102 protein-coding genes, 1 tRNA gene and 6 pseudogenes (1 of these 109 running past the window's edge) are annotated in these 114785 nt (G+C 61.8%); 45 read left to right on the top strand and 64 right to left on the bottom strand.

Annotated elements, in window-relative coordinates:
- The 3 genes from scpA to NKI67_RS15225 form a co-directional block, all read left to right on the top strand.
- On the top strand, positions 1-1916 hold the 3' portion of the coding sequence (scpA, locus tag NKI67_RS15235; RefSeq protein ID WP_352566525.1) for a methylmalonyl-CoA mutase. The gene continues 208 nt to the left of window position 1, outside the view; 1916 of the gene's 2124 nt are visible here — the last part of the coding sequence; its start codon lies beyond the left edge, outside the window; it ends in the stop codon at positions 1914-1916.
- 73 nt (positions 1917-1989) lie between these two features.
- A complete protein-coding gene (locus NKI67_RS15230) occupies positions 1990-2211 on the top strand; it encodes an AbrB/MazE/SpoVT family DNA-binding domain-containing protein (protein ID WP_352645795.1) in 222 nt (73 codons plus the stop codon).
- Entirely contained in the window at positions 2208-2597 is a 390-nt protein-coding gene (locus NKI67_RS15225; RefSeq protein ID WP_352645793.1) for a type II toxin-antitoxin system death-on-curing family toxin, read from the top strand. The genes NKI67_RS15230 and NKI67_RS15225 overlap by 4 nt, the downstream gene beginning before the upstream one ends.
- On the opposite strand, the gene NKI67_RS15220 is transcribed toward NKI67_RS15225, so the two are convergent.
- Positions 2594-3067, bottom strand: coding sequence for a GreA/GreB family elongation factor (locus NKI67_RS15220; RefSeq protein ID WP_352490814.1), 474 nt, complete (start codon positions 3065-3067; stop codon positions 2594-2596). The two genes, NKI67_RS15225 and NKI67_RS15220, sit on opposite strands and share 4 nt — an antisense overlap.
- A gap of 141 nt (positions 3068-3208) precedes the next feature.
- Positions 3209-4027: a class I SAM-dependent methyltransferase gene (locus NKI67_RS15215; protein ID WP_352645791.1), complete on the bottom strand. Its 819-nt coding sequence runs from the start codon at positions 4025-4027 to the stop codon at positions 3209-3211.
- 21 nt (positions 4028-4048) lie between these two features.
- Here NKI67_RS15215 and NKI67_RS15210 point away from each other — a divergent pair, with 21 nt between their 5' ends.
- Both NKI67_RS15210 and NKI67_RS15205 read left to right on the top strand, forming a co-directional pair.
- A complete protein-coding gene (locus NKI67_RS15210; RefSeq protein ID WP_352645789.1) occupies positions 4049-4858 on the top strand; it encodes a TetR/AcrR family transcriptional regulator in 810 nt (269 codons plus the stop codon).
- Positions 4859-4988: 130 nt separating this feature from the next.
- Positions 4989-6365 carry a TIGR03808 family TAT-translocated repetitive protein gene (locus tag NKI67_RS15205; RefSeq protein ID WP_352591589.1) on the top strand — a complete coding sequence of 459 codons (1377 nt, stop codon included), beginning with the start codon at positions 4989-4991 and terminating at the stop codon, positions 6363-6365.
- Here NKI67_RS15205 and NKI67_RS15200 read toward each other — a convergent pair.
- Positions 6358-7362: an asparaginase gene (locus NKI67_RS15200; RefSeq protein WP_352591586.1), complete on the bottom strand. Its 1005-nt coding sequence runs from the start codon at positions 7360-7362 to the stop codon at positions 6358-6360. The genes NKI67_RS15205 and NKI67_RS15200 overlap by 8 nt on opposite strands.
- 26 nt (positions 7363-7388) lie before the next feature.
- On the bottom strand, positions 7389-8555 hold the full coding sequence (locus tag NKI67_RS15195) for an acetyl-CoA acetyltransferase (protein WP_352645787.1): 1167 nt from the start codon (positions 8553-8555) through the stop codon (positions 7389-7391).
- A 223-nt stretch (positions 8556-8778) separates the two neighbouring features.
- On the opposite strand from NKI67_RS15195, the gene betI reads away from it, so the two are divergent.
- Genes betI through betB form a run of 5 tightly spaced genes read left to right on the top strand, consistent with a single transcriptional unit; the run spans position 8779 to position 15081 of the window.
- Positions 8779-9369, top strand: coding sequence for a transcriptional regulator BetI (gene betI, locus NKI67_RS15190; RefSeq protein WP_352454288.1), 591 nt, complete (start codon positions 8779-8781; stop codon positions 9367-9369).
- Positions 9366-10895: a choline-sulfatase gene (gene betC, locus NKI67_RS15185; RefSeq protein ID WP_352645785.1), complete on the top strand. Its 1530-nt coding sequence runs from the start codon at positions 9366-9368 to the stop codon at positions 10893-10895. The genes betI and betC overlap by 4 nt, the downstream gene beginning before the upstream one ends.
- Positions 10895-11902, top strand: a complete 1008-nt coding sequence (locus tag NKI67_RS15180) for a threonine/serine dehydratase family protein (RefSeq protein WP_502897384.1) — start codon at positions 10895-10897, stop codon at positions 11900-11902. Before betC ends, NKI67_RS15180 begins: the two co-directional genes overlap by 1 nt.
- A 3-nt stretch (positions 11903-11905) precedes the next feature.
- Positions 11906-13558 (top strand): choline dehydrogenase, encoded by a 1653-nt coding sequence (betA, locus tag NKI67_RS15175; protein WP_352591577.1) that lies wholly within the window; start codon positions 11906-11908, stop codon positions 13556-13558.
- A 59-nt stretch (positions 13559-13617) separates the two neighbouring features.
- Positions 13618-15081: a betaine-aldehyde dehydrogenase gene (betB, locus tag NKI67_RS15170; protein ID WP_352591574.1), complete on the top strand. Its 1464-nt coding sequence runs from the start codon at positions 13618-13620 to the stop codon at positions 15079-15081.
- Here the strand turns inward: betB and NKI67_RS15165 are convergent.
- A pseudogene (locus NKI67_RS15165) lies at positions 15045-17314 on the bottom strand (AGE family epimerase/isomerase). The gene betB and the pseudogene NKI67_RS15165 sit on opposite strands and share 37 nt — an antisense overlap.
- 17 nt (positions 17315-17331) lie before the next feature.
- Positions 17332-18846 (bottom strand): phosphomannomutase/phosphoglucomutase, encoded by a 1515-nt coding sequence (locus NKI67_RS15160; protein WP_502896646.1) that lies wholly within the window; start codon positions 18844-18846, stop codon positions 17332-17334.
- Between the two features lie 205 nt (positions 18847-19051).
- On the opposite strand from NKI67_RS15160, the gene NKI67_RS15155 reads away from it, so the two are divergent.
- Positions 19052-19128 (top strand) — tRNA-Pro (locus NKI67_RS15155).
- A gap of 70 nt (positions 19129-19198) precedes the next feature.
- On the opposite strand, the gene NKI67_RS15150 is transcribed toward NKI67_RS15155, so the two are convergent.
- The 4 genes from NKI67_RS15150 to NKI67_RS15135 all read right to left on the bottom strand — a co-directional run bounded on the left by NKI67_RS15150 (position 19199) and on the right by NKI67_RS15135 (position 24606).
- On the bottom strand, positions 19199-20818 hold the full coding sequence (locus NKI67_RS15150) for an ABC transporter ATP-binding protein (protein WP_352449088.1): 1620 nt from the start codon (positions 20816-20818) through the stop codon (positions 19199-19201).
- 1 nt (position 20819) lies between these two features.
- Positions 20820-21938, bottom strand: coding sequence for an ABC transporter permease (locus tag NKI67_RS15145; protein ID WP_352618583.1), 1119 nt, complete (start codon positions 21936-21938; stop codon positions 20820-20822).
- Positions 21931-22854 carry an ABC transporter permease subunit gene (locus NKI67_RS15140; protein WP_023679313.1) on the bottom strand — a complete coding sequence of 308 codons (924 nt, stop codon included), beginning with the start codon at positions 22852-22854 and terminating at the stop codon, positions 21931-21933. The genes NKI67_RS15145 and NKI67_RS15140 overlap by 8 nt, the downstream gene beginning before the upstream one ends.
- A gap of 159 nt (positions 22855-23013) precedes the next feature.
- On the bottom strand, positions 23014-24606 hold the full coding sequence (locus NKI67_RS15135; RefSeq protein ID WP_352569899.1) for a peptide ABC transporter substrate-binding protein: 1593 nt from the start codon (positions 24604-24606) through the stop codon (positions 23014-23016).
- Positions 24607-24989: 383 nt separating this feature from the next.
- On the opposite strand from NKI67_RS15135, the gene NKI67_RS15130 reads away from it, so the two are divergent.
- Both NKI67_RS15130 and NKI67_RS15125 read left to right on the top strand, forming a co-directional pair.
- Complete coding sequence (locus tag NKI67_RS15130; RefSeq protein ID WP_352645782.1) at positions 24990-25469, top strand: TadE family protein; 480 nt, start codon at positions 24990-24992, stop codon at positions 25467-25469.
- Between the two features lies 1 nt (position 25470).
- The gene (locus tag NKI67_RS15125) at positions 25471-27255 is read left to right on the top strand and encodes a pilus assembly protein TadG-related protein (protein WP_352645780.1); all 1785 of its coding nucleotides are present in this window, start codon (positions 25471-25473) and stop codon (positions 27253-27255) included.
- Positions 27256-27271: 16 nt separating this feature from the next.
- Here NKI67_RS15125 and bglA read toward each other — a convergent pair whose 3' ends face one another.
- From bglA to NKI67_RS15075, 10 genes are all read right to left on the bottom strand, one after another.
- Positions 27272-28900 (bottom strand): beta-galactosidase BglA, encoded by a 1629-nt coding sequence (gene bglA, locus NKI67_RS15120; protein ID WP_352645778.1) that lies wholly within the window; start codon positions 28898-28900, stop codon positions 27272-27274.
- The gene (gene glgX, locus NKI67_RS15115) at positions 28890-30896 is read right to left on the bottom strand and encodes a glycogen debranching protein GlgX (protein WP_352645776.1); all 2007 of its coding nucleotides are present in this window, start codon (positions 30894-30896) and stop codon (positions 28890-28892) included. Before glgX ends, bglA begins: the two co-directional genes overlap by 11 nt.
- A 244-nt stretch (positions 30897-31140) precedes the next feature.
- On the bottom strand, positions 31141-32769 hold the full coding sequence (locus NKI67_RS15110) for an alpha-D-glucose phosphate-specific phosphoglucomutase (RefSeq protein ID WP_352569904.1): 1629 nt from the start codon (positions 32767-32769) through the stop codon (positions 31141-31143).
- 3 nt (positions 32770-32772) lie between these two features.
- Positions 32773-34218, bottom strand: a complete 1446-nt coding sequence (glgA, locus tag NKI67_RS15105) for a glycogen synthase GlgA (RefSeq protein WP_352645774.1) — start codon at positions 34216-34218, stop codon at positions 32773-32775.
- A 3-nt stretch (positions 34219-34221) separates the two neighbouring features.
- Complete coding sequence (glgC, locus tag NKI67_RS15100; protein WP_254819896.1) at positions 34222-35487, bottom strand: glucose-1-phosphate adenylyltransferase; 1266 nt, start codon at positions 35485-35487, stop codon at positions 34222-34224.
- A gap of 35 nt (positions 35488-35522) precedes the next feature.
- On the bottom strand, positions 35523-37736 hold the full coding sequence (gene glgB / locus NKI67_RS15095) for a 1,4-alpha-glucan branching protein GlgB (RefSeq protein ID WP_352645772.1): 2214 nt from the start codon (positions 37734-37736) through the stop codon (positions 35523-35525).
- A 146-nt stretch (positions 37737-37882) separates the two neighbouring features.
- Positions 37883-40351, bottom strand: a complete 2469-nt coding sequence (locus tag NKI67_RS15090; protein WP_352645770.1) for a glycogen/starch/alpha-glucan phosphorylase — start codon at positions 40349-40351, stop codon at positions 37883-37885.
- A gap of 173 nt (positions 40352-40524) precedes the next feature.
- Positions 40525-41313, bottom strand: a complete 789-nt coding sequence (locus NKI67_RS15085) for an ATP-binding cassette domain-containing protein (RefSeq protein WP_023679303.1) — start codon at positions 41311-41313, stop codon at positions 40525-40527.
- On the bottom strand, positions 41310-42392 hold the full coding sequence (locus NKI67_RS15080) for an ABC transporter permease (protein WP_023679302.1): 1083 nt from the start codon (positions 42390-42392) through the stop codon (positions 41310-41312). Before NKI67_RS15080 ends, NKI67_RS15085 begins: the two co-directional genes overlap by 4 nt.
- Positions 42393-42480: 88 nt before the next feature.
- Positions 42481-43497, bottom strand: coding sequence for a sugar ABC transporter substrate-binding protein (locus NKI67_RS15075; protein ID WP_352645849.1), 1017 nt, complete (start codon positions 43495-43497; stop codon positions 42481-42483).
- Positions 43498-43726: 229 nt separating this feature from the next.
- Here NKI67_RS15075 and NKI67_RS15070 point away from each other — a divergent pair, with 229 nt between their 5' ends.
- The 6 genes from NKI67_RS15070 (at position 43727) to NKI67_RS15045 (ending at position 49127) form a co-directional block, all read left to right on the top strand.
- A complete protein-coding gene (locus NKI67_RS15070) occupies positions 43727-44956 on the top strand; it encodes an ROK family transcriptional regulator (protein ID WP_352645768.1) in 1230 nt (409 codons plus the stop codon).
- A 2-nt stretch (positions 44957-44958) separates the two neighbouring features.
- Positions 44959-45405, top strand: coding sequence for an RbsD/FucU family protein (locus tag NKI67_RS15065; protein WP_352645766.1), 447 nt, complete (start codon positions 44959-44961; stop codon positions 45403-45405).
- Complete coding sequence (locus tag NKI67_RS15060) at positions 45402-46325, top strand: carbohydrate kinase family protein (RefSeq protein ID WP_352645764.1); 924 nt, start codon at positions 45402-45404, stop codon at positions 46323-46325. Before NKI67_RS15065 ends, NKI67_RS15060 begins: the two co-directional genes overlap by 4 nt.
- A gap of 253 nt (positions 46326-46578) precedes the next feature.
- Positions 46579-47721: a DegT/DnrJ/EryC1/StrS family aminotransferase gene (locus NKI67_RS15055; protein ID WP_352454268.1), complete on the top strand. Its 1143-nt coding sequence runs from the start codon at positions 46579-46581 to the stop codon at positions 47719-47721.
- An 18-nt stretch (positions 47722-47739) separates the two neighbouring features.
- A complete protein-coding gene (locus tag NKI67_RS15050; protein WP_352576853.1) occupies positions 47740-47946 on the top strand; it encodes a hypothetical protein in 207 nt (68 codons plus the stop codon).
- 161 nt (positions 47947-48107) lie between these two features.
- Complete coding sequence (locus NKI67_RS15045; RefSeq protein ID WP_352645761.1) at positions 48108-49127, top strand: LLM class flavin-dependent oxidoreductase; 1020 nt, start codon at positions 48108-48110, stop codon at positions 49125-49127.
- 51 nt (positions 49128-49178) lie between these two features.
- Here the strand turns inward: NKI67_RS15045 and NKI67_RS15040 are convergent, their stop codons facing one another.
- The 3 genes from NKI67_RS15040 to NKI67_RS15030 all read right to left on the bottom strand — a co-directional run bounded on the left by NKI67_RS15040 (position 49179) and on the right by NKI67_RS15030 (position 50788).
- On the bottom strand, positions 49179-49661 hold the full coding sequence (locus tag NKI67_RS15040) for an RES family NAD+ phosphorylase (RefSeq protein ID WP_352645759.1): 483 nt from the start codon (positions 49659-49661) through the stop codon (positions 49179-49181).
- Positions 49658-50092: an antitoxin Xre-like helix-turn-helix domain-containing protein gene (locus tag NKI67_RS15035; protein WP_352576915.1), complete on the bottom strand. Its 435-nt coding sequence runs from the start codon at positions 50090-50092 to the stop codon at positions 49658-49660. The genes NKI67_RS15040 and NKI67_RS15035 overlap by 4 nt, the downstream gene beginning before the upstream one ends.
- Before the next feature lie 69 nt (positions 50093-50161).
- Entirely contained in the window at positions 50162-50788 is a 627-nt protein-coding gene (locus NKI67_RS15030) for a CDP-alcohol phosphatidyltransferase family protein (RefSeq protein WP_352569917.1), read from the bottom strand.
- A 234-nt stretch (positions 50789-51022) separates the two neighbouring features.
- On the opposite strand from NKI67_RS15030, the gene NKI67_RS15025 reads away from it, so the two are divergent.
- Positions 51023-51535: a phosphatidylglycerophosphatase A family protein gene (locus NKI67_RS15025; protein WP_352645757.1), complete on the top strand. Its 513-nt coding sequence runs from the start codon at positions 51023-51025 to the stop codon at positions 51533-51535.
- 43 nt (positions 51536-51578) lie between these two features.
- On the opposite strand, the gene NKI67_RS15020 is transcribed toward NKI67_RS15025, so the two are convergent.
- From NKI67_RS15020 to NKI67_RS15005, 4 genes and pseudogenes are all read right to left on the bottom strand, one after another.
- Positions 51579-51752, bottom strand: coding sequence for a hypothetical protein (locus tag NKI67_RS15020; RefSeq protein ID WP_352645755.1), 174 nt, complete (start codon positions 51750-51752; stop codon positions 51579-51581).
- 16 nt (positions 51753-51768) lie between these two features.
- A complete protein-coding gene (locus tag NKI67_RS15015; RefSeq protein WP_352645753.1) occupies positions 51769-51945 on the bottom strand; it encodes an aromatic-ring hydroxylase C-terminal domain-containing protein in 177 nt (58 codons plus the stop codon).
- A gap of 5 nt (positions 51946-51950) precedes the next feature.
- Positions 51951-53282, bottom strand: a complete 1332-nt coding sequence (locus tag NKI67_RS15010) for an FAD-dependent monooxygenase (protein ID WP_352645751.1) — start codon at positions 53280-53282, stop codon at positions 51951-51953.
- Between the two features lie 16 nt (positions 53283-53298).
- Positions 53299-53367: pseudogene (locus NKI67_RS15005) on the bottom strand (hypothetical protein); the annotation flags it as partial.
- Between the two features lie 97 nt (positions 53368-53464).
- Between NKI67_RS15005 and NKI67_RS15000 the strand changes: the two are divergent.
- The gene (locus NKI67_RS15000) at positions 53465-53908 is read left to right on the top strand and encodes a MarR family winged helix-turn-helix transcriptional regulator (RefSeq protein WP_352645749.1); all 444 of its coding nucleotides are present in this window, start codon (positions 53465-53467) and stop codon (positions 53906-53908) included.
- Between the two features lie 371 nt (positions 53909-54279).
- On the opposite strand, the gene NKI67_RS14995 is transcribed toward NKI67_RS15000, so the two are convergent.
- From NKI67_RS14995 to NKI67_RS14945, 11 genes are all read right to left on the bottom strand, one after another.
- Positions 54280-55569 (bottom strand): ABC transporter substrate-binding protein, encoded by a 1290-nt coding sequence (locus NKI67_RS14995; protein WP_352645748.1) that lies wholly within the window; start codon positions 55567-55569, stop codon positions 54280-54282.
- Positions 55570-55597: 28 nt separating this feature from the next.
- Entirely contained in the window at positions 55598-56434 is an 837-nt protein-coding gene (locus NKI67_RS14990; RefSeq protein ID WP_352645746.1) for a carbohydrate ABC transporter permease, read from the bottom strand.
- Complete coding sequence (locus NKI67_RS14985) at positions 56424-57371, bottom strand: carbohydrate ABC transporter permease (protein ID WP_352645744.1); 948 nt, start codon at positions 57369-57371, stop codon at positions 56424-56426. Before NKI67_RS14985 ends, NKI67_RS14990 begins: the two co-directional genes overlap by 11 nt.
- 24 nt (positions 57372-57395) lie before the next feature.
- A complete protein-coding gene (locus NKI67_RS14980; protein WP_352490782.1) occupies positions 57396-58259 on the bottom strand; it encodes a TauD/TfdA dioxygenase family protein in 864 nt (287 codons plus the stop codon).
- A 116-nt stretch (positions 58260-58375) separates the two neighbouring features.
- Complete coding sequence (locus tag NKI67_RS14975; RefSeq protein ID WP_352645741.1) at positions 58376-59038, bottom strand: TetR/AcrR family transcriptional regulator; 663 nt, start codon at positions 59036-59038, stop codon at positions 58376-58378.
- Positions 59039-59076: 38 nt separating this feature from the next.
- A complete protein-coding gene (locus NKI67_RS14970) occupies positions 59077-59442 on the bottom strand; it encodes a DUF982 domain-containing protein (protein ID WP_352645847.1) in 366 nt (121 codons plus the stop codon).
- Positions 59443-59477: 35 nt separating this feature from the next.
- Positions 59478-59723, bottom strand: a complete 246-nt coding sequence (locus tag NKI67_RS14965; RefSeq protein WP_352496211.1) for a DUF982 domain-containing protein — start codon at positions 59721-59723, stop codon at positions 59478-59480.
- Positions 59724-59731: 8 nt separating this feature from the next.
- Positions 59732-59977: a DUF982 domain-containing protein gene (locus NKI67_RS14960; protein WP_352645739.1), complete on the bottom strand. Its 246-nt coding sequence runs from the start codon at positions 59975-59977 to the stop codon at positions 59732-59734.
- A 214-nt stretch (positions 59978-60191) separates the two neighbouring features.
- Entirely contained in the window at positions 60192-60446 is a 255-nt protein-coding gene (locus NKI67_RS14955; RefSeq protein WP_352645737.1) for a DUF982 domain-containing protein, read from the bottom strand.
- A gap of 857 nt (positions 60447-61303) precedes the next feature.
- Positions 61304-62032 (bottom strand): hypothetical protein, encoded by a 729-nt coding sequence (locus tag NKI67_RS14950; protein WP_352645735.1) that lies wholly within the window; start codon positions 62030-62032, stop codon positions 61304-61306.
- Between the two features lie 39 nt (positions 62033-62071).
- Positions 62072-63187, bottom strand: coding sequence for a coiled-coil domain-containing protein (locus tag NKI67_RS14945; protein WP_352645856.1), 1116 nt, complete (start codon positions 63185-63187; stop codon positions 62072-62074).
- On the opposite strand from NKI67_RS14945, the gene NKI67_RS14940 reads away from it, so the two are divergent.
- On the top strand, positions 63145-64023 hold the full coding sequence (locus NKI67_RS14940) for a glutathione S-transferase family protein (protein WP_352645733.1): 879 nt from the start codon (positions 63145-63147) through the stop codon (positions 64021-64023). The two genes, NKI67_RS14945 and NKI67_RS14940, sit on opposite strands and share 43 nt — an antisense overlap.
- A gap of 9 nt (positions 64024-64032) precedes the next feature.
- Here the strand turns inward: NKI67_RS14940 and NKI67_RS14935 are convergent, their stop codons facing one another.
- The 5 genes from NKI67_RS14935 to NKI67_RS14915 all read right to left on the bottom strand — a co-directional run bounded on the left by NKI67_RS14935 (position 64033) and on the right by NKI67_RS14915 (position 69896).
- A complete protein-coding gene (locus tag NKI67_RS14935) occupies positions 64033-64890 on the bottom strand; it encodes a protein-L-isoaspartate O-methyltransferase family protein (protein WP_352645731.1) in 858 nt (285 codons plus the stop codon).
- Between the two features lie 333 nt (positions 64891-65223).
- The gene (locus NKI67_RS14930; RefSeq protein WP_352645729.1) at positions 65224-66345 is read right to left on the bottom strand and encodes a LacI family DNA-binding transcriptional regulator; all 1122 of its coding nucleotides are present in this window, start codon (positions 66343-66345) and stop codon (positions 65224-65226) included.
- Between the two features lie 78 nt (positions 66346-66423).
- A complete protein-coding gene (locus NKI67_RS14925; RefSeq protein ID WP_352645727.1) occupies positions 66424-67953 on the bottom strand; it encodes an amino acid ABC transporter permease/ATP-binding protein in 1530 nt (509 codons plus the stop codon).
- A 76-nt stretch (positions 67954-68029) separates the two neighbouring features.
- Positions 68030-68866 carry an ABC transporter substrate-binding protein gene (locus NKI67_RS14920; protein ID WP_023679271.1) on the bottom strand — a complete coding sequence of 279 codons (837 nt, stop codon included), beginning with the start codon at positions 68864-68866 and terminating at the stop codon, positions 68030-68032.
- Between the two features lie 163 nt (positions 68867-69029).
- A complete protein-coding gene (locus NKI67_RS14915) occupies positions 69030-69896 on the bottom strand; it encodes a PfkB family carbohydrate kinase (protein WP_352637499.1) in 867 nt (288 codons plus the stop codon).
- 102 nt (positions 69897-69998) lie between these two features.
- On the opposite strand from NKI67_RS14915, the gene NKI67_RS14910 reads away from it, so the two are divergent.
- The gene (locus tag NKI67_RS14910) at positions 69999-71000 is read left to right on the top strand and encodes an SIS domain-containing protein (RefSeq protein ID WP_023679269.1); all 1002 of its coding nucleotides are present in this window, start codon (positions 69999-70001) and stop codon (positions 70998-71000) included.
- Positions 71001-71064: 64 nt separating this feature from the next.
- The gene (locus NKI67_RS14905) at positions 71065-72192 is read left to right on the top strand and encodes an NAD(P)/FAD-dependent oxidoreductase (RefSeq protein WP_352645724.1); all 1128 of its coding nucleotides are present in this window, start codon (positions 71065-71067) and stop codon (positions 72190-72192) included.
- A 684-nt stretch (positions 72193-72876) separates the two neighbouring features.
- On the opposite strand, the gene NKI67_RS14900 is transcribed toward NKI67_RS14905, so the two are convergent.
- The 4 genes from NKI67_RS14900 to NKI67_RS14885 form a co-directional block, all read right to left on the bottom strand.
- The gene (locus NKI67_RS14900) at positions 72877-73314 is read right to left on the bottom strand and encodes a TA system VapC family ribonuclease toxin (protein WP_352645722.1); all 438 of its coding nucleotides are present in this window, start codon (positions 73312-73314) and stop codon (positions 72877-72879) included.
- The gene (locus tag NKI67_RS14895) at positions 73311-73538 is read right to left on the bottom strand and encodes a hypothetical protein (protein ID WP_023679266.1); all 228 of its coding nucleotides are present in this window, start codon (positions 73536-73538) and stop codon (positions 73311-73313) included. Before NKI67_RS14895 ends, NKI67_RS14900 begins: the two co-directional genes overlap by 4 nt.
- A 342-nt stretch (positions 73539-73880) precedes the next feature.
- Positions 73881-74474 (bottom strand): DJ-1/PfpI family protein, encoded by a 594-nt coding sequence (locus tag NKI67_RS14890; RefSeq protein ID WP_023679265.1) that lies wholly within the window; start codon positions 74472-74474, stop codon positions 73881-73883.
- A gap of 151 nt (positions 74475-74625) precedes the next feature.
- Entirely contained in the window at positions 74626-75327 is a 702-nt protein-coding gene (locus NKI67_RS14885; RefSeq protein WP_023679264.1) for a GntR family transcriptional regulator, read from the bottom strand.
- Between the two features lie 323 nt (positions 75328-75650).
- Between NKI67_RS14885 and NKI67_RS14880 the strand changes: the two genes are divergently transcribed.
- The 3 genes from NKI67_RS14880 to NKI67_RS14870 are packed head-to-tail and all read left to right on the top strand — an operon-like array spanning position 75651 to position 79213.
- On the top strand, positions 75651-76877 hold the full coding sequence (locus NKI67_RS14880; RefSeq protein ID WP_352645719.1) for an iron-containing alcohol dehydrogenase: 1227 nt from the start codon (positions 75651-75653) through the stop codon (positions 76875-76877).
- Between the two features lie 18 nt (positions 76878-76895).
- On the top strand, positions 76896-78383 hold the full coding sequence (locus NKI67_RS14875; protein WP_352645717.1) for an NAD-dependent succinate-semialdehyde dehydrogenase: 1488 nt from the start codon (positions 76896-76898) through the stop codon (positions 78381-78383).
- 8 nt (positions 78384-78391) lie between these two features.
- Entirely contained in the window at positions 78392-79213 is an 822-nt protein-coding gene (locus NKI67_RS14870) for an alpha/beta hydrolase (RefSeq protein ID WP_352645715.1), read from the top strand.
- On the opposite strand, the gene NKI67_RS14865 is transcribed toward NKI67_RS14870, so the two are convergent.
- The 6 genes from NKI67_RS14865 to NKI67_RS14840 all read right to left on the bottom strand — a co-directional run bounded on the left by NKI67_RS14865 (position 79214) and on the right by NKI67_RS14840 (position 85692).
- Positions 79214-79963, bottom strand: coding sequence for a ribonuclease activity regulator RraA (locus NKI67_RS14865; protein WP_352645713.1), 750 nt, complete (start codon positions 79961-79963; stop codon positions 79214-79216).
- A 22-nt stretch (positions 79964-79985) separates the two neighbouring features.
- A complete protein-coding gene (locus NKI67_RS14860; protein ID WP_352645711.1) occupies positions 79986-81149 on the bottom strand; it encodes a mandelate racemase/muconate lactonizing enzyme family protein in 1164 nt (387 codons plus the stop codon).
- 33 nt (positions 81150-81182) lie between these two features.
- On the bottom strand, positions 81183-82280 hold the full coding sequence (locus NKI67_RS14855) for an ABC transporter ATP-binding protein (protein ID WP_023679257.1): 1098 nt from the start codon (positions 82278-82280) through the stop codon (positions 81183-81185).
- A 10-nt stretch (positions 82281-82290) separates the two neighbouring features.
- Entirely contained in the window at positions 82291-83181 is an 891-nt protein-coding gene (locus NKI67_RS14850) for a carbohydrate ABC transporter permease (protein ID WP_023679256.1), read from the bottom strand.
- The gene (locus tag NKI67_RS14845) at positions 83178-84137 is read right to left on the bottom strand and encodes a carbohydrate ABC transporter permease (protein WP_352645709.1); all 960 of its coding nucleotides are present in this window, start codon (positions 84135-84137) and stop codon (positions 83178-83180) included. The genes NKI67_RS14850 and NKI67_RS14845 overlap by 4 nt, the downstream gene beginning before the upstream one ends.
- 76 nt (positions 84138-84213) lie before the next feature.
- Positions 84214-85692, bottom strand: a complete 1479-nt coding sequence (locus NKI67_RS14840; RefSeq protein ID WP_352645707.1) for an ABC transporter substrate-binding protein — start codon at positions 85690-85692, stop codon at positions 84214-84216.
- 208 nt (positions 85693-85900) lie between these two features.
- On the opposite strand from NKI67_RS14840, the gene NKI67_RS14835 reads away from it, so the two are divergent.
- Genes NKI67_RS14835 through NKI67_RS14820 form a run of 4 tightly spaced genes read left to right on the top strand, consistent with a single transcriptional unit; the run spans position 85901 to position 90467 of the window.
- Positions 85901-86611 carry a GntR family transcriptional regulator gene (locus NKI67_RS14835; RefSeq protein WP_023679253.1) on the top strand — a complete coding sequence of 237 codons (711 nt, stop codon included), beginning with the start codon at positions 85901-85903 and terminating at the stop codon, positions 86609-86611.
- Positions 86612-86665: 54 nt separating this feature from the next.
- On the top strand, positions 86666-87832 hold the full coding sequence (locus NKI67_RS14830; RefSeq protein ID WP_352645705.1) for a mandelate racemase/muconate lactonizing enzyme family protein: 1167 nt from the start codon (positions 86666-86668) through the stop codon (positions 87830-87832).
- A gap of 56 nt (positions 87833-87888) precedes the next feature.
- Positions 87889-89250, top strand: coding sequence for a mandelate racemase/muconate lactonizing enzyme family protein (locus NKI67_RS14825; protein ID WP_352645703.1), 1362 nt, complete (start codon positions 87889-87891; stop codon positions 89248-89250).
- Positions 89251-89267: 17 nt separating this feature from the next.
- On the top strand, positions 89268-90467 hold the full coding sequence (locus tag NKI67_RS14820) for a mandelate racemase/muconate lactonizing enzyme family protein (RefSeq protein ID WP_352645702.1): 1200 nt from the start codon (positions 89268-89270) through the stop codon (positions 90465-90467).
- 278 nt (positions 90468-90745) lie between these two features.
- Here the strand turns inward: NKI67_RS14820 and NKI67_RS14815 are convergent, their stop codons facing one another.
- From NKI67_RS14815 to NKI67_RS14810, 3 genes and pseudogenes are all read right to left on the bottom strand, one after another.
- Positions 90746-92332, bottom strand: coding sequence for a serine hydrolase (locus tag NKI67_RS14815; protein ID WP_352645700.1), 1587 nt, complete (start codon positions 92330-92332; stop codon positions 90746-90748).
- A gap of 748 nt (positions 92333-93080) precedes the next feature.
- A pseudogene (locus NKI67_RS33870) lies at positions 93081-93241 on the bottom strand (IS91 family transposase); the annotation flags it as partial.
- Positions 93242-93262: 21 nt separating this feature from the next.
- Positions 93263-93571, bottom strand: coding sequence for a hypothetical protein (locus NKI67_RS14810; RefSeq protein WP_352645698.1), 309 nt, complete (start codon positions 93569-93571; stop codon positions 93263-93265).
- 88 nt (positions 93572-93659) lie between these two features.
- Between NKI67_RS14810 and NKI67_RS14805 the strand changes: the two genes are divergently transcribed.
- Positions 93660-95336: a winged helix-turn-helix domain-containing tetratricopeptide repeat protein gene (locus NKI67_RS14805; RefSeq protein ID WP_352645696.1), complete on the top strand. Its 1677-nt coding sequence runs from the start codon at positions 93660-93662 to the stop codon at positions 95334-95336.
- Between the two features lie 505 nt (positions 95337-95841).
- Here the strand turns inward: NKI67_RS14805 and NKI67_RS14800 are convergent.
- Together NKI67_RS14800 and NKI67_RS14795 are read right to left on the bottom strand one after the other, a co-directional pair.
- Positions 95842-96354: an OmpA family protein gene (locus NKI67_RS14800; protein WP_023679243.1), complete on the bottom strand. Its 513-nt coding sequence runs from the start codon at positions 96352-96354 to the stop codon at positions 95842-95844.
- A 10-nt stretch (positions 96355-96364) separates the two neighbouring features.
- Positions 96365-97024: a L,D-transpeptidase gene (locus tag NKI67_RS14795; RefSeq protein WP_352595026.1), complete on the bottom strand. Its 660-nt coding sequence runs from the start codon at positions 97022-97024 to the stop codon at positions 96365-96367.
- A 266-nt stretch (positions 97025-97290) separates the two neighbouring features.
- Here NKI67_RS14795 and NKI67_RS14790 point away from each other — a divergent pair, with 266 nt between their 5' ends.
- Positions 97291-98352 carry an aminopeptidase gene (locus NKI67_RS14790; RefSeq protein ID WP_352645694.1) on the top strand — a complete coding sequence of 354 codons (1062 nt, stop codon included), beginning with the start codon at positions 97291-97293 and terminating at the stop codon, positions 98350-98352.
- 224 nt (positions 98353-98576) lie between these two features.
- Here NKI67_RS14790 and NKI67_RS14785 read toward each other — a convergent pair whose 3' ends face one another.
- Positions 98577-98810, bottom strand: a complete 234-nt coding sequence (locus NKI67_RS14785) for a hypothetical protein (RefSeq protein ID WP_023679240.1) — start codon at positions 98808-98810, stop codon at positions 98577-98579.
- A gap of 151 nt (positions 98811-98961) precedes the next feature.
- On the opposite strand from NKI67_RS14785, the pseudogene NKI67_RS14780 reads away from it, so the two are divergent.
- A pseudogene (locus NKI67_RS14780) lies at positions 98962-99153 on the top strand (glutathione S-transferase family protein); the annotation flags it as partial.
- Between the two features lie 55 nt (positions 99154-99208).
- Here NKI67_RS14780 and NKI67_RS14775 read toward each other — a convergent pair.
- On the bottom strand, positions 99209-100879 hold the full coding sequence (locus tag NKI67_RS14775; RefSeq protein WP_352449192.1) for an FAD-dependent oxidoreductase: 1671 nt from the start codon (positions 100877-100879) through the stop codon (positions 99209-99211).
- 480 nt (positions 100880-101359) lie between these two features.
- Between NKI67_RS14775 and NKI67_RS14770 the strand changes: the two genes are divergently transcribed.
- The 3 genes from NKI67_RS14770 to NKI67_RS14760 are packed head-to-tail and all read left to right on the top strand — an operon-like array spanning position 101360 to position 103538.
- Positions 101360-102715: a selenium-binding family protein gene (locus tag NKI67_RS14770; RefSeq protein WP_352645692.1), complete on the top strand. Its 1356-nt coding sequence runs from the start codon at positions 101360-101362 to the stop codon at positions 102713-102715.
- Entirely contained in the window at positions 102712-103083 is a 372-nt protein-coding gene (locus NKI67_RS14765) for a 2Fe-2S iron-sulfur cluster-binding protein (protein ID WP_352449195.1), read from the top strand. Before NKI67_RS14770 ends, NKI67_RS14765 begins: the two co-directional genes overlap by 4 nt.
- Before the next feature lie 5 nt (positions 103084-103088).
- Positions 103089-103538, top strand: a complete 450-nt coding sequence (locus tag NKI67_RS14760; RefSeq protein ID WP_352645845.1) for a CoA-binding protein — start codon at positions 103089-103091, stop codon at positions 103536-103538.
- Positions 103539-103611: 73 nt separating this feature from the next.
- Here NKI67_RS14760 and NKI67_RS14755 read toward each other — a convergent pair whose 3' ends face one another.
- Both NKI67_RS14755 and NKI67_RS14750 read right to left on the bottom strand, forming a co-directional pair.
- Complete coding sequence (locus NKI67_RS14755; protein ID WP_352645690.1) at positions 103612-104841, bottom strand: NAD(P)-binding domain-containing protein; 1230 nt, start codon at positions 104839-104841, stop codon at positions 103612-103614.
- A gap of 59 nt (positions 104842-104900) precedes the next feature.
- Positions 104901-105458 (bottom strand): OsmC family protein, encoded by a 558-nt coding sequence (locus NKI67_RS14750; RefSeq protein WP_023679231.1) that lies wholly within the window; start codon positions 105456-105458, stop codon positions 104901-104903.
- Between the two features lie 1335 nt (positions 105459-106793).
- Here NKI67_RS14750 and NKI67_RS14745 point away from each other — a divergent pair.
- From NKI67_RS14745 to NKI67_RS14710, 8 genes are all read left to right on the top strand, one after another.
- The gene (locus NKI67_RS14745) at positions 106794-107405 is read left to right on the top strand and encodes a cupin domain-containing protein (protein WP_023679230.1); all 612 of its coding nucleotides are present in this window, start codon (positions 106794-106796) and stop codon (positions 107403-107405) included.
- Between the two features lie 116 nt (positions 107406-107521).
- Complete coding sequence (locus NKI67_RS14740; protein WP_023679229.1) at positions 107522-108460, top strand: ABC transporter substrate-binding protein; 939 nt, start codon at positions 107522-107524, stop codon at positions 108458-108460.
- Positions 108461-108534: 74 nt separating this feature from the next.
- Positions 108535-109332 carry an ATP-binding cassette domain-containing protein gene (locus NKI67_RS14735; protein WP_352449199.1) on the top strand — a complete coding sequence of 266 codons (798 nt, stop codon included), beginning with the start codon at positions 108535-108537 and terminating at the stop codon, positions 109330-109332.
- A complete protein-coding gene (locus tag NKI67_RS14730) occupies positions 109329-110333 on the top strand; it encodes an ABC transporter permease (RefSeq protein WP_023679227.1) in 1005 nt (334 codons plus the stop codon). Before NKI67_RS14735 ends, NKI67_RS14730 begins: the two co-directional genes overlap by 4 nt.
- A 4-nt stretch (positions 110334-110337) precedes the next feature.
- Positions 110338-111426 carry a phosphotriesterase family protein gene (locus NKI67_RS14725; RefSeq protein WP_023679226.1) on the top strand — a complete coding sequence of 363 codons (1089 nt, stop codon included), beginning with the start codon at positions 110338-110340 and terminating at the stop codon, positions 111424-111426.
- 27 nt (positions 111427-111453) lie between these two features.
- Positions 111454-112224 carry a glutamine amidotransferase gene (locus NKI67_RS14720; RefSeq protein ID WP_352645687.1) on the top strand — a complete coding sequence of 257 codons (771 nt, stop codon included), beginning with the start codon at positions 111454-111456 and terminating at the stop codon, positions 112222-112224.
- A gap of 3 nt (positions 112225-112227) precedes the next feature.
- Positions 112228-113136 (top strand): ribokinase, encoded by a 909-nt coding sequence (locus NKI67_RS14715; RefSeq protein ID WP_352645685.1) that lies wholly within the window; start codon positions 112228-112230, stop codon positions 113134-113136.
- Positions 113133-113963 carry a BtpA/SgcQ family protein gene (locus NKI67_RS14710; RefSeq protein ID WP_352645683.1) on the top strand — a complete coding sequence of 277 codons (831 nt, stop codon included), beginning with the start codon at positions 113133-113135 and terminating at the stop codon, positions 113961-113963. The genes NKI67_RS14715 and NKI67_RS14710 overlap by 4 nt, the downstream gene beginning before the upstream one ends.
- Before the next feature lie 37 nt (positions 113964-114000).
- Here the strand turns inward: NKI67_RS14710 and NKI67_RS33865 are convergent.
- Together NKI67_RS33865 and NKI67_RS14700 are read right to left on the bottom strand one after the other, a co-directional pair.
- A pseudogene (locus tag NKI67_RS33865) lies at positions 114001-114398 on the bottom strand (type II toxin-antitoxin system VapC family toxin).
- Positions 114370-114591: pseudogene (locus NKI67_RS14700) on the bottom strand (type II toxin-antitoxin system Phd/YefM family antitoxin); the annotation flags it as partial. The pseudogenes NKI67_RS14700 and NKI67_RS33865, both read right to left, overlap by 29 nt.
- Positions 114592-114785: the final 194 nt, after the last annotated feature.

Below are 114785 nucleotides of genomic sequence, written 5' to 3'. Positions count from 1 at the left end.
GGACGATCCGGCAATATGCCGGCTTCTCGACTGCCGAAGAGTCCAACGCCTTCTACCGTCGCAACCTTGCCGCCGGCCAGAAGGGCCTGTCGGTCGCCTTCGACCTCGCCACGCATCGCGGCTACGACAGCGACCATCCGCGCGTAGCCGGCGATGTCGGCATGGCCGGCGTCGCCATCGATTCCATTCTCGACATGCGCCAGTTGTTCGACGGCATCCCGCTTAACGAGATGACGGTATCGATGACGATGAACGGCGCGGTGCTGCCGATCATGGCGCTCTATATCGTCGCGGCGGAGGAACAGGACGTTGCGCAGAAGGACCTCACCGGGACCATTCAGAACGACATCCTGAAAGAGTTCATGGTGCGCAACACCTACATCTATCCGCCAAAACCTTCGATGCGGATCGTGTCGGACATTTTTTCCTACACGTCGAAGCACATGCCGAAGTTCAATTCGATCTCGATCTCCGGCTACCACATGCAGGAGGCGGGAGCGACGGCGGACCTCGAGCTCGCCTACACGATTGCCGACGGTATCGAATATGCGCGCGCCGGCGTCGCGGCCGGCCTCGACATCGACCGTTTCGCGCCGCGCCTTTCCTTCTTCTGGGCGATCGGCATGAATTTCTTCATGGAAGTCGCCAAGCTGAGAGCAGCGCGCCTTTTGTGGGCCAGCCTGATGCTGAAGAACTTTTCGCCGAAAGACGAGCGCTCGCTGTCGCTGCGCACCCATTGCCAGACTTCGGGCTGGTCGCTGACGGCGCAGGATCCCTACAACAACATCATCCGCACCATGATCGAGGCGATGGCCGCCACTCAAGGCCACACGCAGTCGCTGCACACCAATTCCTTCGACGAGGCAATGGCGCTGCCGACCGACCATTCGGCCCGCATCGCCCGCAACACACAGCTCATCCTGCAGAAGGAATCCGGCACGACGCGCATTATCGACCCGTGGGGTGGCTCCGCCTATGTCGAACGGCTGACACATGATCTTGCGGCGCGCGCGCTTGCGCATATCGAGGAGGTCGAGAGCCTCGGCGGCATGGCCGCAGCGATCGAAAAGGGCCTACCGAAGCTGCGCATCGAAGAGGCTGCCGCGCGCACCCAGGCGCGCATCGATTCCGGCGAACAGATCGTGGTCGGTGTCAATGCCCAGCGTCCCGCCACGGACATCGAAGTCGACGTGCTGAAGATCGACAATGCCGAAGTCAGGGCGCGGCAATTGTCGAAGCTGCAGCGGCTGAAAGGTACGCGTGACGTCGCCGCCGTCGAGAGCGCGCTCGATGCGCTTACCCGTGCTGCCGGGAGTAACGGAAACCTGCTGGAATTCGCCATCCGGGCCGCACGCGCCAACGCCACGGTCGGCGAGATTTCGCTGGCGCTGGAAAAGGTTTTCGGCCGCCATGTCGCCTCGGTGCAGACGATCTCCGGCGTCTATCGCAACGCGCTCGGCGACAATCCGGTGGTCGACCGGCTGCAGGACAAGATCGTCGCGTTCGAGGAGAAGTCCGGCGGCAAGCCACGCATTCTGGTCGCCAAGATGGGGCAAGACGGCCATGATCGCGGCCAGAAAGTGATCGCCACCGCCTTTGCCGACCTAGGCTTCGACGTCACCGTCGGGCCGATGTTCCAGACTCCGGACGAGATCGCCAGGCTGGCGGTCGAGCATGACGTGCACATCGTCGGCGCCTCGTCGCTGGCAGCAGGCCATTTGACGCTCATTCCCGAACTCAGGCTTGCACTGAAGAAGTTGGGCCGCGACGACATGCTGATCGTCGCCGGCGGCGTCATCCCGCCGCAGGATTACGACTCAGTCCGGCAGGCAGGCGCCACTGAAATCTTCCCGCCCGGCACGGTCATCCCGGAAGCGGCGGAGCGGCTGATGGACCGGCTGCTGCAGGCCGGCTGACGCTTTGTTATAATGTCTGTTGTAACAAGAAACGCGCTGAGTTATAATCAGTGTTGCAACAGGATGCCTCACCATGAAAACGACCATTCGCAAGATCGGCAATTCCGAAGGCGTGATCCTGCCGAGGGAGCTTCTCGATCGTCTGAACCTGAAGGCCGGCGACCAGCTTCAAATCGTTGAAACAGGTGACGGTTTTGCGCTGAGGCCGGTGGACGACAGCTTCGAGCGGCAAATGAAAGCTGCCCGCGAGGTCATGGACAAATACAAGGTCGCGCTTCAGAAGCTCGCCGAATGAGCTGGGAGTTTCTGACGAGGCGTGCAGTCGAAGCCATGCACGCGGAGCAGTTGCGCCGACACGGCGGAGCACAAGGCTTGAGGGATGAAAATGCCCTCGAATCGGCGCTCGCTCGCGCCGAAAACAAGGCCAACTACGGAGACCCGTCGGTTGAGGAACTCGCAGCCGCCTATGTCTTCTGCATTGCCAGAAATCATGCCTTTGTCGACGGCAACAAACGCACCGCCATTGTCGCGGCCGGCGCATTTCTGATTGTGAATGGTTATGCCCTGTCGGCCAATGACGGCATGCTTTACGAATTCGTCATGGGCGTCGCCGCCGGCGAAATCGACGAGGCCGGCGCCGCGGCGTTCTTCCGCGATCATGTCGTTAAGCTCGAAGACTAACTGTCGGAGAGCTTGACGATTTCCCATTCCTTGCCATTGACCACGGCAACTTCGCCGACCTTCTTGCCGAACAGCGCCATCGCCATCGGCGACATATGGGAAATTGTCCCCTTAGCGGGATTGGCTTCGTCCTCGCCGACGATCTTCCAATGCACCTTCTTGCCGTCGTGGCTTTCCAGGGTGACGCCCATGCCGAAGCGAACCATGTCGCTGCCCGGTTCCGGCACGGAGAGCTCGGCGCTTTCCCGCCTTGCCGTCCAATAGCGAAGATCGCGCGAAACCAGCGCGATGCGCTCGCGGTCGGCCCTCTTCTCGGCTCTGCCCAGTTCGTCGCGCAGAGCGGCCACCTCGGCATCGATCAGCGCCATGCCGCGTTCCGTGACCAGATTGCGGTGATGGCTGATCGGCCGCTCGCCGATGCCGGCAATGGCGTTTTCGCTGTCTTCCTCGCGGGTGAAGGCCCTGCTCATCTGACGAACTTAGGCTTGGAATGGCGACTCCACAAGCCATTGCTGATGAAGAGGCTAATGGTGAAGATCTGGGTTCAGTACCCGAGATTAGACAGCTGTTTGGGTGTAAAGCTGACCATGCGAATGCCTCAACTTGGCGCACTATCGCGCTTCGAGGGCCGCAAGGCTAAGGTCCGGTTGCGCAACTAGGTAGCGGAGCCCCTTGGTTCCGACGTCGCCTTGCTCAACGATATTGAAGCCGTGCCGGCCGAGATCCGCTGCAACTTTGTCCAAATCGACGTAACCATGCCGGTGGAGCCGAAAGGTGCTCTTCCGGCGCGGCGGTTTCGCAAAATCGACGATAAGCACACGACCGCCCGGCCTCAGGACGCGGAAGGCCTCTCTGCCGAATTCCTCGCGGCCCTTCTTTGGCAGATGGTGGAACATCAGCGTGCTGAGGACGACATCAAATTCCCCATCCTTGAAAGGCAGTTCCTGAGCGGTGGCGGTCGAGAACCCGACTTGTAGCCCGGCTCGCCGGGCCTTTGCCGTCGCGCGCGCAACCATTTCGACGGAGACGTCGACGCCGTGCACACGCCCCTCCGGCCCCACCTTCTGTCTGGCAAGGAGCGCGGTGGTGCCGGTGCCGCACCCGACATCCAGGACCACTTCTCCCGGTTTCAGCTCCGCAAAGCTTAATATCCTTTCGCGAAAAGCACGTTCGCGACCGAAGGTCAGAAGCCACGCCAGCATATCGTACAGGGCGGCGGAATGAAGCGTGATGCCGACATGCGGCGCCTTCTCCTCGCCGGCGGCCGGTCTGCGGTCCTTGGCGGACAGCCGCCCGTGAGCGCTTTGCCATATCAATAAGCTCGCGACTACGACGAGTGCACCAGCATGAAGCAGGAGGACGGGAACTCCCAAGGAAAAGACCGCATTTGCCTGTCCCAACGAGAAAAATGCCGCGAGCACCACGGCCATTTTGACGAGCGCGACTAGCGCATGCCCTCCAACTATTGTTCCGAAAATACGTTGGTGCATTGCTTTATCTCCGGCCAGCCGGGCATCGCGCCGGGCCTTCCGCAAGAGCATAGGATACTGGACAGTGTGTCCAGTATCAGTTTTACTGGCCACATCGCACCGACGCGCCCAATACTGGACGATTTGGTGTCCTTTGGCCGGAAAAGGATGTTGCCGATGCCAGCCGGACCGATCGACCGTCGGGTCGCCAGGACCCGCAGCCGACTGCAGCAGGCGCTTTTCAGACTGACCGCCGAGAAGGGATATACGGCGATCACGGTCGAGGACATCTGCAGGGAAGCCGATGTCGGCCGCTCGACTTTCTACACGCACTATCCCGACAAGGACTACTTGAGGAAAGCAACGATCGACGAGCATATGAAGGGCTTGCAGGCACGTGGTGCCGAACGCCATTCGCAGAGAAATGCCAAGGGCTTTTCCTTCAGCGGTCCGGTGTTCGAGCATGCTCTTGCCACGCGGGAGATGCACCGTGCGCTGATGGGCGGGAAAAAGCGCGAAATGCCAGAAGAGATCCGCGGCTGGATAAGCAGGCAGGTTCGCCATGAGTTGGCGAATATCCAAGGTGATGAAGGCGGAGTCAGACTTGAGATCGCCACACGCTTCATCGTTGGCGCGTTCTTTGAAGTGATGCACTGGTGGCTTGAGAGGGATACGAAGCTGTCCCCCGCGGAGATCGACCAGACATTCGTGCAACTTGCCTTCAACGGGGTAAATGCGGTGTTCGCCGAGCCAACGAGGATCGAAGAGAGGCTCAAGAGGGGCTTCGTTTGATCGCCCACAGAAGGGCCGAAAGCGATATTCCGTCCTGGCTGGCAAGCTTCAGATTTTCACCACGAGTTCGACCGGGCTAGTCTGGCACGAATCCTGCGGCGTGAGCGTTGGCCGCAAGGGATCTGTGCCGATGTTGAACAGAAGAACGCTGCTTGCGCAGACCACCGGCTTTGCCATCATGAGGCTTTCGCTTGGCAAGGCAGCGGCGAAGAACCTGCCCGGCATTGAGAAAGCCGCGACGCGTGGCGCGATCAACGCGACCGAGCTCGGCGTCCGGCCCGGCGCGCTAGACGATCAGAGCAAGGCTTTCACCAAGCTGCTGCGCGACGCGCACGACCGCGACATGCCGGTGTTCCTGCCGCCGGGGATCTATATCGTTTCCAACCTGTCGCTGCCCGGCCGCGTGCGCCTGTCCGGCGTGCCGGGCGCATCGCGGATCGTCTATGGCGGCAATGGCCATCTCATTATGGCCGAACGGGCCGAGCATATCGAACTCAGCGGGCTGGTGTTCGATGGCAGCAACCGCTGGATGGGCGACTACACGCAAGGCCTGCTCGATCTGCGCCGCATCGCCCATCTGGTCGTCGACAACTGCCAGATGACCGGCAGCGGCAAGAACGGTCTGGCGCTCGAACATGCCTCGGGCCGAATCGAGCGCTCGGCGATATCCGGTGCGGCCGATGCCGGCATCTATTCGGTCGAGGCCGATGGCCTGGAAATATCAGGCAATAGCGTCTCCGACTGCGCCAATGGCGGCATTCTCGTGCACCGCTGGCAGGCGGCGGAAGACGGCACCATCGTCAGCGGCAACCGGATCGAGCGCATCCAGGCGCGCAGCGGCGGAACCGGCCAGAACGGCAACGGCATCAATGCGTTCCGCGCCGGCAACGTCATCATCTCCGGCAATATTGTCTCGGATTGCGCGTTCTCGGCGATCCGCGCCAACAGTTCCAGCAATTTGCAGATCACCGGCAACACCTGCTCGCGTTCGGGCGAGACGGCCGTGTATTCCGAATTCTCGTTCGAAGGCGCCGTCATCGGCAACAACATCGTCGATGGTGCTGCGAACGGTATTTCGATCGTCAACTTCAACGAAGGCGGCCGCATGGGCGTGTGCTCCGGCAACATCGTCCGCAATCTGTCGACCAGCGGTCCCTACCCTGCGGACGCGCCCGGCTTCGGCGTCGGCATCAGCGTCGAGGCCGACACCACCGTTTCCGGCAATGTCGTCGAGAATGCGCCGCTCTACGGCATGCAGATCGGCTGGGGACCGTTCATGCGCAATGTGGTCGCCACGGGAAACATCGTCCGCAAGGCCGGAACCGGCATCGTCGTCAGCGTGGTCGAAGGTGCCGGAACGGCAATCATCTCCGACAACGTCATCGACGGGGTCCAGAACGGCGCGATCGTCGGCCAACGCTGGGCCGAGCGAGTGACCGGTGACCTCGCCGCATCAGGCAATGCCGGCTACGCGCATTTGACCGTCGAGCGCAACCACGTCAGTTGAGGGTGGCCGTCGGCCGGAGCGCGCCGACTTTGGCGCCGATCCGGCTTTCGATGGGCGGATTTGCCTGTTCGATCAATTTCACAGCGAGCGCGTGGTCGGCGTGCAGCAGCTTAGCCAGCACGGCCGCGACCATCACTTCAGCGGCGCGGCCGGCGCCATCGTCGCATTTCAGCGCGATGCCAAGGCCAAGCTCCGGAAGGGCTGCACAAAAAACACCTTCGGCGCCTCCCTTGACGAAAATCCGACTCGGGGCGGCCTCCATCATCGCGACGTCGGACCTGCCCGTGCCGGCGACGAAAAACGGCTCGGCCATGCAGGCAGAAAGCAGCCGCTTCGCCGCCCGGGCGCGCACCGGCTCGAAGCCGGCACCTGTCGCCATGCGGGCAAAGCCAAGGGCAAAGCTGCGCAACGGCACGGCATAGGTCGGAATCGAGCAGCCGTCGGTGCCGCGGTGATCGGCGTCATGGGCAGCACCGGTCACCGCCTGCATCGCTTCGCGCACCATCTCCTGCGAAGCATGGCCAGCCTTGACGTAACCACGATGGGCGATGCCGCTGTGAACGCAGGTGCATAGGAAGCCTGAGTGCTTGCCGGAACAATTGTTGTGCAAGGTGTTCGGCGCACGGCCGGCGCGCGCGAGCGCCAGCGTCGCCCCGTGGCTCGACGGCCAATGCGCGCCGCATTCGAGTGCCGTCTCGTCGAGGCCGGCTTTCGCCAGCATGGCGCGCGCCAGCTCGACATGCGGCGGCTCGCCGGAATGGGAGGCGCAGGCCAGCGCCAGCTCCCGGTCACCGAAGTCGTAGGCATCGGCAGCGCCGCTCTCGACCAGCGGCAACGCCTGGATCGCCTTGACCGCCGAGCGCGGGAACACAGGCTGTGCCGTGTCGCCGATCTCCCAGACGGGCTTGCCGTCGGCGTCGAAGACGGCAACAGCGCCGCGATGGGCGCTCTCGACGATAGCGCCGCGCAAGACTTCGACCAGAACCGGATTTGTCATGTCACCTCCCGCAAATGCGGGCGGGTTTATCTGATCCGGTCGAGAATGGAAACGTAGTTGGCGACCGCGGCACCACCCATGTTGAAGATGCCGCCGAGCTTTGCTCCCGGCACCTGGATGCCGCCCGCCTCACCGACGAGTTGCATCGCGCCCAGCACATGCATCGATACACCGGTGGCACCGATCGGGTGGCCCTTGGCCTTCAGCCCGCCAGACGGATTGACCGGCAGCCTTCCATCTTTCGCCGTCTCGCCATCCAGGGCCAGCTTGGCGCCCTCGCCCGGCTTGGCCAAGCCCATCGCCTCATACTCGATCAGTTCGGCGATGGTGAAACAGTCATGCGTCTCGACGAAGGACAGGTCGCCGAGCGTCACGCCCGCCTTCTTCAGCGCCTGGTTCCAGGCCTGCTCGCAGCCTTCGAATGCGAGAATGTCGCGCTTCGACATCGGCAGGAAATCCTGAACATGCTCATTGGCGCGGAAGGCGACGGCGCGGCGCATCTTCAGCGCCGTGGCCGTGTCGGCAAGGACAAGCGCGGCGGCACCGTCCGACACCAGCGAGCAGTCTGTGCACTTCAGCGGACCGGCGACGAAGGGGTTTTTTTCGCTTTCCTGCCGGCAGAACTCGTAGCCGAAATCCTTGCGCATCTGCGCGTAGGGATTGTCGACGCCGTTCTTGTGGTTCTTGGCGGCGATCATCGCCAGCGCATCCGACTGGTCGCCGTAGCGCTGGAAATAGGCTTGGGCGATCTTGCCGAAGACGCCGGCGAAGCCTGCCGGCGTGTCACCGTCCTCCGGCAGATACGAGGCCTTGAGCAGGTTCTTGCCGATCTCGGGACCGGGCGTCGTCGTCATCTGCTCGGCGCCGACCACCAGCACGATACGGGCGGCATTGGCGTCGATGGCGCGGATGCCTTGCCTGACCGCCGCCGAGCCGGTGGCGCAGGCGTTCTCGACGCGGGTCGCCGGCTTGAAGCGCAGCCGGTCATCGGCCTGGAGGACCAGGCTCGCGGTGAAATCCTGGGCGGAAAACCCGGCGTTGAAGTGGCCGAGCACGATCTCGTCGACGTCATCTGGACCGATGCCGGCATGATCGAGCGCCTCGACTGCCACCTTGGTGATCAGGCCCTCCAGCGTCTCGCCTTCGAGCTTGCCGAAGCGCGAATGCGCCCAGCCGACGATGCATGCTGTCATGGCAACCTCCATCCTGCGGGCCGGGCAACGTATGTCGCGGCCCGCCTCAGCATTGTTCAAGCATGAACCGTTCGGCCGGCTTCGTGAAGGGGCCAGAACCGCACAATCGCTTGATCTTGATCATCTGGTCATAGTGCCTGGCTTTTGCCAGCAAATCAGGCTGGATTTTTGTTGATTGATGCGTCAATAAAAAATAATCTTGTCCCAACAGGCCGGAGCAGGAATGCCGAAACTCGGAATGGAGCCGTTGCGCCGCAGGGCGCTCATCGACGCAACGATCTCGGCGATCGGCGAGCGCGGTTCGCTTGATGTGACGATGTCGGAAATCGCCGGGCGCGCCGGCGTGTCCTCGGCGCTTGCCCACCATTATTTCGGCGTCAAGGACGAATTGCTGTTGGCGACGATGCGGCACATCCTGAGCGAGCTCACCGCCGATACGCGCCGTGCACTTCGCGCGGCCGGCACGGCGCGCCAGCGCGTCTCGGCGGTGGTCGCGGTCAATTTCTCCGACATCCAGTTCCAGCCCGAAACGATCGCCGCCTGGCTCGCCTTCTATGTCGAGGCGCAGAAATCGGCAGCACTCCGCCGGCTGCTCAAGGTCTATGCGCGCCGGCTGCATTCCAATCTGCTCAGCGGGCTGGCCGGCATCCTGCCGAGAAGCGAGGCCGACCGGGTCGCCGAAGCGACCGCGGCGCTGATCGACGGGCTCTATATCAGGCGCGCGCTGAAGGACGGTGTTCCTGATGCCGCGACCGCGATTGCACTGGTCGAGGACTATCTCGAAACGAAGCTCAGCGGACGGCAGAAGCAGTGACATCCAAGCGACCCAACATCCTGATCGTCATCGTCGATCAGCTCAACGGAACGCTGTTTCCGGATGGGCCGGCGGACTTCCTGCACGCGCCGCATCTGAAGGCGCTGGCCGCGCGTTCGGCGCGTTTTTGCAACAATTACACGGCCTCGCCGCTCTGCGCGCCGGGCCGCGCCGCATTCATGAGCGGCCAGTTGCCGTCACGCACCGGGGTCTATGACAACGCCGCCGAATTCGCGTCTTCGATCCCGACCTTTGCCCATCATCTGCGCGCCGCCGGTTATCACACCTGCCTCTCCGGCAAGATGCATTTCGTCGGGCCGGACCAATTGCACGGTTTCGAGGAGCGGCTGACCACCGACATCTATCCGGCCGATTTCGGCTGGACGCCCGACTATCGCAAACCCGGCGAGCGCATCGACTGGTGGTATCACAATCTCGGCTCCGTCAGCGGCGCCGGTACTGCCGAGATCACCAACCAGCTGGAATATGACGACGAGGTCGCCTTCCATGCGGTGCAGAAGCTTTATGATTTTGCCCGCGTCTCCGACGATGCCGCACGTCGGCCCTGGTGCTTGACGGTTTCCTTCACCCATCCGCACGATCCTTACGTCGCACGGCGGCAATATTGGGACTTCTACGAGGATTGCCCGGCGCTCGAGCCTGAGGTCGGCTTCATTCCTTACGACAGGCAGGACCCGCATTCGCAGCGGCTCTACCGCGCCAGCGACTATGACAGGTTCGACATCACCGCTGAGCAGATACGCCGCGCACGGCGCGGCTATTTCGCCAACATCTCCTATCTCGACGACAAGCTCGGCGAATTGATGTCGGTGCTCGAGCACACACACATGCTCGACGACACGATCATCCTGTTCTGCTCGGACCATGGCGACATGCTGGGCGAGCGCGGCCTGTGGTTCAAGATGTGCTTTTTCGAAGGTTCGGCGCGGGTGCCGCTGATGATCGCCGGCAAGAGCATCGCCGCCGGCCTGATCGAGACGCCGGTCTCCAATCTCGACGTGACGCCGACGCTTTGCGACCTCGCCGGCATCAACATCAGCGCGATTGCGCCGTGGACTGACGGCCAGTCGCTGCTGCCGTTGCTGAACGGAAAGAAACGCTCCGCGCCGGTGCTGATGGAATATGCCGCCGAAGGCTCCAACGCGCCGATGGTGGCGATGCGCGAGGGCCGCTACAAATTCATCCATTGCGAGATCGATCCGCCGCAACTGTTTGATCTTGAATCGGATTCGCAGGAATTGACCAATCTCGCCGCCGATCCGGCCAATGCGGCATTGGTGGCCGCTTTCACCGACAAGGTGCGGGCGCGCTGGGACATGGCGGCCTTCGACGCGGCGGTGCGTGCCAGCCAGGCACGCCGCTGGGTGGTCTACCCGGCGCTGCGCAACGGCACCCATTATCCCTGGGAATTCCAGCCGCTGCAGAAGGCATCGGAGCGCTACATGCGCAACCACATGAACCTCGACCTGCTCGAAGAGCAGAAGCGCTTTCCGCGAGGCGAATGATGGCAGATAGTCTCGTCCCCTCGCTCGACCATCTCAGGCAGGCCTATGCCGTCACCTCCAAGGCGACGCAGGTCACGCCGCTGCTGGAATCGGCGGCACTCGCGCGCGAGACCGGCGCCGCCCGCGTCTTCGTCAAGGCCGAATCGCTGCAATGGGCAGGATCGTTCAAGGTGCGCGGCGCCTACTGGCGGCTGAAGAAGCTCTCGCCTGACGAAGCCAAAAAGGGCGTCGTCGCCTACTCCTCCGGCAATTTTGCGCAGGGGCTAGCGGCGGCTGGCCAAGCGCTTGGCATTCCCGTCACCATCGTCATGCCGATCGACGCGCCGGCCGCCAAGCGCGACGCCACATTGGGTTACGGCGCGCGCGTGGTGCTGACTGACCATGGCGAGCGCGCGCGTGAGGAAGTCGCCGCCGCCAAGGCGCGCGAGATCGCTGCGAGCGAAGGCCTGGCGCTGCTACACCCGTTCGACGATCCGGAGATCGTCGCCGGCCAGGCCGGTGCCGGGCTGGAGGCACTCGACCAGATCGCCGCCAGGCAAGCGGAGGCCGATCTCTTGTTCTGCTCGGTCGGCGGCGGCGGCCTGATCGGCGGTGTTTCACTGGCCTTTCACTACCTGTCGCCAGCCACGAAGATCATCGGTGTCGAGCCGGAAGGTTTTGACGGCATGGGCTCGTCGCTGGCGCATGGCGCCATCGAAACCATGCCGATCGGGCCGAAATCGATTTGCGACGGGCTGATGTCGCGGCGGCCCGGCGACGCGCCGTTCGCAGCGGTGAAGGCCGCCGGCGTTCGCGGCGTCACCGTCGACGATGCTTCGGTGCGGCGCGCCATGCGCCTCGCCTTCGAGCGGCTGAAGCTGGTGCTCGAGCCATCCGGCGCTGCTTCGCTGGCGGCGTTGCTCGGCGGCAAGGTCGACGTCACCGGCAAGACCGTTCTCGTAATGGCAACCGGCGGCAACGTCTCGCTGGCCGATTTCATTGCGCATATGAACCACGGGCGCGCATGAACCATGCTTGAAGCGGATTTCGTCATCATCGGCTCCGGCTCGGCCGGTTCGGCCATGGCCTACCGGCTGTCGGAGGACGGCAAGCATTCGGTGATCGTCATCGAATATGGCGGCAGCGATATCGGCCCGCTGATCCAGATGCCGTCGGCACTGTCGATCCCGCTCAATATGAGCCTCTATGACTGGGGCTTTGCCAGCGAGCCGGAGCCGCACCTCGGCGGCCGCGTGCTGGCGACGCCGCGCGGCAAGGTCATCGGCGGCTCGTCGTCGATCAACGGCATGGTCTATGTGCGCGGCCATGCCCGCGACTTCGACCATTGGGCCGAACAGGGCGCGACCGGCTGGGGCTTTGCCGATGTGCTCCCGTACTTCAAGCGCATGGAGGATAGCAATGGCGGCGAGAATGGCTGGCGCGGCCATGGCGGCCCGCTGACTGTGCAGCGCGGCTCGAGGACGAACCCACTCTACGGCGCCTTCGTCAAGGCAGGCCGTCAGGCCGGTTTCGAGCTGACCGACGACTATAACGGCGCGAAGCAGGAAGGCTTTGGGCCGATGGAGCAGACCATCCGCGGCGGCCGTCGCTGGTCCGCAGCGAGCGCCTATCTGAGGCCGGCGCTGAGGCGGAAAAATGTCAGCCTGGTCAAGGGTTTCGCCCGGCGGGTAATCATCGAGAATCAACGCGCCACCGGCGTCGAGATCGAAGTGCGCAAACGAATTCAGGTGATCAGAGCGCGGCGCGAGGTGATCGTTGCCGCGTCCTCGATCAACTCACCCAAGATCCTGATGCTGTCCGGCATCGGCCCCGGCCAGCACCTTAGGGAGAACGGCATTCCGGTGATTGTCGACCGGCCCGGCGTCGGTCGCAATCTGCAGGACCATATGGAACTCTACATCCAGCAGGAATCGACGAAGCAGATCACGCTGAACTCGGTGCTGAACCCGTTCTCGAAGGCGCTGATCGGGGCACAATGGCTGTTCTTCAAGTCCGGCCTCGGCGCCACCAATCATTTCGAGGCGGCCGCCTTCGTACGCTCGCGCGCCGGCGTCGACTATCCGGATATCCAGTATCACTTCATCCCGGCCGCGGTCCGCTATGACGGCAAGGCGGCGGCCAAGGCGCATGGTTTCCAGGCGCATGTCGGGCCGATGCGGTCGAAGTCGCGCGGTTCGGTCACGCTGCGCTCGCCCGATCCCAAATCGAAGCCGGTGATCCGCTTCAACTACATGTCGCATCCGGACGACTGGACGGAGTTCCGCCACTGCATCCGGCTGACCCGCGAGATCTTCGGGCAAGCGGCCTTCGATCCGTACCGAGGCAAGGAACTGTCGCCGGGCTCGCATGTACAATCGGATGAAGAGCTCGACGCCTTCATTCGCGACCACGCCGAAAGCGCCTACCACCCTTGCGGCACCTGCAAGTTGGGCCGTGCCGATGATGCGATGAGCGTCGTCGATCCGGAATGCCGCGTCATTGGCGTCGAAGGGCTTCGGGTCGCCGATTCCTCGATCTTTCCACGCGTCACCAACGGCAATCTCAACGCGCCGTCGATCATGACCGGCGAGAAGGCCGCCGACCACATTCTCGGGCGTACGCCGCTGCCACCGTCCAACCAGGAACCATGGATCAATCCGCGCTGGCAGGTGTCGGACAGATAGGCCATGATCCGGCGGACGCATATTCCGCATGCCGCGACAAGACGATTTGGAGAACAGTCATGCGCGCCCAGCCAACGGCATCGCATTATGTCAACGGCCGCTATATCGACGACGAGCGCGGCGCAGCGCTGCCGGTTATCTATCCGGCAACCGGCGAGACCATCGCCATGCTGCGCTCGGCGACGCCGAACGTGCTGGAACTCGCGATCGAGGCCGCGCGTGCGGCACAGCCGGCCTGGGCTCGGCTGAAGCCGGTCGAGCGCGGCCGCATCCTGCGCCGTGCCGCCGACATTTTGCGCGCGCGCAATGCCGATCTGGCGCGCATCGAGACGCTGGATACCGGTAAGCCGATCCAGGAGACGCTGGTTGCGGACGCCCCGTCGGCGGCCGACTGCCTCGAATATTTCGGCGGTGCCGTCACCACCTTTAATGGCGAGGCCGTCGATCTCGGCGGACCCTTTGCCTATACCAGGCGCGAGGCGCTCGGCGTGTGCGTTGGCATCGGCGCCTGGAACTATCCGATCCAGATCGCCGGCTGGAAATCCGCACCCGCCCTCGCCATGGGCAATGCGATGGTTTTCAAACCATCGGAAAACACGCCGCTTTCAGCGCTGGCGCTCGCCGAAATCTACACCGAGGCCGGGCTGCCCGACGGGCTGTTCAACGTCGTGCAGGGTTTTGGCGATGTCGGCGCCGGCCTTGTCGGCCATGATGTTGTCGCAAAGGTCTCGGTGACCGGCTCGGTGCCGACAGGCCGCAAAGTGCTGTCGCTCGCCGGCTCGAAGATGAAGCACGCAACGATGGAGCTCGGCGGCAAGTCGCCGCTGATCGTCTTCGAAGACGCCAACCTCGAAAATGCCATCGGCGGCGCGATGCTCGGCAATTTCTATTCGACCGGCCAGATCTGCTCCAACGGCACGCGGGTCTTCGTGCAGAGCGGCATCCATGACCATTTCGTCGAGAGGCTGACCGAACGGACGAAGAAAATCCGCATCGGCGATCCACTCGATCCGGACACGCAGATGGGGCCGCTGGTCTCGAAGGCGCAGCACGACAAGGTGGTCTCTTACATCGAGGCCGGCAAGCAGGATGGCGCGGTGCTCGCCTGCGGCGGCAACGTGCCTTCGCTGCAGGGTTTTCAGGGCGGCTTCTTCGTCGAGCCGACGGTGTTCACCGGTGTCGTCGACACGATGCGCATCGCCCGCGAGGAGATTTTCGGGCCGGTCATGAGCGTGCTGAAATTCGACAGCGAGGACGAGGTGATCGAGCGCGCCAACGACACCGAATTCGGCCTCGCCGCCGGCGTGTTCACCCGCGACCTGGCGCGCGCCCATCGTGTCATCGCCGAACTGCAGGCCGGCACCTGCTGGATCAACGCCTACAATCTGACGCCGGTCGAAATCCCCTTCGGCGGCTTCAAGCAGTCCGGCATCGGACGCGAGAATTCGCTCGCGGCACTGGCGCTCTATTCGCAGCTGAAGTCGGTCTATGTCGAGACCGGGGATGTCGCCAGCCCGTACTGATCCTTGGGCGCCGTGCCGTCCAGATACTGCGTCAGCGCGCAGACGAGATGATAGAAGATGCTGGCCGGCACCTCGCTCGCCAAGGAGCGGCCACGCTCGTCGATGCGGTCGATCCACAGGCCGAGCGGTGCCGGATTGATGTGCCAGCGGAACAGCCGGCCGACCCGTGCTTCGATCTCCGGCTTCAGGTCGGGACCGCCCGAACCGTCCAGCGCGATCGCCGCCTTGATCGCTTCGGCCTGCGGCCAGCTGCGCGAGACGCGGTCGAGCGGCAGTCCTTGCCGCGAGACGGCGCCGTAGGCGAGGCCCGTGGCGCGGTTCAGGCCATTGGCAATCGCCGACGCGTAAAGCTTCCGGGCAAGGCCGGTCAAGCCGCTCTGGCCGCTGCGGCCGGCGAAGTCGACCAGCAGCGAGGCCCATTCGAAATGATGGCCGGGTTCGGTCCACGTGCCCTTCTCGCCAGGGGCCGGCCGCCATTCATGGTCGAAATACTCACCCAGCGTCCAGCTTTCCGGGTCGAAGAAATGGCTGCGAAACAGATCGACGATGCGCGCGGCGCGACGAAGATAGGCGCGCTCGCCGGTCGCCTGATGCCAGGCCAGGAATGCCTCGAGCAGATGCATGTGCGGGTTGGAGCGGCGCTCGCCCTCGCCGCTCGAGGTCTCGCGGAAGCCGGTCAGGCGTTCGTCCTCGAGATGCGCGTCGATAAACGCAAAGGTCTCCTGGCCAAGCCGCAACGCATCGGGATTGCCGCACATATGGGCATGCGCCAGCGCCAGGAGCACGCAGGAATGGTCATAGGCATCCTCGGCGGCGTCGGCGACGGTGCCGTCGACGTTGAGCGTGCGTACCCAGCCGCCATTGTCGGTACGCCGTGCCTGGCCATGAATTCGAGGCCGTGGCTGATCAGCCGATCGGCCGGGCCGTTCCAGCCGCGCGCCTTGGCGACGGCGAAGGCGTAGATCTGCCTGGCCTGCGTGCGCATGCGCTTGGGTTTCATCAGCGGGGCGGCATCGAAGCCGAGCGCCTCGTGGAACCCGCCGTGGCGCTCATCGACGCCGACCGTCGACCACAACGGCACCGTCTCCTCGAACAGCCAATGGTGCACGCGGCGCTGCCACGCGCCGCTTTCGATGACGCGGTCGTCGGCGGGCGTGAACCTGGTCTCAAGGCGGCCGCTTTTTTCGAGCTGCTCGACGATCTTCTTGACGTTCTGGCTGTGACTGACCGGAGCAACGAAAGTGGCGTCGGCGGTCGACACGATGGCGACGTCCTTCAGGCCTATGGCCGACAGCAGGCGGCCGTCGCTGCGGATATAGGAGTTCTCGCAATCGATGGCGACGACATCGCCGACGATGACATTGCCCTGCGTGTCGGAGGGGCCGACGTCGAGCAGCGATTGCCAGGAGCCGAGATCGTTCCAGCGAAAGCCGGCCGGCACCATGGCGATGCCGCTGGCGCGCTCCATGATCGCATAGTCGATCGATGTCGATGGGATGGCGGCATAGAGATCCAGAGGCATGTAGAGGCCGGAAAGATCCGATGTCGCAGCCTGGTAGGCAGCCTCTGTGGCACTCCAGATGTCGGGCTGGAAGGCCATGAACGCGTCGCGCATGGCACTGGCGCGAAACAGGAAGATGCCGGTGTTCCAGTAGAAATTGCCGGCCTCGAGATAGCTCTGCGCCGTGGCGAGATCGGGTTTTTCGACGAAACGCGAGACATCGCAGATGCCATCGCGCTCGCCGGCCACCTCGATGTAGCCGTAACCGGTCTCGGGTTGGGCGGGCTTGATGCCGAACACCACCAGCCTGCCTTGGCGCGCGGCCGCCGTGCCGGCCTCGATGCTCCGCCAGAATTGCTGTGGGGTCGCGATCTCATGATCGGACGGCACCACCAGCACCAGGCTGTCGCCGAATTCCGACAGCGTGCGCAGGCTTGCCAAGGCGACGGCCGCGGCGGTGTTGCGTCCGGTCGGCTCGAACAGCGGGCCGCCGCCGGAAAGCTCGTGACCGGCAATGTCGGCATGGACGCGGTCGGCATGCCTTTCCGAGGCAATCAGGAAAACCGGCGTTTCGCCTTCCGGCCGCGCGGTGAGCCGGCGCAGCGTCTTGGCCAGCATTGAGCCGTCGCCGGAGAAATCATGGAACTGCTTGGGATTGTCCTCGCGCGACAACGGCCACAGCCGCGAGCCGACGCCGCCGCTCATCACAAAACTGACGATCCGTTCGGTCATGAAAACAAGCCTCGTGCTCAAAAGGTCTGATTGTAGGCGCCGACTTCGGGGCTGCGGCGCAGCACCGCATCGACGGCTTCGAACATCTGCCGGCGCCGCTCGGACGATACCGGGCTCTCCACCACCACCACAAGCTCCGGCTTGTTCGATGATGCCCGCACCAACCCCCATGTACCATCCTCCGCCACGACCCTGACGCCGTTGACGGTGATCAGTTCGGCGATCTTCTGGCCGGCGAAGACCGTGCCCTCGTCCTTCATCTTGCGAAAATCGCCTACGACCCGCTCGACGACGCCGTATTTGAGCTCGTCGGCGCAGTGTGGCGACATGGTCGGCGTGCCGAAGGTCAGCGGCAGATCGCGATAGAGGTCGGCCATGCTGCTTTGCGGGCTGCGATCCAGCATCTGGCATATGGCGATGGCCGTGACCAGGCCATCGTCATAGCCGCGGCCGATCGGCGGATTGAAGAAGAAATGGCCCGATTTTTCGAAACCGGCGGCGGCGCCGAGTTCGGCGACGCGCCGCTTGATATAGGAGTGACCGGTTTTCCAATAGTCGGTGACCGCGCCATTTTCCCGCAGCACCTTGTCCGTCATGAACAATCCGGTCGACTTGACGTCGACGACGAAAGTCGAGCCGGGATAGAGGTGCGAAATGTCGCGCGCCAGCATGACGCCAACCTTGTCGGCGAAAATCTCGTTGCCTTCATTGTCGACCACGCCGCAGCGATCGCCGTCGCCGTCGAAGCCTAGCCCGACATCGGCGCCCGTTTCCAGCACCTTGTCGCGAATGGCGTGCAGCATCAGCATGTCTTCGGGGTTGGGATTGTAATTGGGGAACGTATGATCGAGCTCGACGTCGAGCGGGATCACCTCGCAGCCGATCCTTTCCAGTGCCTCGGGAGCGAAAGCCCCGGCGGTGCCGTTGCCGCAGGCGGCCACCACCTTGAGCTTCCTCGAGATACCCTTTCCCGCTGTCAGATCGTCAAGGTAGGTTTTGCGGAAGTCCGCAACGAAGTCATAGGAGCCGCCACCGACAAGATCGAAATCGCCTGAGAGCACGATCGCCTTCAACGCGCTCATCTCCTCCGGACCAAAAGTCAGCGGGCGCGCCGCGCCCATCTTGACGCCGGTCCAGCCATTCTCGTTGTGCGAGGCAGTGACCATGGCGACGGAGGGCGTGTCGAGCGCGAACTGGGCGAAATAAGCCATCGGCGACAGAGCAAGCCCGACATCCTTGACCCGTGCGCCGGCCGCCATCAGCCCGGAAACCAGGGCCAGCTTTATGGCAAGCGAATAGGAGCGGAAATCGTGACCGGTGACGATGTCGGGTCCGGCACCCAGGCGACGGATCAGCGTGCCGAGCCCCATGCCGAGCGCCTGGACGCCGATCAGATTGAGTTCCGGCGTTTCGTTCGAGCCGGGATGGCCGAACCACCAGCGCGCATCATATTCGCGAAACCCGGACGGCTTGATCAGCGCCGAGGTTTCAAACTCAAAAGTGTTTGGTCTGACATCGCTAACGATCTTCATCGACAAGGCTGCAAACTCCAGGCGGCTGAATCAGGTGCTTCGAGGCAAGTGGACGGTTACCCAGATGCCCTTTAAGCCGTGTTTGTGCGACAGGAAACTGAAACCTGTATGACGTGGCGGCGAAAGCGAAAGAAATGCGACAGAAGCGCTGCCATTGGCGCTTGCAGTAACCAAACGCGGCGGCTATAAGCCCGCGGTCTGGTCACGGAGTGTAGCGCAGCCTGGTAGCGCACATCGTTCGGGACGATGGGGTCGCAGGTTCAAATCCTGCCACTCCGACCAGAAAAAACAGCGGCTTAGCTGTTTTTGTTCCCGAAACAACCACCATCCGCCGCAGTTCTGACCGATCGCGCTATGCGCTCAGGCGAAATCGCGTCACGTCGATGGCCGCGGCCATCAGTGTCTGCGTATAGGTTGCCTGCGGATTGCTGAAGATCGCCTCGGCCGGTCCCTCCTCGACGATCTTGCCCTGCTTCATGACGATGATGTAGTCGGCCATGGCGCGCACGACGGCGAGATCGTGGCTGATGAACAGATAGGACAGTTCGTGATCGGCCTGCAGCTTGCGCAGCAATTCGACGATCTGCTTCTGCACGGAGCGGTCCAGCGCCGAGGTCGGCTCGTCCAGCACCACCACTTTAGGCTTGAGTATCATGGCGCGCGCAATGGCGATGCGCTGCCGCTGGCCGCCGGAGAATTCGTGCGGATAGCGGTTGCGCGTGTTCGGGTCGAGCCCGACTTCGAGCAAGGCATCGACCGCGCGGAGATCGCGCTGCCTGCCCGACAGATTGGGCTCGTGGACGAGGAGCCCCTCGGTGATGATCTGGCCGACGGTCATGCGTGGCGACAGCGAGCCGAATGGATCCTGGAAGACCAGCTGTAATTCGCGCCGCAGCGGCCGCATCGCCTGGCGGTCGGCGTGGGAAATGTCGCGGTCACCAAGCCGGATGATACCGTCGCTGGGCAGGAGCCGCAGCAAGGCGCGGCCGAGCGTCGATTTCCCCGAGCCGGATTCGCCGACGATGCCGATCGTCTGGTTGCGCTTCAGCCGTATCGAAATGCGATCGACGGCGCGCAGCAGCAGCGGCTCGCCGCCAAGAAATCCGCCGCCGATCTTGAAGGTCACCTCGACGTTCCTGCCTTCAAGCAGGACAGGGGCATTCGGAGGCGGCGGCGCCTTGGTGCCGGTCGGTTCGGCGGCAAGCAGCATCTTGGTGTAGCCGTGCTGCGGGTTGGCGAAGATCGCTTCCGCCTCGCCCTCCTCGACCACCTCGCCATAGCGCATCACATAGACCCGATCGGCAAAGCGCCGGACGATGCCGAGATCGTGGGTGATGAAGACGATCGCCATGCCGAGCTTGCGCTGCAATTCGGCGAGCAGCATGAGGATCTGCGCCTGGATGGTGACGTCGAGCGCGGTCGTCGGCTCGTCGGCGATCAGTATGTCGGGGTCGTTGGCCAGCGCCATGGCGATCATGACGCGCTGGCGCTGACCGCCCGACAACTCGTGCGGATAGGATTTCATCCGCCGCTCCGGATCGGGAATATGGACCAGCCGCAGCAGCTTGAGCGCCTCCTCGCGCGCCGCGGCGGCGCCAAGTCCGCGATGCTTGCGGATCGGCTCGATCAGCTGGTTGCCGATCGAATAGAGCGGGTCTAGCGACGTCATCGGCTCCTGGAAGATCATGCTGATCTTGCGGCCGCGGATCTTGTTGAGCTCGGGTTTGCTCAAGGTCAAAAGATTGCGGCCGCGATAATCGACTGTGCCGGTGGCTTCGCCGTTCGAGGCGAGCAGGCTCATCGCCGCCATCATCGTCTGGCTCTTGCCGGAACCGGATTCGCCGACGACGGCGACGGTCTCGCCTGATTTGACGTGGATATTGATGCCCTTCACCGCCTCCACCACACCGTCGAGGGTGCGGAAGCGGACCCGAAGGTCCTTGACGCTGAGGATGGTTTCGGAAGCGGCCATCTCAACGATCCTTCGGGTCGAGCGCATCGCGCAGCCCATCGCCGACGAAATTCAGCGCGAACAGCGTGGAGACGAGAAAGAAGGCCGGGAAAAGAAGCAGCCAGTTGGCCGAGCCGATGTTCTGGGCGCCAACCGAGATCAGCACGCCCCAGCTGGTCATCGGCTCCTGGACGCCAAGCCCGAGGAACGACAAAAAACTCTCCAGGATAATGACCTGCGGCACCAGCAGCGTCATGTAGATCACCACCGGCCCGAGCAAATTGGGGATCACATGGCGCAGCAGAATGCCGCGCTGGCCGACGCCCATCGCTTCCGCCGCCTGGACATATTCCTGCCGGCGGATCGACAGCGCTTGTCCGCGCACGATGCGCGCCATGTCGAGCCACAGCACCGCGCCGACCGCCAGGAACATCAGCACGAAGTTCCTGCCGAAGAACACCACCAGCATGATGACGAAGAAGATGAACGGCAAAGAATAAAGCACGTCGACGACACGCATCATCACCTCGTCGACCCTGCCGCCGGCAAGGCCGGCGGTGGCGCCGTAGAGCACGCCGATGACCACGGCCACAATGCCGGCAAGCAGGCCGATGGCTAGCGATATGCGCCCGGCCATCAGCGTTCGGGACAGGAGATCGCGACCGGTATTGTCGGTGCCGAACAGGAAATATTGCTGCTTGATCGAGGCACTCATCACCATTTCGAGACCGTCCGGCGATTTGCTCTCGATCTTTGTGTCATCAAAGGTATCGGAACGATCAAGGTAGCGAATGTTGCGGTCGTCGATCGGCTTGGACGATTTTGCGGTAACGAACACACGGCTGCCCTCCTGCCGCCACTCCTTGATGTCGACGCGCATACGCCTGATCGCCTCATCGAGAGCGCCTTCGATCATGTCGGCCTTCGGATAGGCGGAGAAGCTCGGCGGCGTACGGACATAGTCGGCATAGATGGTGGTGTATTGGTGCGGCACGAGATAGGGCCCAAACACGCTGATGACGGCGATGAAGGCAAGATAATAGAGGCTGAACATGGCCGCGCGATTGGCCTTGAGGCGCGCCCAGGCGTCGCCCCACAGGGACCGGCCGACGACCGGTGCGGCAACTGCGATATCAGTCATAGCGCACCCTCGGATCGACGACCCCATAGAGGACGTCGACGATCAGGTTGAAGACAATGGTGAAGAGCGCGATGACCACCACCGTCCCCATCACCAGCGTGTAGTCGCGGTTGAGTGCAGCAACGACAAAATGGCGGCCGATGCCCGGGATAGAGAAGATGGTCTCGACGATGACCGAGCCGGTGAGAAGGGCTGCGGCTGCCGGACCGGTGAAGGAGACGATCGGCAGGATGGCGCCGCGCAGTGCATGCTTGACGACGACCGACCAGTCGGACAGGCCGAGAGCGCGCGCGGTGCGGATGTGATGCGAGTGCAGCGATTCGATCATCGAGCCGCGCATCAGGCGGGCGACGATGGCGATCTGCGGAAGGGCGAGCGTCAGCACCGGGCCGACCTTATTGATGAGGGCTCCATCGCCCCAGCCGCCGATCGGCAGCAGCCTCCAGGTCAATCCGAATGCAAGCTGGATTACCGGGGCGATGACGAAGGTTGGAATGGTGCTGCCGGCGGTCGCCAGCGCGATCACCGAATAGTCGGCAAGCTTGTTCTGGTTGAGCGCGGCAACACTGCCGAGCACGCTGCCGAGGAGCAGCGCCAGAATGAGCGCCGAAGCGCCGAGCTGGATTGAGATCGGCAGGCCCTCCTTGAACAACTCGCCGACGGTGAAATCCGGCATGTTGTAGCTGGGGCCGAAATTGCCGCGCAGAAGATTGCCGAGATAGTGGACGTACTGCAACCAGAGCGGATCGTTGAGGCCGAACTGAGCTTCGAGATTGGCCCTGATCTCGGGGCTCAGGCCCCGCTCCTGGTTGAACGGGCCGCCCGGCGCGACGCGTATCAGGAAGAACGCCATGGTCACGATGACGAACAGCGTCGGAATGGCGGTCAGAAGCCGCCGGAATACGTAACGCAGCATCGGTGCCCCGCTTGATCCAGAACAACGCGCGTCCAGCTGGACGATTGCGCTCTAGCCTTCAAATCTTCGCATCGGCTTTCCGGAAATCGATCCGATTCACGGAGGTCCGATGCGACGGCAAGCCACCGCGCATTCGATGCGCGGTGGCCCGGCCAGGGATCAGTCCTTGCTGATGAAGCGGGACGGATGGATGTCCATCACATTGTCGTCGAAGCCATGCAACTTCGAGGAAACGATATCGTGGTAGCTGTAGTAGAGAAGCGGGATCTCGCCGACGTCATCGATGAGGATGCGCTCGGCCTCGGCGAGTTCCTTCATGCGTTCTGCAGGGTTGCCGCCGGCGGCCGCCGCCTTGTCCATCGCCGCCTCGTATTTTGGGCTGTTGTAGACCGAATAGTTGTTGCCGCTGGCTTTGCGGGAGATGCCGAGGAAGGTTTCGGGATCCTTGTAGTCGGCAATCCAGGCGGCGCGCGCCACGTCATAGTCACCCTTCTGCTCGAGGAAGGAGTAGTGGGTCTTGGTGTCGGTATTGAGGAGTGTTATCTCGACGCCAAGCGGCTTCAGCTGTTCCTGAATGGCGACCGCTGTGTTCTTGTGGTTCTCCGAAGTGTTGTAGCGGATCTGCATTTTCAGCGGATGCTCGGGTGTATAGCCGAGTTTCTCGAGGATCTTCTTGGCAGCGTCCTCGCGGTCGATCTGCGGCATGTCGGCGTATTTGGCCATTGCCGGCGTATAGCCCTCGATGCCGGGAGGCACCATGGAATAGCCGGGCAGCATCGAATTCTGCCAGACTTTCTCCGCCAGGAAGTCGCGATCGATCGCCATCGAGATGGCGTTGCGCAGCTCGACATTATCCCACGGCGCCTTATCGGTCTTGATCGCATAATAGTAGATGCCGAGATATGGCCCGACACGGACCTGGTCGCCGAATTTGGTTTTGAGATCGGCGAGTTGTTCGGTCGGCAGGTCGCCGTAACTGTCGAGTTCGCCCGCCTCGAAACGCTTCATCGCCGACGAGCGATCCTCGGTCGGGATGTAGTTGACGACGTCGAACTTGACGCTCGCGGCGTCCCAGAATTTCGGATTCTTGACCAGCTTCAAATGGTCGTTGGGAATCCACTCCGCCGCTGTAAAGGCCCCGTTGGAGACCAGCTTGCCTGCCTTGATCCAGTCGGCGCCAAGCTTTTCGATAGACGCCTTGTTAACAGGATAGGTCGCCTGATGGGTCAGCATCTCCAGGAAGTACGGCGTTGGCGCCTTCAGCGTGACTTCGAGGGTATTTGCGTCAATCGCCTTGACGCCCATATCCTCCGGCTTGCCCTTCTTGGTATTGACCTCCTCCGCATTCTTGACGGGATAGAGCATGGAAGCGTATTCGGCAGCGGTGGCCGGATCTTCCAGCCGACGGAAGGAATAGACGAAGTCGTCCGCCGTCACCGGGCTGCCATCCGACCAGAGGCCGTCCTTGCGCAGCTTGAAGGTGTAGACCTTGCCGTCGTCGGACACCGTCCAGCTTTCGGCGGCGCCCGGAATGAGGTTCGTCTTCTGGTCATGCATGACCAGTCCCTGGAACAGGTCGCGTATGATATCGGCTTCGTAGACCGTCGAGGTCTTGTGCGGATCGAGCGTCTCCGCTTCGGCGGCGGCTCCGCGGTTGTAGACGGTTTCGGCGAAAGCCGGCGTGTAGAACGTACCGGCGGCCAAGACCATGGTCGTGGCGAGTACCGTCGCCTTCAGCACATGTTTCAGCATGGAGTTCTCTCCCTAATGACGTCGCCCTTCAGCCACGTCTCTAAGTGTTGACGCCCCGAAACCGATTGGTTGGTTCCTTTCGAGCGCGCAGCCGGTTCCCTCTCCGGCAGCTGGTGGCCAAACAGTAACGTGGAGATTTTTTATTTCAACAGACTCTCGGGGTCACCCAAAGTAAGGGGGCCGGGGCAGTCGTTTTGCGGGCGGCCAATCAATGGTCGAAACCATGAGTTTGACTGGGTTTCCCGGCCAGAACGCCGATCTGGGAAATAATCTGGCCGATCATTTCAGTTTACCGGATTGTATTAATTGGTTCTTAGGCAACCAAGGGTTACAAATTTCGATGGAATCGGCACATCGACCTTGGGTTCCAACGGGCAAGGGCAATGAACAAGATAGACAGTAATACTGTCGCATTGAAGCGTAAAATATTGCGCCACGTACGGACGAATCTACGCAAAATTGGAGAAGAGTCCGGAACTTCCGCGGTCGAGTTCGCCCTGCTTTCCCCAATCTTTATCCTTCTTTTGCTCGGAATGGTTGCATATGGTATCTATTTTGGTGCAAGCAACTCCTTGCAGCAAATCGCCGCCGATGCCGCCCGCACCGCAATTGCCGGATTGAATCAAACCGAGCGCCAGGCGCTGGTGGCGAGTTTCGTCAAAAACAATGCCAGTGGATACCCGTTCGTCGATTCCGGCAAGCTGACCTATCAGGCGACGGACAGCACGGCCGACGGAAATCAGTTCGTCGTGTCGATCCAGTACGATGCCAGCAACCTGCCGATCTGGAACCTGTTACCAAGCCTTGCGATGCCGCAAACCACGATGTCGCGCAGATCTACCATCAGGATTGGAGGCATTTGAAATGTCGCAGTTCTTGCTGAGGAGCATCGGGCGGATCGCTCGCTCGATGGTTGGCGACAAGAAGGCGAACTTTGCCGTCATGACGGCGCTGACAGCGCCATTCGCGCTGGGGCTGGCGGCCTTCGCTGTCGACGAAGGTTCGATCTACACGGAGCGCAGGGAAGCCCAGGCGATGACCGATCTGGCGGCGATCACCGCGGCGTCGAACATCAACAATATGGAAGCCGCGGCGGTAACCACGCTCAGTGACAACCGAATGCCCGGCATCATTGTTCAAAAGGCAGGTCAGACAATGGTTCCCACGGTTGGCAAAACCGTCGTGTCGGTCACCGGCGGCCGATACTCAGCGGCGTCCTCCGTTGGCGTCGACAAGCGCTTCGAAGCCGGTAAAACGCCTTACAACGCCGTTCGCGTCACTCTGCAAAAAATCCCCGCCCGGTATTTCGCCAGTTCGCTCATCCCTACTCCGGTTGTCGGCACCGAAGCCATTGCCAGCGTGACCCCGCAAGCGATGTTCTCGGTCGGGTCCAGGCTCCTCAGCGTCAATGGCGGCATCCTCAACGCGCTTCTCAGCAAGTTGCTGGGCGCCAACATTTCGCTCAGCGTCATGGACTACAACGCGCTGATCTCGGCCGATGTAAACGTGCTTTCGTTCGTCGATGCCCTTGCCGTACAGTTGCAACTGACAGGTGTCAGCTATTCCGACGTGCTGGCGTCAAAAGCGACGGTAGGCCAGATCGCGACCGCCATGGCCAATGCGTCCGGGTCGGGCAGCGCCAGCAAACTTGTGCTGCAGACGATCGCGTCGAGGGCCACCAACACGGTCAAGATACCCCTCAGTCATCTTATCGATCTTGGCTCGATCGGTAAGCTCGGCCTCGGACAAAAGTCTCCCGGCTTTTCCGTCGACGCAAGCGCGATGGGCATGCTGGGTGCCGCCGCCTCGCTGGCCAATGGCTCAAACCATGTCCAGGTCGATCTCGGCGCCACTATTCCGGGACTTACCTCCACCACGCTCGCCATCGCCATCGGTGAGCCAATGCAATATTCACCCTGGCTGGCCGTCGGGGAAAAAGGCACCGTGGTGCGCACCGCGCAGACGCGCATCAAGCTGGTCACCACAGTGGGCATCGGCAATTCCAATCTCGGCGGCGGCATCAGCCTGCTGTCCGTCAACCTGCCTCTGCATGTCGAAGTCGCCTATGCGGAAGCCAAGCTAACCGACATCAGCTGCCCGACGGGCCGGCCCGATAGCATCAAGGTCTCGATCGCCGCGCAGCCTGGCGTGGCCTCGCTGCACCTTGCCACCAGCGACGCCGACAACAACCCATCGGCTTTCGCCGATTTCAGCAATCCGCAATCGTTCTCCGATGCCACGATTGCCCAGGTAAGCGTGAAGCTTCTGCTGCTTACCCTCAATCTGCTCGATGTGAAGGGTTCTTCATCACTTGCCATCACCAACAACGATCCGACCGCATTGACGTTCGACAGCACCGATATCGCCAACAAGACGATAAAAACTGTCGCCACAAAAAACCTGACGCAATCACTCACGACATCGCTGGTCAGCGGCCTCTCGCTCTCGGTCAACGCACTGGGCCTCGGGCTGGACGTGACGGCCCTGCTCGGAACGGTTAAGCCGGCGGTGGTAACGGTTCTGAACGGCGTGACGGCGCCGGTCGACGAACTGGTCTATAACGTGCTTGCAGCTGTCGGCGTGCATGTCGGCGAGGCCGATGTGCGGGTTGTCGGCGCGACTTGCGGGCGCTCCGTGCTCGTTCAATGAGATAATGAAATAGAGCTCAGCCGATCCGGCCGAGGAAGCAGCCCAGCGGCGGCAGCGACAGAGTTCTTTCCTGCAAGACGCCGGCAGCACCGCCAAGGTCTATCGGCTCTATCGCTTCCAGATCCGGTGGCAATTGCCAGCCGGCCGGCTCGTCGGCGAAATTGAAGACACAGAGCAGCTTTTCGTCATCGCCTTCGCGAATGAAAGCAAGGACGTCGCCTTCGGCATCGAGGAACCGGATCGAGCCTCGAACCAGCGCCGGATGCTGCTTGCGCAAGGCCAGCATCGCCCGGTAGCTCGCCAGGACGGAGGTTTGCTCGCCGTCCTGGACGTCGACCGCCTGGGCGCGATGGCTTGCCGGGACCGGAAGCCACGGCTTGCCGGTCGAAAAGCCGGCATTGTCGGCGCCAGCCTCCCAGACCATCGGCGTTCGGCACCCATCCCGTCCCTTGATTGCCGGCCAGAAGCGGATGCCGAAGGGATCGCGCAAATCCTCGAACGCCGGTTCGGCCTCCTCCAGCCCGAGTTCTTCGCCCTGGTAGAGGCAGATCGATCCGCGCAGGCAAGAAAGCAGCACGATCGAGAATTTCGCCACCCTGTCCGGATCGCCGCCCGGCCTTGTCCATCGACTGACATGGCGCACGACATCGTGGTTGGAGAACGCCCAGCAAACCCAGCCGTCGAATACCTTACTCTCGAAGGCCTCGACACAGCCACGCACATGCGACGCCGAGAATTGCGGGCCGAGCAGGTCGAACGTGTAGGACATTTGGAGCTTGTCGCCACCGCCGGTATAGGCGGCGAGCGTCTGCAAGGAACGCGTTTCGTCGCCAATCTCGCCGACAGCGACGCGGCCTTCATATTCGTCAAGCAAGGCCCGGAAGCGCCTGAGGAAAGCAAGGTTTTCCGGCTGGCTCTTGTCGAACAGATGCTCCTGATAGAGATAGGGGCTGGTTGCCGTATTGGTGCCGGCGACGCTTTCCGCCAAAGGCGGGTTGCTGCGCAGCCAGCGGTCGTGGACGTAATAGTTGACCGTATCCAGCCGGAAACCGTCGACGCCGCGCTCGAGCCAGAACCGCACCGTTTCCAGCAAGGCGTCCTGCACCTGCGGGTTGTGGAAATTCAGGTCCGGCTGCGAGGCGAGGAAATTGTGCAGGTAATATTGCCTGCGCGTTGCGTCCCATTCCCAGGCCGGGCCGCCGAAAAGCGACAGCCAGTTGTTGGGGGCGGTGCCGTCGGGCTTCGCATCGGCCCAGACGTACCAGTCGGCCTTGGGGTTGTCGCGGCTCGTGCGGCTTTCGACGAACCATTCGTGCCGATCCGACGAATGCGACAAGACCTGATCGATGATCACCTTCAGGCCGAGCCGGTGTGCCTCGGCAACCAGCGCGTCGAAATCCTCTGATGTGCCGAACATCGGATCGACGGCGCAGTAATCCGAAACGTCGTAGCCCATATCGGCCATTGGCGACTTGAAGAAAGGCGACAGCCAAACCGCGTCGACACCCAGCGATGCGACATGGGCCAGCCTCGAGGTGATGCCGCGGAGATCGCCGCTGCCGTCGCCTGTCGTATCCTGGAAGGAGCGCGGGTAGATCTGACAGATGACGCAGCCGCGCCACCATTCGGCATTGTCAGGCATCATGGCTCTCCCCTGCGCCCGCCCGCGCTGTCCTGCTTTCGATCATGAACAGGACCGTTCGCCCAGGCACCGGCCGCGAGATATCGCTACTATCCGGTTCGATAGCTGGGCGCCAAAGAAAACCCGCCCGTTCCGGCAGCGTGAACATGCAGGCCCGGCGGTCGCCGTTGATGACCACTGCAAGGCGACTGTTCTCACCGCTCCCGAGAACCATGACCAGCCGGTGCCGCCTGGCATCGTGCCAGGCGGCCTCGTCGAGCGGCATGCCGGTTTCCGTCAGCCAGGCTACGTCTGGGATTTCCGAGCCCGCAGGCGGTTCTCCGGTCAGGAACGTTGTGTCCAAAAGCGCCGGCACGACACGACGCATCCTGGCGAGCAGAGCCGTATGGTGCTCGAGCGCCAGGTCGCGCCCGGCCCAGTCGAGCCAGGTGATGTCATTGTCCTGCGCGTAGGCGTTGTTGTTGCCGCGCTGCGTGCGGCCGAACTCGTCACCGGCCGTCAGCATGATCGTGCCGCGCGAGGCAAAGAGCGTCGCCAGCAGCGCGCACTGGTCATCGAAACGGGCCGTAACGATTGGCTGGTCGCCGGTCTCGCCCTCGAGGCCATTGTTCCAGGACAGGTTGTCGTCGTGGCCATCGCGGTTCTGTTCGCCATTGGCCTCATTGTGCTTGTGCTCATAGGCAGCGATATCGGCCAGCGTCATGCCGTCATGCGCGGCGATGAAGTTGATGCTGCGGCTCGTTGTCTGGCCTGGTTTGGCAAAGACATCGGACGAACCAGCAAGCCGCGTCGCCAAGGCACCGACAATGCCGCCGTCGCCGCGCCAGAAACGGCGGATATCGTCACGGCATTTGTCGTTCCATTCGAGGAAGGGCGGCGGAAAATTGCCGAGCTGATAGCCATCCGGTCCGATATCCCAAGGCTCGGCGATCAGCACCCGGTCGCCAAGAACAGGATCTTTGCGAATGGCGTTCAGCAGCGGCGCATCGGCGTCGAAAACGCCGTCGACCCGACCCAGAACGGGCGCCAGATCGAAGCGGAAACCGTCGACGCCGGCATGGCGGACAAAGTGACGAAGCGTGTCGAGAACCATTTCCCGGACGACTTGATGATCGCACGCAACCGTATTGCCGGTTCCGGTGTCATTGACCAGAGCGCCGTCCGGCTCGTGCCGATAATAGGCGCGGCTGTCGAGGCCGCGCAGCGACAATGTCGGGCCGAGCCGGTCGCTTTCGCCGGTGTGGTTGAACACAAGGTCGAGAATGGTGCCGATGCCGGCCTCGCGCAGCGCGGCGACCGTTCCGCGCAACTCGGCCAGACCGCCGGGCGCCAGTCGCGGATCGAGCGCCATGAAGGTCACGGGATTATAACCCCAGGCGTTGCGCAGACCGAGCGGCGGTAAATGCCGTTCGTCGATCGATGCAGTCACCGGCATCAACTCAATGGCTGCCACGCCGAGTTTTTGCAGATGCTCGACAACGAGGGGGTGAGCGAGCGCTCCAATTGTGCCGCGTTGCTTCTCGGGAATGTCCGAATGCAGCTTTGTGAAGGCGCGTACCGGCACTTCGTAGATGAGGCCGCCGGACCGAAACAGAGGCGGCAAGGCAGGCAAGGGTTCCGGCAAGGCGCCAGCAATGGCCTTCGGCATCAGCGACGCCGTGTCGGCCCCCGCGCCACGGCGGGCGGCTAGCCGGCCGTCATAGGCATAGGGCCTGTCGATCTCGACGGCATAGGGATCGGCCAGCAGCTTGTCGGGATCGAACCAGAGACCGTGTTCCGGCGCGTAGTCGCCATCGGCGCGGAACCCGTATCGGGTGCCGGCGGCGAGACCGGCAACAAAAAGTGCGTGGACGCCCTCGCCTTCCGACTGGAGTTCCAGCCGGTCGATTTCGCGGTTGCCGTGTTCGTCGAAAATCGAGACCCAGATGCGCCGAGCCGACGAGGACCATGCGGCGAAGCGGATACCTTCCTTGGTGATAGTTGCGCCGAGTTGGCTCACGCGCGCTCACAGCAGCAGGTCGTAGACAGTTTGAGGCGTTGCCATAGCTCCCCCTTCTCCCCTTGTGGGGGAAGGTGTCGCCGACGGATGAGGGGTGCTCCAGCTTGGCACCCACGGCGATCCGTCCAACACCCCTCAACCGTCTCGGCGCTACGCGCCGATCCACCGCTCGGGGGCGAGCCACGGGTCTCGCCCCGTCCTTCGGACCCCACAAGGGGAGAAGGAAAGGCGCGCCGCTCTAGGCTCACGTAATCACGCTCGGCTTGGCGCGGCCGGTATGGCTGAGAATCCCGGCAATGTCGTCGGCCGCCACGATCAGATCGGCAAGTGCCTCCTGGGTGTCGAGATCGTGGCGGTTCTTGTCCGGCTCGTAGCGCTCGACATAAAGCCGCAGCGTCGCGCCCGAGGTGCCGGTGCCGGACAGGCGGAAGACGACGCGTGAGCCGCCTTCGAACAACACCCTGATGCCCTGGTTCTTGCTGACCGAGCCGTCGACCGGATCGTGATAGGCGAAATCATCGGCGCTGGCGATCGTCATGCCGCGCACGCTGGTGCCAGGCAGCGAGCCGAGCTTGGCGCGCAGCTCGTCGACAAGCGCGTTGGCACGATCGATCTCGACCTCCTCGTAGTCGTGGCGCGAATAATAGTTACGGCCATAGGCCGCCCAATGCTGGGTGACGATCTGCTTGGCGCTTTCGCCGCGCACGGCAAGGATGTTGAGCCATAAAAGCACAGCCCACAGGCCGTCCTTTTCGCGGACATGGTTGGAGCCGGTCCCCGCACTCTCCTCGCCGCAGATCGTTGCCATGCCGGCATCGAGCAGATTGCCGAAAAATTTCCAGCCGGTCGGCGTCTCGTAGATGCCGATGCCGAGCTTTTCGGCGACCCGGTCGGCAGCACCGCTGGTCGGCATCGAGCGGGCGATGCCTTTCAGCCCGGCCTTGTAGCCCGGCGCCAGATGGGCGTTGGCGGCGAGCATCGCCACCGAATCAGACGGGGTGATGAAAATTCCCTTGCCGATGATCAGGTTGCGGTCGCCGTCGCCATCTGAGGCGGCGCCAAAGTCTGGCGCATCCGGCCCCATCATCTCGTCGTAGAGGTGTTTTGCATGCACCAGATTGGGATCGGGATGATGGCCGCCGAAATCCGGCAGCGGAATGAAATTGCGGGCGGTGCCGTTGGGCGCGCCGAGCCGGTTTTCGAGGATCTCCTTGGCGTAGGGGCCGGTCACCGCATGCATGGCGTCGAAGCGCATGCGGAAGCCCGACTTGAACAGCGCCCGCAATGCGTCGAAATCGAACAGGCTTTCCATCAGTTCGGCATAGTCGGCGACAGGATCGATGATTTCGACGGTCATGTCCCCCGTCTTGACCGTGCCGATCGTGTCGATGTCGACCTGCCCGATATCGGCGATCTTGAAGCTTGAAATCGCCTTGGTTTTTTCGAAGATCGCGTCGGTCAGCTTTTCCGGCGCCGGGCCGCCATTGCCGGCATTGTACTTGATGCCGAAATCCTCATGCGGGCCACCCGGATTGTGGCTAGCCGACAGGATGATGCCGCCAAAGGTCTTGTATTTGCGGATGACATGCGAAGCGGCCGGCGTCGACAAGATGCCGCCCTGCCCGACCATCACCTTGCCGAAGCCGTTTGCCGCGGCCATGGCGATGGCCTTCTGGATGACCTCGCGGTTATAGAAGCGGCCGTCGCCGCCGATCACCAGGGTTTTGCCCTCGAACCCGTCCAGCGCATCGAAGATCGACTGGATGAAGTTCTCGGCATAGTGCTCCTGCTGGAACACCGGGACTTTCTTGCGCAGCCCGGAGGTGCCGGGCTTCTGGTCGGGATGGGGTTTGGTGGCGACGGTGCGGATCATCAGTCAGGCAGCCCTTTTCGAAAGCAGCAAGCGATAGTGTTGGACATATTTTTCGGCGCTTTTGTCCCACGAAACGTCGGCCTTCATGCCTTGCCGCTGCATCGACGTCCACACTGCGGGATTGGCATGCGCCTCGACAAGGCGGCGGACGGCGTGCAGCAAGGCGGCGGCATTGGCGGGCGCAAACTGGAAACCGGTCGCAACGCCGGCAGAGATGGCGGCTTCGTTGGCATCGATGATCGTGTCGGCAAGGCCCCCGGTACGGGCGACGACCGGCACGCAGCCATAGCGCAGGCCGTAAAGCTGTGTCAGCCCGCAAGGTTCGAAGCGCGATGGGATAATGATTGCGTCGCAGCCGCCCTGCATGGTGTGGGAGAGCCCCTCGTCATAGCCGACGACGACGCCGATGCGACCGCGATTGCGGGCTGCGGCGGCAAGCAATGCGCCTTCGAGCCCGGCATCGCCGGAGCCGAGGATCGCCAGCCGCGCACCTCTTGCAACGATGCCGTCGACGGCCGCCGCCAATATGTCCATGCCCTTTTGCCAGGTCAAACGGCTGATGACGCAGACGATCGGGCTGTCATCGCGATCGAGGCTGAAGCGGTCCTCGACCGCGGCCTTGTTGGGCATTCGCGCCTTAAGCGTCTTTGCCGTGTAGTTGGAGACCAGATGCTTGTCGGTTTCCGGGTTCCATATCTCGGTATCGATGCCGTTGACGATGCCATGGAGATCGACGGAGCGCATGTTGATCAGGCCGTCGAGGCCCATGCCGAATTCAGGCAAGCGGATTTCCTGCGCATAGGTCGGGCTGACCGTGGTGATCGCCCAGGCGGCCTGCAGGCCGGCCTTGAGGAAGCCGACGCCGCCGTAATATTCGACGCCGTCGAGCGCCATCGCCGCTGCCGGCAGGCCAAGCTCGCCAAAAATGCCGGCGCCGAACTGACCCTGGAAGGCGAGGTTGTGCACGGTGATCATCGACGGCGTGCCGACCGCCTTGCCGTAGCGCATGTAGGCGAGCGACATTGCCGACTGCCAGTCATGGGCATGGACGATATCGGGCAGGTAGCCCGAGATGGAGCCCCCGGCGATGTCACCGCCTACCTGGCTCAAGGCAGCGAACCGCCGCCAATTGTCCGGCCAGTCGGCGCCGGCCGCGTTGCCGTATGGACCGCCGGGGCGGTCGAAAAGATGCGGCGCGTCGAGCACGAACAGGTCGAGGCCGGCGATCTGGACGGCGTGCACCGACGCCTTGCCGCCCTGCAGCAGCGGATATTGCTGAACCGCCTTCTTTTTCTTGAAGGCGCCCATCACCTGCGGGTAGCCGGGGACGAGCGTGCGCATGGTGACGCCCTTGCCGGCCAATGCCATGGGCAAGGCGCCGGTCACGTCGGCGAGCCCGCCCGTCTTGACCAGCGGAAAGATCTCGGGCGCCACCGACAGAACCTGCATGCACTACGATCCCAGCCTGTTGATCATGTCCTGCGTGACGAGGCAGATGCCTTTTTCCGAAACGCGGAAACGCTTGGCGTCGAGGACAGGATCCTCGCCGACCACCAGCCCCTCCGGGATCCTGACGCCGTGATCGATGACCACGCGCTTCAGCCTGGCGTTGCGGCCGACATGGACGTCCGGCAGCATGACGACCTCCTCCAGCGTCGAATAGGAATTGATGCGCGCGCCGGTGAAGATCAGGCTTCGCTTCAGCGAAGCGCCCGAAACGATGCAATCGCCCGACACGAGAGACGACACGGCCGACCCGCGGCGGCCATCCTCGTCATGCACGAACTTTGCCGGCGGCTTCAACTCGGCATAAGTCCAGATCGGCCAGTCGCGGTCGTAAAGGTCGAGTTCCGGCGTGATGTCGGTCAGGTCGATATTGGCCTCCCAATAGGCGTCGACCGTTCCGACGTCGCGCCAATAGGCCTCGTTCTCGGCGGTCGAGCGCACGCAGGATTTGGCGAAGCGATGGGCGATCGCCTTTCCGTGCTCGACGATGTAGGGGATGATGTCCTTGCCGAAGTCGCGGCTCGAGCCGGGCTCCGCCGCATCGCGACGCAATTGCTCCATCAGGAACTTGGTCTTGAACACATAGATGCCCATCGAGGCCAGCGCAAAATCCGGCTTGTCGGGAATGCCTGGCGGATCGGCGGGCTTTTCGATGAAGGAGATAATGGTGTCCTTGGGATCGACATGCATGACGCCGAAGCCGGTGGCTTCCATGCGCGGCACTTCGAGGCAGCCGACGGTGACATCGGCGCCGGCCTCGACATGCTGGCGCAGCATCATTTCGTAGTCCATCTTGTAGACGTGGTCGCCGGCCAGGATGACCATGTATTCCGGCCCATAGGCCTCGATGATGTCGATGTTCTGGTAAACGGCGTCGGCGGTGCCCTCGTACCATTGCGTTTCCGACACACGCTGGCTGGCCGGCAGGATATCGAAACTCTCGTTGCGCTCGGGCCGCAGGAAGTTCCAACCGCGCTGCAGGTGGCGGATCAGCGAATGCGCCTTGTACTGGGTGGCGACGCCGAGGCGGCGGATACCGGAATTGAGCGCATTGGACAGCGCGAAATCGATGATGCGGGTCTTGCCGCCGAAATAGACCGCCGGCTTGGCCCGGCGGTCGGTCAGTTCCTTGAGCCGGCTGCCACGGCCGCCGGCCAGCACATAAGCCATGGCGTCGCGTGCCAGCGGCTGTGTTCGTTTTATTTCAGCCATTCCTATCCTCCCAGGTTAGATGCTCCAGACATAGCTCAGTCCGGGACGAATTCGAGCATGATCGTCGACAGCGGCGGCAAAAGCATCGTCGCCGAAATGCCTCCTCCTTCCGCCTGAGCCTCGACGCCGCCGCTATTGCCCTTGCCGGAACCGCCATAATCCGTGGCATCGGTGTTGATGATCTCGCGCCATTTTCCGGCGTGCGGCAACGGCACGCGGTAATTGTCGCGCGGCACCGGCGTGAAATTGGAAATGACCGCGACCGGGTTGCCGCCCGGCGCGCTGCGCAGCCAGGCAAATACTGAGTTCGCGCTGTCGTCGACGATCAGCCAGGAAAAGCCCTCCGGCTCGCAGTCGCGGGCATGCAGCGCGGGGCGCGAGCGGTAGAGATAGTTGAGATCGCGCACCGTCTGCCAGACGCCGCGGTGGAGCCGGAAATCGAGCAGGTTCCAGTCGAGCGCGCGCCCCTCGCTCCACTCGCGGCGCTGTGCGAACTCCTGGCCCATGAACAACAGCTTCTTGCCGGGATAACCCCACATGAACGCGTAATAGGCGCGCAGCGTCGCGAATTTCTGCCAGTCGTCGCCGGCCATCTTGTTGAGCAGCGTGCCCTTGCCGTGCACCACTTCGTCATGGGACAGCGGCAGCACGAAATTCTCGCTGAAGGCGTAGACCAGACCGAAGGTGATGTCGTTGTGGTGATGCTTGCGGAAGATCGGCTCCTTGGAGAAATACTCCAAAGTGTCATGCATGAAGCCCATGTTCCATTTAAAACCGAAGCCCAGTCCGCCTTCATGCACCGGCTGCGAGACTTTCGGCCACGAGGTCGATTCCTCGGCGATGGTCATCACACCTGGATGGTGGCCGTAGACCTCCTTGTTCATACGCTGCAGGAAGCTGACCGCTTCGAGGTTCTCCCGCCCGCCCTTCTCGTTGGGAATCCATTCACCGGCCTTGCGCGAATAATCGAGATAAAGCATCGAGGCGACCGCATCGACGCGCAGTCCGTCGACGTGATATTTCTCGGCCCAGAACAGCGCATTGTTGACCAGGAACGAAATCACTTCGCGGCGCCCAAAATTATAGATCGCGGTGTTCCAGTCAGGATGGAAGCCCTTGCGCGGATCGGCATGTTCGTAGAGCGCGGTACCGTCGAACTTTGCCAGACCGTGTTCGTCAACCGGGAAATGCGCCGGCACCCAGTCGAGGATGACGCCGATGCCTGCACGGTGGGCGCCGTCGACGAAGCGGGCAAAACCGTCCGGATCGCCAAAGCGGGCAGTCGGCGCATAAAGACCCGTCGTCTGGTAGCCCCAGGACGGGTCATAAGGGTGTTCGGAGATCGGCATGAATTCAATGTGGGTAAAACCGGTCTCGACCACGTAAGGGATCAGCCTGTCGGCGAGTTCATCCCACGACAGGAAGCTGCCGTCGTCGTGAAGCCGCCATGACCCGGCATGGACCTCGTAGATCGATACGGCTTCGCGCCTGTGGTCGGCATTGCGCCAGTAGTTCCGGTGCGCCTCGTCACCCCATTCATGCGCCGGCGGCAATGCCGTCACCGAGGCGGTGGCCGGGCGCAGTTCGGACTTGAAGGCGAACGGATCGGCTTTGAGCGGCAATCTCACGCCATCCGGCCCGATGATTTCATACTTATACGGGCGGCCAGCGCCGATGTCGGGAATGAACAGCTCCCAGATGCCGGTGTCGCGGCGGACGCGCATGGTATGCCTGCGGCCGTCCCACTCGTTGAAGTCGCCGACCACCGAGACGCGCCTTGCATTGGGCGCCCACACCGCAAAATGCACACCCGATGCACCTTCATGGTCGATGAGATGGGCGCCGAGCTTGTCGAACAGCCTGAGATGCGACCCTTCGGCGATGTAATAATCGTCCATCGGGCCGAGCACGGGACCGAAGGAATATGGATCGGTCAGCCACCAGTCACCGCCGGAATTCCTGGCGTGATAGCGCAGCGGCTGGCGTTTGCGCAGCGACAGTTTGCCTTCGAAGAAACCGCGGTCGTCGCGTCTCGACAGCTCGCCGGCCTTCTTGCCGGTCAGCGTATAGGCGGTGACGAACTCGGCATGAGGGACGAAGCAGCGGGCGACAAAGCCCTTTCCCGCCTCATGCACGCCAAGCACGCCAAACGGATCGCCGTGCGTGCCGGCGACAATCGCCGCGACATCGCCGGCTGGCGCCAGTCCGTCCGGCCCGCTTGTCGCAACGGTCGCGCGCGGCTTGCTCATCAGGCAGTGACCCTCCCCGGGCACCAAGTGTATGTTTCTAGTGGAGTTTTGAATTCGACATTCGCATGCCGCCTTACCCTCCAAGGGATGCGAGGGTCAAATCCACTCCACTAGGACCACATTGTTCGTGGCCTCATGCAATCATATCAGGCGGGCACGTGCCATATGTCTTTCGCATATTGGCGGATCGTTCGATCGGACGAGAACCAGCCGACGCGCGCGACATTGCGGATGGCTCTGGCGTACCAGTCCGGGCTGTTGCGCCAGATGGCATCGACGTCGCGCTGGGTGGCGGCGTAGGCATCGAAATCCGCGGCGACCATGAACCAGTCGCTCTGGTAAAGACCGTTGATCAGGTCGCGATAACGGTCCGGATCGTCAGGTGAAAAGACTCCGGATGAAACCGCGGCCAGCGCCTGCGCCAATTCAGGCGATCCCTCGATCACAGCGCGCGGATCGTAACCATTGTTGCGTCGCTCGGCGACCTCATCGGTGGTCAGGCCGAAGATGAAGATATTGTCGTCGCCCACGCATTCCTTGATCTCGACATTGGCGCCGTCGAGCGTGCCGATGGTCAGCGCGCCGTTCAGCGCGAACTTCATGTTGCCGGTGCCGGATGCTTCCATGCCGGCGGTCGATATCTGCTCCGAAAGATCGGCGGCCGGCATCATGATCTCGGCCAGGCTGACATTGTAGTTCGGCACGAATACCACTTTCAGCAAGCCGCGCACCGCCGGATCGCGGTTGATGACCCGGGCGACGTCATTGGCAAGTTTGATGATCAGCTTGGCGTTGTGATAGCTGGGCGCCGCCTTGCCGCCGAAGAATTTGACGCGAGGCATCCAGTCGCGCTCCGGATGCGAGCGGATCTGGTCGTAAAGCGCGACCGCTTCGAGAATGTTCAAGAGCTGGCGCTTGTATTCGTGGATGCGCTTGACTTGGATGTCGAACAGCGCCGATGGGTCGACCTTGATGCCGAGCCGGTCGGCAACGAGCTTGGCAAGCCTCGCCTTGTTCGCCCGTTTGACGGCGGCGAACTTGTCGCGGAAGGCGGCGTCCTCAGCGAAAGGATCAAGCCGCTTTATCTCGTCGATGTCGTCGAGGAAGCCGTCGCCAATCGCCTCTCGGGTGAGCGCAGTGAGGCCGGGATTGCACTGTATCAGCCAGCGCCGCGGTGTGATCCCGTTGGTCTTGTTGTTGATGCGATCCGGGTAGAGCCTGTGGAGGTCGGCAAACACCGTCTCCTTCATCAATTCCGTATGCAGTGCCGACACGCCGTTGATCGAGTGCGAGCCGACAAAGGCCAGATTGCCCATACGCACGCGGCGATCGCCATTTTCCTGGATCAGCGAGATGCGGCTGATCTGCTCGTCCGAGAACTGGTCGGAGGCGCGCGCCTCGAGCAGCATCTCGGCGTTGATGGCGTAGACGATCTGCATGTGGCGCGGCAACAGCCGCTCGAACAGCGGCACGGGCCAGCTTTCCAGCGCTTCGGGAAGCAGCGTGTGGTTGGTGTAGCCGAAGGTGCGCTTGGTGATGCTCCAGGCCTGGTCGAAATCCATGCCGTGGACATCCATCAACAGGCGCATCAGCTCGGCTACGGCGATCGCCGGATGGGTATCGTTGAGATGGATCGCCGCCTTGTCGGGCAGCGATTGCAGGTCGCCATACTGGCTGAGATGACGCTGGACGATGTCCTGCAGCGAGGCGGTGGAGAAGAAATACTCCTGCCTGAGCCGCAACTCCTGGCCCGCCTTGTGGGAATCGGCCGGGTAAAGGACGCGCGACAACGCATCCGCCTTGTTGCTTTCGGCGAGCGCGCCGATGTGATCGCCGGCGTTGAACTTGTCGAGCAGGATCGGATCGATCGGCATGCCGGACCACAGACGCAGCGTGTTGACGCGGTTGGCCCGCCAGCCGACAACCGGCGTATCATAGGCGACTGCCAGAACATGTTCGGTCGGCTTCCAGACGTGGCGCTCGAGCCGGCCGTCCTTCGACGTGACCGATTCTACCGAGCCGCCGAAGCCGACCTCGAAGGAGCGTTCGCGGCGCTCGAACTCCCAGGGATTGCCGTGATCGAGCCATGTCTCGGGCAGCTCCACCTGCCAGCCGTCATGGATCTCCTGCCGAAACATGCCGTTGGCGTAGCGGATGCCGTAGCCATGCGCGGGGATATTGACGGTCGCCATGCTTTCCATGAAGCAGGCGGCGAGCCGGCCAAGACCGCCATTGCCAAGGGCAGCGTCCGGTTCGAGCGCAGCAATGATGTCGAGGTCGACGCCAAGCGACGACAGCGCCTCGCGCATATTGTCCATCAGGCCGAGATTGGAGAAGGCATCGCGCATCAGGCGGCCGATGAGGAATTCCAGTGACAGGTAGTAGACGCGCTTTTCCTGCTGGGCGTAGGCCTCTTGGGTCGCCTGCATCCAGTGATCGACTATGCGGTCGCGTACAACCTTGATCGAGGCGGTGAGCCAATCGTACTGGGTTGCAACGTTGGTGCCCTTGCCGACCCTGTATTTGAGGGCTTGCAAGACTTCCTCGGCGAGCGTCTTGGGATCCGGGTTTTTGAGCGTGGGCAGAGGAGCTTCGGTTGTCATCGCGCGCGTCATGCTGCCTCTCGTGACGTTGCCAGGATCATGCGGCTTTCACCATCTCTGCCAATGCTAGTGCATCCCACCGGATGTTCAATCGATTCGGGTGATCGCAAGCCGGGTTGCCCTGCGGCAATTTGGCCGTGAAACACCGCGTTGGGCGCCCTCCGCGACGGGCCTCAAGTTCTTGCTCAGGCCGCCAGCGCCGCTTCCGGCGGCACCTTGGCGCCGGTCATGAAGGCGACCGCGTCGGACATCGTATACTGCTTCGGATCGATGACGCAGAGGCGACGGCCGAGCCGGTGAATGTGGATGCGGTCCGCCACCTCGAAAACATGCGGCATGTTGTGTGAAATCAGCACGATCGGCAGGCCACGCCGTTTGACGTCGAGGATCAGTTCGAGCACGCGGCGGCTCTCCTTGACGCCGAGCGCGGCCGTCGGCTCATCCATGATGACCATCTTCGAGCCGAAGGCGGCGGCACGCGCCACCGCCACGCCTTGGCGCTGGCCGCCCGAAAGCGTTTCCACCGCCTGGCTGATGTTCTGGATCGTCATCAGGCCAAGCTCCGTGAGCTTGTCGCGGGCACGCTTTTCCATCGCCGGACGGTCGAGCATGCGCAGCCATTCACCGAGGAACCCCGGCTTGCGGATCTCCCGGCCGAGGAACATGTTGTCGGCGATCGACAGCGCCGGCGACAGCGCCAGGTTCTGGTAGACGGTCTCGATGCCGGCCTCGCGGGCCTCCATCGGCGATTTGAAGGCAATGGGCTTGCCTTCAAGCCGTATCTCACCTTCGTCCGGGGTGACCGCTCCGGAAATGGCTTTGATAAGCGATGACTTGCCGGCGCCGTTGTCGCCAATGACAGCAAGGATTTCCCCCGGATAGAGGTCGAAGTCTGCGCTGTCGAGAGCGGTGACGCGGCCGTAGCGCTTGACCAGGCTGCGCGCGGTAAGGATCGGTTCGTGAGTTTGGTTCATGCCGAGATCTTCCTGATCCACTGGTCGATACCAACAGCGATGATGATAAGGGCTCCGACGGACAATTGCGTCCATTGCGGGTCTGTCCCCCAAAGCCTGAGGCCGAGCGCGAACACGCCGACGATCAGCGCACCGAAGATGGTCCCGAGGATGGAGCCGCGGCCGCCGAACAGCGAAGTGCCGCCGATCACCACGGCGGTAATCGAATTGATGTTCTCGAACTGCCCGGCCTGCGGCGAGACCGATCCGATGCGTCCGATCAGGGCCCAGCCGGCGATGGCGCAAATGATACCAGTCAGCGTGTAGACCGCGACCAGCATCCGGCTGACGCGCACACCCGACAGTTCCGCGGCCTCCGGGTCGTCGCCCACCGCATAGACATGCCGGCCCCACGCGGTGTGATTGAGCACGTACCAGGCAATTGCCGCCATGATCAGCACCAACAGCACGCCATAGGTGAAGACGGCGCCCCCGATCCTGAACGATCCGCCGAAAAACTGCAGCAGCGGCGCCGTCGTCTCGAGATCCTGGCTGCGGATGGTCTCGTTACCGGAATAGATGAAGTTGATGGCAGCGTAGATCGACCAGGTGCCGAGCGTCACGATGAAGGGCGGCAGTTTCACCCAGGCGATGAGAATGCCGTTGATCAAGCCGCAAATCGCGCCGACAAGCAGCCCGACGGCAACGGCCACCGGCGCTGGGACACCGTAGTGCATGGCAAACTGGCCCATGACGACCGAGCTCAGCACCATGATGGCGCCGACGGACAGGTCGATGCCGGCGGTGAGCACCACCAGTGTCTGCGCGATGCCGACCATGCCGGTTATCGCCACCTGCTGGAGGATCAGGGTGAGGGTGAAAGGAGAAAAGAAGCGTCCGCCGACGACGACTGCGAACAGAGCCACCGAGATGATCAGGATGATCAGCGGCACCATGGCAGGGCTTTTGTGCAAGCGGTGTTGGATGCTCTCCAGCGTCGAGCGGGAATGCGTCTCGAATGAAGCGACGCTGGTGTCGCTAGTGGCCAGGACCGTCTCGAATTCCTGCGGTCCCTTGCTCCTGGTTGTTTCGACGCTCAAGTCGACCTCCCGCCTGTGATGTGGAGCGGCCGAAACCGCTCCACATTCTCTATTGTTCTTTTGAAGTTGAGCCGATCAGGGGATCAAATCAACCCCAGCACTTGCTGAGGCCTTGCTTCGTGTCGATGGATTCGATGCCGGCGGCAGGCTTGTCGGTGATCAGCGTCACGCCGGTGTTGTAGAAGTTCAGACCGGGCGACGGCTCAGGCTTCTTGCCGCTGTCGGCAAAGGTCTTAATCGCCTCGATGCCGAGCGAGGCCATGAGCAGTGGATATTGCTGTGAAGTGGCGCCGATCACGCCCTCGGCAACGTTCTTGACACCCGGGCAGCCGCCATCGACCGAGACAATCAGGACGTCCTTCTCCTTGCCGACGGCCTTCAGCGCCTGGTAGGCGCCCGCGGCCGCAGGTTCGTTGATGGTGTAGACGACGTTGATATCCGGATCCTTCTGCAGGCAATTCTCCATGGCAGTGTGCCCGCCATCCTCATTGCCGCTCGACAGATCGTGACAGACATTGCGTGCGTCGGTTTCGTCGCCGATCTTGTTGGGGTCGCCGAGGTCGATGCCGAAGCCCTTCATGAAGCCTTGATCACGCTGCACGTCGACAGAGGGCTGGCTGGCGATAAGATCCATGTAGGCGATGTGCGCGTCCTTGGCCTTGTCGCCCAAGGTGGCCTTTGCCCAGGAGCCGATAAGCTCGCCGGCCTTGAAATTGTCGGTCGCAAACGTCGCATCCGCGGCGTCGGCAGGCTCGAGCTGGGTGTCCAGAGCGATCACCAGCACCCCTGCATCACGCGCCTTCTTCACCGCCGGCACGATGGCCGCAGTGTCGGTGGCGGTGATCAAAATGCCCTTGGCGCCGTCGGCGATGCAGGATTCGATCGCCGCAACCTGGCCCTCATTGTCACCTTCCGCCTTGCCGGCGTAGGCCTTCAGATCGACACCAATTTCCTTGGCTTTCGCGGCGGCACCTTCCTTCATCTTGACGAAGAAGGGATTGGTGTCGGTCTTGGTGATCAAGCAGGCGCCGAGCCCGGCGGCCGATGCCGTTGACGCAAAGGCCATCAGGCTCAGTCCGGCCGCGGCAAACACGGTGGATTTCAACAGTTTTGACGTGGTCACGATTTTCCTCCCATGGAACCATTTAGGATGCCGGCCAACCGGCACCAGCAGCGCGTCCGACGAAATCTCCCAGTGTCGACGCCGATCTCAAGAGACACCAGTCCGCCAGCACTGTCAATAATTAAATCACTCTTATTTATTATTGACATCGCAGGATTGTTCACCCACTCTAGACCAAAAGCATTGAGGGGAAACGACGGGAGGAACAGGGGTGGAGACCGGCGTTACGAGGCACGGTTCGCCCGATGCGGCCGAAAGCCGTCTGCACCGCGGCACCAATCAAAGCGGCATGCGGGACCACAATGAGCGGCTGGTGCTGTCGCTGGTGCGTCAGCACGGCAGCCTGGCCAAATCCGATATTGCGCGCATGACGGGCCTTTCGGCGCAGACAGTGTCCGTCATCATGCGCGAGCTGGAGGAGGACGACCTGCTCGTCCGCCAGGCGCCGTTGCGCGGCAAGATCGGCCAGCCCTCGATACCCATGGCGCTCAATCCCGACGGCGCCTATTTCATCGGCCTGAAGATCGGCCGCCGCAGCGCCGAATTGGTGCTGATCGATTTCCTCGGCAATGTGCGCTCGATGCTGCAGCATTCATACCGCTATCCGGCGCCGCGCGAGACGGTGGAATTCGTCACGAGCGGCATGAAGAAGATGCGCGGCGAACTCACCCCTGCGCAGGACAAACGCATCGCCGGGCTTGGCATCGCCATGCCGTTCGAATTGTGGAACTGGGCCGATACCGCCGGCGCGCCGCGTGAAATCATGGACGAATGGCGCCATCGCGACATCCGCGCCGACATCCAGGCGCAATGCGAATTTCCAGTCTATCTGCAGAACGACGCCACCTCGGCCTGCGGCGCCGAGCTCGTGTTCGGCCAGGCGGCGGGTGCGGCGCGCGATTTCGTCTATTTCTACATCGGCGCCTTTGCCGGCGGCGGCATCGTGCTGAACGGTCGGCTGTTTGGCGGCCCGACCGGCAATGCCGGCGCGCTGGGCTCAATGCCAGTGCCCGGGCCTGACGGCAAGCCGACGCAGTTGATCGACGTGGCATCGATCGCCATGCTGGAGAAAGCGCTCAACGCACGCGGCGTCGAGGCCTCGCATCTGTGGACATCACCGGGGGACTGGGGCGAAATCGGTGCCGAGCTCGACGACTGGATCGCCAGCGCTTCGCAGGCGCTCGCTTATGCCATCGTGGCGGCGTCCTCTGTCATCGATTTCGAAGCGGCGGTGATCGACGGATGGATGCCGCTCGGCGTGCGCCGGCGGCTTGTCGATGCTGTCATCGAAGCCATCGGCAGGATCGACGGCGAAGGCCTGAGGCTGCCGGCCGTTCGCGAGGGAACGGTCGGCATCCATGCGCGCGCGCTGGGTGGCGCCAGCCTGCCGCTATCGGAGCGCTTCCTCATCGGCTCGACCACGATTTCCCGGAGCTTCTGAGCATGCTGATCGGTATCCCGGCGCTGCTCGGCCCGGAGCTTCTGGCGATGTTGCGCGCCATGGGACATGGCGACGAGATCGCGCTGGTCGACGGCAACTACCCGGCCGAACAGCAGGCACAGCGGCTGATCCGCGCCGACGGTCATCATCTCGCCCCGGTGCTCGATGCGGTATTGAGCGTATTGCCTGTCGACGACGCCGTGCCGCAGGCGCTGTTTCGCGCCTCGGCCAAAGGCGATCCCCTGCTCGCCGATCCGGTTCACCATGAGATGGAAGCGATCTGCGCCAGGCGTGCGCCGGGCCGCAAGGTGGTTGCGCTTGCCGGCGCTGACTTCTATGCACGGGTCAAGGCCGCGCACGCGATCGTCGCGACGAGCGAGCCGCGGCTTTATGCCAACATCATCATTCGCAAGGGCGTGATCTATCCGCCGGAAAGCAAGACTTCATGATCCTCTGCTGCGGCGAAGCCCTGATCGACATGCTGCCGCGCACCACGACCGAGGGCGAGCCGGCCTTTGCGCCTTATGTCGGCGGTGCCGTCTTCAACTCGGCCATTGCGCTCGGCCGGCTCGGCGCGCCGGCCGGCTTCTTCTCCGGCCTGTCGTCGGATCTGTTCGGCGGCCAGTTCAGGGAGGCGCTGGGGGCCAGCGAAGTCAGCTCGACCTATGCGCACACTTCGCCGCGGCCGACCACGCTCGCATTCGTGCGGCTCACGAATGGCCAGGCGACCTACACGTTTTACGACGAGAACACCGCCGGGCGCATGCTGACCATCGAGGACCTGCCGGAACTCGGCAGCGAGATCGAGGCCATGCTGTTCGGCGCCATCAGCCTGATCTCGGAACCCGCCGGATCGGCCTATGAGGAGTTCATGCGACGCGAGCATGAGCGCCGCGTGATGATGCTTGACCCCAACATCCGGCCAAACTTCATTCCGGACAAAGCCAAGCACCTCAGGCGCATCCGCAACATGATGGCGATGGCCGACATCGTGAAACTGTCGGACGAGGATCTGAACTGGTTCGGCGAAGCCGGCTCGCATGAGGACGTCGTCCGCAACTGGCTGGATCACGGCCCGAAGCTGATCGTCGTCACCCACGGCAGCGAGGGCGCGGTCGGTTACAGCAGCCAGCACCGCGTCACGGTCGTGCCGGACAAGGTCGAGGTGGTCGATACGGTCGGCGCCGGCGACACGTTCAATGCCGGCATCCTCGCCTCCTTGCACGAGCAGGGCCTGCTGTCGAAGACGGCAATCGCCAGCTTGCCGGAAGAAGCCATCCACAAGGCGCTGACGCTCGGCGCCAAAGCCGCGGCGGTGACGGTATCGCGGGCCGGCGCCAACCCGCCATGGCGGCATGAAATCGCCTGACCGGCTGGTGCGCAGCCCATGGACTGCTCACCGGCGATCACTTTATGTTTCGTCCAGCCTGGCGGGCGGGATGCGAAGCCTGTATCAGGCCGGCCGAAGCCCGGATTTCCCCGCGTTTAAGAGGGCAGATCGGAAATCAGAGGTAACAGGCTGCGACACTTGAGCAATTCAGGGTTTTGCCCTGCGGCTTTCTCGGCCGTGCCAAGTCTGCTACCAGCGGCCGGTTATCTGGCTAAAACCGTTTGAGGCCGACATGCAGTTCATCGATCTTGGCGCGCAGCGCGAACGCATCCGCGACAGGCTGAAAGCGGCAATCGACCGCGTCGTCGACGAAGGCCGCTATATTCTGGGGCCGCAGGTCACCGAATTCGAAAACAAGCTCGCCGCCTATATCGGCACCAAGCACGTGGTCGCTTGCGCCAACGGCACCGATGCGCTGCTGCTGCCGCTGTTTGCCGCCGGCATCGGCCCGGGCGATGCGGTGTTCGTGCCGAGCTTCACCTTCGCCGCCACGGCCGAAGTGGTGGCGCTGACCAAGGCCGAACCGGTGTTCGTCGATGTCGATGCCGACAGCTACAATATCGACATCGCCAGCCTCGAGGCGGCAATCGCCATGATCAAGGCGGAGGGCCGGCTGAGGCCGAAGGCAATCATTCCCGTAGACCTGTTCGGCCTCGCCGCCGATTACGAGGCGATCATGGCCATCGCCGATCGCGAAGGCCTGATGGTCATCGAGGATGCGGCGCAGGCGACCGGCGGCTCGGCTCACGGCAAGATGTGCGGCTCGTTCGGCACCGTCGGCTCGACCAGCTTCTATCCGGCAAAGCCGCTCGGCTGCTATGGCGACGGCGGTGCGATGTTCACCAATGACGATGCGCTGGCCGAACAGCTGCGCTCGTTCGCCTTTCACGGAAAGGGCGAAACGCAATACGACAATGTCCGCGTCGGCATCAATTCACGGCTCGACACGCTTCAGGCGGCGATCCTGATCGAGAAGCTGGCCATCCTCGAAGACGAGATGGTGGCGCGGCAAGCGGTCGCCAATCGCTATGCCGAAGGTCTCGGCGATATCGTCAAGGCGGCGCGCAATCTGGGCGGCGGCCGCTCGGCCTGGGCGCAATACGCCATCGAAACGCCGAAACGCGACGGGCTCAAGGCACATCTCGGTGAAAAGGGCATTCCGTCGGTCATCTACTATGTGAAACCGCTGCACAGCCAGATTGCCTATCGCGATTATCCGCGCACGCCGACCGGCCTTGCCGTTTCGGAAGAGTTGCCGAAGCGCATCCTGTGCCTGCCGATGCATCCCTATCTGAGCGAGGCTGACCAGGACCGGATCATCGAAACGATCCGTAACTATATCGGCTCGAATTCGGCGCATGTAGCGGCGGCATAAATTCGAAAGTTTCGAAGAGTGGTCGCGGAATACATCGACGAGTTCATCATGTTCTGCGCCGGGTTGTGGATGGCTGGCGTCGGCTTCGGATTTCTCGCGGACCCGTTCCAAGCTCGCCCCGGCCAGCAGCAAGCATGGTGGACCAACTTTGGGACTCGCTTCAAATGGATGGGACCGCTGTTGATCCTCATCGCGATATTGCTCGCGTTCGCGGCACCTTCCTAGACTCGCGTCCGACGGCAGCTCGGCACGGTCGGCATCGTTGATCAACAACCGCCGATTCAAGCTTTGCGCGTCAAGGCAGGCGATCATCGGCACCGATTTTGCGATGCTTTGCTGCGCGCCGCAGCATAGTCTGCACCTGGCTCCCCTTTAGGCTGGTTCTCATGAAGAAGATTGGTTTCCTCTCGTTCGGGCATTGGACGCCCTCGCCGCAATCGCAGACGCGGACGGCATCCGACGCGCTTTTGCAGTCCGTCGACCTGGCCGTCGCGGCCGAGGAGCTGGGTGCGGACGGCGCGTATTTCCGCGTGCATCACTTCGCGCGCCAGCTCGCCTCGCCCTTCCCGCTGCTGGCGGCGGTTGGGGCGAAGACCAGCCGAATCGAGATCGGCACGGCGGTGATCGACATGCGCTATGAGAACCCGCTCTACATGGCCGAGGACGCCGGCGCCGCCGACCTAATCGCCGGAGGGCGTCTGCAGCTGGGCATCAGCCGCGGCTCGCCGGAGCAGGTGATCGAGGGATGGCGCTACTTCGGCTACGCCCCGCAAGAGGGCGAGAGCGATGCCGACATGGCCCGCAGACACACCGGAGTGCTGCTCGAAGTGTTGCTGGGCAAAGGCTTTGCGCAGCCCAATCCGCGGCCGATGTTTCCCAACCCGCCCGGCCTGCTTCGCGTTGAACCACACTCGGAGGGCCTGCGCGACCGCATCTGGTGGGGCGCCGCCACCAACGCCACGGCGGAATGGGCGGCGAAGCTGGGGATGAACCTGCAAAGCTCCACGCTCAAATTCGACGAAGGCGGAAAGCCGTTTCACATCCAGCAGGCCGAACAGATCCGGGCTTTTCGTGAGGCCTGGAAGACGGCCGGACACACGCGCGAGCCGCGGGTGTCGGTCAGCCGGAGCATTTTTGCCTTGGTCGACGATCGCGACCGCGCCTATTTCGGCGGCAATGAGAGCGGAGATCAGTTCGGTTACATCGAGGCAGACAGGCGCGCCGTCTTCGGCCGCTCCTATGCCGCCGAGCCGGACATCCTCATCGAGCAGCTAAAGGGCGACGAAGCCATCGCGGAGGCCGATACGCTGCTGCTTACCGTCCCCAACCAGCTCGGGGTCGACTACAACGCCCATGTCATCGAGGCGATTCTGACCCATGTCGCCCCAGGCTTGGCCTGGCGCTGACGAGTTTGAACAATCGACGCCGCAGGCAGGAACCTGCCCCTCCTGACCTGCTCAGGAGCCGAACAGGCGACTGTCCCAATATACGGGTTGATGCAGGCTGGCTGTGATCAAGGCAAACTCCGGATGGGTCGGATTGATCAACACGTTGTTGTCGAGGCGAGCCACGACGCTTGGCACGATCAAGATCGCGCTGCGGCGCTCGACATACCACGTCTCGCCGAATTCCTTCCTCACCTTTGCCGGCATCATATCCCACCCCGGCAGCGACGGCTGCGAAAATATCTCGTAGCTTAGCCCGCGCGGAACCATGATCTGGACGTAGTGCTGGTTGGGCGGCAGTCTGCCGCTGCCGTGCACCAGCTTTTCCAGCAACGCTGTCGAATAGTGCTCGCTGGTGTAAATCACTGGGCTGCCAGGCGTGTTCCAGCGGCCGGGCGCGATCGTCGAGCCCGTCGCGTCAAAGATCGGATAGATGCCGGCAGGATCGCCGATCCTGAAGCACGGCAGCGTCCGATCGAGTATCTGCGCCGTCAAGCGGCAGTGCCGTATTTCAGGCCTGCAAGGATATCGATCACCAGCTCGGCGCCGATCTCGTTTTGGATGACCATTTCGATCGGGCGTCGGTCTTCCAGCATGGGATGAGGTCGAAATAGAAAGTCACGAGCCTCATCTTCGATCTTCCAGACGTCGAGGGCCAAGTCCCATGCACGAGCCACCCGTGCCACCCGCATGCCCTCCTCCGAAGACAGTCGAAGAGCGCCCCTCTTGCGACGTTCATAGGTTGCCTTTGGAACGAGGCGGTATTTGAATTGGGCATCGGCCGGTGCCAGCAATTGTGAGACGCGTTCGAGCGCGCCGATGGGCAATCCGCCTTCAATTCGAGCCATCAGCCCGAATGGCGACCGTGCAGCCGTTTCCTTGGGCGACAGCCCCAGCACGTCGGCTATATTTCCAAATGCTAACATCTCTGCTTCCCATTCATATGAAGCAGTATATAGCCTCACATGAGGCTGAATGCAAGCGTTCTTGCGGTCTCACGGCTGGTTGCCGTCGGCTCGTTTAAGCATCGCAAATGCACGACTGATCCGTTGTAGCGCTGTGGCGTTGGCCAGCACTGCGTACAGCGCGAACCCACCCGCCAGAATCCAGGGCGAAGCCGCGCCCATGGCGGTCGCGACTCCGTCCGCGGCGAGCAGCACGCAAATGAACACCAGACGTTCCATCCGCTCGAAGAAATCCGGCCAACCATGGTTTTCTACGGGAATTTCCAGCGCCGTCCGTGCCTTGGCGTAACTTGTGAGTATCCCGCCGGCGAACGCGAACATTGCGATCGCCCACAGATCGGCGACCCAGCCGATTGCCGCAAAGACGGCCAATTCCTGATAGCGGTCGACGACAGCGTCGAAATAGCCACCGGCCTTGGTGCTCATATTTGTCCGGCGGGCGACCGCACCGTCCAGCGCGTCGAAGGTGAAGGCAAACGCCAGGCAAAGGCCAAAGGCAAGACTTGAATGGTGATAGACATAGGCGGCCGACGACAAGGCGACGAGCACGAGCCCGCTAGCCGTAACCTGGTTCGGCGTCATGCCGATCCCGATCAGCGGAGAGGCGGCCTGCTCCCATAGCGGGTCGATGCGACTTTTCATGAGACCGGCGATCATGGCGGCTCCTCTGATGATGTCGTTTCACCGAGCTTTACCAGCAATTTGCGGGTTTGTTCCACCGTCGCCACCGTTCGACTTGGTCAACGCAGACGGAGAACTGGCTCAGCAACGTTCTCAACCCGCCGCAACAGCGATTTCTTTCGGCGAATGCGGCCGGCGGAATAAGGCGCTCGCCAAGCTGACGGAGCAAATCGGCCGGCGGTCTGGCGGTCGCACCCGAACGATGTGACTATGATTGCTTGCCATCCGTCGGAAGCCGGCCGAAACTCGATGCATAAATTTTCACCCAAGTTTGCCTACCTGCTCGCGACCTCTCTTGGCGCGGGATTATCTCCAATATGGCCGGGCACGGTCGGCGCAATGGTTGGAGTGGCTGTTGCCGCAGCTCTGATACCTGCATCGCCTTGGCTGACCGTGCTTGCCTATGCGGCCCTGTTCGCCGTTGGCGTATGGGCGTCATCGCATGTTATCTCCCGTACCGGGACGGAGGATCCGCAGATCGTCGTCATCGATGAGACCTTCGGCGCCGCCGCGACACTTTCCATGCTTCCGATCGACCCACTCTGGTGGGCAGCAGGCTTCCTTGCTTTCCGGTTTTTCGACGTCGTCAAGCCTTGGCCCATCCGTATCGTGCATGACAAGGTAAGGGGTGGGGCCGGCATTATGCTGGACGACGCGGCCGCGGCTGTCGTCGCTGGGGCGTTGCTGCTCCTGCTGAACGGTTTGATTGACCATTTGCGGTAACGGCGACATTCGGTCTGCCAAGGCCACGGTGATCCATCGGAGTTTAGCGCCACAAGGGAAGACCGGACCGATGCGAAGCCACAGGATCGCGGCCATTCCAGGCGATGGGATCGGCAAGGAAGTCGTAGCGGCCGGGCTTCGTGCGCTGGCCGTCTGCGCCCTTGGCATCGCCCGCATTCCCGGCGACGACATCGGCGTGCCAGAACGCAGGAGGCACCCGCACTCGCCGCCGCTCACCGATGGTGTTCGTGTGCCTGCGTACGGAAACCAAACCCGTCAAGTGTTTCGATCAGCACCTGTACGCGATCAGGCACACCGTGCATTGATCGCCACGCGACAAAGCCGTCAGGCCTGACCAAGGCGGCACCGCCGCTTTCAACCCCGAGCGCGGAAGGCCACCGATGGTCCAAGTCAATCAGATCCCCGCACCCAAGGCGTGGCAGGTCAGCGGCATACGGAGGCGTTGGCTTACGGCGTCAGCGGCCTGACACCATGCTTCGTCGGCGCAGAGGAGAAGAAGATCGCGATCGCACAAATCGAGACTCGAAATCCGCTGGCCGGCGCGCTCGACCGCGAAATGCGGTAAACGCGTGCCAGGGCGACCCGACAGCTTGGCGGATTTTTGGAACGGGTGATCGTCCGGTGTGGATTCCCGAGCCACGATGCCTGCAGTGTAGCGTTGGCCAAATACCACGTCGTAATCCTCGACGATCGCAACAGGAGGAGGCAACCGCTTCGACGGATCGTCGAACCATTTCTGTAGGCGGGCGAGCGCTTGCGCCAACGTAGCCTCGATGACCGGCCGGCGCTCCATGTCATAGCTATCCAGCAACGAGGGATCGGCATGCCCGCGTGCTACCATCGCAAGCTTCCAGGCAAGGTTATGGGCGTCGTGGATACCTGAATTGCCACCGAAAGCGCCTGTTGGGGGCATCACATGTGCGGCATCCCCCACAAGAAACGCGCGGCCTCGGCGGAATTGGCGCGCTGTGAGGGCGGCCACTTCCCAGGAGCGCGCATCGACAAGCCTCGTCGTGATGTCCGACCGGCCCGCACCTCGTATGATCAGTTCCCTGCATTTGGCTTCATCAAAATCCTGTGGTTTCTCGCCCTTTTCGGGAAAGTACTGGAGCGCCAGAAGCCATCGTCCACCCTCCCTGGGCGTGAAGGTCCCGTTGAGGTCCGTCACGAAGCACGACGTGAAGCGCTTGCCGCCTATCGTCGGAGGCATGTCCGTGTCAAAGACTACATTCATCCAGTGCTGAAGGCCGCCTGCCCCGCTGCGGCTGATCTCCAGCCTTTCTCGCAGGGAACCGTTCGCACCGTCCGCCACGATCAGATAGTCGGCCGAGATGACCTCCTTTGCGCAGGTCGCGATATCGCGAATTTCCGCGCGGACGACGGTCTCGCCCTGATCGAAAGTCACCAGCTCCGCGCTAAAACGCACATCTGCACCGTTCCGCTCGGCGTAGCGGCGCAGAATCGGTTCCAAGACGTGCTGATCACACGTCGCCGGTTGCGTGGGGCTGAGGGCACTTGCATCCGGCCACGCCGGTCCTCCCCATTGAATCTCCGGATCGGCGAGATTCCTGGCGCGCGCAATAGCGCCTGCCTGCTGGTCCCCCGTCCGATTTGTACGAATCTCCGCCTCGAGGCCGAGGCTTCGGAATATCTCCATGCTGCGCGGGGAGATGCCGGCAAACTTGTACTGGATTGACGTGGTCGGGATGACGCTCGACGAGGACACACGCAATGTCGTTGTGAGCCAGTAGGGCGGCCGCCGTCAGACCGTTCAGGCCGCCTCCGACGACGAGAACCGTGGTATTGGTCATCCCGGATCTCCTCTCATTGGTTTGACCAAAAAAACATTTTGATTTATCAAATCATATGATTGGTCAAAGTATGTGTCAAGACTCGAAGGAGCGTGGAATGAGACCGGGCCAAGATCGCTTGCAGCACGCCACCGAGGCATGGCGCCTGATGTTTGATTTCCTGATGCGGTCGGCGCCGGACCGGTTGGCGATCCAGCAGAAATTGGGCCTGACGCCCAACGACTCGCGCGCCCTCTTCACGCTCGACAAAGATGCGGGCAAGCCGATCGGCGCATTGGCCGCTCAATGGCACTGCGACCCTTCGACGGCAACCTGGCTGACCGATCGGTTGGAGCAGGCGGGGCTCGCCGCACGTGTTCCGTCGCCAAGCGATCGCCGTGTCAAACTTGTCAAGCTTACGGCCAAGGGTGCTGCAACCATTGAGGAATTGACAAGGGAATATCACAAGCCCCCTGCCGAGATGCTTGCGCTTACACGCGCGGATCTGGATCAGCTGGTCGGCCTGGTCAGAAAGTTACAGGCTGGCAAGTTCGAAGGTTGATTACGTCCCCCCGAGGGGGCATCCCGTGCACCACATGAAATAGCAGGCGATAAGCGTCCCGGCGCCGCTCGAAAGCATCTACAGAGTCAGTACGCCATGCGTGCCGACAAGCGGCATCATGGCATCTACCTCGATCATGGGGAGTCGCCGACGGTCAGCGGCCATTGCCTATGCCGCGTAGTGGGATATCGGCGGCGGTGCGATGAACCTGCTATCTGCGCCAGCGCACTGCCAGGCAGTCCTGAGCTCGCGCGATCGAATTCAGGTCCATAGAACATCGCCTCACCCGACGACCACTTTACGACCGTGCTGATCCTCGCCGGTTGGTCGCCTGGCAAGTACCAGGCGACTTGGCGACGTGGCCCGTACGATTACGCTGGCATCAGCGGCTTGACGCGATCGACAATGGCGGCGACCGCTTCCTTCGGGCTCTTGCGACCGAGGACTGCGAGCTGAACCTCCTCGAGAAACGTCGACTGAGCGCGAGCGGCTTCGGGAAAAGCCGGGAAGGCCGGTCGCGCTTTGGCGAGCGCGGCAGCCTCGACCTTCGCCTGCGGCAGCGACCCGGCGAACGACGGCTCGGCATAGGTCGAGGTGCGGACGGGGCCATTGCCGTTGCGCGCCATGTCGAGTGTGGCGGCCTTGCTCGCTACGAAGCGGATGTAGCTCCAGGAGAGCTTCTTGTCCGTCGAATTGGCGGGAATGGCCATCGCCCAGGATTCGACGACCGGATGCATTTCGTGACCGCTGCCGAGGGTTTTGGAGCCGGGGAACTCGATCGCCTTGATCTTTCCCGGTGCGGTCGACTGTTCCTTGTTGTTGAGCTGCGCGTAGCGGGCGAAAGGCAGCACCGCGAAGGCAGCGCGCCCCTGCTGCATCCACGTCACCATGTCGTCGTTGCGCGTTGTGGCATAGCTGCGGGGCAGCGCGCCGGCCTTGAAGAGGTCGGCAAGCACGGACAGGCCTTTTTCCATCGCCTCCGGATCGGGGACCACCTTGAACTGCTTGTCGATGAAATCGCCGCCGAAGGCGCGGGCGAACATGACCGGGAAGACGGCGAGGTCACTCGCAAGGATCATGCCGACGACGGGCGTGCCGGACCTGGAGGTGAAGGTCAGCTTCTTCGCCTGCTCGACCAGCTCCTCCAGCGTGTTCGGTGGCGCCGAAATGCCGGCCTCCTGAAGCAGCTCCTCGTTGTAGAAAAGCCCCTGCGTAGCATGGCGCACCGGAACGCCGACGAGCTTGCCGCCGACGGTCATCGACTGGCGCAGGCCCTCGGCGATATCGTCGAAATCCTCGATCGGCTCGGCTTTCCGGAGATCGTCTAGCGGCTCGAACAGCGAGGCGATCTGCGACGTCATGCGGTTGTCGATGACATAGCCGACGTTGAAATCGGTCTCGCTCAGGCTCGCCTCCCGGAATAGCCGGTCCTGGAGCGGATTGCTGTCGAGCGTGGTCCAGGATATCTGGGCATTGTTCTTGTCCTCCCAGGGCTTGATGACATTGCCGGCGGCGCCGGTCGTCAGGTTGGCTTGGTGGACGCGATGGCAAAGCACGTTCAGCGTCTTTACCTGAGCATGGGCCAACCGGCCAAATGCGCCCGTCGCGCCGGCGGCCATCGCGGTCGTCAGCAGGGCTCTGCGTGTCATGTGCAAAGGCATTGTCTTCCTCCCTTTCTCGGTGACGTCGTCACCCCTTGGTCGCGCCGGCGGTCAACCCGGCGACAAGAAACCGGTTCATCAGGACCACGAAGACGAGAACCGGCAGCAATTGGACGGTAGAGGCCGCAAAGAGCACGCCCCAGTCGACGCCATCGATCGAGCTGATCATCTCAGAAAGGACCAAAGGCGCAGTCTTGGCGTGGTTGGCGGTGAAGATATAGGCGAACAGAAACTCGTTCCACGCGAAGACGACGACGAAGACGGCGACGGCGAGCATTCCGGGCGCTACGAGCGGCAAGATGATCTTCACAAGGATCGTCAGCGGCCGCGCGCCGTCGAGGACGGCCGCTTCGTCGAGTTCGCGCGGTACCTGGTCAATGAACGTGCGCATCAGGAGCGTGCCGAGCGAGACGAAGAAGGTCGCGTAGAGCAGGATCAGCACCAGATGGGTGTCGTTGAGCCCGAGCCGATTGACGACCGGGAACAGTGGCAGCGTCACGACGATCGGCGGGATCAGCCGCGATCCGATCAGAAACATCACCGATCCCTCCAGGAAACGGACGCCTCGATAGCGCGAGTAGGCAAAACCGGCGAGCAGACTTGCCATGACGGCAAGCGCCGTCGCCCCGGTGGTGATGACCAGGCTGTTGACGAGCCCGTCGAAAAAGGCCGGCCAGCGCTGCCACAGCGAGGCGTAGTGCTCGAAGGTCGGTTCGAAGAGGAGCTCCGGTGGAACCGCGAAAATCTCGCGACCGGGTTTGAACGACGAGAGCACGATGAAGCCGATCGGAAACAGTGACCAGACGACGATTGCCGCAACAGCGAGCGTCTTTCCGGCACCGATGGCGAGACGTCTAGAACGCATTGGCCGTGGATTCCTTGCGCAGCCGCCACACATAGCCAGTCGCAAGCAGCAGCGAGATGACGACCATCATCCAGGCCGTCGCGGCCGCCGTGCCGAACGAGTTGTAGCGGAAGCCTTCCTGATAAAGATAAATGGAAACGACCTCGGTCGTGCGCGCCGGGCCGCCCTGGGTCAGGAGCCAGACCTCGGAAAAGAGGCGGAAGGCGAAGATGTAGCGGAAGAGCAGCGCGATCAGCATCGCTGGCGCCAGAAGCGGCAGCGTGATGTTGCGGAAGAGCTGGAACGCATTGGCTCCGTCGGTGCGCCCAGCCTCGTAGAGCTCCTTCGGAACCGCGAGCCGTGCCGCATAGAGGATGATGAATGTGAATGGCAGGTGCAGCCAGATCGTGAGCAGGCCGACGAGGATGAGGCCGTGAGAAGGGATGAACGTCCAGTCGAGCGTCGGCAGACCGGTGTATCGCAGCATCAGCGTGATCGGGCCGACGTCTGGATCGAACAGGAAGCGCCACATTGCGACCGCCGTCACCTCGCTGATGGCGTAGGGAGCGAGCACCACGACGAGCATGACGCGCTGGAGGGGAAGCCCGGAAGCGAAAAGCAGGGCTAGGCCAAGGCCGAGCAGCAGTTCGATATGAACGGCAACGGCGACGACGAGGACCGTGTTCCAGACCGAACCCCAAAAATAGGGATCGGTGAGGACGCGGATATAGTTATCTAACCCAACGAAGGTTGCCGATTGGCCGAATGACGAGGCTTCGAAACTCAGCCACAGGACGAAGATCGCGGGGAGCACGATGATCCCAAGCACCAGGAGGTGCACGGGCGTCGCATAGAGGTAGGCAGGCGAAAACGCGAAGCGCCGCTTCTTGGTCTCGCCAGCCGCTTCAGCCGGCCCTTCCCCCCTATGGCCGACGGACGCCACGGAACCAAATGCCATTGCTCCTCCCTGAGCGGTTGCGCGTCAGCCGTCCCTGGCGGCAAGTGGAACGGTGCCCTCCACCGTTGTTCTGTACATCACCCGGCGATATCCGGGATAATCGTTGATGGCGGTGTGCAGGACATGGGGATTGTTCCACATACCGAGCGTCTTCGGTTCCCAACGCAGCCTGCAGTTGAACTCGGGCCGGACAGCCCGCGCCATCAGGAAGTCGATCATCGGCTTGCTTTCTTCCTCTGTCATCCCCTTGAAATTGGTCATCACGCTGCTGACGAAGACATAGCGCCGGCCTGTCTCGGGGTGGCGACAGATCACAGGATGCTCGACGACGGCATTCTCGATCGCCTCGACATCGGCCTTGACGCCGAGCCGGCTGTGGGCCGCGTTGATGGCGAAGACCCCGCGGCCGCTATGAACGCCCGTCAGCCCTTGCAGGATCTCGACCAGCCGCGGCGAAAGCGAGTCATATGCCTTCTCGAGGCTGGAGAAGCAGGTGTCGCCGCCAACCGGCGGCACCTCTTCACCGTAGAGGATCGTAATGCCCGGTGGCTTCGGTAGCCAGGCGAGGTCCATGTGCCAGTCCTCGCCGATCACCTTGCCCGTGTCGTCCGGCTCGCGCACGAAGCGCACGATATCGTCGAAGCCGTCGATCGGCGTGTGCACCGGATTGCCGCTAAATGGTCCGAACCGGCGGGCGACCTTGTGGACGCCGGCGGCGTCAAGCTCCTGATCGCGCACGGCGAGCGCATGATATTTGTAGAGCGCGCGGCGAACGTCCTGGAAGGCATCCTCGCTCGCGCTCGCCAGATCGATCCCACGAATTTCTGCACCGAGCGCTCCAGTGAAGGGGCTGACCTCGAAACGGGTGAATGCATCATCGCGCAGCACGTGATCCTCCCTAATACGCGCCTCGTCGCCATGATGGGCTGGGCTGACTTACCTGTAAGTAAGTAACTTGAAAGCCAAAGGCTGTCAACCCACCCTCGCCTTGTTCCACCGGATGTCTAGCCTCGACCCGAGCCCTTCCCCGCATCCTGCCAAGCGGCGCGGATGATCGCGGCGAGTGCTGCGAAGGTCCTGGCGACCTCGTCGAAGCTTCCGGTGTCCTGCGTCATCGGTGGACAGGACAGAAGGGTAATGCGCAGCATGTGCACGAGCTCGTCGCTGAGTGTGTGGGAGGAAAGCTCTCCGTCCTTCACCGCCTGGTCCACCGCATGACGCAGGCTCTGATCATAGACCCGGTTGACGCGCTCCAGGGCACGTTCCGCTGGTTCGCCGAGAACCGGGAGGTCGTGGCGAAGGCGCGAAAGCGGGCTCCACATATTGCGGGCTCCCTTCTCAGCGTTGAAACGTTCGTAGAAGCGGCGCAGATCCTCGAGCTGCATATCGAGACGGTCGAAGAACCGGATATCGGGGGTCGTCCAGAAGCGCTTGATGCGGGCCTCGGCGTTGGCGGCGAAGTCCGCGATCAATTCCTCCATCAGCTGACGCTTGTTGCCGAAGTGATGATGGATGTTGGCGCGCGTCGTGCCGATTGCCGTCGCTATATCGCCGAAGCTGAAACCATCGTGGCCGCGCAGGACATAGAACTCGGCCGCGACCTCTTTGATTCTGCTGCGGGTAGAGTGCGCCTCATCGCCGGGAGATCCTGAAGTGTTGGCTCTCATATCCCTTCCGAAATTCATGCCGCTCGCCATCGCGACAATCAGCATACGAAACGTGCTGCAACCGTCCGCCGGTCGGCACAGACGCGATCAGCGTTGCTACACCATACAATGTCATGGGATGTACCCGTCGTACATGGATCTTCTTCTACGCTCAGGTAGGAACTAATTTGCGCCAGTTCGCGACATTCAACGTTTCGCACGAACATCCCCTCCTCCTTAGCAGCAGCCCCGAAGGCCTTACGGGCCTCCTCCGGGGTCGCCCGATCCTCGACGGCGTCGATGCATAGTTGCACAGCCTTCCTCCACTTAGGTCCCATCTTGGTCCACTTCAGGAGTTCCTCGGCGGCACCCTCGACATTGTTACACCCGTAGGTGACCCCAGGTCGGTCGGTCTTGACGTACACCGGAGGGGAGAACCAAGGGGTTGCCACGACGCCTCCTACTCAGGGGAGAGATACATCTTGGCCTCCTTTGCGGCAGCCTCAAAGGCCTTTCGCACCACCTGAGGGTCAATCGAATCGCCCTCCAGATCTGACAGGCACAGCGTCACCGCCTTATGCCAGCAGGGTCCTCTCCGGGTCCACGTCTTGAGCTGCTCAAGGGCTGCCCTCGCATTGTTGCAGCCATGCCTGACACCGGTTTCAGTCTTCACGAACACCGGAGGGACGAACCAATGGGTTGCCATGATACCTCCTACTCAGGGGAGAGATACACGTTGGCCTCCTTGGCAGCCGCCTCAAAGGCTTCACGGACCTCTTGTGGGGAGGCTCTGCCCTCGAACGCATCGACGCAGGATTGGACCGCCTTCGTCCACTTCGGGCCCTTTGTGTCCCACCCCATGAGTTCCTCGGCGGCTCCCTCGACGTGGCTGACCCCATTGCGAATGCCCGGACGTTTCGTCTTCACGTAGACCGGTGGAGCGAACCAGAGAGGACCCATAAGGGGGAACTTAGAGCGGCAAGAGCCCGCCGACCAACCCCGCTTTAGCCGCAGCTAAGGGAACGATGTAGGCCCTCGCGGGTTTAGAGTTGCAGTGGTCCTTCTCGGATGCAGCCGCTGTGGGGGGGTCCGTCCCCTCTCCCTCACCGGCGGCGGGCTCCTTTCGCGAAGGCGGTTCGGTCAGAGACACATAGAACCTTATACCGCATCCAATTTAGCTACTTGTCATTGGGGGGAGTAATGTCCCCTCCTCTTTTGCAGCAGCCAGGAATGCCTTGCGGGCCTCCTCAGGTTCCATCTCGTCGAAAATCACGGCCATGCAAACGCGCACCGCGAGGTCCCAGCAAGGGCCACGCTTGGTCCACTTCATCAGCTCCTCGCCGGCTGTCTCGGCGTTGTTGACGTTGTGGATGATCCCGGGACGCTCGGTCTTGACCGGGACCGGAGGGTTGAACCAGTGGAGAGCCATACGTCACTCTTTGTCGGCCCGATCAAGTTCCTCCAGCAAATACTTTTGCTCAGCCGGCAGCTCCCGTTCTACAGGCAGATTTAGCATGTTGCGAAGGTAATTGCGGATTACCTCAGGTGATCCACCGCCGCACAACTTCGGCAATAACCTTCTGTTTGGCTTTATCGATTTCAACCACATTCGGGCCTACATCTTAAAAGGACCGAACTGCACCTCGAGCGGATTTGTTCCTTAAGGGGCCAGAATGTTTGATACAAAAATCTGGGCGGGTGATCGGATAACTGGCTCGCGCGAGCCCCCCCCGCGCGCCCTTCGTTTCCCACTGGCGAGGCCCTAACAATCCCGTCAGAGAAGTTGGAACCCAACATCGTGAGCCTGAGCCAGAAGTTACGCAGCCAGCAGCCGTTCTGCATCTATTGTGCCGGATCGGCTCGTGGCGTCGACATCGACCACGTGCCGCCAAGGGTCTGTTCGATGGCAAGTGGCGACCGAAGGGCGGGGAAGTGACTACCTGCAAGGCATGCTATGAAGGGACGCGCGAGATGGACGATGTCGCGGCGTTCGCAAGCCGTTCCTGCCCATGGTTGTCATTGGTCATGACGATCACCTGGGCGGTGCGCCAAGAGGGCTTGGGCACGGGAGGAGCACCGTCTAGGGACAAAGGCTGCCGATGCTTCGTCAGGAGTGTTCCGATATCAGCGAGTCCGCGCTTCTTGATAGGTCTTGCGACCAGTACGCCCGCGCGCGGGGCCACAGGTCGAGGCTAGGAAACTCACACTCGCGGGCACTGGTTGATCACCGAGCCAACACGAGCGACCTCGGCTAAGCGCCGTGTGTCCCTCTTACAGGCTTGGCTGCTATATTATTGCAGTGACCCTGCCCGACGCATCGAGGCGACAACTGACTTGCGCCTGACGGACTTCGATGCCACCTTGTTTAGCGTAGTCTATTCGCACCTCGATCGGTGCCGTGAGTGCGCCTCGACGTTGACGCAAGGCACCTGCGCTTACCGCGTGGACACGGACGGCGCCAAGCGGCGTCGCAGCGGACACGATCGCCGCGCGGCAGGCGCGCACCACTGCGGCTGGCGTACCGGTTTTCGCTTTCAGCGGTGCCAGAAACTCAGCGGGATAGCCCTTGGTGACCCGCTCGGACCCGCCGTCACCAGGTTTAGAGGGCAGGAGGACGGGTGGCAGGACGATCGATTGCCTGGCGGTCTTGGCAGAGGCAGTGGCTGTGGTGGCTGCGGCCGGACTACCGGGAGCGGTAACCGATTCGTTTTCGGCGGCTGGATCGTCGCCCACACCGACATCCGTCGAAATCCCTCCGCCTGTGTCACCTACGGTGCCGCTGGCACTAACGCCTGCGTCGACCGATCCGTCATCTGAGCCGACCGAAGCTCCAACGTTGGCTCCGCCTACACCGTCGACGCTCGTGCCCACCCCCACAGATCCGCCTTGCGAACCGGCGCTCACTCCAGCACCGACCCCGACACCGCCAACATTGCCGCTTATACCTGCATCAAGAGCCGAGGCAGGCCCAACTGTGATCCCGATCGTCAAAGCGGCCGCGACATACTTCTTCATTCTCGTCTCTCCTGCGGCATACATTTCGCTCACTAGTTTTCACTGGCGCGGCTCGAGCTTTTTCGGTGGTCGCGTTGGGAGCAATGCGGCGGGAAGAGCGATGGTTGACAGCAGAACAGGTTGCGGTGACTTTTGGACCTTCACTTTCTGTTTTTCCGGCAAGCCCGGTTTGCCCGAACGCGATAACCTACTTGCATGTGCACTCGCGGGGGTACGTGCTTTCGGCGCGCGCTCCACAGCCGCAGTGCGACGCTTGCCCTTGACAATATCAATTGCCTCACGCGCGGCACTGAGGCTGCGGGCTAGACCGATAGCCCTTTCACGCTCTTGGTCCAGCGCCGCACTCAATTCTATCGAGTTCTGCTTTAAAGCATCGCGTTCCATGCGAACGATGGCGAGGCCTCGTACAGCTGAATCTGCTCGTTCGCGTCCCAGTTCGAGTGCTTCTCGAGCTTGCTTTACAGCGGCCTCGGCCACCTGTCGGTCCCTTATGGCGTTGGCCTGCTCGACGGCTGCCAGATTTGCGCCTGTCTTAAGAGCATCGATCGTTTGGCGAGCCGTAGTAAGTTCTTGTTCCAAGAGCTCAACCTTGTGCCGCTCGTCATCAAGCGCTCGCTTGGCAGCAAGCTGAGAGACTTCCATAGAGGGGTGCGCTCCAAGCGTGGCAGCCTTCTCGCTGTTCCAGAGACTGGCTTCGGCCCTGTAGCTTTCGATAACGCGCTGCGCCGTCTCCAGATCGAGCGCGAGCGCTTCGTCTGTTCGCTGCTGCTCTTTTAGGGCTTGTGCTTGCTGAGCCACCGTGTCTGCCAGTACGTGTGCCTGGGCGCTTAGGTCACGTGCGCCGCGCTGCATAACGTCTAGCTCCGCTCGTGCTGCGGCCAATTCGCGGCGCAAACCCTCCTCATGCTCGCCGAGCGGCGTTTGCGCGCCCTCCTTGGGTGCCTGTGTTTCGCTGAGCACCAGCTCTCCAGATATATAGGATCCGAGCGCGCTCGGTTGCGGCTTGCCCGGTTGTTTGTCGACCTCGGTGTGTTCCGAAACCACGACCGACGAGCTGTCGTTAGCTGCGGCAACAGCTGACGCTTCGGGCGCCAACTGACTATTTGCCGGAGATGCCGACAGCAGAACAAGGCATAACGGAACGAGGGATAGCATGGCGCTACACCCCCTGCCGCGTATCTGCAGATGATTCATCACTGAACCTCACCGACCGCGGCCCTCACCGCTATTGTATTCTCCACTTACGCGCGCGGCGCTGGATCAATGCTAGTGAAGCACCCTCGGCAACGCCAAGGCACCGAATAAGGCGTAAAGCCTGCCTCCTATTTCCTTACTTGTCATCATTCGAACGAACGGAACTTTCGTTCATTTACTCTGGGGGTTGTCTGAAACCCCGAAAGGCTGCCCTGCTCAAAACGGCTCTGTCTGGTCACTCCAGAGCCTCCAAGATACTGGAGGTCACGCTCTGGAGGAGGACGAGCCCCATCAATCGCAACGAGGATGTGTTTGCGATCAATCCGCTTAGCAAAGTGCCCGTTCTCGTTCTCAATGACGGTTATACGATCTTCGATTCGAGCGTAATCTGCGGCTATCTCGACGATCTCGAAAGCAGTCGTCGGCTCATCCCCGAAAGAGGGCGAGCAAAATGGTCCGCCTTGCGCCTCCAGGCGCTCGCCGGCGGCATGTGCGACGCAGGCATTTCCATCCGCTGGGAAAACGAGCGCCGCCCTGAACATCTGCGTTACCCTGCCTTGGGCGCAGGCATGACGATGAAGCTCATCGAATCCTACAATTTCGTGGAACGCGCGGTCGAATTCGACGCGCCGCTCCATGTCGGCCACATCGCGCTCGCCACTTGTCTAAGCTGGCTGGAGTTCCGGGGACTGCCGGACTTCTTGCAGGGAAGGCCGCGACTGACACAATGGTATAGATCCTTCGTGGAACGCCCTTCAATGCGTGCCACACCCTACGGCGGCGACACGCGAGATTGACATCGATCTCTAGGCTTTCGAAATCCAATATGCGTCGGCAACTAGCCAAGCGTTCTCGAGGCGATTTGCTGGTCGTCCTCGATGGTATTGCGCGAGACCAGTGACCTTGCCTCGCGCAGCCTTTAGAGCGGCCATCAACGCCTTTTCTTCGTCACTGCGCCTAGCTCCGCTGCAGGGGTAAAACCCGCATGGCATAAGTGATCTTACAGGAAACGCACAGCCAGCCCTTTCCAGAAGCATCATGAAGCCTCGTTGGTCTTCACCTGTGAACGGCAGCGCCATCCGACCCTTGTCGGACAAATTTGAAAGCCACCGTTCCGGCACGTGCGTCACTCCGGCAAAGGCGGCCACGACATCGAGGTTTGGCAGATCGACTGCCTGCGTTGCATCACCGGATATCACTTCTACATGGGCATAATGAGCAAGATTGCTTTGCGCTCGCCGGGCCAGTTCTTCGTCGATCTCATATGCAATCACGCGCCCTTCAGAACCCGTCAGTTCAGCGAGGATGGCGGTGAAATAGCCGACACCAGCACCCACCTGAAGGACAGTCTGGCCGGCGGCGACGTTCAGATGGTCGAAAACCAATGCCCAAAGCGACGGCAACCCGCTGTTTAATCCGCGCTTTTCGTCAAGCGAGACCAGAACGTCGTGGTAAATCTCGTGAAGTGCGGCTGAAGGGCTGGTATGGACCGCCCCGATTTGCAATCTCGAATGGATACGCCAAGGCCCGTTGCCAAGGTACTGTTCGCGCGGAACCTTTGCGAAGGCCTCGATGACTGCAGGGTTGTGCAAGACAGGCGATGAGACACGCAGGTCTTCGGCAAACCACCGGCGCGGTTCACTAACATCGGTTCTTGTTGGCATGGAATATATCGGCTCCCGGATTGTGCGTACTCTGTGATGCTCTCAGAAAACCGAACGGCGGCAAGGGTCGCTGTCCTCACATCGCGGGGCGATGCCCGCTGTCAGTTTGCCTTCGACCGCTGCTTTGCCGAGCGCCCTGCCCTCTCCGTCCCTCGACCCGCCCGGCTGCTGGCGTTCGCAGTGTAAACCGAAAATGGCGCGTCGGTTCCAGGTGAGCGATTTCAAACTAACTTGTCGATGTTTTCCAGAATGAAGCACGACCGTTTTGGGTCAACGCAACCACAGCTTGAAATGTCAGGGACGCACCTGCTGCGGGACCTCGGATGATCCAACCTACGATTGGCCATGCACGGCAATGGAATTTCGTTCCACGATCTGGGCTGCCAGGACACGATGCTCGAAGGGTAACGTGGCCTCCGCCAACCTCTTCAACAGAAGCTCCGCTGCCGCCGCCCCGATCAAATGCGCCGGCTGGGCGATGGCTGTGATACCCTGGGCCACGAACTGCATCCAATCGAGATCGTCGAAGCAAAGCAGCGAAACGTCTCCTGGAATCGCAAGCTTTAGTGCGGAAGTCGCCTCCAGAACGCCTGTCGACATCACACCATCGGCGGTAAATAGAGCGGACGGCGTATTGCGCATTGTCAGCAGATCGAGCGCCTCCTTGCGAGCTGCCTCGCTAGAATAGACCGCTACGCGGCGGATCAACCGCAGATCCGGGTCGATACCTGCGGCACGATGGGCTTCGAGATAACCCAACAATCGTTGCCAGCTTGGATGATGGTAGCGAACATCGAAGCTGGAGAGATCAACGTTCGCCACAAAGGAGCCAACATCATCGCGGTGGCCCGGCCCGAGTTCCGCCAGTATTCCGATGCGGCTGTGTCCGGCGGCGATCATGGCCGCGATGCTGTTACGCGTTACAGAAACGTTGTCGACCACGACTGAATCGGTTTCCAGGCCCGCCACTATGCGGTCGAACTGCACGACGGGGCAGCGGGCCGCGACTGCTTCACGAAGATGATCCGGCTCGTCCACGAAGGTCGATGAGACGATCAACCCATCGACCTGCTTTTCCAGCAGCAACTGCACCGCCTCTCGCTCGAGGTCGGCATTTTCGTCACTATTCGTAACGATAACCCCGAAGCCGCCACCGCGCGCGACATCCCCTATTCCGCGCAGCACGCTGGCGTAGAATGGGCTTTCGATGTCGCCAACCACAACTCCGATAGTCTGCGTCTTACCGGTGATCAGGCCTTTGGCCAGGCGATTGGGGCGATAGCCCAGCGCAGCTGCGGCGGCGCGCACCTTCTCCTGAACCTCGGAGCTGCTGTAGCCGTAGCCACCAAGGACACGCCCGGCGGTGGCGGAACTCACCCCGGCCCGGCGAGCGACCTCTATGATAGTTGCGTTTTTCGACGATCTTTGAGTCACTCGGCAAACCCCGCCGCCCATGCGCGCGACCTAGCGGCAGTTAAGCCCGCCCCGCAAGGCCGAACACCGCAACACCCGCCGTTGCGCACACCATTGCAATCACAGCACCTCTGACAGAAAGCGCCGAAGACGCGGGCTTTGCGGATTGTCGAATAGATCCTCTGGTCGGCCTGCCTCGACTATCCGCCCCTCGTCCATGAATACGACCTGGTTCGCGACCTTGCGAGCGAAGTTCATCTCGTGCGTAACGACCACCATCGTCATCCCGCCCCGCCCGAGATCGGCCATCAAGTTCAGGACACCTTTGACCAATTCCGGATCGAGGGCACTGGTGACTTCGTCGAACAGCATGATTTCGGGTTCGAGGGCCAGGGCGCGCGCGATAGCCACCCGCTGCTGTTGCCCGCCCGAGAGATTGGCCGGCCGATGGTCTTTGCGCTCCAGCAGTCCGACTTCATGCAGCCTCGCTAAGGCCGCCCCCTCAGCCTCCTCGCGCGACATGCGTTTTACTTTGCGCAGCGCCAGGGTGATGTTGGCGAGGGCGCTGCGGTCGGGAAACAGATTGAACTGCTGGAAAACCATGCCGACGCGCCGGCGGAGTTGGTCAGGGGTCTGTTTGTAGATGCTTTCGCCATCGAGCAGAATGTCACCGGCTCGACACTCTACGAGGCGGTTGAGGCAACGCAGCAAGGTCGACTTGCCCGAGCCGGACGGACCGACGAGGCAGGTGACGGTCCCGGGCTCGACCTTCAGACTGACGTCATGGAGCACCTGGACGGCGCCGTAGGCCATGTCGATGTTCTTGACCTCGATGCCGCCGCCCTTGAAGCGGGTGGGCGCCGCTGCGGGCAATTTCGCTGCGCCCGGCACGCCGGCTTCGGCAAGCTCGGCGACTTCCTTGAGGCCGCTCTGCACAGCGGTGATACGTTTGCCGACGCGCATGCGCGCGTCGATGTAATTGACGAGGTGGGTCAGCGGCACCGTGATCACGAGATAGAACACGCCGGCCAGCAACAGCGGCGACAGGTTGCCGGTCAGCACGGCCTGGTCCTGGCCAACGCGGAACAGTTCGCGTTCGGAGGCGAGCAGACCAAGGAAATAGACCAGGCTGGAGTCTTTGACGTTGCCAATGAACTGGTTGACCAGTGCGGGCAGGACGCGGCGGATGCCTTGCGGGATCACCACCAGGCGCATGCCTTGGCCATACGTCATACCGAGAGTGCGGGTGGCGTCGATCTGACCACGCTCGACGCTCTGGATGCCGGCGCGGAAAATCTCTCCGATATAGGCGCCGGCGATCAGGCTGAGCGCCAGAATGCCCAGCGGATAAGGCGACGGACCGAACAGATCTCGGCCCAACCGCGCGAAGCCTTGGCCAATGATCAGGATCGTGACAATAGCAGGAAGCCCGCGGAAGATATCGGTGTAGACCCGCGCAAGGAGTTTCAGCGGCCGGTTCTCTGAAATCCCCATGACTGCGAGGACGATACCGATCAGCGTCCCGAAAAACGTCGAGGCAAGGGCCAGGATCAAAGTGTTCTTGAGGCCGACCATCACCATGTTTGGCAGAACTTCTGCCATCGCCTGGAAATCAAGGAAGCTGCGGGCGAAGGTATCGAACCAGCTCATATCAAGTCCATCTATGACTCGGCCGGGCACCGTTGCTCACGGGCCCGGCCGGAAACGAAAATGAATACGCGCGAATTTACTTCTTGGGCAGATATTGATCCGGCATCGGAGTGCCCGGGAACCACTTCTCATGCAGCCGTTTCCAGGTGCCATCGTCCATGGCCTCGCGCAGCGCCTTGTTGAGCGCCTCGCGGAAGGCATCGTTGCCTTTCTTGACCACGAACCCGGCTGGCGCATCGAAGGACGGCACATTCATTGTTATCTTCAGGTTCTTGTAGCGCTCCACATACTGCTTGGCCGACTCATAGTCAGTGAAATGGCCGTCGATCGTCCCGTTATTCAGCGCCGCCACCGCAGTGTTGTTGTCGGGGAATTTGACAATGTCGCCCTTCAGATTCTTCTCGGCATAGATTTCCTGCAGCGTTCCCTGGATCACGCCGATGCGCTTTCCGGCGGTGCTCTCATTGCTCGTCAGTGCCGGATCAGCCGAAATGATCGACAGGTAGCCGGCGAGATAGCCGTCGCCAAAATCCACGGTCTTCTTGCGCTCCGCGGTCGTGCCGATGGCGGCGACAGCGACGTCGAACCGGCCGTTGGCAACCGACGGCAGCAGCGCCGAGAATTCCTGGCCGGTGAAAACGACCTGTTCCTCCTTGAACCCGAGCCGGCGCGCCACATCGCGGAAGAGTTCAGCGTCGAAGCCAGTGAAGTTACCGTTGGCGTCGGTGAAGACATAGGGTTTCGCATCGCCCATGGTTCCGACGCTGATCACCGTCGGGTCGATGAGGTTGTAGGGGTTGTCGGCCGCGTTTGCCTGCGTTGACGAGGCCAACGTGCCAAGTCCTGTCAACAGCGCGATCGTCAGCGCCAGACCGGATTTCACAAGTTGGCGCCTGCTCGAATTCGTGTGCATGTCTTCTCCTCTTACGATTGGCCGAACTCGGCCCTGCGATCCCACTCGACGTCTCATCCATCAAAACGCTCTTAGGTGGCGTTTTGGCCAGATAGGTGAGAACGTTATCATTTCCTCTAGCATTGTCCATTTCTCGCGTCAATTGTTTCGGAGAATTTCGCTGCTAGACGGTTTTCCAGTCTTGAGCGTGCCGAGCTCCGCGAAGGATCTCCGGCGTCATCTTTCCTAACTCGATTGCTGTCGCATGGCCAATCGCCCCGTAGTACCGGCAGGTAGCGGCCGCCGCCTCCGCGGCATGGCCGAGAATGTCTTGAGGCGCCTCTTCCTTAAGCAGGCCGAATAGCGTTCTGGCGATGAAGGTGTCGCCCGCGCCCAGGGTGTCGACCGGTTCGACCAGCCGCGCCTGGGTGCGGTAAGAGACCGTGTCGGCGTGAAGCACCGCGCCGGCTCGGCCACGAGTCACAAGGACCCACTTTGAACCATATCCAAGGAGTTCGGCTGCGATTGCGGCCAATTCGTTGTCGTCGAGACCGTCACCCGAGACGGAAGCCAGATAGCAATAGGGCCCAATCTCGCGTCGATGTCCCGGTTCCCGCCGCGTAGAAAAGTCGTAAGACAGCAGGGACTTACTCGATACAGCGGCAACGCACGGGTCTAACCCGCTGGACTGGCCGATGTGGACGGCCTGAAAGCCCGAGAGAAAATCCAGATCTTCTTGCGTCGGCGTAAACACCGAAACTCCGAGATCGAAGTCCAGGAAAATCCGATCGGCGTTGCGGTGACCTATGAGGCAGTAAGCGGTCGGCCCCTCGAGGCGCCGTAATCGGGTGATGTCCACGCGCTCCGACGCCAGTGCAGTGCAGATAAGGTCCCCCGCCCGGTCTTTGCCGATCGCTCCGACATAGGCCGATCGCCCGCCGAAGCGGCTGACATAGACCGAGACATTGAGGCAATTTCCACCAGGATACATCTCGCCGCGAGCAAGATAACAATCGACCACGTTATCGCCTATCGCGGCAATCTTGACCATTGCAGGACTTTCAGTTTAAAGGATGTGATAACGTTCGCACAATGGCTGCCATCTGTCAATTGTGCGCCGGCCCGCAGCTCTGCCAACGAGACGAGGAAGCTCATGATTTCCGCCCTGCCCGCCGACGTGGAACGCGCCCTGACCGCTACGGCGGGCAGGCAGTTTTCGCACCTATTCCTCGTGGCGTGCGGCGGCTCGCTCTCGATCATGATGGCAGGCAAGTACTTGGTCGACCGTCACAGCGGTACATTCGCCTGCGACATCTACAACGCGGATGAGTTCGTCTGCCGAGACCCGCGACGGTTGGGACCTGACGCGCTCGTTGTCCTTTGCTCGCAGACCGGCACCACCCAGGAAACTGTGCGAGCGGCCAATCATGCAAAGAATCGAGGCGCAACGACAATCGGCATGACGCTCGACCAGATATCGCCCCTCGCGCAGGCGGTCGACCACGCCGTCGCCTACCAGGCCTCCTACACGACGGGCAAAGCAATCGATTCAGCCTGCAGCAACTACGGCGTGCTCTATATGTTGCTCGCCGGCCTAATCGATGCTCGGGAGGACGCCGGGCTAACTGCCGATCTGCTGATGAGCCTGAGCCACCTTCAGCCGGCGATCGAGCGTGCACACCGGACCTATGCCGACCGGTTTCAGGCCTTCGCCCCCCGTTTCGCGCCGCGCAATGCGATCTACACACTGGCCAGCGGTGCCAGCTATGGTGCGGCCTATTCGTACGCCATCTGCGTGTTGATGGAGATGCAGTGGTACGACTCGCAGGCCATACACGCCAACGAGTTCTTTCACGGTCCATTTGAGGTGGTGGACCGGGATGCTTGCTTCGTGGTCTTGCTGGGTTTGGACGAAACGCGGAGCCTATCCGAACGCGCCCGCGACTTCCTTTTCAAACATGGAGGCCGGGAAAACATCCTGGTGCTAGATGGAGCGGAACTCGACCTCAGCGGTATGTCCGATGACATCAAACCCTATCTCGTGCCCTTGGTCTTCTTCGACACTCTATGGCGTTTTGCGTATGAGCTGGCCGGCCTGCGTGGCCGGCCGATGCTCGATGGCCGGCGCTACATGAAGAAGCTAACGGACTATTAGTTCCGCCGCGCTCTGCGGCGATCCAACAACTCCCAGCCCGGCTTCTGCGTAGAAGGATTTCTCTATGACTGCATCTGCAAAACCGCGCCAAGTCGTCGTTGTCGGCGCAGGCATCTTCGGCACCTCTTGCGCGCTGCACCTCGCTCGTCTTGGCTTTGATGTAACCATTGTCAATGACGGCGCGCCGGCCAACGGTGCATCCGGCCGTTCACTTTCCTGGCTGAACTCAGCGCGACGTGCCGACACTGCCTATCACCGCTTGAGGCTTGCAGGCATCGACCGTTATCGGACCCTGGCGGCCACAAGGCCGGAAACCGCGTCGTGGCTTCGCTTTGACGGCGGCCTCACCTGGGATGCGGATGATGAGACGAACCAGATCGGGTCCGTCTGCCAGCTGGAGCAGGATATTGGTTATGACGCGCTTCTGCTCGGCCCTGCCGAAGTCGGTGCAGTGGTGCCCGGCGTCAACGCGAGCGCAATTACCCCTCAGGGTGCCATCTTCAATCCTGGCGAAGGATGGGTTGACCTGCCGTCTTTGATCGATCTGCTACTCAATGAATTCCGCTCCCGCGGCGGCAAGCTTATCCAGGGTGCTGGACGCGTGCGGATAGATGCCACAAGTGGTCGCGCGCGTGGCGTCGTCACTGCCGATGGTGCGCCGATAAAGGCGGATGCAATGGTCCTTGCCGTTGGGCCAGCGACGCCTGTCATGCTTGCGGAGATCGGCGTCCATGTCCCCGACGCCACGCCGATTTCACTTCTTTTGAAGACCAAGCCGACCAAGACCGAGCTCCGTGCCGTGCTGAATACGCCGCGCGTGGCGGTGCGCCCGACGCCGGATGGCGCATTTGTTTTGGATTCGGCATGGTCGGAGGAAGAAGTCGTGGTCAACCCGGACGGCACCTACACCGTGCACGACAAGACCATCAAAGGACTGCTCGACGAGGCCAGTGCCGTGCTCGACGGCAATCCGCGGCTCCAACTCGCTACCTATGCTGTCGGCCCGAAGCCTATCCCCGGCGACGGCGAGCCGGTGCTTGGCTCAGTCGAGACCGTCGCCGGTCTTCACGTCGCCTTTAGCCACAGCGGCGCCACGCTTGGACTGATCGTCGGCGAATTGCTTGCCAAAGAAATCGCCTCCGGCAATCCGCACCCGATGCTTGCAACCTTCCGCGCCAACCGTTTCAGCTGACAGGGCATCGCGGCCGAGGTCGAACTGGCCAGATGGGCCGCGGGCCTGGGGAATCCTGGCAAGGTCGCTAAACAGCGAATTTCTGCCTCTTGCAGCTTCAACGTTGGACCGAGGGTGGTCAAGGCCAAGAAGCTGAGGTGCCCGGAGGAGCATCTCCAACCCGAATCCGAGCGTGAACTCGGCCGCGCCAGCCATCGAGATGAACACGTCCCGCGGCAGGCCGAAGGTCAGAAACGGCTATATCTTCGACCAGCGGGTAGAACCACTCCGGATAGGCTCGATGTCGCGAGGTCCTAGAGGTTGTAAGGTGGGACACGAACGTGCGGCGCGTCTGTCTGGCGCCAGTCTCGAAAGTATTGGCGACTACACCGCCAGCGCCCCTGAGCACCGATGTCTTGCAATGGATTACCCAGCAAACATTCGTCGCCAAGAAACAAAAGCTTCGCTTCGTAAGCCGACGCATTGTACCAGTCGCAGGCAGCCGCGCAACGATTCAAGCCCGACCTTGACTGGAAGCTGGAGGACGAACCATCCAAGAGGGGCGGCATGTTGAGACACTCGTGGCCTTGGACGAACGGTAGCGCATTGCGCCTGAGCGCACCGGCCTGATGGTGCTGCGCGGCTACGCCTATCTCAACCTGCGCGGTTCGGCGATGCAGAACAGACAAAAAGAGCCCGGCCGGTCTACCTTGTGGGAATCAGGTGCAGTGCAGACTTCCCGCCCCTCACGGCCGCGACTGACAGCTTGCGGTCAAAGCTCGCAAGTTGGCCGCCACGCGCCTTGGCGAGCGCGAGAAGATACGTATCCGTGACCTGTGCCGAGGTCAGGATTTTCGCTGCATCGATGTCGCCCGAGCCAACCAGGCTCACATCGTCGGGCCAGAAGCTGTGCCCGTGCAGAGCCCGCAACTTGGTAACGATTTGCGCAACGACGGCGGGCGAGCCGGGAGAATTGGGATATCTTTGGTTGCCGACGATGCGCAGGACGCCGTTTTCGGTGATGGGACACGTAGCCCATGCGGCGTTGCCGGCCTGTTCGAACCAGTCATGCGCGTCGTCATGGGCGACGTGGCCAGGATCGATCAGTGCGATCAGCACATTGACATCGAGCAGGAACGTCAAGGCAGTTCGTCTCGCAGGGCATTGACCGTCTCAAGCGTGACAGGAGGTGCATCCGGCCGAGGCGACAGTAGAGGAATCCCGTTGCGCTCGCCGCCGGCTTGAGGCCGGCGCAGCGAGCGCCGGGCGAGATCGGTGATGACCTCGCCGAGGCTGCGATCCTGCTGCCGGGCGATGGCCTTGGCCGCAACCAGGACGTCGTCATCGATCGCCAGTGTGGTTCTCATGTCGCCCTCCTGGTGCGCATCAATCATCACGCATCATATAGAGCAGCAACGTCGGGTACTCAAGCGGTGCGACTTCCGACAGCGGTGCGACTTCGTAGCGTCGTAAGCAGATGAGTTGTCCGGATTAGGTAGCACACGAGTTGTCCGATCACTCGTAAGCGAGTTTGGTTTCCCTCACCCTTTGACTACCGACAAAGTTGCGCAGGGCCGAGGGACCGTTATGGCCGCGCTATCTAAGGGACGTGCCTTCCGGAAGCTTATCAGCTCGGGAGACTATCGGCAGAAGCTACGGAGGCTGCAGCAAGGACCGACGCACCCTTTTGGATGCGTCGGAGCAAAGGTCTACGCGTGGCGGATCTCCGTTCCCAGCACCTTCAGGCATTCGCGGATGAACGCTGCAAGCGCCGTCCAGCCCTTTGCCGAAACCATCGTGCCATCCACATATGCCTCCGTTGGAGACAGATCGATGTAGATGCCGCCCGCAAGCGTCACTTCGGGCTCGCAAGCCGCCAGTGCGCCGACCTTCTTGCCACGCACGACGCCGTCCACCGCAATCAGGATCTGCACGCCGTGGCAGATCGTGAAGATCGGCTTCTTGGTTTCGTGGAAGTGGCGCACCATCGCCTGTACGCGCTTGTCGGTGCGGATGTATTCGGGGCCACGGCCGCCGGCGCAGTACACAGCGTGGTATTGCTCCAACTGCTTCTCAGCGTCGGAAAAGGTCTTGTTGATCAGCGCATAGTGGCCGAGCTTTTCGGTGTAGGTCTGATCGCCCTCGAAATCGTGCAGCGATGTTTTGATCAGGTCTCCGGCGCTTTTGTCTGGGCACACGACGTGAACGGTGTGGCCCACCGCTTCCATCGCCTGCTGGTAGACGAAGATTTCGTATTCCTCGGTGAATTCACCAGTCAGCATCAGGATCTTTTTGCCTGGCATGGTCGTTCCTTTCCTGTGACAACGGCCGGGCGAGACCTGTACTCGCCTGGTAGGTTTGAGTTTCTAGAAGGGTGAATCGGGGAAGTAGTCTTCGTTGGCACTGACCGGCGTGATGACCGTCAACGGCGGGTACGGGGACATCGGGACAGTCTCAGTCGAACGCCAGCAACAAACGGTCGCGGGAATGCTCGATATGGCGACGCATCGCCTGCTCGGCAGCGGCAGGATCGGCCGCAGCGAAAGCGGCCAGGATGGCCTCATGCTCGTCAAGCGCCTCTTCGGTGACGCGCGAGTGGAACATCAGGCGAAATATGTGGAAGTGGGTATGCTGGTGCGCCAGCGTCTCGCGCACGAGTTCGTTATTGGCGAATTCCATGACCTTGTCATGGAAAATGGCATCCTGGCGGGCAAAGTTGGAATACCGCAGCCGCTCGTCCTTGCCCTCACGGCGCGCCATGACGCCGGCCGATTTCTGAAGCTGTGCGAGCTTTGTCTCGTCCATGAGCACCGCTGCCTTGGCTGCACCATGAGGCTCGAGCAGCAGGCGAAGCTCGTAGAGTTCATCGAACCGTCGTTTCGTGATCTGCGGCGCAGCGCGGTAACCGATCAGATGCGTCTTCAGCACCAGGCCTTCGCCTTCGAGCCGGCCGAGCGCCTCGCGGATCGGCGTGTGGGATACGTTGAATTCCTTGACCAGGCTGTCGACGGTGATGCGCGAGCCCGGCGCAATCTTCAGGGACATGAGTTGCGCAAAGATCGCTTCGTAGACGTCCTCAACCAAGCTGCTGGAGCGCTGGATACGTCCGCCGGCGGGGTTCGCTTCGTCTACACTGGGTAAGTTCATGGGCTGCATTTTTTGCCTCTTGACACATCAAGTTGCTAACACGATGCTCCGGCCAATGCAATCCTATATCCTATACGATTTTATAGAGGATATTATTTGAGGCCATTTCAAGACAAAGCGATGGCGCTTGCGGTGGTCCTGCTGGAACAGCGTGCCGCCCTGGCAGCCCGTGCTTCCTCACCGGCTGAACGGACCGCCAGCGTTGCGGGCGATGGTTCGGCACGTCGATACGCAACCGCGCTGCGAGACGGGTTTTACATCGAACCCGGCCTTTGGGCCGAGTTGAACGCCATCTCGCATTCCAATCCAGTCATCATCACAGGATGCAGGTCATGAGCCTTTTCGCTGCCCTAAGGCTGCCGCGCGAAATCCTCTTCGGGAAGGGCCAACGCCACGTCATTCCGGTTGTCGCGGCGAGGCTCGGGCGTCGCGCACTCGTCTGCACCGATGAACGTTTTGCCGCAACGGGCCCGTTCGCAGAGATTGTCACGGGGCTGCGAGCCGCCTCGATAGACGTACTGGTGCATGATCGTGTGCTGCCCGACGTTCCTCGGGACACCGTTGCCGTCTGCGTCGAGGAAGCACGGAAGTTCGCGCCCAACGTGGTGATCGGCATTGGCGGCGGCAGTTGTCTCGACATGGCGAAATGCGCCGCGTTGCTCATCACTCACGGCGGTCAGCTCCAGGATTACTACGGCGAGTTCAAGGTGCCCGGCCCGACGCTGCCGCTGATCGCGGTGCCGACGACAGCCGGCACGGGCTCTGAAGTGACCCCGGTCGCCGTAATCTCCGATCCGGATCGCACGCTGAAGGTCGGCATCTCCAGCCCGTATCTGATCGCGGCCGCGGCCATCTGCGATCCTGAACTGACGATGACATGCCCGCCGGCATTAACCGCGATCGCAGGCGCCGATGCGCTGACGCATGCAATCGAGGCCTTCACCGCCGCCAGGCGCGGAACCGATCCCGGCCTTCCGCAGAACCATGTCTTTATCGGCAAAACCGCCTTGACCGATCACTTCGCCCTGCTGGCGATCAAGCTGCTTGGCCGAAGCGTTGAAACGGCATACCGCCGGCCCTCCGACGAGGACGCCCGGGCCGACGTCATGATGGGTGCACTTGCAGCCGGCTGCGCGTTCGGAACGGCCGGCACAGCGGCAGCGCACGCCGTGCAATATCCGGTTGGCGCGATAACCCACACCGCTCACGGATTGGGTGTCGCCACCATGCTGCCATTCGTCATGAAGTACAACAGAACAGCCGCAGTGACCGAGATGGCCGAGATCGCCAACGCGCTCTGCCTCGATGCAAAAGGCCGGACGCCCGAAGAGTTGGCCGACGCGACCATTGGCGAGGTCAGTCGGCTGTTTGGGGCAATCGGGATCACCCCCACGTTGGCCGAGCTGGGGCTGCCTGCCGACAAGCTCGATTGGACGGCGGAACAGGCGATCGGTATCGAGCGTCTCATCAAGAACAATCCGCGGCCATTCGATTTGAGGTCCATGCGACGTCTGGTCCAGGCCGCCTTTGATGGCGACCTCGCCAGCTGCGTCATGTAAACAATCGGGAATATCGAGATGAACACGTTTTCACAGGTTCTGTCGGATGATCAGGGCGTCAGCGACTTCCACACAATCTCGCACCGGCTGTATATTGGCGGCCAATGGCGGCAGTCCGCGGATGGCAGGGTAATTCCGGTCATTGATCCGTCGACGGAAGCCATCATCGCGGCCGTACCCGATGCGACCTTGGAGGACGCGGCCGCCGCCGTTGACGCCGCTGCCAAAGCAGCCCATGGCTGGCGGACAACGTCGCCGCGAAAGCGTTCCGAGATCCTCAGACGCTGCTTTGAGCTGATGACGGAACGATCGGAGGCACTGGCTACTCTCATCGCACTGGAAAACGGCAAGGCCCTGCGGGATGCCCGCGGCGAGATCGCTTATGCCGCGGAATTTTTCCGTTGGAATGCCGAGGAGGCCGTTCGCATTACCGGTGAATTCGGTACTGCGCCTTCCGGCACCAATCGCATTGTGGTCGACTACGAACCGATCGGCATATGCATCCTGATCACGCCCTGGAATTTTCCTGCCGCGATGGCGACGCGCAAGATCGCGCCGGCACTTGCCGCTGGATGCACGGTGATCCTGAAACCGGCCAGTGAGACCCCGCTTACCGCCTACGCGCTGGCCGCGCTCTACCAGGACGCAGGCGTTCCACCGGGGGTGGTTAACGTCCTGACAACCTCCAGTCCCGGCCCTTTGACAGCCGCCATGCTGGCCGATCCGCGGGTGCGCAAACTCTCCTTCACCGGTTCGACGAGTGTGGGCCGCGCTCTGCTGGCAGAGGCTGCCAGGCATGTGGTCTCGTGTTCCATGGAACTCGGCGGCAACGCACCGTTCATTGTGTTCGACGACGCCGATCTCGAAGCGGCGATCGATGGCGCAATGGTGGCCAAGATGCGCAACGCCGGCGAGGCCTGCACGGCCGCAAACCGCCTCTACGTCCAATCTGGCATCTACGAAGCCTTCTGCGAGGGCCTCGAGAAGCGGATGTCGTCGCTCAAGGTCGGCGCCGGCACCGACCCGGACACGGAATGCGGGCCTATGATCACGAAAAAGGCGATCGAGAAGATAGACCGCCTTGTCGTCGACGCGGTCACACGCGGCGCGCGGGTCTTGTGCGGCGGCTCAGTCCTGTCCGGACGTGGTTTCTTCTACCCTCCGACAGTGCTTCGCGACGTGCCGGGCGACGCAAAGATGGCGCATGAGGAGATATTCGGGCCGGTGGCGCCAATCTCCAGCTTCGAAACGGATGCCGAGGTCATCGCGCGCGCCAATGACACCGAATATGGGCTTGCTGCCTACATCTACACGCGCGATCTGGCGCGCGGCATGCGGGTGGCCTCCCGGATCGAGGCCGGGATGATTGCTCTCAACCGCGGGCTGATGTCCGATCCGGCAGCCCCCTTCGGCGGCGTCAAGCAGAGCGGGATCGGCCGCGAGGGAGGGCAGCATCACGGCATTGCGGAATTCATGGAGGCGAAATACCTCGCCATCAGCATGTGAGCAGAAGAATGCAAGGCGATCCCTTTCGCATCCGCGACCACGTCGCGGATTTTGACGAAATCGTGCAGGACTTCGTTGATCGCAGCGAGGTCGCCCGCGCCACCATTGCGATGACCGCTGACGTGGCCTACGGACCGGATCCGACCGAGACCATGGACCTGTTCTTTCCCGCGGGCAAAAGAACGGCGCTTCCGGTGCACATCTTTGTCCATGGCGGCTACTGGAGAATGTTCTCCAAGCGCGACTATTCATATATGGCGACGACGATTACCCAGGCCGGGGCCATTGCCGTCATCCTTGATTATGCTCTGATGCCCAAGGTCCGAATGGCGAGGATCGTCGACCAGGTGCGCCGGGCCAAGCAGTGGGTCCTGGCCAACATCGCCGATCATGGCGGAAGCCCGGCGGCCCTGACCGTCAGTGGTCATTCGGCTGGAGCCCATCTTGCAACGTTCCTGTTCGATGGGGCGCACACCCCCTCGAATGTAAGGGCAGCCCTTCTGTTGAGCGGGCTCTACGATTTGAAGCCGCTCCAGGATTCCTTTCTCGCCAACGAGATTGGAATAACCGACGAGGAAGTCGCCATGTTCACGCCGCTCGCCTGTCGGCATGATCCTCAAACCAAGGCGGCGGTTCTGGTCGGAGCCAATGAGACGCCACCTTTCCATCAGCAAGCCGATCGATTCAAAGCAAGCTTGCTGCGGCAGGGATCGTTGGTAACGTCGCATGTGCTCCCGAACCGCAACCACATGGACAGTGTCAGAGATCTCGGCGTGCCGGGGACCGGGGCTGCCGATTGCCTGGAAGAACTGATCGCCAAGGCCTACTGACTAACTCGGGTTCTCGGGGCGGTTTGTTTTGCGCCACTCCTCGTATTCCCCGCGGGCATCGTCATGCAGCGGATAGTAACGTTGCAACGGGCCGCCCTCCATGAGCTTCACTCGTGAGAATTCCTCCCAATCATGATGCTTTTGTGATTCTTCGATCACCTTCGGGGCCATCACGACGGGAAGCACCACCACCCCGTCGTCGTCGGCGACAATGATATCGCCGGGGATCACCGTGACACCGCCGCAGGCAATCGGAACGTTGACGGCATTGGGATAGATGCTGGTCTGCACATGATAGTTTGGCGTCCAGCCGCGCAGCCATAGGGGCAGGTCGAGCTTTTCGACATTGGGCCGGTCGCGCATGCACCCATCGATGACGATACCCGCCCCGCCCCTGCCCTTGAAATACGTCGACATCATATCGCCGAAGACGCCCGAGCTCATATCGCCGCGCGCGTCGACCACGACCACATCGCCCTCCTGCGCGTGATAGAGCACGTGCCGGTGCAGCTGCGTCTCCGGATCGGCATATTCTCCTTCGGTGAAGAGGTCAGGCCGCTGCGGCAGGAACTGCAGCGTCAACGCCGGCCCGACGATCGACTTCCCGTGGTTTTGCGCCACCGGACCAACCATGTGCGGATTGCGGAAGCCCATGTGGCCAAGCGTGCTGGCTACCGTCGCGGCGCCGATCTCCCTTAGCGCGTCGATCAGGTCTTTAGGCGGCCGCATGATGTCGGAAGTATGCGTCATTGTGGACTCCGATTGAATGGAACTACCAGTTCGTAACAGAACCATCGCGGCGCTTAAGGTGAGGCGCTTCCCAGAAACGCAAACTCTGCGCCTGGACCGCAACTTCGTTGACCTCGACGCCGAGTCCCGGCAGATCGCCGACCGGGTAATCGGTCCCGTCGAGCCGTGGTTGCACGGGGAAGAAGTCGGAATTGTCGAAGCCCAGCTTTGTTTCGGGTGCCCTGGTCTCGAGCCACGCGAAGTTGGGTACCGCGGCAGCGAGATGCACGGTCGCGGCCGTGCACACTGGACCAAGCGGATTGTGCGGCATCAGGTCCACATAATGCGCCTCGCTCCAGCCAGCGATTTTCATCGCCTCGGTGAGCCCGCCGACATTGCAAACATCGATCCGGTTGAACTGATGGATGCCGCGCTCGATGTAGGGCAGGAACTGCCACTTGCTGGCAAATTCCTCGCCTATGGCAAAGGGGATTTCGGTCATCGTGCGCAACGATTCATAGGCCTCCGGCGTTTCGGCCCGGATCGGCTCCTCGAGGAAATCAAGCACGCCGCGGCCGAGCTTGTTGCAGAAGCTCGCGGCCTCTGCCACCGACAGCCGATGATGATAGTCGAGGCCGAGGACCACGTCGCTGCCCAGCGCCTCGCGCGCCTTGTTCAGCATACCCGCGGTAGCGCCGATGGACTCGCGCGGCTCGAAGATGTCCTTGCTGTTTTGCCCGAAGGGGAAGAAGCGGATCGCCTGCCACCCCTGCGCGCGAAGTTCGCGGGCCCGTTCGATGGCAACGTCGCCCTCGGCCTCGTCGCCGGTCGAGGCAAAGGTGGGAATGCGGTCGCGCTGCTTGCCGCCCAGCAGCTCGTAGACCGGCACGCCCAGCGCCTTGCCCTTGATGTCGTGAAGGGCGATGTCGATGGCGGAAATCGCCGCCTGAAGGACTCGCCCGCCTTCGAAGTACTGGCTGCGGTAAATCTCCTGCCAGATCCGCCCGATCTGCATCGGGTCGCGGCCGATGAGAAACTCGCGATAGTGCTCGACCGCGCCGGCCACGGCCCTCTCGCGACCGCTCAAGCCGCTCTCGCCCCAGCCGAAGATGCCCTGGTCGGTCTCGACCTTGACGAGCATCTGGTTGCGCGTTCCTACCCAAACCGGATAGGGCTTGATCGCGGTGATCTTAAGCTTCTCAGTCATCCACGCCCACGTTCCACACGCATCGGCCCTATCTCAGTTGGCCTTGAGGGCCATTTCAGTTTCGCCATCGAACAGATGCATTCGCTCCTGGTCGAACTCGAGCCAGATCTGCTCGTCGGGCGCGACGGCAATGTTCGGCGGCACGCTGACGTTGACGATAGCGCCGGACAGGAACGCCTGAACGAAGGTGACGTCTCCGGTCGGCTCCACCGTATAGGCCTTGGCCGGGACGCTGCCTGGCACCGCACTCTTGTGGAGCTTGATCGTCGAGTGACGTGCGCCGAGCACGACTTTCCGGGTCGTCGCTTTCGCCACCTTCTGGGCATTGCGCGGTGAGAGCTCAAGGCGCCAGCCCTCGGCGCCGGTCAACACCGTGTTGCCGTTTGCCGTCGAGGCCTGCAGCGGAATAAGGCTCATCGCCGGGCTGCCGATGAAGCTGGCCACGAACATGTTCACCGGATGGGCAAAGACCTGCGCCGGTGAATCGTATTGCTGCAGGTAGCCGCCATTCATCACCGCCATCTTGTCGGCCATGGTCACGGCTTCGAGCTGGTCGTGCGTCACATAGATGATCGTCGCCTTGAGGTCCTGGTGGAAACGCTTGATCTCCGACCGCATCTGCACGCGCAGTTTGGCATCGAGGTTGGACAGTGGCTCGTCCATGAGGAACACTGCGGGGTCGCGAACGAGGGCACGGCCAAGAGCCACACGCTGCTGCTGCCCGCCCGAAAGTTCGCGCGGCTTGCGCTCGAGCAGGTGCGTCATGTCGAGCACTCGCGCCGCTTCCTTGACCTTCTTGTCGATCTCGTCCCTGGGGAGTTTGCGCATCTGAAGCGGGAACGCCAGGTTCTTGTAGACCGATTTCTGCGGGTAGAGCGCGTAGTTCTGGAACACCATTGCGATGTCCCGGTCCTTGGGGTCGAGGTCGTTGACCACGCGCTCGCCGATGATGATGTCGCCCGATGTGATCGGGGTCAGCCCAGCGACGAGATTGAGCGTGGTTGTCTTGCCGCAGCCTGAAGGGCCGACGAGCGCAACGAACTCGCCGTCATTGACCGTCAACGAGACGTGGTTGACAGCTTTGAAGCCGCCATAGCTCTTGACGAGATCTTGGAGGACCACGTGGGCCATCGGCAACTCCCTAGTGCTTGACCGCGCCTTCTGTAAGGGCGCGTACGAAGTATCGTTGCAGGACCAGGAACAGCACCACGACGGGCACGCTCATCATGAAGCTGGCCGCCATCAGGCCCGGAAAATCCGTCGTATTTTCCGAGAAGAAGCGTTGGATGCCGACCGGCAGGGTCAACTGCTCGTTCTTGGAGAGGAAGGTGTAGGCGTAGATGTACTCGTTCCACGCGCCGATGAAGGAATAGATTGCGGTGGCGATGATCCCCGGCGTCGAGAGCGGCATCACGATCATGATGAAGGCCTGGAACCGTGTTGCGCCATCGATGCGCGCCGCCTGCTCAAGCTGCACCGGGATATTGTCGTAAAAGCCCTTGAGCAGCCAGATCGCCAGCGGCAGGCCAAAGGTGAGATAGGTGAGTATCAGTGAGCCATGCGTGTTTATCAGACCGATCGCGCGCATCAGGATGAAGAGTGGCACGAGGAAGATCACCGCCGGGAACATATTGCGCAGCAGCACGGCAAAGAACAGGAAATTCCGGCCGGGGAAACTGAAGCGCGAAAACGCGTAGGCCGCTGGGACAGCCACGATCACCGAAAGGATTGTCGTGACGGTCGACACGAAAAGGCTGTTCCAGAAGAAGCGGAGGAAGTCCTGGCCGACGCTGTTCTGCGGATCGAGCAGTTTCTGATAGCTGGCGAGGGTAGGTTCGTCCGGCCACCATTGCGGCGGGAATTGCGTCGCCGCGAATCCGGACTTGATCGAGGTGATCAGCATCCAGATCATCGGCAACGCGGTATAGAGCAGCATGAACACGAGGAATATGCGCCCGGCCCACCGCCATCCGTCGACGCGCATGCGGCGACGGGTCTGGGCTCGAGGGGCTGTCTCGGCAATCGTGCTCATGCGCTCCCCTCTTTCCGCTCGTTGCCGCTTAACGCACGGACGTAGAAATAGCCCAGCGTCATCAGCGTGAGGAACAGGAGCACCGAATAGGCCGATGCCACGCCCCAGCGCTGCCTTCCGAAGGCGAGCTCATAAATGTGGGTTATCCAGATATGCGATGCGTTCGACGGCCCGCCGCCGGTCATGATCCAGGGGATGATGAAGGAATTGAAGTTGGCCACCGCGAGCAGCAGCATCGTCACCACCGAGACGTTGCGCAAGTGCGGGAAGGTGACGTGCCAAAAGCGCTGCCATGCATTGGCACCATCGACTTTTGCGGCACGCAGCAATTGGTCGGGGACTGTCTGCAGGCCGGCCATCATCATGATCATGGCAAACGGAAACTCGCGCCAGATATTGACGACGATCAGGGAGGGCAGCACCGTGCTGACATTGTCGATGAAATTCGGCGGCTGGGCGGCCAATCCGAGGCCGACCAGCACCGCGCCGATGATCCCGAAGTCCGAATGGTAGATCCACTTCCAGATGTAGGAGGCGGCGACGGCGCTGATGACCCAAGGGATGATCAGGAGGGCGCGCAGGACACCACGGCCGATGAAGTCGCGGTGGAGCGCCAGCGCTGTGGCGAACCCCAGGACAAAGGAGATGAAAGTTGACCCCAGAGTCCAGATCAGTGTGTTCCAGGTGACTTTCCAGAACACCTGACTGGTGAGGATGGTCGTGTAGTTGTCGAAGCCGATGAAGGTCTTGTCGCGGAGTTGCAGGCCAGGCGGTGTCTTAAAGAACGACAGCTCGACCGTGTAGTAGATCGGATAGGCGATGACGATGAGCATTACGGCGATCGCTGGGAGCACGTACGCGTAGTCCGCGCGATGCTCCCAGATCTTCCGCAGCGCGCCGGACCAACCGGATTGCAATCTTCGGCGAGCCTCGGCCTTGCCGGTCACGATCGTCACTTGTGGCGTGCCCTTTTTCTTCGGAACGAGGCGGCTGCGCCAGCGGCGCAGCCGTCAGTCGTAGGTCCGGCCTGGACTAGAGTCCGCCCATCAGGTCTTTTACCTTCTTGGCCGCGTCGTCCGCTGCCTCGTCGACGGTCATCGCTCCGGTCAGGGCATTCTGCAGCATGTCCGGGATGATGATGTTCATGATCTCGGGGGCCTGCGGCAGAGCTGGGAACGGGATGCCGTATGGCAGCATCGAGGTGGTGACGTCGAGGAACTTGATGTTGTCCAGACGTTCCTTCATCCACTTGGTCTTGAAGCCGTTGAGGTTGCCCGGGTTTGATCCGGCGTAGGCCATCTTCAGCGACCATTCAGGGCTCGTCCACATGCAGATGATAGCTTTCGCAGCCGGCTCGTCTACCTTGCCGCCCTCGACATATTCGGGTTTCAGGATGTGAATGTTCGAGCCGCCGAACACGACGGCGCGCTTGCCGTCGGGACCAGTCGGGATCAGGCCGTAGCGCATGTTGTCGATGACCGTCTGCGCCTTGTCCTTGTCGGTGCCCGTCGCCTTTTTCTGCAGGTCGAGCATGACGTTGTAATCGGACGGGTGCGAGATCATCATGCCGAGCTGGCCGGCGACGAACAGGGGCTGGTTATCGGCCTGCTGGTTGGTGAGTGCCGAAACCGGAACCGACTTGTCGCGAACATACATGTCGTACGAGGCTTGCAGCGCTGCCTTGCTCTGCGGGCTATCGAGCTGGACCTGCTCATAGGTCGGGTTTGGCGTCGCTTCGTCGAAGACGCCGCCGCCATAGGCCCATAGCTGTGGCATGAAGCGGTACGGCGTATTGCCGGCATTCTTGCGAGCCACGAGGCCGTAACCGGCAATGCCAAGCTTGTCGTGGATCTGCTTGGAATATTTGACGACGTCGTCCCAGGTTGCCGGAGCCTTGTCTGGATCGAGGCCCGCACGCTTGAAGATGTCGGCATTCCAGATGAACGCCATCGTCTCATTGTTGGTCGGAATGCCGTAGGTCACGCCCTCCCAGGTCACTGCCTTCATGGCGCCGGGCCAGAAATCCTCGGTCGAATACCCCACGTCCTCTGGCTTGAGCGGCTGCAGATAGCCCTTTGAGGCGAACTCGGTACCACCCAGGATTTGCAGGCGGACCGCCATCGGCGCGGCATTGCCCAGGAGCGCGGTGCGGAACTTGTCGAGAAGGTCGTTATAGGTGAGGGCTTGTTCCTCGATCTGGATGTTCGGATAGGTTTTGCGGAAGGTCTCGAAGAAATCCTTGTAGTACTGGCGCAGGAGGTCGGGGTCGCCCTCGAACACGCCCTGATACCAGAATGTCAGTCGCCCCTTGTAATCGAGCGGTGTGACCTTGGCGCAATCGGCCGCCGTGTCAAAGTCCTGTGTGCCCGCAATCGAGCGTACATATTCCGGCGACCACTTGCTCAGGTCGACCGGCGGTGCACCCAGCGCCGATGTAGACGTCAGGGATGCCATCAAAGCAGTGGCGACAGTGCCGCGCAGGACGGCACTGCCGAGCGCAATTCTCGTCATAGGTATCCTCCCTGGTTCTCCCATGCCGCCCTAAAGCGGTCCTTGCTCGTTTCGATCGCGAGGATGCTTCTTTCAGCTCAGTGTATCCTCTCGATCACTTGGTACGTTTTCAGATCATGGATTGCCTGTCAACGCGCAGAATCGTACATTGTTTGCGAAAGCCGTGTGTGATATCGGGCAAGTTATGTATTAAATTGGGGAGCCGGCCTTGGCCGAAATAAGCGATTTCAAAGCGATGCCACCGGTGGGGACCGATCCCATCGGGGCCTCCAGCGAGGGCGCCTCGCTTTATGAATTGATCAGGGAAGATATCATCGAGGGACGGCTCGCCGCCAACGAACGGCTTGTCGTCACCGATCTCGCCCGGCGTCACGGCACTTCGACCAATCCTGTGCGCGAGGCCCTGCAGTTGTTGCGCGGCGAAGGGTTTGTCACCTTTGTCGCCAACCGCGGGGCGCGCGTGCGACCCATTGATCAGGATTTTGTCCGGGATATCTACGAGATCGGTGTTCTGATCGAGCCAGCCCTGACACGATGGTTTGTGAATATGGCTACCGGCGAGGACATCGCCGAACTCGAACGTCTCCAAGGCCTGATCGAAGAGAACAACTTCGCCGACACATTCAGGCACAGTGAGCTGGATACCGCTTTCCACACCGTGATGTACCAGCGGCACTACAACCGCCACGCCGCCGAGCTTTGGTGGAAGCATCGCGAAGTGCTGCGAGCCGTGAGCCGTCGTTTCAATTTTACGCTGGCGCGACGTGCCGCGATCATGCGCGAGCACCGCGAACTCATCGCGCTTGTGAAGGCGGGAGAGGCCGACAAGGCGGCCGAACTCGTTTCCCGCCATGTCGAGGGTTCGGGCCGGCATATTCTCGAACAGATGCGAGCGCGCAACGCCGCTCGGGCCGGATAGAATGTCCAGTCCAGAACATCGTTAGCTGACCATTTTCAGGCAAAGGTAGTTGAGATGAAAATCACGAGCATTCGGCCGTGGCTGATCAAGTCCGATGCTTCTTACTGGGGAGAGTTCCTGTTCGTCGAAGTGACGACCGACGAGGGAGTGAGTGGCTGGGGAGAGATCACCACCACGACAAGGCTCGCCAACCGCGCGCTCTGCACGATCCTGCGGCAGATCGGCGTCGCCGTGACAGGCGAGGATCCGGCGCGTATCGAGCATCTCTGGCACAAGATCTTCCGCAGCTTCACCTACATGGGAAGCCGCGGCGCCGCCGTCGAATGCGTGAGCGCCATCGATATTGCCCTCTGGGACATCCGGGGCAAAGTCCTCGGCAAGCCGATTTACGAGCTGCTTGGCGGGCCGGTACGCGATGAAATCGCGCTCTACACCCATCCCAACCAGGCCAAATTCACCAGCAAGGAGGCTGTGGTCCGCGAAATTCTAGACATTGTCGAGTCCGGACACACTGCGCTCAAGTTCGATCCCTACCCCCACCAGGGCCGCAGCGCCGATGGCCTGCCCCGCGAACAGCGAGACGGCTACCTCGATGGCAGCATGACCCGCAAGGACGAGCGCGAAGCCGCCGAACTCACGGCTCTGATCCGCGAAACGGCAGGACCCGATGTCGACATTCTCATCGATGCGCACGGCCGCTTCGACGTCCCCACCGCCATTCGCCTCTGTCGGAGCCTCGAGGAGGCCGGCCAGATCGACTGGTTTGAGGAGCCCTGCCCGCCCGAGAGCCTTAACGCCCTCAAGCAGGTGCGTGAGAAGGTCAATACCGCCATCTCGTGGGGCGAGCGCGGCCACACGAAGTGGGATTTCGTGCCGGTACTCGAGAACAGGCTCGCTGATTACATCATGCCCGACGTTACCTGGACCGGCGGCATTACCGAACTCAAGAAGATTGCTGCGCTATGCGAAGCCTACTACGTGCCGGTCTCGCCACATGACGCCGCGGGACCGATCAACGTGGTTGCGGGAGCGCAGGTGATGATGACCGTTCCCAACTTCTACAAACTTGAAACATCGGAGTGGAACCTGGGCAAATACGATCACCTGATCGACAGACCACTCGACATTTCGAACGGCAGCCTCAAGCTGTCGTCGAAGCCTGGTCTCGGTATTGAGATGGACCGCGACTACCTGCAGGCCCACGAGATTGAGTTGGGCTAGCAACACGCTGTGCCGGCCCAGGGTGCGTGACGACAAGCCGAAAACGAGGATAAGTCATGGCAAAGACAGGTGGCGCCGACGAAGCGCTCAATCGGGTGAACGCGAACTCCAAGCCATCCCAGCTTCGCATCACCGACATGCGGGTAGCCGAAATCGTCGGCGCGCCGTTCACCTCAACCCTGCTCAAGATTTACACCAACCAGGGCATCGTCGGGCTTGGCGAGGTGCGCGACGGCGCCAGTGCCACCTACGCGCTGATGCTGAAGAGCCGGCTGCTTGGCGAGAACCCTTGCGACATCGACCGCCTGTTTCGCCGGATCAAGCAGTTCGGTGGCCACGGCCGGCAAGGCGGCGGCGTCTCGGCGGTCGAGATCGCGTTGTGGGATCTCGCCGGCAAGGCCTATGGCGTTCCCATCTACCAGATGCTCGGCGGCCGGTTTCGGGAGAAGGTGCGCGTCTATTGCGACACCGACGCTACCGTGCCGAGCGGCACCGAGACCGGCAAGCGCCTCAAGCAGCGCATGGCGCTCGGCTTCACCTTCCTCAAGATGGATCTGGGGCTGATGCAGATCGCGGATGTACCCGGTGCGGTCGTCTCCCCTGCCGGTTCACTTGAAGGGTACCGCATCCATCCCGGCCGCGGCCCGGTCAAGACCATGGAGGAGCGGCGCGCCCGCAATGCCGCTTACGATTTGCATAACGTCCCCCATCCGTTTACCGGCCTCCACTTTTCCGACAAGGGCCTCGACCTGCTTGAACAGTACATTGCCGAGGTTCGCGATGTTATCGGCATGGATATTCCGCTCGCCATTGACCATGTCGGCCACATCTCGCTGCAGAACGGCATTCGGCTCGCCAGGCGGATTGAAAAATACGTGCCGGCCTGGCTCGAGGATGTGATCCCATGGCAGTACACCGAGCAGTTCCGGCAACTGCAGGCCGCCACTACGGTGCCGATCTGCACCGGCGAGGACATCTACCTAAAGGAAGGCTTCGAGCCTCTGCTCAAGAGCGGCGGCCTCTCCATTATCCACCCGGACCTGCTCACCAGCGGGGGCATCCTCGAGACCAAGAAGATCGGCGACATGGCCCAGGACCACGGCGTCGCAATGGCCATCCATATGGCCGAAAGTCCAATCGCCGCAATGGCCGCGGCACATGTCGCGACCGCGACTGAAAACTTCATGGCGCTCGAATACCACTCTGCCGATGTCGACTGGTGGGACGATATCGTCACCGGCGTTCCCAAGCCGCTCGTGAAGGACGGCTTTATCACTGTTCCGGACAAACCTGGCCTGGGGATTGACGACGTCGTCGACGAGGTGATCTCGCAGCATCTGCAGCCGGGTGTCACCGGCATCTGGCAGCCCACGGATCACTGGGACAACGAGTATTCCTGGGACCGTATCTGGAGCTGAGGCGAAAAGAACCGAAGATGAAGATCACCGATCTCCGCTGCGCCGTCATCGGCAAACATCCCATCGTCCGCATCGTTACCGACGAGGGCCTCTATGGCCTTGGCGAAGTCGAGTTCACCAAGACCTATCTCAAGCCTTGGGTGCTGCATTTCCGCGATGCGCTGATCGGCGAGGACCCTACCGACGTCGAGCGGGTGATGCTGAAGATCCGCCAACGCGGCTCTTTCAAGCCCTATGGCGCGGCGGTAAGCGCTATCGAGCATGCGCTGTGGGACATAGCCGGCAAGGCCGCAGGCGTGCCGGCCTACAAACTGCTCGGCGGCAAGGTGCGCGACAAGGTGCGCGTCTATAACGGCTCGATCCGGCAGAAGCGAACGGGGGACCGGCCGGAGGATTACGCCGCTGACGTGAAATGGATGATGGAGCAGCCGCAGAATTTCTTCATGATCAAGCAAGGGATCTCGTTCCACTCCAACATGAAGGACACCATCGAGGACTTCCATTACGGCGTGAAGCAGAATAAGGCTGGCTACCACGGTGCCATGGATCAGGGCGTCATCAGCGAGCGCGGTTTCAACCACATGCTCGACTGCGTGATCGCGATGAAGGAAGTGCTGGGCGACAAGGTGAGCCTGGCGCTCGACTGCGGCCCGGGCTGGATGCTGCCCGATGCGATCAAGTTCGCTCGCGCGGTCGAGAAGTACAATTTGATGTGGCTCGAGGACATGCTGACCGGCGACTATGTGCCGTGGGTCAATCCGCAGGCCTATCGGGAGCTGACCACCGCCACCTCGACGCCAATTCATACCGGCGAGCAGATATACCTGCGGCACAATTTCAAGGAGCTGATCGAAACGCAGGCGGTGCGCGTCATCGGCCCGGATCCGGCCGATATTGGCGGCATTGCCGAGCTCAAATGGGTCGCCGAGCACGCCTATATGCACTCGATCCTGATCGCACCGCACGGCACCGCGAACGGCCTTCTAGGCCTCGGCGCGCTGATCAATGTCTGCGCCACGCTGCCCGCCAACTACATTGCGTTCGAATACCCGAGCGCCTCCGACCCCTGGTGGGAGGACCTCGTAATCGGCCTGCCGTCGCAGATCGTGAAGGACAGCATGGTGGACTTGCTGGAAGCGCCGGGGCTGGGCCTCGACATCGACGCCGAAGCAACCAGGAAGTATCTCCGGGAAGAGGATGCAGGCTTCTTCGACTGAACCATCCTTCTTGCGCCACCCAGCACCGCGCGGACTGATTCTCGCAAATTGGCATCCAGAATGACCGTTTCGGGGCCTGGAGCCGTCGGTCTGCTTCGGATCAGCGGCTGGCCAAAGCCGACGTAGCTTGTCGGAAGCTCCCGAGCAAATGCCGGCTTCCTGATTTCCATGCCCGGAAGCGAACCGTCACAAATCCGCCATCTCAGGCATCACCTTGCAGACGGCCGGTTCGCCTTTTCGACGGCATAGGGTGTATGGAGCACCCGACGCCCCCACCCCTACCTCTGAAAATGCCCCAACCCGTTCTCATTGAGATAGTCCACCGTCATCACCCGCGCGCGAATGCCGCCGGGGGAACCAACGAACTTCACCGATGACAGCGAGCCGGTCGGCGCGTTCTCTCCGCGGGGCGTGAGGGCGTAGGTGTCGCCGTCCCAGTGCTCGAGCGTGAACTGCATGGGCTTGGGGCCGAGTTCGAGCATCAGCTTTTCGCCATCGGCCCGCACGGTGGCGGTGTCGAAATAGTTGCTCGTATATCGGCCCTCGTAGAAGGATGGACTGCGCGCCTTGGCGGGGTTCGTCGGCTTGTCCTTGCCGGCGAGGTCGCCCACCGGCTTGTAGTAGACCATGAACCGCGGCTTGATGTAGGGATACCAGTCGCGAGTGACCTTGCCATATTGCACGATGTCCATGAAGCTGGCGGCGACCGCCTCGGCGGCGCCGACGGGGGAGCCGTTGGTGAGCACGACGATGCCGACATCGGCCGAGGGCAAGATCTGGAAGGTGGTGCCGGCGCCGAGCAGGAAGGCGCCGGAATGGCCCATGGTGGTGCGCCCATTGGCGTTCACCCCCACATTGAAGCCATAGCCATAGGAGCTGGCCCGCGTATCGGGCGTCTCGCCGCGGTAGGTCACGCTCTGCGGTGTGATGGCGGGCTGCAGGATCTTCGGGTCGATCATGGGCTGGCCGTTATAGGTGCCGTCGCCAAGCAGCAGGATCATCCACTTGGCAAGATCCTGGGCGCTGGAGGAGACGCCGCCCGCCGGCGCCTGCTGGTCGGGGTCGCGGTCATAGAGCGGCTCGAACACATTCTCCGCCACGCGCGCATGCAGCAGGGCGCGGTTCTTGCCGGCGGCAATGAAGTCCTCGTGCCGATAGCTGCTCGAGCGCATGCCGAGCGGATCGAACAACAGGCTCTTGGCCAGCGGCTCCCAAGGTTGTTTCTCGGCGTGGGCCACTGCCTCGGCGCCGATCGTCGTGCCGAAATTGGCGTAGTGATAGGAGATACGGAAGGGATCGAGCGGCACCATCCACAGGCTCCCGACGATCTGCTTGCGCTGGAAGCCGAGATCCTCGAGTTCGTCGCCCGCCGCCATCGGCAGGCCCGAGCGATGGGCGAAGAAATCGCCGATGGTGGCGTTGCTCGAGGCATAGTCGAGATTGAGGCGGAAGCCGTCCCAGACCTTGCCGACCGGGGTATCCCAGTCGAAGCTGTGGTCCTTCGTCATGGCGATCGCGGCCACCGTGGCCGAGATCGACTTCGACACCGAGGCGACCTGGAAAATGGTGGTGCTGCTGACCTTAGAAGTGTCGTCCCGGTTGTCGCGAAGGCCATACCCCTCGTCAAAGATCATTTTGCCGCCATGCACCACCGCCACGGCGAAGCCGGGAACGTCGGATGCTTCCTTGACTTTCTTGACGATGTCCGGCAGCGCGGCCAACGCCTTCTCGACACCGCCGGGGTACAGCTGCATAGCATCCTGCGGCGGCGATGGCCCAAGCTCCGGCAGGCAGGACTGCGCGGCTGCCACGGCGGGCAGCATGGTAACGAGGGAAAGTACCAGGAGAGCAGCGACCTTCTTCATTGCATGTCCTCAAACTTGCACCGGCAGATGATCGGACCATACGCGGCAAGATGAAAGATGGTTGCGGCTATTTTCCAATGAAATGTTTAAGTTCAAAGATCAGACAGAGACGGCGGCTGCGTGTCATGTAATTTCGGGACCTGGTGAAGTATCCGCGTTACCTACGCGCCCGGCAATTGGATGGGACTGCGCGGGAGAACGTCAAGTTCCAAGGCCGGGCGGCAAATGGCATCTAATCAGGAGTTGTTCGCCAACGGGCTGGCGGCCAACCAGAAAGTCATCGAAGCCAATTATATGGCCCATCGCGAGGCCCTATGGCCTGCTGCACGGGGTCCGATGGCCGAGAGGCCCGGACGCTTCGTCTTCACCGATCTTGCCTACGGCACGGGGCCCGTTTGCTGTCCGTCCGGTTATTGCCGCGGGACCAGTTAAAGCAGCCGTTCGGCTCACGTGAAGAGTTTCGGGCGCCGGCAGGCGTACGAAAGTCCCCGAGGAAGGAACCCGCGGGCCGCAGACGATGGCTATGGGGATTTCGGATTTCGGCAGACGTCGGCGATGGCGTGACCGCCGTCGGGAAGCGCTGGGGTGAATGCGGACAGACCGCTTCGTTGCGCCCCCGCGCGGTGTTGTCGGCTTGGTCGGCAGCTGGACGCGACCTCTTCAGCATCGAGGATCATCATGGACGTGCGTCGATCCGTTGCCGGAGGCTGAGTGCCTGCAGCTGAAGGCTGAACCATTCCATGCCGGGTCATGGCGTGCTGCTCCCGGTCACCGGGAGCCGTGTGGTGGTCCGCGCGGTTGCCTCCACCGTTCAAACAGCTCGATGACGATCATGCGGCCGCCGCAGCACGGGCACGGCGGTCGGAAGTCGTCCGGTTCGTCGGGGTCGCCGTCGTCGGGCGGCGCGGCAGGGGCGGTCGAGGATCGCCCTCACTGACCCTCCTGGGTAAGTTGGAAGATACTGGCCGTCCGAGTAGGACCAACGTTAGTTAGCTCACAGTACGTGAAAGAAGCAAAAGAACCCGGTTGCGGCGGAAGAAATTCCCCCTGATGCTTCCATGCGAGGCAGGTTTTGATCGTATCGAAAGATTTTTGTTCTCGGCGTTCATCGATGCGGCCATGGACAAATACGAGAGAAATTACATGCGCGGTTGCATTTAGAGATTGAGGATCTGCTTTCGCAGCCGTTGGCACTGCCAAGAGAAGAGCCAGAGCGATGATGAGCTTGGTGCGATTCATGTCGTCCTCCGTTTCATCCGGTGCTGCTGGGGTCGCTTGGAGGCGAAGGCCGAATGGGCTAAACTAGGAAGCGCGCCAGGAAGGTGAAATGTCCCGAACGGCCCCTGAAATTGACCTGAAATCTGCTGAAACGATCACGTTCCGCGGTTTCGTCTTCCTGACCAAAAGCAAAGAACTCCGAACCGTCGAAGGCAAAGCGGTCAATCTTCGCAGCCAGTCCGCCGAGGTGCTCTCCGTGCTCGCGGCGCGACCGGGCGAAATCGTGTCCAAGGATGCTCTGATGCAGGCGGTTTGGCCCGATACCTTCGTGACCGACGACAGCCTCACTCAATGCATTGCCGATATTCGCCGCGCGTTGGGGGACGACGCGCACGTGATGGTGGAAACCGTCCCAAAGAGAGGCTACCGACTGAACGCCGATCTATCGGACGCGGCGGACCCAAACGCCGCAGCCGGCACGGAACGTGCCAGGACCCGATTCTCGCAGCGCGGCTTCATTCTTGCTGCACTCGCTCTCCTTGCGGCAGCGATCGGCGCATACTACGGCGCGGAAGCCTGGCGAGCCGCTCCCGTTCGTTCGAGCGACATGCCCAGGATTGCGATCCTTCCCTTCGACGACATGAGTGCAGGTGCGGACAAGGGATATCTCAGCGATGCCGTTGCCGAGGGGATCATCACCGAGCTGGCGCGGAGCAAGACTTATGCCGTCATCGCCCGGAACTCGAGCTTCAGGTACCGCGGTAAGCCGATCGACGCCAGACAGATTGGAGATGAACTCGGCGTCGACTACCTGCTCGAAGGCAGCCAGCAGAAGATCGGAGACCGGCTGAAAGTGTCCGCCCAGTTGCTGAATGCGCATGACGGATCACATGTCTGGGCCAACTCCTACAACCGGGAGATTGGCGATCTTTTCGTCGTCCAGGAGGAAATCATCCGCACGCTTGCGGATCGGGTCGGAATAAGGATCGAGCGACCGTTGCCACAGAGCGATGCCGCGCAGGTCAGCGCGCTCCGCTATTACCTGATGGGGAGGGCCAAGATCGGAGAGGATATCTCAGCCGAGGGGAACGAGCTGTTAAGGCAGTTCAGCCTCAAGGCGATCGAAGAGGATCCGAACTCCCAGTTCGGCTATATCGGGCTGGCCTGGTACTATCGCAATGACGCGGTATTCGGGTGGCACGCGCAGGAACACAACCGGAACGAGGCGTTGAAACTCGCTGCCAAATACGCCGACAAGGCCATCCTGCTCGCTCCTGATGACGCAGAAGCGCATGAGGTCCGCGCCAGCATCCACACCGAAGCCGGAGAGGTCGAGCAGGCCCTTGCCCAGTACGATCAGGCGATCGCCTTGAACCCGAGCAACTCGCATATCCTCGTCATGAGTACGAACGTGCTGCTGTATGTTGGCCGCGCCGACGAAGCGATCGATCGGATCGAGCAGGCCAAAGGCATCGATCCCTTCCACCCTGACTGGTTTCACTGGCAGATGGGCTGGGCGCTCTGGGAAAAGAACGATTGTGGGGCGGCGCTGGCTGCGATGCGGAAAATGTCCAGGATCCCGAGCGGCGCACAGCGCATGCTTGCGGGGATCCACGCTTGTCTAGGAAACAAGCGAGAGGCAAAGGAAGCGCTTGCGGTTTTCCTCCAGAACACTCCCAGTGAATCCATCAGTAAAGAACGCAGGGAGTGGGACAAGATTTGGACCGCACCCGGAAGCCTCGACCGCTGGATCAAGCAGATGCGGTTCGCGGGGTTGCCGGAGTGACGGCCGACCGTATGCGGCCCAGCAGAAGTCATGGGCTGCAAACGACCCTTGAAGTGGGCCACGAGCGCTGGTGGCGCTCACGCTCAGGGCGACGATGCGTACCAAACACCTTCATTTCCTCAGTTTTATCTTGCGACTTGCCAGGCTGGCCGATGGCCAGCCTGATGGCCGCAGAGACGATCGCGGTAATGCCCCAGGCCCATCCGCGCTTCACACTCAAGGTCTTTCGTCGCTAGGAACCCTACAGGGAGGCGGAGGTGCTCGATAAGATTGTCACGCTCCTGCGCCGTGCCGGTATTCCGGACTGACCTTGGTCGTCTACTTGCCGCCTTTGTCTGAACCAATGACAGCTGCGTCCGCAATTACTATCCTGGCGACGCATGCCGCTGCGTCCGCTTTGGGGAATCAAAGAACGCGAGCCCGATGACCGACATTAGGCGCAAAGCAGCCATGCCGCCGTCACGTGTGAGACTCTGCTTCGGGTCACAAGCAGAACAGCAGCCCCCTACGGCTCGTCCCTCTCATCGCGCAAATTAGACACAACGCGGCGGTTCTGCGACCTGCAGGCGGTATCGGGGCACTCGCGGACGAGCCTGTCCTTGCCGTAGCCCTTGGCCCACATGCGGTTGCGGTCTATGCCGCCGGCGGCGAGGTAGTCCATCACCGCATCGGCGCGCTGCTGCGACAGCGCCATTTCACTTGCGCCGGGATCGTCGGCGAAACCCTGCAGCTTGAGCAGCCAGCGCGGATGCTTTGCTAGCCAGGCGATCTGGGTGTCGAGGGTGGCCTTGGCGACAGAATCGAGCGCGGCCGAACCTTGCGTGAAATAGGTGCGGCGGCCGACATTGAGGATAAAATCCTCCTCGCTGCCCGGCTGCACGTTCTGGAAGCCGGCAACCTCGGTGTTGGTGACGTCGGGCGTGGAAGGGGCCAGCGTGTTGCTGGTCGAGCAGGATGCGGCCAGCACCAGCAGGCCCGCGGCGAGCAGCCGGCGCGTGTTTTCAATCATGCGGTTCATGAGGCGCCAATCATTCGACAGTGGTGGAAGCGGGCGCCTGGTCGGCGATGTGCGGCAGGACCTGCACCGCGGTGCCGATCGGGCAGCGCTGGTAAAGGTCGATGATGTCTTCCGGGAACATGCGGATGCAGCCGCTGGAAGCGTCGGTGCCGATGCTCCATGGCTCCAGCGTGCCATGCAGGCGGTAGCCGGTGTCGGCGCCGTTGCGGTGCAGATAGAGCGCGCGCGGCCCGAGCGGATTGTTGGACGCGCCGCCTGCGACCATGGGCGGTAGGTCCGGCCTGCGCTTACGCATTTCGGGGGGCGGGACCCATTGCGGCCACAGCGCGCGGCGGTCGATCGTCGCGCGGCCGTACCATTTGAAGCCGTCCTTGCCGACGCCGACACCGTAGCGGATGGCGGTCTTGTTTTCCATGATGACGTAGAGGAAATGGTGGCGGGTATCGACCACGACGGTGCCGACCGGCTCGCTGCTGAAATACTTGACGATCTGGCGATGCCATCTCTTGTCGATCTTGGCGAAGTTGGTCTTGCGATAGACAAAATTGTTGTCGCTGGCGGTACCGGCGAAAAAGGATTTTGCCGCCGCGGCTTGAGCAATATTGCTGGTTGCACCCACCGCGACCAGCGCCAGGCCGCCGAGCACGACCCCCCTGCGTGATAAAACCATCGGCAATATTCCCCCTCATGCCAAAAGCCTGGCGGACCATAGTTGAGAATTACTTCGCCTCAAAGTGGAAAATGCTGCGTTGCTTCAGTCCGCCGTGTCCGGACATTCGGCAATTTGGCGGCGTGTGACCGAATTGTGACAATCTTGCCGAGGACGAACGTCTAGCCTAAACCCCATCCAGGATCTTAACCAAATTGGCGCACGGTTTCGGACCGGGCGTAGTTGCGACATTTGCCCTATCCGGACGTGTGAGCGATGCTGTGGGCATGATGCATGCTTTTTTTCGTTCGGTTGCTGCGATGATCGTGATGTCCGGCGTGGCAGGTTGCACCAGCATTTCCTACTACGCACAATCCCTGAAGGGTCACCTGGAGATCATGGCGGCGCGGCAGGATGTAGGAAAGCTGATCGACAATCCTTCGACCCCTGGGACATTGCGCGCTCGAATGGCATCGGCGAGCGCCATCCGACAGTTTGCGATAGATGAACTAGCGCTGCCGGACAACAATAGCTACCGCAGCTATGTTGACGTTGGTCGGGACGCGGTGACATGGGCCATCTTCGCAGCGCCGGAATTCTCGCTGACGCCACGAACATGGTGCTTTCCAGTGTTCGGATGCGTTCCGTACCGAGGATACTTCTCCAAAAGGTCTGCGATTGAAACCGCTGTCGAACTTCAGAGACAGGGCCTGGACGTCTATGTGACGGGCATCACTGCATATTCCACACTCGGCTGGTCAAGTGACCCGCTGCTAAGCACCATGCTCAGCCAAGATGAAGCGGGTCTTGCAGGGCTGGTGTTCCATGAGCTGGCCCACCAGCGCGTCTACGTACAGGACGATTCCGGGTTCAACGAGGCGTTCGCTACCGCTGTCGAAACAACCGGTGTAAGAAAATGGCTGCGCGCGAATGGGGATACTGCCGGTTTGCGCCGTTACGAAGCCGACCGGAGGCGCAGAGCTCAATTTCTTGCGCTGGTGTCGCAGACCCGAGACGAGCTAAGGCACGTCTATGACGACAGCGCTACCTCTGAGCAAAAGCGGGCCGCAAAGATAGCCACGATCGAACGGCTGCGGATGCGCTACCGAGAGATGCGCGACAGTCGCTGGCATGGATACCGGAGGTACGATGTCTGGTTCGATTCTCCGATCAACAACGCGAAGCTCGCCGCGACTTCCGTCTACGGCGATCGGGTGGCGACGTTTCTCCGCTTGTTCGATTTGTGTTCGGGCGACTATCCACGATTCTTCGCGTCGGTTCGATGGATAGGAGCGTTAGACAAATCTGACCGCGCCGAAGCGCTCAAGGCGGCAGATTCATGCGATTGATCCGGTCAAATCCGCAAGCCAGAAGCGGCGAATCGGTCGCTGAGGTACTCGGCAGCCGGAGCAGGTGATTGAATTGACCATTTGTCGGCCGATTTCCTAGGTACTTTGACGTCGGCGGGGCCGGAAGCCGCATGCCGGCCTACAGAAGCCAAAAGCGGACTTGCCTGAACTCCCTGCGGGATCTTGGACCACAATGATTGCCGGCGGGCCGTGGCGCCGCGCCCCTACGAGGCCGAAAACCTCACGCTCACGCCGCGCTGCCGAAAATAAGCCTGCATTAGCTTGCGGCCCGAACGGTTGTTCTGCGCCAGCCTGGTCGGATCGAACACCGCTTGTTCTATCCCCTCTCGCGCCAGCGCTGCTTTGAGCGCCGCGATATGTGCGTCGATGTCGGCATTGTTCACCCGGAGCGATGCATAGATGCTGTCGGTCGCCTCGGCCACGGTCGGCTCGCTCACGGGTGTACTCCTTTGGCTATTCGGGCGGCGGCTTAGCACAGATCAGCGGCTTCGCCGATACCGATAATACGGCTAGATGGGCGGCAACAGTGTCCCTTGGGGTCGGTTGTGAATCATGGGTTCCGCCTGAGTCGGAGATCGCAAGCCATGGCTGGGCGAACTTTCCGATCGCCTGGGCAATGCCGACTGGCTCGATGGTGCGTTCAGCGCCGGTGACCTTCTGATGGTGGCGGTGCTGCGCAGGTTGAACGGATCGGGTATACTAAACGAATATCCGAACCTCTCCGCTTATGTAGCCCGCGGCGAAGTGCGGCCAGCCTTCAAGCGTGCTTTCGATGCTTAATTGGCGGTTTTCACGCCGCATCGACCGGCTGATGACATTCTGGTTACTTGACCCTCTAGCTTTGGTTGCGGTCTACTTTCTCTTCATTGGCCAGATACTGGTGGACGAAGGCGATGGCCATGCTGCCCTCGCCGACCGCCGAGGCAACGCGTTTGACCGGGCTCAGGCGTACGTCGCCGCAGGCGAAGATGCCGGGCGCGCTGGTCTCGAGCAGGTAGGGGTCGCGGCCATGCGACCAGAGCCCGGCCTTCTTCACGTCGTCGCCGGTCAGCACATAACCGCGTGCATCGCGCGCTACGTCGGCCGGCAGCCACTCGGTCTCGGCGTTGGCGCCGATGAACACGAACAGCCCGCCGCATTCGTGCCGGCTCACCTCGTTGCCGGTCTTGTCGAGAATGTCGATCGCCGTCAGGTGCGTCTCGCCGTGCACGGCCTGGACTTCGGAGCGAAGCTGGACCTTTACGTTGGATTTCGCCCTGAGCTGCTCGATCAGATAGTGGGACATGCTGTCGGCAAGCGAGGGGCCGCGCACCAGCAGCGTCACGCTGCGCGCATGGCCGGAAAAATGCATCGCCGCCTGGCCGGCCGAATTGCCGGCGCCGATCAGGTAGACATCCTGCCCATGCGTGCTGCTCGCCTCGCTGCGCGCGGCGCCATAATAAACGCCTTTGCCGATCAACCGGTCGAACCCGTCGATGGCAAGACGGCGCCAGGCGACGCCGGTTGCCAGGATGAGGCTGCGGGCGCGCACGACATCGGTGCCGTCGAGCACCACCTCGTGCGTCGTCGGGTCGATGCCGGCGACCGAACGGGTGACCAGGATTTCGGCGCCGAGCCGCTTTGCCTGCTGCAGCGCGCGGCTGGCAAGCTCGTCGCCGGAAATGCCGCTTGGAAAGCCGAGATAGTTCTCGATGCGCGAGGATGTTCCCGCCTGCCCGCCGGGCGCCTCGCGTTCGACGACGATGGTGCGCAGCCCCTCGGAGGCGCCATAGACCGCAGCCGCAAGACCGGCCGGTCCGCCGCCGATGATCGCGACGTCGTACTCGGCGCCGCGCGGGCGCGTCTGCAGCCCGAGGCGAATGGCAAGATCGCGCACGGCGGGTGCTTCGATAATCTCCCCGTCCGCCAGCCGGGCAACGGGACCATCGAGAGCCGGCCTGCCGAGGGCAGACCAGAAAGCCTCGGCATCCGACGTGTCGGGCAACAGCCAGGTGAACGAAATCTGGTTGCGGGCCAGAAACCGGCGCAGTTCGCCGCACGCCGTGTCCCAGCGATGGCCGACCAATGTGACGCGCGGCCTCTGCGGCTCGGCAGTGACGCTTTGCAGCCCGCCCATCCGCTCGCGGGCAAGCGCGCTGACCTTTTGGGCCACGTCCTTTGAAACCGCGGCGATGGAATAATACTGCTGAACCTCGATGCGCATGACGCGGGAAGATTCGGCGGCGCGATAGCCACCGGGAAAACCCGAGCCAAGCGCAATCGGCACCTCGCCGAAGATCGTTCCCGGCAGACGCCAACCCAGCGTTCGCTCGATGCCGTCGAAGGTCTTTAGGACTTCGATCTTGCCGGCGAGAACCGCAAACAGCGCGGCCTCTCCACCCTCGTGAATCGCGAACTCTCCGGGGCTGAGGTGAAGATCGGCCGCTGTCCGCGCCAGCCGCTCCAGCTCTGCCGCCGGCAAACCCGAAAACAACGGGATCGCTCCCACTTCATCACTTGTCAGCATGGCCCCTCGCGGGAGCCAGTTAGCGTTGTTTTTTTGTCGTGATCAATAAAAAAGCGAGGCGGAGCCGCGTTTTGGCAGAGAGCGCAACCTCCCCGTTGTTGTACCGTTGTTGTGGGGGAGATCGGCAGCCTCGACGCCATGCCACGCATGCTCGTAGCTCGCTCAAGCCGGACGGCACGTGGATGATCGTCGAGCCGTTCGCGCACGATCATCTGCTGGAATACTGTCTTGAAACCGTGGAAAGAAGCCGGGGGCTTTCACTTGGGCTTGGTCCAGGCATTGCTCTCCGATCACTCCGCCAACGTTCCCTCGGGATAAGAAGCTGGCGTTGGGTGGTCCCACGGGGGCTCTGTCGCCAAGTTGTACGTCACGTGCGCACTTCACAAGCCACCCCGGCCATAGCGCCAATGCCAAGCATGCACTAACATTCCAGCTTGCCCCTTTGGGGCTGGCCAGTGATCTGTTCAAAGGGAAGTACCCATGACCAATCATTGCTGTGGACCGGGCTATGCTTCTCCAGCCGAGGCGATGACGGCACCTCGCGAAAAGCTGCTCTATACGATTGCCATCTACACCGGCACGGGCATTCAGAGGCCGGACTATCTGTGCACCATTGATGTCGACCCGGAGAGTTCGACCTACAGCCAGGTGATTTCGCGTTTGCAAATGCCGGGTATTGGCGATGAGCTTCATCACTCGGGCTGGAATGCCTGTTCGTCGTGCCACGGCGATGCGAGCATGGAGCGGAAATATCTGATCGTGCCAGGTGTGCGCTCGTCAAATCTGCATATTGTCGATTGCGGTACCGATCCGCGCAGCCCGACACTGTTCAAGGTGATAGACGGCGCTGAAATCAAAGCCAGGACTAACCTGTCGGCGCCACACACGGTGCATTGCCTCGGCTCGGACATCATCGTTTCCATGCTTGGTGACGCCCAGGGCAATGCCCCCGGCGGCTATTTGCAACTCAGCAAGGAGTTCGAGATTGTCGGCCGCTGGGAAAACTCCATGGGCAGTATCAAGTTTGGTTATGATTTCTGGTACCAGCCGCGACACAACGTAATGGTCAGCTCGGAATGGGCCGCGCCCAATACCTTCATGCCTGGCTTTGACCTGGAAGAGGTTGGTCATCTGAAATATGGCCGAGAAATCCATTTCTGGGATTTTGAAAAGAAGGAGCCAAAGCAAACATTCTATCTCGGTGAAGATGGCTTGATCCCACTGGAAGTGCGATTCCATCATAACCCCGACAGCAGTCACGGCTTTGTTGGCGCGGCCCTTTCTGCAAATATCATCCATTGGTGGAAGGACGCGGCGGGTGACTGGCAATGGGAAAAAATTGTCGATGTCGGCAATGAGCCGCATCCCGAATGGCCGATACCAATACCGGGCGTGATCTCGGTCATTCTGCTCAGCATGGACGATAGATACCTCTATCTGTGCAACTGGTTGCATGGCGACATTCGTCAGTACGACATCTCGGACCCGCACAACGCCAAGCTTACCGGACAAGTGTGGATGGGCGGACTTCTCGGACGTGCGCCTGAGGTCAATGGCGTGAAAGTGACTGGCGGGCCGCAGATGATACAGCTCAGCCTCGACGGCAAGCGCCTTTATGTGACGACCTCACTCTTCTCGACGTGGGATAATCAGTTCTATCCGGAAATCCGCACCAATGGCGGATGCATGCTGATGGTCAATTGCGATACGGAAAACGGCGGCATGGAAATCGATCCGCTATTCGTTGTTGATTTTGGTAAGGAACCAAATGGACCAAGCCGCTGCCACGAAACCCGTTATCCCGGGGGTGATTGCACGAGTGACATCTGGGTATGACCTGCTTCACCATCATTCTCGCCAATCAAGGCGGTGCGGCCTTTGACGTCGATCACCGCAAACCCCTCTTGCAAAGCTTGCGCGAGCAGGGCGTGGATCTGCCGTATGGGTGCAAGTATGGCGGCTGCATAACCTGTGCGGCCAAAATAATCAGCGGCAAAGTCGATCAAAAAGCGCAGCGGGCGCTGAACAACCGCCAGATCAACAATGGCTATATAATCCTCTGCGTCGCCCGCCCTATGAGCGACTGCACGCTGGAGGTCGGCGTTGAGAGCCACGACAAGCTCTATCGCAACCCCTTCCTTGACCCGCTGGCCGCTCATGAATTGAAAGCCGATATTGCGACCCCGTTGGAAGCAAAGAAATGACCCATATGAATCATGATGAGCCCTATTCGGAGGCTTATCTGCAAGACATTCTGAAATCGGTCAAAACCATCGCGATGGTTGGGGCCAGCCCCGATAAAACTAAATTTTCCTATGGGGTACTCAGGGTGCTGCACGAAATCGGCTACGACATGATCCCGGTCAACCCCAGTCCCGGTCTGGCTGAGATTCGAGGGCTTAAGGTGTACGCGTCACTAGCGGCCATCGACCGGCCTGTGGATATGGTTGAGGTTTTTCGCCGCTCCGAAGATCTGTTGGAAGTTGCACAGGAGGCCATCGCAATCAATGCCAAGGTTCTGTGGGGTCAGATTGGGGTGCGCGATGACGCTGCCGCCCAGTTGGCGGAGGAAGCGGGCTTGAAAGTTGTGATGAACCGCTGTCCCAAGATTGAGTTGTTCCGCCCCTTCTGGAAGCCAAAGCTGCACTTGGGAATATGACTGCAGGGGCGCAGAATTCGGGGTTGTCGCGGCAACCAACCTGTTCCCTCTGGAGTCTCAGACGTTGATTCTGCTAGCAGATTGAATTTTGCCCGAGGTACGATGCCAGATGATCGCTGAGATCACGCGCGTCGTCGCCAGCGCCGTCGATCAGAGCAGACTTGCGGCGGCGCAGAAACTGCGTCCCCATCAGGTACAGGCCCGGATGTTCCGCTACACCGCCGTCGTGACGGAGGTGGCCCTTGCGGTCGAGGACCGGCAGTTCCAGCCAGGAGTAGTCCGGCCGGTAGCCGGTGGCCCAGATGATCGTCCTGATAGCGCCTCCGGCAAGATCGAGGCCGAGCGGCGGGTTGTCCTCGACACGGGTCGGCGGCGGACGATCCGGCGGCCCGGCCGTAGCGTCCAGGCCGTTGGCGCGCGCCCATTCGTCGATGAGGTCGAGCAGCCGTGCCATCTTGAGATCGGAAAGCGCGCACATGTTGCGCAACGACCCCGCAAACTGGGCCTTGCCGTCTTCGGTGATGCCGGCAAGACGACCGATGAGCCCGACGCCGAGGTCGTCGAGCGCATTGAGGTCGAGGGTGATGCGGTTGGGCGTGCCGGCAAGCTGTAGCGAAGGAACCCGTCGCGCCCGCCTGATGTCGTCCACCTCGTCGTAACGCTGGTCGAGCACGCCGGCGGCGTCCATCCACCATTCCAGGTCCTTGCCGCGATAGACGCGGGGCGCCCGGATGTGCTCGCCCACCGACAGGGTCACTTGACGCCCCGAACGCTGCAGCTCCTGTGCGATCTGGGTGCCGCTCGACGACGCGCCCACCACCATCACGCCACCGTCGGCGACCTGACCCGGATTGCGGTAGGACTGTGCCGTCAGCATGGCGACCGACGGCGGCACGCGGCTGGCGACGTCGGGCAGGCGCGCGATGTTGCACGCGCCCGACGCCAGCACGACGGTCCGACACCGCCACTCGCCGCGGTCCGTGCGCACAAGATATCCCGCCCCGTCGCTGCGAACCGAGGTAACGGTCGTGTGGGTTCTGACCGGAGCCGAGATCGCCTTGGCATAGTTCCCGAGGAAGTCGATCACCTCAGGCATCGTCCGGTAGCCGTCGGGATCGTCGCCGTCATAGCGGAAGCCCGGCAGCCGGCTCTGCCAGTTCGGGGTGAGCAGCCGCAGTGAATCCCATCGCTCGGTGCGCCAGGTATGGGCGATCTCGCCGCGCTCCAGCAGCACATGGTCGATAGAGCGCTCTGCGAGGCAGCGGCTCATCGCGAGCCCCGCGTGCCCCGCGCCGACGATCACTGTGGTGACGGAACTAATCGCACCCTCTCATCAGGAGAGTCTACGGTTCGAAGCGCCTTTCAATTCACCACGACCGTGACGTTCGTCGGATTGGTGACAATGTCATAGACGGCCGACCGCTTCTGCGACTGAGCGACGATAGCCTCGATGTCCTCGCGCTTGGCGTCGGCGTCGATGTTGTATTTCACCGTGATGCCGCTGAAGCCGTTGCGCACGTCGCTGTCGATGCCGAGTATTCCGGCGAGATCCATGTCGCCTTCGATGGTCGCCTTCACCGACTTCAACTGGATGTTCCGGTTCTGGGCAACCGCGGCGATGCCGGCGGTCAGGCAACTCGCCAGTCCGACCAGCACGTATTCGACGGGCGTGGCGCCCTTGTCCTGGGAAGCGAAGACCTCCGGATGGTCTGCGTCGAATGTGAAGGTGGTCTTGCGATGCTGATCCTCGCCGAGACCGTAGAAGCTCTCGACCGACGAGTGGCTGTGGGTGCCATCCTTCCATTCGCAGGCCGCGCGCCACTTGAACTGCGCTGCCTCCGGGGCGTTGGTAAGCGCTTCGCGTGCGCCGAGCAGCGCCTCTACGTTAACGCCGTTGTTTGCCTGTACTTCGGAAGCCATAATTATTATCCTCCCTACCTTGCACTGGCTCAAAAACCCGACCGATCTCACTGACCTCCCGATCAGATTTCACCATGGCGCGGCATGCTATGGGTCGCGAAGCGTTTCTTCAAGTTGTTTCCGCAGCGGAATGTTCGCCCTCGTGTGCCGAGTTGTGCCTTTGCAGGCTCTGGCGCGACCACGACCTTCAGCGTGGTCAATTGCAGTGTCTGCTTCCGGGCGGAGGCAAAGTTCGCCTCTATGGCCGACATCAGGCGCAGAGCAGACGGTCGGGTTTCTAACCCGGAGCGACAAGAGCTGACCTTTGGTCGGCGCAAGTGTCGTCCTGACGTGACCCAATGCGGTCTTCCGTTGCGAGCGTTGCTGGGGCTGCGTTAAGTCGGTCGGAGGCCAATGGTATTTTCAATGGAACGCTAATATACATGGAAACCCCAACGAGCAGCGCCTGCCAGATACTTGAGGAATGCCATGCGAAGGCTCATCTTCACGGCGATGTGTATCGCCGCCGCAACAGCCGCTAACGCCCATGATTGGTACGAAGATAAGATTGACCCACAGACCAAATTCAAGTGCTGCGGCGGTTCAGATTGCCGCGCCATACCTCGGTCTTCGGTGCGGTCCAGGGTAGACGGCGGGTACACTTATTTGCCGCATAATTTCACCATCCCACGGGACCGTGTACAGGAATCCCCGGACGGGCAATACCATATCTGCGAAAATAAATATGTTGTAACCAACCAGCTGTATTGGCGTTGCTTCTTCGCACCTCGTGTCGATGTGTCTATACTTCTAAAGCATTAACCGCGCATCGCTTCCGCAACTTACATAAGCAAGATGCTAGTCCATTAATTCTGTTGGACTTTCTTCAAAATCGCCGAAGCTCAAGCGGTGCGCGACTGCCCCAGCGATTTCATTGGGTACGTCGCGGCTATCGAGAGCCTGCGCGCCCTGGGCGTAACTCCATGGGGCGCTGCCGCGGGTGACTTCTGGGCGCGCTCCGCAAATTCGGTGACAGTCCAGATTTTATCATGTCGGCGCGGCCGTGGTTGTGTAGATTGGCTGCGTGGCCCGCCTTGCCCGCATTGTTGTTCCAAGTCCACTCGCCACGTGACGCAAACGCGGTAACGGCTGGCGATTTCGACCACGATGGACAGCCAAGCGATAGGGGATAACTGGCGCGGGATCATCAGCACGGTTCATGCGGGAGCGGCATTCGCCGGATGAGATAGCTGCCGCTGCAGTCTCGAATTTGACGCATCAGCACTTGCAAATCGTCAGCCGAGGTCTTTTGCTCGCGCGATAGTTGCCCTTGACCGTTGAATGGTTGGCGAACAGATGAACAAAATCGATCGACGGCGGCCAGAGTCAGAAACGGACGCCACCGTAAATGCCGCAAGACTTGGAACTCGGCTGCGCCTCGCCCGCCAGACACGCGGCATGACGCTGAAGACGCTGGCCGCGGCTGCGAATTGCTCGGAAAGCCTGCTGTCCAAGATCGAGAACGGCAAGGCTTCGCCGTCCCTGCCCATGCTTCACCGTCTGGTCGAGGTTCTCGACACCAATATCGGCTGGATGTTCGAGCAAGTCGACGACGACGAGGCGATCGTATTCCGGGCGGGCGCAAGGCCTTTGATCGCGCTCGACGCGCTACGGCGTGGCGAAGGAATTTCGCTCGAACGCATCATCCCGTATTCGCCTGGCCACCTCTTACAATGCAACATCCATCACATCGAGGCAGAGGGCTCGAGCGAAGGTCCGATCCAGCATGCCGGTGAGGAAGTCGGCTACGTGCTCGCCGGGCGGATCGAACTGATCGTCGACGGCAAGAGCCATGCTCTCGCCACGGGTGATGCCTTCGTGTTCAGGTCGGAGCTGCCGCATCATTACCGCAACATCGGCGAGGAACGCGCTAGCATTTTCTGGGTCAACACGCCGGCGACTTTCTGAGCAACGCTCTGCGTTCATTTGGATTGACAAATATTCAAGTCTCTTGAATGCTTGCCTCGTGCCTGTAGCACCAACGGGACCAGCCGAGGTCTGGTCCGCAAGCAAGGGGAACCGAAATGCGTCTGTTCAAACTTCTCGCCGGCTGTGCCGCCGCCATTGCCATGGGCTCGGCAGCCATGGGATCGGCGCTTGCCGATACGTTCGCTCTCGTCAACATCAACCAGCAGGCCCTGTTCTTCAACCAGATCAACGAGGGCGCGCAAAAGGCAGCCGACGCCGCTGGCGCCAAGCTGGTCATTTTCAACGCCAACAATGTGCCGAGCGCGCAGAACGACGCGATCGAGAACTACATCACGCAGAAAGTCGACGGCATCATTCTGGTCGCCATCGACGTCAACGGCGTCAAGCCTGCGATCACTGCAGCCAAGACGGCCGGCATTCCCGTCATAGCCATCGACGCGCAGATCCCCGACGGCGACAATATTTCGTTCATCGGCGTCGACAACACCAAGGCCGGCGAGGACATCGGCAAATTCTACGCCGACTATGTGAAAACCGATATGGCCGGCAAGGCCAAGATCGGTATCGTCGGCGCACTCAATTCATTCATCCAGAACCAGCGCCTCGACGGCTTCAAGAAGGCGGTGACCGAAAGCGGCCAGGCCGTCACCTTCCTCGACACAGTCGACGGCCAGAACGTTCAGGAGACCGCGTTGAGCGCTTCGGAAAACCTGATGACCGCCAATCCGGACATGAACTCGCTCTATGCAACCGGCGAACCGGCCTTGCTCGGCGCCGTTTCGGCGGTGACCAGCCAGGGCCGCACCGGCGACGTCAAGGTGTTCGGCTGGGATCTGACCAAGCAGGCCGTTCAGGGCATCGACGACGGCTGGGTGGTGGCGGTCGTGCAGCAGGATCCGGCCGGCGAAGGCAAGGCCGCGGTCGAAGCGCTGGGCAAGATCAAGAAGGGCGAGAAAATCGACCCGATCATCAATATCCCGGTGACGATCGTGACCAAGAAGAATGTCGACCAATATCGCGCGATGTTCAAGTAAACTGCGTCGGCGACCGAGCCGCGGCGCCGCCCGAGGCTGCGCCGCGGATCCCTTGCAATCGCGTGGAATTCCAGATGAGCAGTGGCCAGACCTATCGGGTGCGGATGAGCGGCATCTCAAAGCGCTACAACGCCATCCAGACGCTCGATGACGTGTCGCTGACGCTGAAGCCGGGCGAGGTGCTGGGGCTGGTCGGCGACAATGGCGCCGGCAAGTCGACATTGAGCAAGGTGCTGTCGGGGGCAGTGGTTCCCGACGCCGGCACCATCGAAATCGACGGCAAGCCGGTGATCTTCAGCTCGCCGGCGGACGCACGTGCGGCGCGCGTCGAGATGGTCTACCAGGACCTGTCGCTGTGCGACACGGTCGATGTCGCCGGCAATCTGTTTCTCGGCCGCGAGCCGCGCCGCCGCATCGCAGGCATTTCCTTTCTCGACAAGAAGCGCATGCATGACGAGACGCGCCAGATGCTCGATCGGCTCGGCATCGTCATTGCCGACACGCGGCTCAAGGTCGAAAACCTCTCCGGCGGGCAGCGCCAGTCGATCGCGATCGGCCGCGCCGCCTCGTTCGAGCCGGCCGTGCTGATCATGGACGAGCCGACGGCAGCGCTTGCCGTGGCCGAAGTCGAGGCGGTGCTCGAACTGATCCGCGCGGTCAGTGCGCGCGGTGTCAGCGTCATTCTGATCACCCACCGGCTGCAGGATCTCTTCCTCGTCTGCGATCGCATTCAGGTCATGTATGAAGGGCGCAATGTCGCCGAGCGGCTGATCGGCGACACTAATATCGAAGACGTGGTCAATCTGATCGTCGGCCGCAAGTTCAATGCGCGTTCCGCCACCAATGGCTATCGCGGTGGAGCGCCGGCATGAGCGACGCGATCCACACCGCCCAGCCCTCACGAGTACGCAGGGGCACCTGGCGCGATGCGCTGCTCGCCAATGGCAGCGTCGTCTCGATCGCGCTGTTCTTTCTGGTCGTCTGCATCATCTTCTCGGTTGCGACCGACGCGTTTCTGACATCGCCCAATCTGTTGAACATCCTGCGGCAGTCGGCGCCGCTGCTGATCGTCGCCGCGGCAATGACTTTCGTCATCACCACTGGCGGCATCGATCTTTCGGTCGGCTCCGTGCTGGCGCTGGTGGCGACGCTGTCGGCGACGCTTTTGCAGTTTGGCCTGCCGTGGCCAGTCGTTATCCTCGCCATGTTGGCGCTCGGTGCCCTGCTTGGGGCGGTACAGGGCTATTTCATTGCCTATGAGGGCATCCCGTCCTTCATCGTCACGCTTGCCGGGCTTTCGGTGATCCGTGGCGTGGCGCTGCTGATCACCGGCGGCTATTCCATCCCCATCGAGCCCGGAAGCGCTTTCACCGTGCTGGGCCGCGCCTGGTTCCTTGGCGTGCCGGTGCCGGCGCTGATCGCGCTGGCGATCCTGGCCATCGCGTATCTCGCCTTCAACGAGACGCCATTCGGCCGCTATGTCACCGGTATCGGCGCCAATGCCGAGGCGGTGCGGCGCGCCGGCGTCAACACGCGGCAGACGACGCTCTTCGTGTATGTGATTTCCGCCATCGCGGCAGCCCTTGCCGGGATCATTATTGCTGCCCGGCTTGGATCGGGATCTTCGAATGCCGGCCAGGGTTTCGAGCTGGAAGTCATCGCCGCCGTCGTGCTCGGCGGCACCAGCCTGTTCGGCGGCCGCGGAACGATCATCGGCACGGTGCTCGGCGCGCTGACGGTGGCCGTCATCGGCAACGGCCTGATCCTGGCGCATCTGTCGCCTTTCCTGACGCCGATCGTCACCGGAACGATCATCCTGATCGCCATCTGGCTGAACTTCCGCCTGTTTCGCGGCGCCGTGCGGAGCCGTTGAGCCGATGAGCGATCTGTTCGATGACGCGGTGCCCAGGCGGCGGCTGCCAATCGGGGTCGAAACCGGCCATGTGATGACCGTGCTCGGCCCGGTTCCGGTCGAGGAGATGGGCATTACGCTAATGCACGAGCACATCTTGCTCGATGGGGCGCGCAGCTGGAAATGCCCCTGCCATCCCGATGACATGGCGATCGCCGAGCAGCCGGTGAACATCGAGATCATCGGCGAGTTGCGCATGAACCCATACGTCAACCGCGACAACGTCTCGCTCGACGACGCCGACCTGGCGTTGTCTGAGCTGCAGCGCTATCGCGCGTTGGGCGGCCACACCGTCGTCGATGCCACCAATATCGGCATCGGCCGCGCCCCCGAAAAGCTCGCTCGCATCAGCCGCATGTCCGGCCTGAAGATCGTCATGGGCACCGGCTTCTATCTCGAGCACACCCATCCCGAATGGCTGAAGGCGATGGATGTGGACGCCGTGACCGAGTTCATCGTCAACGATGTCGGCGGCGGCGAGACGCAGCCGCCGATCATGGCCGGGCTGATCGGCGAAGTCGGCGTCAGCAAGGATTTCACCGCCGAGGAACGCAAGTCGCTGCGAGCTTCGGCGCGCGCCTCGCGCATCACCGGCGTGCCGCTGTCGATCCATCTGCCTGGCTGGGAGCGGCTGGCGCACGAGGTGCTCGATATCGTCGAGGCCGAAGGCGCCGATCTTCGCCACACCGTGCTCTGCCACATGAACCCGAGCCACGACGATCCCGACTACCAGAAAAGCCTCGCCCGGCGCGGCGCGTTCCTCGAATACGACATGATCGGCATGGACTATTATTACGCCGACCAGGACGCGCAATCGCCCTCCGACGAGGAGAATGCACGCGCCATCGCCGCCCTTGTCGAGGCGGGCTTCGGCGACCGCCTGCTGTTGTCGCAGGATGTGTTCCTCAAGATCATGCTGACGCGCTTCGGCGGCTTCGGCTATGGCTATATCCTGAAGCATTTCATACCGCGCCTAAAACGCCACGGCGTCGAGCAGCCGGCCATCGACCGCATGCTGATCGCCAATCCGAAAAGCGTATTCGCGCGGCTCTAAGCGGCCTGGAATTACACTGGAGTTCAAATGTCCAAGAAGAAGATCCTGCTTGCCGGCGAATCCTGGGTGTCGACCGCGACCCATATCAAGGGTTTCGACCAGTTTCCGACCGTTACCTACCACACCGGCGCAGACGAGTTGCTGGGCGCGCTGAAGGCGACCGACTTCGACGTCACGTTCATGCCGGCGCATGAGGCGCAGCGCGGCTTTCCACAGACCATGGAGGCGCTGTCGGCCTATGACGCGGTCGTGCTCTCCGACATCGGCGCCAACACGCTGCTGCTGCATCCCGACACCTGGATCCACTCCAAGCCGACGCCGAACCGCCTGCGCCTGCTCCGCGATTACGTCAGCGGCGGCGGCGGTCTATTGATGTTCGGCGGTTACTACAGCTTCCAGGGCATCAACGGCGGCGCGCGCTACCGCAAGACCCCGGTCGAGGACGTGCTGCCGGTGAATTGCCTGGCCTACGACGACCGCGTCGAGGTTCCCGAAGGTTTTGCGCCCGTGCCGAAACCAGGGTCGAGCCATCCCATCCTCAGGGGCCTCGGCTCGGACTGGCCGATCCTGCTCGGTTTTAACGAGGTGACGCTGAAGGACGGGGCCGAGGTCCTGGCCAGCGTGTCGTCGGATTATGGCTCGCTGCCGCTGCTTGTCACCGGCCGTTACGGCAAGGGCCGCACTGTGGCCTGGACATCCGATGTCGGGCCGCATTGGCTGCCGCCGCAATTCATCGCCTGGCCAGGCTACAAGACCCTGTTCGAACAGATGCTGGGCTGGGCGACCGGTGAGAGCTGAGCCATGCATGTCCACGTCGTCGGCAATACCTGCCTCGATATCTTGTTTCGCGTCGGCCGCTTCCCTGCTCCGGGCGAGACCTTGAATGCCGTGAGCTATGCCGACGGGCTCGGCGGCAAGGGCGCCAACCAGGCGGTCGCAGCAGCACGGACTGGTGCAGAGGTGACGTTCTGGACGGCGCTCGGCAAGGACCCCGCTGGCGCATGGATCAGGAGCCGCCTCGACAGCGAGCTGTCAGACCTTGAGGTGAGCGAATTCGAGCTGCCGAGCGACCGCTCGACCATCGTCGTCGATAAAGGCGGAGAGAATTTCATCGTCAGCGGCGTCGCCTGCAGCGAGACCTTCGATCCGGTGACGCAGACAGCACTTGTCCGCTGGATCGCCCCCGGCGACATCCTCGCCTGCCAGGGAAATTTGCGAACTGCCGTGACCAATGCCTGCCTCAGAGCAGCAAAGGAAAACGGTGCGCGCACCGTTCTCAACGCCAGCCCGATCGACACGGCCTCGCTGCCCGATCTCGGCCTGGCGGAGGTTCTGGTGGTCAACCAATCCGAAGCGCAAATCTTGACCGGCCGGGATGACATGACAGCAGCCGCTGGCGCGCTGGTGGCCAAAGGCGCAGGCACCGTCGTCATCACGCTCGGTGCCGCAGGCTGTATCGTGCTTGGCACGGACCTGACGGAACTGCTTCGCTTGCCCGCGCCGCGAGTCGAAGCGCTCGACACCAGCGGCGCGGGCGATGTGTTCTGCGGCTGTCTGGCCGGTGGGCTTGCCCGGGGCATGCCGGTCATCTCGGCGCTGAAGCTGGCGCTCGCCGCCGCCGCAATCGCCGTGACACGGCCGGGCACGCTGGCATCCTGTCCTTCCGCCTCCGAGATGGCGGCGCTCATCGATCAAATGGAGCTCTCATGACCCAGCTCGGCCAATCTGGCGGCGGCGCGCTCGTGGACCTTTTCGGCCGCACAAAGGTGGTGATCGGCGTCGTTCATCTGGCGCCGCTGCCCGGCGCGCCGCGCTATGACGGCGAGGCTATCGAGGCGATCTACCAGCGCGGGCTCGACGACGCCAAGGCCTATCTCGACGGCGGCTGCGACGGCGTTATCGTCGAGAACCATGGCGACATCCCCTTCGCCAAGCCCGATGATATCGGCCCGGAGACGGCGGCCTACATGGCGGTGGTTTCCGACCGCATCCGCCGCGAACTCGGCAGGCCGATCGGCATCAATGTGCTGGCCAATGCCGCGATTCCGGCCTTGGCGATCGCCAGCGCAGCCGGCGCCGGCTTCGTCCGAGTCAATCAATGGGCAAATGCCTACGTCGCCAATGAGGGCTTTGTCGAAGGCGAATCGGGCCGCGCGGCACGCTACCGCGCCAGGCTGCGCGCCAACGGCATCCGCATTTTCGCCGATGCCCATGTCAAGCACGGCGCACACGCCATCGTCGCCGACCGCCCGGTGGAGGAACTGGTCAAGGACCTGGTCTTCTTCGACGCCGACGCCATCATCGCCACTGGCCAGCGCACCGGCCACGCCGCGGATTTGGGTTACATAAGTAAGATCAAGCAGGCCGCCGGCCTGCCGACGCTGGTCGGGAGCGGTGTCACGCCGGACAATGCCAAGGATATCCTCGCCATCGTCGACGGGGTCATCATCGCCAGCGCGCTGAAGCACGACGGCGTCTGGTGGAACCAAGTCGACTCTGCTCGAGTAAAGGCTTTCATGGGTGGTCTGAAGCGATAACTGGACTACCCTACCGAGGGGCTTGGGGTCCGCTTGATCAGAGACGACGGACGGGCCCAGGATACTGGGCGACCAGATCGTCGACGGTCAGCAAAGTAATGCCTTCCACAATCGATTGAGCAATCAGGATCCGATCGAATGGGTCCTTGTGGATGGGTGGAAGCCCCTCCACTGCAACGGCATGCTCCCCGGTGATTGGCAGCTCAGGATAGCCATTGTCCATCAGACCCCGACGTGAAGTCAGGGCGCCCCAGACCACGTTTAAAGGCAATCTCCCAGAGACTTGCGGCGCTGAACGTCAAGTGGTTATCGGCATTCTCGATCTCAGCGAGGGCTGGGCGGGAGCTTTTCGGGCTCGCCCGCCGCCCAGAGCAGAAGATGGGTATCGAGAAGAAGTTTCGTGCATGGCCGCCAACAGCTTCTCGATTTCGTCATCGGCCATGCGATCAAAATCGTGCGGAACTGAAAACTGCCCGGCCATAAACCCCACCCGACGCATTTCGCCGGCCGCAGGTGCGGCTATGGCAACGACCTTGACCATCGGCTTGCCGGATTTGGCGATAATGAAGGATTCGCCTTTGGCCGCCCTGTCGACAAGACGAGACAGACGCGTCTTGGCCTCGTGGATATTGACTGCGCATTGCGGGCCTCTGACTTAGTCCATGCAACTTAGTCTACACGGGCCCGGCCGGATGCGGGGGGGGGGGTTTGGTGACGCCCCCGGGGCCCCGGGCAAAAAAACCGCGGGGGGGTGGTTTGTTATGGTAAGTTTTTTTGGGGTAGGGTGAACCGGGTGGTGGGGGGCCGGGTTGTGGGGCGCGG

The organism is Mesorhizobium sp. M0408 (genome assembly GCF_040321495.1).
GTDB lineage: Bacteria > Pseudomonadota > Alphaproteobacteria > Rhizobiales > Rhizobiaceae > Mesorhizobium.
This window is presented reverse-complemented; position numbering and strand designations above follow the sequence as displayed.

Excerpts from the sequence above, each read along its gene's own strand:
- NKI67_RS15230 (WP_352645795.1), top strand. The coding sequence starts at position 1,990 with ATGAAAACGACCATTCGCAAGATCGGCAATTCCGAAGGCGTGATCCTG.
- NKI67_RS15225 (WP_352645793.1), top strand. The coding sequence starts at position 2,208 with ATGAGCTGGGAGTTTCTGACGAGGCGTGCAGTCGAAGCCATGCACGCG.
- NKI67_RS15220 (WP_352490814.1), bottom strand. The coding sequence starts at position 3,067 with ATGAGCAGGGCCTTCACCCGCGAGGAAGACAGCGAAAACGCCATTGCC.
- NKI67_RS15215 (WP_352645791.1), bottom strand. The coding sequence starts at position 4,027 with ATGGCCGTGGTGCTCGCGGCATTTTTCTCGTTGGGACAGGCAAATGCG.
- NKI67_RS15210 (WP_352645789.1), top strand. The coding sequence starts at position 4,049 with ATGCCCTCCAACTATTGTTCCGAAAATACGTTGGTGCATTGCTTTATC.
- NKI67_RS15205 (WP_352591589.1), top strand. The coding sequence starts at position 4,989 with ATGTTGAACAGAAGAACGCTGCTTGCGCAGACCACCGGCTTTGCCATC.
- NKI67_RS15200 (WP_352591586.1), bottom strand. The coding sequence starts at position 7,362 with ATGACAAATCCGGTTCTGGTCGAAGTCTTGCGCGGCGCTATCGTCGAG.
- NKI67_RS15195 (WP_352645787.1), bottom strand. The coding sequence starts at position 8,555 with ATGACAGCATGCATCGTCGGCTGGGCGCATTCGCGCTTCGGCAAGCTC.
- betI (WP_352454288.1), top strand. The coding sequence starts at position 8,779 with ATGCCGAAACTCGGAATGGAGCCGTTGCGCCGCAGGGCGCTCATCGAC.
- NKI67_RS15180 (WP_502897384.1), top strand. The coding sequence starts at position 10,895 with ATGGCAGATAGTCTCGTCCCCTCGCTCGACCATCTCAGGCAGGCCTAT.
- betA (WP_352591577.1), top strand. The coding sequence starts at position 11,906 with ATGCTTGAAGCGGATTTCGTCATCATCGGCTCCGGCTCGGCCGGTTCG.
- betB (WP_352591574.1), top strand. The coding sequence starts at position 13,618 with ATGCGCGCCCAGCCAACGGCATCGCATTATGTCAACGGCCGCTATATC.
- NKI67_RS15160 (WP_502896646.1), bottom strand. The coding sequence starts at position 18,846 with ATGAAGATCGTTAGCGATGTCAGACCAAACACTTTTGAGTTTGAAACC.
- NKI67_RS15150 (WP_352449088.1), bottom strand. The coding sequence starts at position 20,818 with ATGGCCGCTTCCGAAACCATCCTCAGCGTCAAGGACCTTCGGGTCCGC.
- NKI67_RS15145 (WP_352618583.1), bottom strand. The coding sequence starts at position 21,938 with ATGACTGATATCGCAGTTGCCGCACCGGTCGTCGGCCGGTCCCTGTGG.
- NKI67_RS15140 (WP_023679313.1), bottom strand. The coding sequence starts at position 22,854 with ATGCTGCGTTACGTATTCCGGCGGCTTCTGACCGCCATTCCGACGCTG.
- NKI67_RS15135 (WP_352569899.1), bottom strand. The coding sequence starts at position 24,606 with ATGCTGAAACATGTGCTGAAGGCGACGGTACTCGCCACGACCATGGTC.
- NKI67_RS15130 (WP_352645782.1), top strand. The coding sequence starts at position 24,990 with ATGAACAAGATAGACAGTAATACTGTCGCATTGAAGCGTAAAATATTG.
- NKI67_RS15125 (WP_352645780.1), top strand. The coding sequence starts at position 25,471 with ATGTCGCAGTTCTTGCTGAGGAGCATCGGGCGGATCGCTCGCTCGATG.
- bglA (WP_352645778.1), bottom strand. The coding sequence starts at position 28,900 with ATGATGCCTGACAATGCCGAATGGTGGCGCGGCTGCGTCATCTGTCAG.
- NKI67_RS15110 (WP_352569904.1), bottom strand. The coding sequence starts at position 32,769 with ATGATCCGCACCGTCGCCACCAAACCCCATCCCGACCAGAAGCCCGGC.
- glgA (WP_352645774.1), bottom strand. The coding sequence starts at position 34,218 with ATGCAGGTTCTGTCGGTGGCGCCCGAGATCTTTCCGCTGGTCAAGACG.
- glgC (WP_254819896.1), bottom strand. The coding sequence starts at position 35,487 with ATGGCTGAAATAAAACGAACACAGCCGCTGGCACGCGACGCCATGGCT.
- glgB (WP_352645772.1), bottom strand. The coding sequence starts at position 37,736 with ATGAGCAAGCCGCGCGCGACCGTTGCGACAAGCGGGCCGGACGGACTG.
- NKI67_RS15090 (WP_352645770.1), bottom strand. The coding sequence starts at position 40,351 with ATGACGCGCGCGATGACAACCGAAGCTCCTCTGCCCACGCTCAAAAAC.
- NKI67_RS15085 (WP_023679303.1), bottom strand. The coding sequence starts at position 41,313 with ATGAACCAAACTCACGAACCGATCCTTACCGCGCGCAGCCTGGTCAAG.
- NKI67_RS15065 (WP_352645766.1), top strand. The coding sequence starts at position 44,959 with ATGCTGATCGGTATCCCGGCGCTGCTCGGCCCGGAGCTTCTGGCGATG.
- NKI67_RS15060 (WP_352645764.1), top strand. The coding sequence starts at position 45,402 with ATGATCCTCTGCTGCGGCGAAGCCCTGATCGACATGCTGCCGCGCACC.
- NKI67_RS15055 (WP_352454268.1), top strand. The coding sequence starts at position 46,579 with ATGCAGTTCATCGATCTTGGCGCGCAGCGCGAACGCATCCGCGACAGG.
- NKI67_RS15045 (WP_352645761.1), top strand. The coding sequence starts at position 48,108 with ATGAAGAAGATTGGTTTCCTCTCGTTCGGGCATTGGACGCCCTCGCCG.
- NKI67_RS15035 (WP_352576915.1), bottom strand. The coding sequence starts at position 50,092 with ATGTTAGCATTTGGAAATATAGCCGACGTGCTGGGGCTGTCGCCCAAG.
- NKI67_RS15030 (WP_352569917.1), bottom strand. The coding sequence starts at position 50,788 with ATGATCGCCGGTCTCATGAAAAGTCGCATCGACCCGCTATGGGAGCAG.
- NKI67_RS15025 (WP_352645757.1), top strand. The coding sequence starts at position 51,023 with ATGATTGCTTGCCATCCGTCGGAAGCCGGCCGAAACTCGATGCATAAA.
- NKI67_RS15000 (WP_352645749.1), top strand. The coding sequence starts at position 53,465 with ATGAGACCGGGCCAAGATCGCTTGCAGCACGCCACCGAGGCATGGCGC.
- NKI67_RS14995 (WP_352645748.1), bottom strand. The coding sequence starts at position 55,569 with ATGCCTTTGCACATGACACGCAGAGCCCTGCTGACGACCGCGATGGCC.
- NKI67_RS14990 (WP_352645746.1), bottom strand. The coding sequence starts at position 56,434 with ATGCGTTCTAGACGTCTCGCCATCGGTGCCGGAAAGACGCTCGCTGTT.
- NKI67_RS14985 (WP_352645744.1), bottom strand. The coding sequence starts at position 57,371 with ATGGCATTTGGTTCCGTGGCGTCCGTCGGCCATAGGGGGGAAGGGCCG.
- NKI67_RS14975 (WP_352645741.1), bottom strand. The coding sequence starts at position 59,038 with ATGAGAGCCAACACTTCAGGATCTCCCGGCGATGAGGCGCACTCTACC.
- NKI67_RS14965 (WP_352496211.1), bottom strand. The coding sequence starts at position 59,723 with ATGGCAACCCATTGGTTCGTCCCTCCGGTGTTCGTGAAGACTGAAACC.
- NKI67_RS14960 (WP_352645739.1), bottom strand. The coding sequence starts at position 59,977 with ATGGGTCCTCTCTGGTTCGCTCCACCGGTCTACGTGAAGACGAAACGT.
- NKI67_RS14955 (WP_352645737.1), bottom strand. The coding sequence starts at position 60,446 with ATGGCTCTCCACTGGTTCAACCCTCCGGTCCCGGTCAAGACCGAGCGT.
- NKI67_RS14950 (WP_352645735.1), bottom strand. The coding sequence starts at position 62,032 with ATGAAGAAGTATGTCGCGGCCGCTTTGACGATCGGGATCACAGTTGGG.
- NKI67_RS14940 (WP_352645733.1), top strand. The coding sequence starts at position 63,145 with ATGCCGACAGCAGAACAAGGCATAACGGAACGAGGGATAGCATGGCGC.
- NKI67_RS14945 (WP_352645856.1), bottom strand. The coding sequence starts at position 63,187 with ATGCTATCCCTCGTTCCGTTATGCCTTGTTCTGCTGTCGGCATCTCCG.
- NKI67_RS14935 (WP_352645731.1), bottom strand. The coding sequence starts at position 64,890 with ATGCCAACAAGAACCGATGTTAGTGAACCGCGCCGGTGGTTTGCCGAA.
- NKI67_RS14930 (WP_352645729.1), bottom strand. The coding sequence starts at position 66,345 with ATGGGCGGCGGGGTTTGCCGAGTGACTCAAAGATCGTCGAAAAACGCA.
- NKI67_RS14925 (WP_352645727.1), bottom strand. The coding sequence starts at position 67,953 with ATGAGCTGGTTCGATACCTTCGCCCGCAGCTTCCTTGATTTCCAGGCG.
- NKI67_RS14920 (WP_023679271.1), bottom strand. The coding sequence starts at position 68,866 with ATGCACACGAATTCGAGCAGGCGCCAACTTGTGAAATCCGGTCTGGCG.
- NKI67_RS14915 (WP_352637499.1), bottom strand. The coding sequence starts at position 69,896 with ATGGTCAAGATTGCCGCGATAGGCGATAACGTGGTCGATTGTTATCTT.
- NKI67_RS14910 (WP_023679269.1), top strand. The coding sequence starts at position 69,999 with ATGATTTCCGCCCTGCCCGCCGACGTGGAACGCGCCCTGACCGCTACG.
- NKI67_RS14905 (WP_352645724.1), top strand. The coding sequence starts at position 71,065 with ATGACTGCATCTGCAAAACCGCGCCAAGTCGTCGTTGTCGGCGCAGGC.
- NKI67_RS14895 (WP_023679266.1), bottom strand. The coding sequence starts at position 73,538 with ATGAGAACCACACTGGCGATCGATGACGACGTCCTGGTTGCGGCCAAG.
- NKI67_RS14890 (WP_023679265.1), bottom strand. The coding sequence starts at position 74,474 with ATGCCAGGCAAAAAGATCCTGATGCTGACTGGTGAATTCACCGAGGAA.
- NKI67_RS14885 (WP_023679264.1), bottom strand. The coding sequence starts at position 75,327 with ATGCAGCCCATGAACTTACCCAGTGTAGACGAAGCGAACCCCGCCGGC.
- NKI67_RS14880 (WP_352645719.1), top strand. The coding sequence starts at position 75,651 with ATGAGCCTTTTCGCTGCCCTAAGGCTGCCGCGCGAAATCCTCTTCGGG.
- NKI67_RS14875 (WP_352645717.1), top strand. The coding sequence starts at position 76,896 with ATGAACACGTTTTCACAGGTTCTGTCGGATGATCAGGGCGTCAGCGAC.
- NKI67_RS14870 (WP_352645715.1), top strand. The coding sequence starts at position 78,392 with ATGCAAGGCGATCCCTTTCGCATCCGCGACCACGTCGCGGATTTTGAC.
- NKI67_RS14865 (WP_352645713.1), bottom strand. The coding sequence starts at position 79,963 with ATGACGCATACTTCCGACATCATGCGGCCGCCTAAAGACCTGATCGAC.
- NKI67_RS14860 (WP_352645711.1), bottom strand. The coding sequence starts at position 81,149 with ATGACTGAGAAGCTTAAGATCACCGCGATCAAGCCCTATCCGGTTTGG.
- NKI67_RS14855 (WP_023679257.1), bottom strand. The coding sequence starts at position 82,280 with ATGGCCCACGTGGTCCTCCAAGATCTCGTCAAGAGCTATGGCGGCTTC.
- NKI67_RS14850 (WP_023679256.1), bottom strand. The coding sequence starts at position 83,181 with ATGAGCACGATTGCCGAGACAGCCCCTCGAGCCCAGACCCGTCGCCGC.
- NKI67_RS14840 (WP_352645707.1), bottom strand. The coding sequence starts at position 85,692 with ATGACGAGAATTGCGCTCGGCAGTGCCGTCCTGCGCGGCACTGTCGCC.
- NKI67_RS14830 (WP_352645705.1), top strand. The coding sequence starts at position 86,666 with ATGAAAATCACGAGCATTCGGCCGTGGCTGATCAAGTCCGATGCTTCT.
- NKI67_RS14825 (WP_352645703.1), top strand. The coding sequence starts at position 87,889 with ATGGCAAAGACAGGTGGCGCCGACGAAGCGCTCAATCGGGTGAACGCG.
- NKI67_RS14820 (WP_352645702.1), top strand. The coding sequence starts at position 89,268 with ATGAAGATCACCGATCTCCGCTGCGCCGTCATCGGCAAACATCCCATC.
- NKI67_RS14815 (WP_352645700.1), bottom strand. The coding sequence starts at position 92,332 with ATGAAGAAGGTCGCTGCTCTCCTGGTACTTTCCCTCGTTACCATGCTG.
- NKI67_RS14810 (WP_352645698.1), bottom strand. The coding sequence starts at position 93,571 with ATGAATCGCACCAAGCTCATCATCGCTCTGGCTCTTCTCTTGGCAGTG.
- NKI67_RS14805 (WP_352645696.1), top strand. The coding sequence starts at position 93,660 with ATGTCCCGAACGGCCCCTGAAATTGACCTGAAATCTGCTGAAACGATC.
- NKI67_RS14800 (WP_023679243.1), bottom strand. The coding sequence starts at position 96,354 with ATGAACCGCATGATTGAAAACACGCGCCGGCTGCTCGCCGCGGGCCTG.
- NKI67_RS14795 (WP_352595026.1), bottom strand. The coding sequence starts at position 97,024 with ATGGTTTTATCACGCAGGGGGGTCGTGCTCGGCGGCCTGGCGCTGGTC.
- NKI67_RS14790 (WP_352645694.1), top strand. The coding sequence starts at position 97,291 with ATGATGCATGCTTTTTTTCGTTCGGTTGCTGCGATGATCGTGATGTCC.
- NKI67_RS14775 (WP_352449192.1), bottom strand. The coding sequence starts at position 100,879 with ATGCTGACAAGTGATGAAGTGGGAGCGATCCCGTTGTTTTCGGGTTTG.
- NKI67_RS14770 (WP_352645692.1), top strand. The coding sequence starts at position 101,360 with ATGACCAATCATTGCTGTGGACCGGGCTATGCTTCTCCAGCCGAGGCG.
- NKI67_RS14765 (WP_352449195.1), top strand. The coding sequence starts at position 102,712 with ATGACCTGCTTCACCATCATTCTCGCCAATCAAGGCGGTGCGGCCTTT.
- NKI67_RS14760 (WP_352645845.1), top strand. The coding sequence starts at position 103,089 with ATGAATCATGATGAGCCCTATTCGGAGGCTTATCTGCAAGACATTCTG.
- NKI67_RS14750 (WP_023679231.1), bottom strand. The coding sequence starts at position 105,458 with ATGGCTTCCGAAGTACAGGCAAACAACGGCGTTAACGTAGAGGCGCTG.
- NKI67_RS14745 (WP_023679230.1), top strand. The coding sequence starts at position 106,794 with ATGAACAAAATCGATCGACGGCGGCCAGAGTCAGAAACGGACGCCACC.
- NKI67_RS14740 (WP_023679229.1), top strand. The coding sequence starts at position 107,522 with ATGCGTCTGTTCAAACTTCTCGCCGGCTGTGCCGCCGCCATTGCCATG.
- NKI67_RS14735 (WP_352449199.1), top strand. The coding sequence starts at position 108,535 with ATGAGCAGTGGCCAGACCTATCGGGTGCGGATGAGCGGCATCTCAAAG.
- NKI67_RS14730 (WP_023679227.1), top strand. The coding sequence starts at position 109,329 with ATGAGCGACGCGATCCACACCGCCCAGCCCTCACGAGTACGCAGGGGC.
- NKI67_RS14725 (WP_023679226.1), top strand. The coding sequence starts at position 110,338 with ATGAGCGATCTGTTCGATGACGCGGTGCCCAGGCGGCGGCTGCCAATC.
- NKI67_RS14720 (WP_352645687.1), top strand. The coding sequence starts at position 111,454 with ATGTCCAAGAAGAAGATCCTGCTTGCCGGCGAATCCTGGGTGTCGACC.
- NKI67_RS14715 (WP_352645685.1), top strand. The coding sequence starts at position 112,228 with ATGCATGTCCACGTCGTCGGCAATACCTGCCTCGATATCTTGTTTCGC.
- NKI67_RS14710 (WP_352645683.1), top strand. The coding sequence starts at position 113,133 with ATGACCCAGCTCGGCCAATCTGGCGGCGGCGCGCTCGTGGACCTTTTC.